The sequence below is a fragment of the Pseudomonas sp. Z1-29 genome, from assembly GCF_051131995.1.
Taxonomy (GTDB): domain Bacteria; phylum Pseudomonadota; class Gammaproteobacteria; order Pseudomonadales; family Pseudomonadaceae; genus Aquipseudomonas.
Map to the genome: position 1 here is coordinate 339,301 of NZ_CP071645.1, position 109,335 is coordinate 448,635.

General features: G+C 62.7%; 109 protein-coding genes (2 of these 109 cut by a window edge). 49 read left to right on the forward strand and 60 right to left on the reverse strand.

Annotated features, from left to right (window positions below; all coding sequences use genetic code 11):
• Positions 1-3 carry the 3' end of a TOBE domain-containing protein gene (locus tag J3P84_RS01635; RefSeq protein WP_003177394.1) on the forward strand. It extends 213 nt beyond the left edge of the window, so only the last 3 of its 216 coding nucleotides appear in the window; the start codon falls outside the window, past its left edge; its stop codon occupies positions 1-3.
• A gap of 77 nt (positions 4-80) precedes the next feature.
• Here J3P84_RS01635 and J3P84_RS01640 read toward each other — a convergent pair whose 3' ends face one another.
• Together J3P84_RS01640 and J3P84_RS01645 are read right to left on the reverse strand one after the other, a co-directional pair.
• The gene (locus J3P84_RS01640) at positions 81-713 is read right to left on the reverse strand and encodes a TetR/AcrR family transcriptional regulator (protein WP_434571059.1); all 633 of its coding nucleotides are present in this window, start codon (positions 711-713) and stop codon (positions 81-83) included.
• A 227-nt stretch (positions 714-940) separates the two neighbouring features.
• On the reverse strand, positions 941-2,317 hold the full coding sequence (locus J3P84_RS01645; protein WP_305498052.1) for a glutamine synthetase family protein: 1,377 nt from the start codon (positions 2,315-2,317) through the stop codon (positions 941-943).
• A gap of 278 nt (positions 2,318-2,595) precedes the next feature.
• On the opposite strand from J3P84_RS01645, the gene J3P84_RS01650 reads away from it, so the two are divergent.
• The 8 genes from J3P84_RS01650 to J3P84_RS01685 all read left to right on the forward strand — a co-directional run bounded on the left by J3P84_RS01650 (position 2,596) and on the right by J3P84_RS01685 (position 11,786).
• On the forward strand, positions 2,596-3,372 hold the full coding sequence (locus J3P84_RS01650; RefSeq protein ID WP_434627247.1) for a gamma-glutamyl-gamma-aminobutyrate hydrolase family protein: 777 nt from the start codon (positions 2,596-2,598) through the stop codon (positions 3,370-3,372).
• A gap of 40 nt (positions 3,373-3,412) precedes the next feature.
• Positions 3,413-4,771, forward strand: coding sequence for a glutamine synthetase family protein (locus J3P84_RS01655; RefSeq protein ID WP_434602179.1), 1,359 nt, complete (start codon positions 3,413-3,415; stop codon positions 4,769-4,771).
• 57 nt (positions 4,772-4,828) lie between these two features.
• Positions 4,829-6,193 (forward strand): aspartate aminotransferase family protein, encoded by a 1,365-nt coding sequence (locus J3P84_RS01660; RefSeq protein WP_434627249.1) that lies wholly within the window; start codon positions 4,829-4,831, stop codon positions 6,191-6,193.
• A gap of 198 nt (positions 6,194-6,391) precedes the next feature.
• The gene (locus tag J3P84_RS01665) at positions 6,392-7,489 is read left to right on the forward strand and encodes a polyamine ABC transporter substrate-binding protein (RefSeq protein WP_434631128.1); all 1,098 of its coding nucleotides are present in this window, start codon (positions 6,392-6,394) and stop codon (positions 7,487-7,489) included.
• Positions 7,490-7,673: 184 nt separating this feature from the next.
• Complete coding sequence (locus J3P84_RS01670) at positions 7,674-8,771, forward strand: polyamine ABC transporter substrate-binding protein (protein ID WP_434627251.1); 1,098 nt, start codon at positions 7,674-7,676, stop codon at positions 8,769-8,771.
• A gap of 71 nt (positions 8,772-8,842) precedes the next feature.
• Complete coding sequence (locus tag J3P84_RS01675; protein WP_014340741.1) at positions 8,843-9,985, forward strand: ABC transporter ATP-binding protein; 1,143 nt, start codon at positions 8,843-8,845, stop codon at positions 9,983-9,985.
• Positions 9,982-10,902, forward strand: a complete 921-nt coding sequence (locus J3P84_RS01680) for an ABC transporter permease subunit (RefSeq protein ID WP_434571068.1) — start codon at positions 9,982-9,984, stop codon at positions 10,900-10,902. Before J3P84_RS01675 ends, J3P84_RS01680 begins: the two co-directional genes overlap by 4 nt.
• Entirely contained in the window at positions 10,899-11,786 is an 888-nt protein-coding gene (locus J3P84_RS01685) for an ABC transporter permease subunit (protein ID WP_305498066.1), read from the forward strand. The genes J3P84_RS01680 and J3P84_RS01685 overlap by 4 nt, the downstream gene beginning before the upstream one ends.
• A 191-nt stretch (positions 11,787-11,977) precedes the next feature.
• Here the strand turns inward: J3P84_RS01685 and J3P84_RS01690 are convergent, their stop codons facing one another.
• Positions 11,978-12,616, reverse strand: a complete 639-nt coding sequence (locus tag J3P84_RS01690; RefSeq protein ID WP_434627254.1) for an HD domain-containing protein — start codon at positions 12,614-12,616, stop codon at positions 11,978-11,980.
• Between the two features lie 186 nt (positions 12,617-12,802).
• Between J3P84_RS01690 and J3P84_RS01695 the strand changes: the two genes are divergently transcribed.
• Positions 12,803-13,768 (forward strand): GlxA family transcriptional regulator, encoded by a 966-nt coding sequence (locus tag J3P84_RS01695; protein ID WP_434627256.1) that lies wholly within the window; start codon positions 12,803-12,805, stop codon positions 13,766-13,768.
• Positions 13,769-13,770: 2 nt separating this feature from the next.
• On the opposite strand, the gene J3P84_RS01700 is transcribed toward J3P84_RS01695, so the two are convergent.
• The 4 genes from J3P84_RS01700 to J3P84_RS01715 form a co-directional block, all read right to left on the reverse strand.
• A complete protein-coding gene (locus tag J3P84_RS01700; protein ID WP_014340738.1) occupies positions 13,771-14,112 on the reverse strand; it encodes a carboxymuconolactone decarboxylase family protein in 342 nt (113 codons plus the stop codon).
• A gap of 89 nt (positions 14,113-14,201) precedes the next feature.
• Positions 14,202-16,610 (reverse strand): penicillin acylase family protein, encoded by a 2,409-nt coding sequence (locus tag J3P84_RS01705; RefSeq protein WP_434627258.1) that lies wholly within the window; start codon positions 16,608-16,610, stop codon positions 14,202-14,204.
• Positions 16,611-16,955: 345 nt separating this feature from the next.
• Positions 16,956-19,079, reverse strand: coding sequence for a type III effector (locus J3P84_RS01710; RefSeq protein ID WP_434627260.1), 2,124 nt, complete (start codon positions 19,077-19,079; stop codon positions 16,956-16,958).
• A gap of 15 nt (positions 19,080-19,094) precedes the next feature.
• Entirely contained in the window at positions 19,095-19,583 is a 489-nt protein-coding gene (locus J3P84_RS01715) for a CesT family type III secretion system chaperone (protein WP_434627262.1), read from the reverse strand.
• 149 nt (positions 19,584-19,732) lie between these two features.
• Between J3P84_RS01715 and J3P84_RS01720 the strand changes: the two genes are divergently transcribed.
• The gene (locus J3P84_RS01720; protein ID WP_434627264.1) at positions 19,733-20,851 is read left to right on the forward strand and encodes a transglycosylase SLT domain-containing protein; all 1,119 of its coding nucleotides are present in this window, start codon (positions 19,733-19,735) and stop codon (positions 20,849-20,851) included.
• Positions 20,852-21,064: 213 nt separating this feature from the next.
• Here the strand turns inward: J3P84_RS01720 and J3P84_RS01725 are convergent, their stop codons facing one another.
• Positions 21,065-22,222, reverse strand: a complete 1,158-nt coding sequence (locus J3P84_RS01725; RefSeq protein ID WP_434627266.1) for a serine hydrolase domain-containing protein — start codon at positions 22,220-22,222, stop codon at positions 21,065-21,067.
• 166 nt (positions 22,223-22,388) lie between these two features.
• Between J3P84_RS01725 and J3P84_RS01730 the strand changes: the two genes are divergently transcribed.
• Entirely contained in the window at positions 22,389-23,603 is a 1,215-nt protein-coding gene (locus J3P84_RS01730; RefSeq protein WP_434627268.1) for a cytochrome P450 family protein, read from the forward strand.
• Between the two features lie 111 nt (positions 23,604-23,714).
• Here J3P84_RS01730 and J3P84_RS01735 read toward each other — a convergent pair whose 3' ends face one another.
• Positions 23,715-24,311 carry a GNAT family N-acetyltransferase gene (locus J3P84_RS01735; protein WP_434627270.1) on the reverse strand — a complete coding sequence of 199 codons (597 nt, stop codon included), beginning with the start codon at positions 24,309-24,311 and terminating at the stop codon, positions 23,715-23,717.
• Positions 24,308-24,859 (reverse strand): RNA polymerase sigma factor, encoded by a 552-nt coding sequence (locus tag J3P84_RS01740; RefSeq protein ID WP_305498082.1) that lies wholly within the window; start codon positions 24,857-24,859, stop codon positions 24,308-24,310. The genes J3P84_RS01735 and J3P84_RS01740 overlap by 4 nt, the downstream gene beginning before the upstream one ends.
• A gap of 318 nt (positions 24,860-25,177) precedes the next feature.
• Here J3P84_RS01740 and J3P84_RS01745 point away from each other — a divergent pair, with 318 nt between their 5' ends.
• From J3P84_RS01745 to J3P84_RS01800, 12 genes are all read left to right on the forward strand, one after another.
• Complete coding sequence (locus J3P84_RS01745) at positions 25,178-26,305, forward strand: TyeA family type III secretion system gatekeeper subunit (RefSeq protein ID WP_434627273.1); 1,128 nt, start codon at positions 25,178-25,180, stop codon at positions 26,303-26,305.
• Positions 26,302-28,389, forward strand: a complete 2,088-nt coding sequence (gene sctV / locus J3P84_RS01750) for a type III secretion system export apparatus subunit SctV (protein ID WP_434627275.1) — start codon at positions 26,302-26,304, stop codon at positions 28,387-28,389. Before J3P84_RS01745 ends, sctV begins: the two co-directional genes overlap by 4 nt.
• A 159-nt stretch (positions 28,390-28,548) precedes the next feature.
• Complete coding sequence (locus tag J3P84_RS01755) at positions 28,549-29,442, forward strand: FHA domain-containing protein (protein WP_434627277.1); 894 nt, start codon at positions 28,549-28,551, stop codon at positions 29,440-29,442.
• Positions 29,442-30,800 (forward strand): FliI/YscN family ATPase, encoded by a 1,359-nt coding sequence (locus tag J3P84_RS01760; protein WP_434627279.1) that lies wholly within the window; start codon positions 29,442-29,444, stop codon positions 30,798-30,800. The genes J3P84_RS01755 and J3P84_RS01760 overlap by 1 nt, the downstream gene beginning before the upstream one ends.
• Entirely contained in the window at positions 30,787-31,206 is a 420-nt protein-coding gene (locus J3P84_RS01765) for a hypothetical protein (RefSeq protein ID WP_434602163.1), read from the forward strand. The genes J3P84_RS01760 and J3P84_RS01765 overlap by 14 nt, the downstream gene beginning before the upstream one ends.
• A complete protein-coding gene (locus J3P84_RS01770) occupies positions 31,196-31,750 on the forward strand; it encodes a type III secretion protein (RefSeq protein ID WP_434627281.1) in 555 nt (184 codons plus the stop codon). The genes J3P84_RS01765 and J3P84_RS01770 overlap by 11 nt, the downstream gene beginning before the upstream one ends.
• A complete protein-coding gene (sctQ, locus tag J3P84_RS01775) occupies positions 31,747-32,847 on the forward strand; it encodes a type III secretion system cytoplasmic ring protein SctQ (RefSeq protein WP_434627283.1) in 1,101 nt (366 codons plus the stop codon). Before J3P84_RS01770 ends, sctQ begins: the two co-directional genes overlap by 4 nt.
• Positions 32,844-33,497 carry a type III secretion system export apparatus subunit SctR gene (gene sctR, locus J3P84_RS01780; protein ID WP_305498095.1) on the forward strand — a complete coding sequence of 218 codons (654 nt, stop codon included), beginning with the start codon at positions 32,844-32,846 and terminating at the stop codon, positions 33,495-33,497. Before sctQ ends, sctR begins: the two co-directional genes overlap by 4 nt.
• A gap of 9 nt (positions 33,498-33,506) precedes the next feature.
• Positions 33,507-33,761, forward strand: a complete 255-nt coding sequence (gene sctS / locus J3P84_RS01785; RefSeq protein ID WP_305498097.1) for a type III secretion system export apparatus subunit SctS — start codon at positions 33,507-33,509, stop codon at positions 33,759-33,761.
• Complete coding sequence (sctT, locus tag J3P84_RS01790; protein ID WP_434627286.1) at positions 33,761-34,558, forward strand: type III secretion system export apparatus subunit SctT; 798 nt, start codon at positions 33,761-33,763, stop codon at positions 34,556-34,558. Before sctS ends, sctT begins: the two co-directional genes overlap by 1 nt.
• A 15-nt stretch (positions 34,559-34,573) precedes the next feature.
• Positions 34,574-35,674 (forward strand): type III secretion system export apparatus subunit SctU, encoded by a 1,101-nt coding sequence (sctU, locus tag J3P84_RS01795; protein ID WP_434627288.1) that lies wholly within the window; start codon positions 34,574-34,576, stop codon positions 35,672-35,674.
• A gap of 117 nt (positions 35,675-35,791) precedes the next feature.
• Positions 35,792-36,310 carry a type III effector gene (locus tag J3P84_RS01800; RefSeq protein WP_434627290.1) on the forward strand — a complete coding sequence of 173 codons (519 nt, stop codon included), beginning with the start codon at positions 35,792-35,794 and terminating at the stop codon, positions 36,308-36,310.
• Between the two features lie 173 nt (positions 36,311-36,483).
• On the opposite strand, the gene J3P84_RS01805 is transcribed toward J3P84_RS01800, so the two are convergent.
• The 14 genes from J3P84_RS01805 to J3P84_RS01870 form a co-directional block, all read right to left on the reverse strand.
• Positions 36,484-36,933 (reverse strand): type III secretion system chaperone, encoded by a 450-nt coding sequence (locus J3P84_RS01805; protein WP_434627292.1) that lies wholly within the window; start codon positions 36,931-36,933, stop codon positions 36,484-36,486.
• 26 nt (positions 36,934-36,959) lie between these two features.
• Complete coding sequence (locus J3P84_RS01810) at positions 36,960-37,337, reverse strand: type III secretion protein HrpV (protein WP_434571107.1); 378 nt, start codon at positions 37,335-37,337, stop codon at positions 36,960-36,962.
• Between the two features lie 6 nt (positions 37,338-37,343).
• Positions 37,344-37,553 (reverse strand): HrpT family type III secretion system protein, encoded by a 210-nt coding sequence (hrpT, locus tag J3P84_RS01815; protein ID WP_305498107.1) that lies wholly within the window; start codon positions 37,551-37,553, stop codon positions 37,344-37,346.
• Entirely contained in the window at positions 37,550-39,700 is a 2,151-nt protein-coding gene (gene sctC, locus J3P84_RS01820; RefSeq protein ID WP_434627295.1) for a type III secretion system outer membrane ring subunit SctC, read from the reverse strand. The genes hrpT and sctC overlap by 4 nt, the downstream gene beginning before the upstream one ends.
• The gene (locus J3P84_RS01825; RefSeq protein ID WP_434627297.1) at positions 39,693-40,118 is read right to left on the reverse strand and encodes a type III secretion system chaperone; all 426 of its coding nucleotides are present in this window, start codon (positions 40,116-40,118) and stop codon (positions 39,693-39,695) included. Before J3P84_RS01825 ends, sctC begins: the two co-directional genes overlap by 8 nt.
• Positions 40,105-40,329 (reverse strand): serine kinase, encoded by a 225-nt coding sequence (locus J3P84_RS01830; protein ID WP_434602154.1) that lies wholly within the window; start codon positions 40,327-40,329, stop codon positions 40,105-40,107. The genes J3P84_RS01825 and J3P84_RS01830 overlap by 14 nt, the downstream gene beginning before the upstream one ends.
• Positions 40,330-40,592: 263 nt before the next feature.
• Complete coding sequence (sctL, locus tag J3P84_RS01835; protein WP_434627299.1) at positions 40,593-41,174, reverse strand: type III secretion system stator protein SctL; 582 nt, start codon at positions 41,172-41,174, stop codon at positions 40,593-40,595.
• Positions 41,152-41,739: a hypothetical protein gene (locus J3P84_RS01840; RefSeq protein ID WP_434627301.1), complete on the reverse strand. Its 588-nt coding sequence runs from the start codon at positions 41,737-41,739 to the stop codon at positions 41,152-41,154. Before J3P84_RS01840 ends, sctL begins: the two co-directional genes overlap by 23 nt.
• Entirely contained in the window at positions 41,736-42,611 is an 876-nt protein-coding gene (sctJ, locus tag J3P84_RS01845; protein WP_434627303.1) for a type III secretion system inner membrane ring lipoprotein SctJ, read from the reverse strand. The genes J3P84_RS01840 and sctJ overlap by 4 nt, the downstream gene beginning before the upstream one ends.
• A gap of 13 nt (positions 42,612-42,624) precedes the next feature.
• Positions 42,625-42,999, reverse strand: coding sequence for a type III secretion system inner rod subunit SctI (sctI, locus tag J3P84_RS01850; protein WP_434627305.1), 375 nt, complete (start codon positions 42,997-42,999; stop codon positions 42,625-42,627).
• A gap of 28 nt (positions 43,000-43,027) precedes the next feature.
• Positions 43,028-43,957 carry a type III secretion protein gene (locus tag J3P84_RS01855; protein WP_434627307.1) on the reverse strand — a complete coding sequence of 310 codons (930 nt, stop codon included), beginning with the start codon at positions 43,955-43,957 and terminating at the stop codon, positions 43,028-43,030.
• 59 nt (positions 43,958-44,016) lie between these two features.
• Positions 44,017-44,226 carry a hypothetical protein gene (locus J3P84_RS01860; protein ID WP_003206573.1) on the reverse strand — a complete coding sequence of 70 codons (210 nt, stop codon included), beginning with the start codon at positions 44,224-44,226 and terminating at the stop codon, positions 44,017-44,019.
• 92 nt (positions 44,227-44,318) lie between these two features.
• Positions 44,319-45,242, reverse strand: coding sequence for a sigma 54-interacting transcriptional regulator (locus tag J3P84_RS01865; RefSeq protein WP_434602147.1), 924 nt, complete (start codon positions 45,240-45,242; stop codon positions 44,319-44,321).
• 406 nt (positions 45,243-45,648) lie between these two features.
• Entirely contained in the window at positions 45,649-46,224 is a 576-nt protein-coding gene (locus J3P84_RS01870) for a DUF6436 domain-containing protein (RefSeq protein ID WP_434627309.1), read from the reverse strand.
• Between the two features lie 108 nt (positions 46,225-46,332).
• Here J3P84_RS01870 and J3P84_RS01875 point away from each other — a divergent pair, with 108 nt between their 5' ends.
• Positions 46,333-47,280 carry an alpha/beta hydrolase gene (locus tag J3P84_RS01875; RefSeq protein WP_434627311.1) on the forward strand — a complete coding sequence of 316 codons (948 nt, stop codon included), beginning with the start codon at positions 46,333-46,335 and terminating at the stop codon, positions 47,278-47,280.
• 110 nt (positions 47,281-47,390) lie between these two features.
• On the opposite strand, the gene J3P84_RS01880 is transcribed toward J3P84_RS01875, so the two are convergent.
• Positions 47,391-48,134: a DUF2059 domain-containing protein gene (locus J3P84_RS01880; RefSeq protein ID WP_434627313.1), complete on the reverse strand. Its 744-nt coding sequence runs from the start codon at positions 48,132-48,134 to the stop codon at positions 47,391-47,393.
• 140 nt (positions 48,135-48,274) lie between these two features.
• Here J3P84_RS01880 and J3P84_RS01885 point away from each other — a divergent pair, with 140 nt between their 5' ends.
• Both J3P84_RS01885 and J3P84_RS01890 read left to right on the forward strand, forming a co-directional pair.
• Positions 48,275-48,907, forward strand: a complete 633-nt coding sequence (locus tag J3P84_RS01885) for a 2OG-Fe(II) oxygenase (protein ID WP_434627315.1) — start codon at positions 48,275-48,277, stop codon at positions 48,905-48,907.
• 2 nt (positions 48,908-48,909) lie between these two features.
• Positions 48,910-49,401, forward strand: coding sequence for a DUF523 domain-containing protein (locus J3P84_RS01890; protein ID WP_434627317.1), 492 nt, complete (start codon positions 48,910-48,912; stop codon positions 49,399-49,401).
• A 160-nt stretch (positions 49,402-49,561) separates the two neighbouring features.
• Here the strand turns inward: J3P84_RS01890 and J3P84_RS01895 are convergent, their stop codons facing one another.
• Together J3P84_RS01895 and J3P84_RS01900 are read right to left on the reverse strand one after the other, a co-directional pair.
• Positions 49,562-50,935, reverse strand: coding sequence for a GTPase/DUF3482 domain-containing protein (locus tag J3P84_RS01895; protein WP_434627319.1), 1,374 nt, complete (start codon positions 50,933-50,935; stop codon positions 49,562-49,564).
• A complete protein-coding gene (locus J3P84_RS01900) occupies positions 50,928-52,295 on the reverse strand; it encodes a DUF2868 domain-containing protein (protein ID WP_434627321.1) in 1,368 nt (455 codons plus the stop codon). The genes J3P84_RS01895 and J3P84_RS01900 overlap by 8 nt, the downstream gene beginning before the upstream one ends.
• 77 nt (positions 52,296-52,372) lie before the next feature.
• Here J3P84_RS01900 and J3P84_RS01905 point away from each other — a divergent pair, with 77 nt between their 5' ends.
• On the forward strand, positions 52,373-52,885 hold the full coding sequence (locus tag J3P84_RS01905) for a dihydrofolate reductase (RefSeq protein WP_434627323.1): 513 nt from the start codon (positions 52,373-52,375) through the stop codon (positions 52,883-52,885).
• A gap of 113 nt (positions 52,886-52,998) precedes the next feature.
• Here J3P84_RS01905 and J3P84_RS01910 read toward each other — a convergent pair whose 3' ends face one another.
• The gene (locus J3P84_RS01910; RefSeq protein WP_434627325.1) at positions 52,999-54,390 is read right to left on the reverse strand and encodes an L-cystine transporter; all 1,392 of its coding nucleotides are present in this window, start codon (positions 54,388-54,390) and stop codon (positions 52,999-53,001) included.
• A 240-nt stretch (positions 54,391-54,630) separates the two neighbouring features.
• On the opposite strand from J3P84_RS01910, the gene J3P84_RS01915 reads away from it, so the two are divergent.
• Positions 54,631-55,686, forward strand: a complete 1,056-nt coding sequence (locus J3P84_RS01915) for a haloacid dehalogenase-like hydrolase (protein WP_434627327.1) — start codon at positions 54,631-54,633, stop codon at positions 55,684-55,686.
• Between the two features lie 94 nt (positions 55,687-55,780).
• Here the strand turns inward: J3P84_RS01915 and ilvD are convergent, their stop codons facing one another.
• The 4 genes from ilvD to J3P84_RS01935 all read right to left on the reverse strand — a co-directional run bounded on the left by ilvD (position 55,781) and on the right by J3P84_RS01935 (position 61,169).
• Positions 55,781-57,622: a dihydroxy-acid dehydratase gene (gene ilvD, locus J3P84_RS01920; protein WP_434627329.1), complete on the reverse strand. Its 1,842-nt coding sequence runs from the start codon at positions 57,620-57,622 to the stop codon at positions 55,781-55,783.
• A gap of 267 nt (positions 57,623-57,889) precedes the next feature.
• Positions 57,890-59,095, reverse strand: coding sequence for an MFS transporter (locus J3P84_RS01925; protein ID WP_434627331.1), 1,206 nt, complete (start codon positions 59,093-59,095; stop codon positions 57,890-57,892).
• A gap of 228 nt (positions 59,096-59,323) precedes the next feature.
• On the reverse strand, positions 59,324-60,520 hold the full coding sequence (locus J3P84_RS01930; protein WP_434627333.1) for a class I SAM-dependent rRNA methyltransferase: 1,197 nt from the start codon (positions 60,518-60,520) through the stop codon (positions 59,324-59,326).
• A gap of 109 nt (positions 60,521-60,629) precedes the next feature.
• Complete coding sequence (locus J3P84_RS01935) at positions 60,630-61,169, reverse strand: type 1 glutamine amidotransferase domain-containing protein (RefSeq protein WP_434627335.1); 540 nt, start codon at positions 61,167-61,169, stop codon at positions 60,630-60,632.
• A 231-nt stretch (positions 61,170-61,400) separates the two neighbouring features.
• Between J3P84_RS01935 and J3P84_RS01940 the strand changes: the two genes are divergently transcribed.
• From J3P84_RS01940 to J3P84_RS01950, 3 genes are read left to right on the forward strand one after another with little or no spacing between them, the layout of a single operon-like run.
• Positions 61,401-62,216 carry an HDOD domain-containing protein gene (locus J3P84_RS01940; protein ID WP_434631131.1) on the forward strand — a complete coding sequence of 272 codons (816 nt, stop codon included), beginning with the start codon at positions 61,401-61,403 and terminating at the stop codon, positions 62,214-62,216.
• Positions 62,217-62,246: 30 nt separating this feature from the next.
• Positions 62,247-63,059: a bifunctional DNA-formamidopyrimidine glycosylase/DNA-(apurinic or apyrimidinic site) lyase gene (gene mutM, locus J3P84_RS01945; RefSeq protein ID WP_434627337.1), complete on the forward strand. Its 813-nt coding sequence runs from the start codon at positions 62,247-62,249 to the stop codon at positions 63,057-63,059.
• Between the two features lie 55 nt (positions 63,060-63,114).
• Positions 63,115-63,435: a multidrug transporter gene (locus J3P84_RS01950; RefSeq protein WP_305498139.1), complete on the forward strand. Its 321-nt coding sequence runs from the start codon at positions 63,115-63,117 to the stop codon at positions 63,433-63,435.
• 163 nt (positions 63,436-63,598) lie between these two features.
• Here J3P84_RS01950 and J3P84_RS01955 read toward each other — a convergent pair whose 3' ends face one another.
• The 5 genes from J3P84_RS01955 to J3P84_RS01975 form a co-directional block, all read right to left on the reverse strand.
• Positions 63,599-63,850, reverse strand: a complete 252-nt coding sequence (locus J3P84_RS01955) for a YfhL family 4Fe-4S dicluster ferredoxin (RefSeq protein ID WP_434571149.1) — start codon at positions 63,848-63,850, stop codon at positions 63,599-63,601.
• Between the two features lie 133 nt (positions 63,851-63,983).
• Positions 63,984-64,463 (reverse strand): pantetheine-phosphate adenylyltransferase, encoded by a 480-nt coding sequence (gene coaD, locus J3P84_RS01960; RefSeq protein ID WP_007897855.1) that lies wholly within the window; start codon positions 64,461-64,463, stop codon positions 63,984-63,986.
• 115 nt (positions 64,464-64,578) lie between these two features.
• Entirely contained in the window at positions 64,579-66,174 is a 1,596-nt protein-coding gene (locus tag J3P84_RS01965) for a GMC family oxidoreductase N-terminal domain-containing protein (RefSeq protein ID WP_434627340.1), read from the reverse strand.
• A 146-nt stretch (positions 66,175-66,320) separates the two neighbouring features.
• Positions 66,321-66,866, reverse strand: coding sequence for a twin-arginine translocation pathway signal protein (locus J3P84_RS01970; protein ID WP_434627342.1), 546 nt, complete (start codon positions 66,864-66,866; stop codon positions 66,321-66,323).
• 26 nt (positions 66,867-66,892) lie between these two features.
• Positions 66,893-68,323 carry a coniferyl aldehyde dehydrogenase gene (locus tag J3P84_RS01975; RefSeq protein ID WP_434627344.1) on the reverse strand — a complete coding sequence of 477 codons (1,431 nt, stop codon included), beginning with the start codon at positions 68,321-68,323 and terminating at the stop codon, positions 66,893-66,895.
• A gap of 149 nt (positions 68,324-68,472) precedes the next feature.
• Between J3P84_RS01975 and J3P84_RS01980 the strand changes: the two genes are divergently transcribed.
• Positions 68,473-69,144 (forward strand): TetR/AcrR family transcriptional regulator, encoded by a 672-nt coding sequence (locus J3P84_RS01980; protein ID WP_305498144.1) that lies wholly within the window; start codon positions 68,473-68,475, stop codon positions 69,142-69,144.
• Positions 69,145-69,178: 34 nt separating this feature from the next.
• Entirely contained in the window at positions 69,179-70,033 is an 855-nt protein-coding gene (locus J3P84_RS01985; RefSeq protein WP_434627346.1) for a sulfurtransferase, read from the forward strand.
• A 62-nt stretch (positions 70,034-70,095) separates the two neighbouring features.
• Here J3P84_RS01985 and J3P84_RS01990 read toward each other — a convergent pair whose 3' ends face one another.
• From J3P84_RS01990 to J3P84_RS02005, 4 genes are read right to left on the reverse strand one after another with little or no spacing between them, the layout of a single operon-like run.
• On the reverse strand, positions 70,096-71,136 hold the full coding sequence (locus tag J3P84_RS01990; protein ID WP_434627348.1) for a hydrolase: 1,041 nt from the start codon (positions 71,134-71,136) through the stop codon (positions 70,096-70,098).
• 21 nt (positions 71,137-71,157) lie between these two features.
• A complete protein-coding gene (gene rsmD, locus J3P84_RS01995) occupies positions 71,158-71,769 on the reverse strand; it encodes a 16S rRNA (guanine(966)-N(2))-methyltransferase RsmD (RefSeq protein WP_305498147.1) in 612 nt (203 codons plus the stop codon).
• Positions 71,769-73,259, reverse strand: coding sequence for a M16 family metallopeptidase (locus J3P84_RS02000; protein WP_434627350.1), 1,491 nt, complete (start codon positions 73,257-73,259; stop codon positions 71,769-71,771). The genes rsmD and J3P84_RS02000 overlap by 1 nt, the downstream gene beginning before the upstream one ends.
• Positions 73,252-74,607 (reverse strand): M16 family metallopeptidase, encoded by a 1,356-nt coding sequence (locus J3P84_RS02005; RefSeq protein WP_434627352.1) that lies wholly within the window; start codon positions 74,605-74,607, stop codon positions 73,252-73,254. Before J3P84_RS02005 ends, J3P84_RS02000 begins: the two co-directional genes overlap by 8 nt.
• A gap of 343 nt (positions 74,608-74,950) precedes the next feature.
• On the opposite strand from J3P84_RS02005, the gene ftsY reads away from it, so the two are divergent.
• From ftsY to rpoH, 4 genes are all read left to right on the forward strand, one after another.
• Entirely contained in the window at positions 74,951-76,384 is a 1,434-nt protein-coding gene (gene ftsY, locus J3P84_RS02010; protein ID WP_434627354.1) for a signal recognition particle-docking protein FtsY, read from the forward strand.
• A complete protein-coding gene (ftsE, locus tag J3P84_RS02015) occupies positions 76,381-77,052 on the forward strand; it encodes a cell division ATP-binding protein FtsE (RefSeq protein ID WP_024778908.1) in 672 nt (223 codons plus the stop codon). Before ftsY ends, ftsE begins: the two co-directional genes overlap by 4 nt.
• Positions 77,049-78,071, forward strand: coding sequence for a permease-like cell division protein FtsX (ftsX, locus tag J3P84_RS02020; protein WP_305498152.1), 1,023 nt, complete (start codon positions 77,049-77,051; stop codon positions 78,069-78,071). The genes ftsE and ftsX overlap by 4 nt, the downstream gene beginning before the upstream one ends.
• Before the next feature lie 112 nt (positions 78,072-78,183).
• Positions 78,184-79,038, forward strand: coding sequence for an RNA polymerase sigma factor RpoH (gene rpoH / locus J3P84_RS02025; protein WP_305498153.1), 855 nt, complete (start codon positions 78,184-78,186; stop codon positions 79,036-79,038).
• A 194-nt stretch (positions 79,039-79,232) separates the two neighbouring features.
• Here rpoH and mtgA read toward each other — a convergent pair whose 3' ends face one another.
• Positions 79,233-79,955 carry a monofunctional biosynthetic peptidoglycan transglycosylase gene (gene mtgA, locus J3P84_RS02030; RefSeq protein WP_434627357.1) on the reverse strand — a complete coding sequence of 241 codons (723 nt, stop codon included), beginning with the start codon at positions 79,953-79,955 and terminating at the stop codon, positions 79,233-79,235.
• A 73-nt stretch (positions 79,956-80,028) separates the two neighbouring features.
• Here mtgA and J3P84_RS02035 point away from each other — a divergent pair, with 73 nt between their 5' ends.
• Positions 80,029-80,400: a DUF423 domain-containing protein gene (locus J3P84_RS02035; protein ID WP_434627359.1), complete on the forward strand. Its 372-nt coding sequence runs from the start codon at positions 80,029-80,031 to the stop codon at positions 80,398-80,400.
• A 3-nt stretch (positions 80,401-80,403) separates the two neighbouring features.
• Here the strand turns inward: J3P84_RS02035 and J3P84_RS02040 are convergent, their stop codons facing one another.
• On the reverse strand, positions 80,404-82,371 hold the full coding sequence (locus J3P84_RS02040; RefSeq protein ID WP_434627361.1) for an acyltransferase family protein: 1,968 nt from the start codon (positions 82,369-82,371) through the stop codon (positions 80,404-80,406).
• A gap of 260 nt (positions 82,372-82,631) precedes the next feature.
• Between J3P84_RS02040 and thiS the strand changes: the two genes are divergently transcribed.
• From thiS to trmB, 3 genes are read left to right on the forward strand one after another with little or no spacing between them, the layout of a single operon-like run.
• Positions 82,632-82,832 (forward strand): sulfur carrier protein ThiS, encoded by a 201-nt coding sequence (gene thiS / locus J3P84_RS02045; protein ID WP_434571171.1) that lies wholly within the window; start codon positions 82,632-82,634, stop codon positions 82,830-82,832.
• Positions 82,833-82,885: 53 nt separating this feature from the next.
• Positions 82,886-83,680, forward strand: coding sequence for a thiazole synthase (locus J3P84_RS02050; RefSeq protein WP_305498159.1), 795 nt, complete (start codon positions 82,886-82,888; stop codon positions 83,678-83,680).
• A gap of 9 nt (positions 83,681-83,689) precedes the next feature.
• Entirely contained in the window at positions 83,690-84,415 is a 726-nt protein-coding gene (gene trmB, locus J3P84_RS02055) for a tRNA (guanosine(46)-N7)-methyltransferase TrmB (RefSeq protein ID WP_434627364.1), read from the forward strand.
• 147 nt (positions 84,416-84,562) lie between these two features.
• Here the strand turns inward: trmB and J3P84_RS02060 are convergent, their stop codons facing one another.
• The 9 genes from J3P84_RS02060 to J3P84_RS02100 all read right to left on the reverse strand — a co-directional run bounded on the left by J3P84_RS02060 (position 84,563) and on the right by J3P84_RS02100 (position 91,302).
• A complete protein-coding gene (locus J3P84_RS02060; RefSeq protein WP_014340681.1) occupies positions 84,563-84,886 on the reverse strand; it encodes a DUF3392 domain-containing protein in 324 nt (107 codons plus the stop codon).
• 18 nt (positions 84,887-84,904) lie between these two features.
• Entirely contained in the window at positions 84,905-86,104 is a 1,200-nt protein-coding gene (hemW, locus tag J3P84_RS02065) for a radical SAM family heme chaperone HemW (protein ID WP_434627366.1), read from the reverse strand.
• The gene (rdgB, locus tag J3P84_RS02070) at positions 86,101-86,697 is read right to left on the reverse strand and encodes an RdgB/HAM1 family non-canonical purine NTP pyrophosphatase (RefSeq protein WP_434627368.1); all 597 of its coding nucleotides are present in this window, start codon (positions 86,695-86,697) and stop codon (positions 86,101-86,103) included. The genes hemW and rdgB overlap by 4 nt, the downstream gene beginning before the upstream one ends.
• The gene (locus J3P84_RS02075; protein WP_434627370.1) at positions 86,694-87,128 is read right to left on the reverse strand and encodes a DUF4426 domain-containing protein; all 435 of its coding nucleotides are present in this window, start codon (positions 87,126-87,128) and stop codon (positions 86,694-86,696) included. The genes rdgB and J3P84_RS02075 overlap by 4 nt, the downstream gene beginning before the upstream one ends.
• 26 nt (positions 87,129-87,154) lie before the next feature.
• Positions 87,155-87,775 carry a methionine biosynthesis protein MetW gene (metW, locus tag J3P84_RS02080; RefSeq protein ID WP_305498166.1) on the reverse strand — a complete coding sequence of 207 codons (621 nt, stop codon included), beginning with the start codon at positions 87,773-87,775 and terminating at the stop codon, positions 87,155-87,157.
• Positions 87,776-87,782: 7 nt separating this feature from the next.
• Positions 87,783-88,922: a homoserine O-succinyltransferase MetX gene (gene metX / locus J3P84_RS02085; protein ID WP_434627373.1), complete on the reverse strand. Its 1,140-nt coding sequence runs from the start codon at positions 88,920-88,922 to the stop codon at positions 87,783-87,785.
• Positions 88,923-89,161: 239 nt separating this feature from the next.
• Positions 89,162-89,752, reverse strand: coding sequence for a YggT family protein (locus tag J3P84_RS02090; protein WP_434571181.1), 591 nt, complete (start codon positions 89,750-89,752; stop codon positions 89,162-89,164).
• Positions 89,753-89,762: 10 nt separating this feature from the next.
• A complete protein-coding gene (gene proC, locus J3P84_RS02095) occupies positions 89,763-90,581 on the reverse strand; it encodes a pyrroline-5-carboxylate reductase (protein ID WP_434571183.1) in 819 nt (272 codons plus the stop codon).
• A gap of 28 nt (positions 90,582-90,609) precedes the next feature.
• Positions 90,610-91,302: a YggS family pyridoxal phosphate-dependent enzyme gene (locus J3P84_RS02100; RefSeq protein ID WP_434627376.1), complete on the reverse strand. Its 693-nt coding sequence runs from the start codon at positions 91,300-91,302 to the stop codon at positions 90,610-90,612.
• Positions 91,303-91,357: 55 nt separating this feature from the next.
• On the opposite strand from J3P84_RS02100, the gene J3P84_RS02105 reads away from it, so the two are divergent.
• The gene (locus tag J3P84_RS02105) at positions 91,358-92,392 is read left to right on the forward strand and encodes a type IV pilus twitching motility protein PilT (protein WP_434571187.1); all 1,035 of its coding nucleotides are present in this window, start codon (positions 91,358-91,360) and stop codon (positions 92,390-92,392) included.
• Between the two features lie 152 nt (positions 92,393-92,544).
• On the opposite strand, the gene J3P84_RS02110 is transcribed toward J3P84_RS02105, so the two are convergent.
• Positions 92,545-93,156, reverse strand: coding sequence for a C40 family peptidase (locus J3P84_RS02110; RefSeq protein ID WP_305498175.1), 612 nt, complete (start codon positions 93,154-93,156; stop codon positions 92,545-92,547).
• A 249-nt stretch (positions 93,157-93,405) separates the two neighbouring features.
• Here J3P84_RS02110 and J3P84_RS02115 point away from each other — a divergent pair, with 249 nt between their 5' ends.
• Entirely contained in the window at positions 93,406-93,834 is a 429-nt protein-coding gene (locus J3P84_RS02115) for an NINE protein (RefSeq protein ID WP_434571190.1), read from the forward strand.
• 132 nt (positions 93,835-93,966) lie between these two features.
• Here the strand turns inward: J3P84_RS02115 and J3P84_RS02120 are convergent, their stop codons facing one another.
• The 7 genes from J3P84_RS02120 to gshB all read right to left on the reverse strand — a co-directional run bounded on the left by J3P84_RS02120 (position 93,967) and on the right by gshB (position 99,975).
• Positions 93,967-95,238: a dihydroorotase gene (locus J3P84_RS02120; RefSeq protein ID WP_434627379.1), complete on the reverse strand. Its 1,272-nt coding sequence runs from the start codon at positions 95,236-95,238 to the stop codon at positions 93,967-93,969.
• Positions 95,235-96,239 (reverse strand): aspartate carbamoyltransferase catalytic subunit, encoded by a 1,005-nt coding sequence (locus tag J3P84_RS02125; RefSeq protein WP_003177495.1) that lies wholly within the window; start codon positions 96,237-96,239, stop codon positions 95,235-95,237. The genes J3P84_RS02120 and J3P84_RS02125 overlap by 4 nt, the downstream gene beginning before the upstream one ends.
• A gap of 24 nt (positions 96,240-96,263) precedes the next feature.
• On the reverse strand, positions 96,264-96,770 hold the full coding sequence (gene pyrR / locus J3P84_RS02130) for a bifunctional pyr operon transcriptional regulator/uracil phosphoribosyltransferase PyrR (protein ID WP_434627381.1): 507 nt from the start codon (positions 96,768-96,770) through the stop codon (positions 96,264-96,266).
• A gap of 82 nt (positions 96,771-96,852) precedes the next feature.
• Entirely contained in the window at positions 96,853-97,290 is a 438-nt protein-coding gene (gene ruvX / locus J3P84_RS02135; protein WP_305498182.1) for a Holliday junction resolvase RuvX, read from the reverse strand.
• Complete coding sequence (locus J3P84_RS02140) at positions 97,290-97,859, reverse strand: YqgE/AlgH family protein (protein ID WP_305498183.1); 570 nt, start codon at positions 97,857-97,859, stop codon at positions 97,290-97,292. The genes ruvX and J3P84_RS02140 overlap by 1 nt, the downstream gene beginning before the upstream one ends.
• A 189-nt stretch (positions 97,860-98,048) precedes the next feature.
• On the reverse strand, positions 98,049-98,945 hold the full coding sequence (locus J3P84_RS02145; RefSeq protein WP_434627383.1) for a TonB family protein: 897 nt from the start codon (positions 98,943-98,945) through the stop codon (positions 98,049-98,051).
• A gap of 76 nt (positions 98,946-99,021) precedes the next feature.
• Positions 99,022-99,975: a glutathione synthase gene (gene gshB, locus J3P84_RS02150; protein WP_434627385.1), complete on the reverse strand. Its 954-nt coding sequence runs from the start codon at positions 99,973-99,975 to the stop codon at positions 99,022-99,024.
• 224 nt (positions 99,976-100,199) lie between these two features.
• On the opposite strand from gshB, the gene J3P84_RS02155 reads away from it, so the two are divergent.
• From J3P84_RS02155 to J3P84_RS02175, 5 genes are all read left to right on the forward strand, one after another.
• Positions 100,200-100,628 carry a response regulator gene (locus J3P84_RS02155; protein ID WP_434571200.1) on the forward strand — a complete coding sequence of 143 codons (429 nt, stop codon included), beginning with the start codon at positions 100,200-100,202 and terminating at the stop codon, positions 100,626-100,628.
• A 48-nt stretch (positions 100,629-100,676) separates the two neighbouring features.
• Complete coding sequence (gene pilH / locus J3P84_RS02160) at positions 100,677-101,042, forward strand: twitching motility response regulator PilH (RefSeq protein ID WP_186612056.1); 366 nt, start codon at positions 100,677-100,679, stop codon at positions 101,040-101,042.
• A 10-nt stretch (positions 101,043-101,052) separates the two neighbouring features.
• Positions 101,053-101,592: a chemotaxis protein CheW gene (locus J3P84_RS02165; RefSeq protein ID WP_434571202.1), complete on the forward strand. Its 540-nt coding sequence runs from the start codon at positions 101,053-101,055 to the stop codon at positions 101,590-101,592.
• A gap of 156 nt (positions 101,593-101,748) precedes the next feature.
• Positions 101,749-103,809 (forward strand): methyl-accepting chemotaxis protein, encoded by a 2,061-nt coding sequence (locus J3P84_RS02170; RefSeq protein WP_305498193.1) that lies wholly within the window; start codon positions 101,749-101,751, stop codon positions 103,807-103,809.
• Between the two features lie 207 nt (positions 103,810-104,016).
• A protein-coding gene (locus tag J3P84_RS02175; RefSeq protein ID WP_434627388.1) for an Hpt domain-containing protein crosses the window boundary here: on the forward strand, positions 104,017-109,335 show its 5' portion. It continues 603 nt past the right edge of the window; 5,319 of the gene's 5,922 nt are visible here — the first part of the coding sequence; its start codon is at positions 104,017-104,019; its stop codon lies off the right edge, out of view.

Here is a 109,335-nt window from a genome sequence, read left to right on the forward strand (position 1 = left end):
TGAACGATGCTTGACCTGCAGCCCCGGATGGCTTGAGCCCTTCGGGGCTTTTTCGTTCCCACGCTCTGCGTGGGAACGACTCAATCAGAGCGCTTGGGCAGAAACGGAGGGAGATAGAGCCCCAGGTACGCATCGAACACACGCATGCCTTCCTCGGCCATGCGCGGGGTTATCTGGCCGTGCTGGTGTACCGAGCGGGCGTAGACGCGGTCGCCCAGTTCCATGGCCAAGGCGAACACGTCGACATCGGCAGGCAAGGGCGGCAGTTGGAAATGGCGGGCGAAGACGGTGTGCATCAGCTCGCTCAGTTCCAGGTCATGCTGGCGGTCGGCCTGGGTGACTTCAGTCAGGCCATGCTGGGCCAGGATCAGTTGGCGAGCGGCGGCGTCCTCGCTGTAGATCACCAGCATCCGTTGCTCCACCAGCCGCGACAGATCGTGCCAATGGTTCAGCGCTGCATGATCGATCGGTGTTTGAAGGCAGGCACGAAAGGCTGCATGGACGTCGGCGGTCAGGGCTTCGAGCAGGGCCGGGACGCTGGCGAAGAAGTGATAGACGGAGGAGGGCGGGATCCCGGCGCGCTCGGCGACGCTGTAGATCGACAGGCTGGCCACGCCTTCGGCGGCGAGCAGCGTGCGGGCGGCATCGAGGATCGAGTCGATCCGGGCCTGGCTGCGGGCGCGGGGTTTGCGAGGGGTGGCGGTGCGTGTCATGAAGCTCTCCTGCGGGGCTGCCGGGCATTGTACGAGTCGAGATTTGTGTTGTCTGCCAGAACGCCTTCGCGAGCAGACTCGCTCCCACAGAAATTTTGCGCCAATCAACTCATCCATGTGTTGCACTGTTCATTGTGGGAGCGAGCCTGCTCGCGATCCGCCGAAGGCGGCCATAAAAAAACGCCGCAGCCCTGAAGGCCTGCGGCGTTCCTTTCTACTGCAACCGCTTAAACGGTATGCAGGTACCAGTTGTACTCAAGGTCGGAGATGGAGTGTTCAAACTCTTCCAGCTCGCTTTCCTTGCAGGCCACGAAGATATCGATGTACTTGGGATCGATGTACTTGGCCATGACTTCGCTGTCGTCCAGTTCGCGCAGGGCATCGCGCAAGTTGTTCGGCAGGCTTTGCTCGTTCTGCTCGTAGCTGTTGCCTTCGACCGGCGCGCCCGGCTCGATCTTGTTGGTCAGGCCATGGTGCACGCCCGCCAGGACCGCCGCCATCAACAGGTACGGGTTGGCATCGGCGCCGGCGACACGGTGTTCCAGGCGTACGGCATCGGCGGAGCCGGTCGGCACGCGCAAGGCCACGGTGCGGTTGTCCAGGCCCCAGGTCGGCGAGTTCGGCACGTAGAACTGTGCGCCGAAACGACGGTAGGAGTTGACGTTCGGGCAGAGGAACGCCATCTGCGCGGGCAGGGTCTCGAGCACACCGCCGATCGCGTGACGCAGCGCGGCGTTCTGCTCGGGATCCTCGCTGGCAAAGATATTCTTGCCTTCTTTGTCCAGGATCGAGATATGGACGTGCAGGCCGTTGCCCGCCTGGCCTGGATACGGCTTGGCCATGAAGGTGGTGTCCATTTCATGGTCGTAGGCGATGTTCTTGATCAGCCGCTTGAGCAGTACCGCGTAGTCACAAGCCTTGATCGGGTCGGCCACGTGGTGCAGGTTCACTTCGAACTGCGCCGGGGCACTTTCCTTGACGATGGCGTCGGCGGGAATGCCTTGCTCCTTGGCCCCTTCCAGGATGTCCTGGAGGCAGTCGACGTATTCGTCGAGGTCATCGATCAGGTAGACCTGTGTCGAGTGCGGGCGTTTGCCGGAGATTGGCGAGCGGGGCGGTTGTGGACGGCCGTTCACGTTCTCCTGGTCGATCAGGTAGAACTCCAGCTCGAATGCCGCGCAGATGGTCAGGCCCAGTTCATCGAACTTGGTCACGACCTGGCGCAGGACTTCGCGAGGGTCGGCGAAGAACGGATCACCTTCAAGCTCGTGCATGGTCATCAGCAGTTGCGCGGTGGGGCGCTTCTGCCAGGGTTCGTTGCTCAGAGTGCCGGGGATTGGATAGCAGATGCGGTCGGCATCGCCGATGTCCAGGCCCAGCCCGGTGCTTTCCACCGTCGAGCCATTGATATCCAGGGCAAATAGAGAGGCCGGCAGGTTGATGCCTTTCTCGTAAACCTTGTGGAGGCTGGTGCGTTCGATGCGCTTGCCGCGCACCACACCATTCATATCCGCAATCAGAAGGTCAACGTACAGAACCTCAGGATGTTCCTTAAGGAACGCGTTCGCTTCGTTAAGCTGAACGGCACGCGGGGGTACCGACATGATGCAACACCTTTGTTGTTAAAAATATCAATCATTGATCTCTTCGAAAGCCAGTCAACCCGAACGGCATGCCGAAGTCAAGCAGGGCCTTTTTTGCCCTAAAAAAGCACCTGCGGGGCTTTTTTGAGGCAATTTGGGGCGTTTTTTTCCCTTTGAAGGGCTTGTCCCCCGCAGGCTTGAGCGGGCCGTGTTGTATTTTTTACGGGGGTGTTGTGTAAAAAAATGAACAAGGCTAAGCTCGATTCAAACCCATAACAGCAATAATACCGGGGTGCTTCATGTCTCGCCTGCCGTTAATCGGCATCACCACCTGCTCCAGGCAGATCGGTCTGCATGCGTATCACACCACTGGCGACAAATATGCGCGGGCTGTCGCAACGGCCGCCAAGGGCTTGCCGGTGCTGATCCCGTCCCTGGCGGATCTGTTCCCCCCGTCCGATATTCTGGACGCCCTGGACGGTATTCTTTTTACCGGCTCCCCTTCCAATGTAGAACCTTTTCACTACCAGGGCCCGGCCAGCGCGCCAGGCACCGCTCATGATCCTGCACGGGACGCCATTACCCTGCCGCTGATCCGCGCAGCGGTCGACGCGGGCGTTCCGGTGCTGGGCATCTGTCGCGGTTTCCAGGAAATGAACGTTGCCTTTGGCGGTAGCCTGCATCAGAAAGTTCATGAAGTCGGAACCTTCATCGATCATCGTGAAGACGACACCCAGCCGGTAGAGGTCCAATATGGTCCTGCCCATGCCGTGCATGTCCAGCCTGGCGGTATGCTCGCGTCTTTGGGGCTGCCGCCGCAGGTCGAGGTCAACTCGATCCACAGCCAGGGCATCGAGCGCCTGGCCTCGGGGCTGCGGGCCGAAGCGCTGGCGCCGGATGGCTTGATCGAAGCCGTCTCGGTGGTACAAGGCAAGGCTTTTGCTTTAGGAGTGCAATGGCACCCTGAATGGGCGGTAGGCTCCAACCCGCACTACCTTGCGATTTTCCAGGCATTTGGCGATGCCTGCCGAGCAAGGGCAACACAACGCGACGCCGATGCGTCAAACAACGCCTGACGACTAATAGCAGTCAGGAAACTCACGCCTAGAGGCATTTATGAGTAACAACCTCGACCAGCTCACCGATTGGTTGAAAGACCACAAGATCACAGAAGTCGAATGCATGATTGGCGACCTGACCGGCATTACCCGGGGCAAGATCTCGCCGACCAACAAGTTCATCGCCGAAAAAGGCATGCGCCTGCCCGAGAGCGTTCTGCTCCAGACCGTAACGGGCGACTATGTCGAAGACGACATCTATTACGAACTGCTCGACCCCGCCGACATCGACATGATCTGCCGCCCGGACGAAAACGCAGTCTTCCTGGTGCCCTGGGCCATCGAGCCCACCGCCCAGGTGATCCACGATTCCTACGACAAGCAAGGCAACCCCATCGAGCTGTCACCGCGCAACGTACTGAAGAAGGTGCTCAAGCTCTACGCCGACAAGGGCTGGCAGCCGATTGTCGCGCCGGAGATGGAGTTCTACCTGACCAAGCGCAGCGACGACCCGGACTTTCCACTGCAACCGCCTATCGGCCGTTCCGGTCGCCCGGAAACCGGTCGCCAGTCTTTCTCGATCGAAGCGGCGAACGAATTCGACCCGTTGTTCGAGGACGTCTATGACTGGTGCGAATTGCAGGAACTGGACCTCGATACCCTGATTCACGAAGACGGCACCGCGCAGATGGAAATCAACTTCCGTCATGGCGATGCACTGTCGCTGGCCGACCAGATCCTGGTGTTCAAGCGCACCATGCGCGAGGCGGCGCTCAAGCACGATGTGGCCGCCACCTTCATGGCCAAACCGATGACCGGTGAGCCGGGCAGTGCGATGCACTTGCACCAGAGCATCATCGACAAGGAAACCGGCAAGAACGTCTTCTCCAACGAAGACGGGACCATGAGCGAGCTGTTCCTGCACCACATCGGTGGCCTGCAGAGATTCATCCCCGAGCTGCTGCCGCTGTTCGCCCCCAACGTCAATTCGTTCCGCCGCTTCCTGCCCGACACCTCGGCGCCGGTGAACGTCGAATGGGGCGAAGAAAACCGCACCGTGGGCTTGCGGGTTCCGGACGCGGGGCCGCAGAACCGTCGTGTGGAAAATCGCTTGCCGGGCGCCGACGCCAACCCGTACCTGGCGATTGCCGCCAGCCTGCTGTGCGGCTACATCGGCATGGTCGAGGGCATCGATCCGAGCGCGCCGGTAGTCGGTCGTGGTTATGAGCGCCGGAACCTGCGTTTGCCGCTGACCATCGAAGATGCCCTGGAGCGCATGGAAAACAGCTCCACCATCGAGAAGTACCTGGGCAAGAAATTCATCACGGGCTACGTCGCGGTCAAGCGGGCCGAGCATGAAAACTTCAAGCGCGTCATCAGTTCGTGGGAGCGGGAATTCCTGCTCTTTGCCGTCTGATGCGCCGGGCGGGGCCGCCGAAAGCCCCGCCCCCAATGGAATAAAAGGAGAATCCGCATGACCCGCAACAACCCGCAAACCCGTGAATGGCAGGCCCTGAGCAGCGATCACCATCTGGCACCGTTCAGCGACTTCAAACAGCTCAAAGAGAAAGGCCCGCGCATCATCACCCACGCCAAGGGCGTGTACCTCTGGGACAGTGAAGGCAACAAGATCCTCGACGGCATGGCCGGCCTCTGGTGCGTGGCGGTCGGCTACGGCCGCGATGAGCTGGCGGACGCCGCCAGCCAACAGATGCGCGAGCTGCCGTACTACAACCTGTTCTTCCAAACCGCCCACCCGCCGGTGCTGGAACTGTCAAAGGCCATCGCCGACATCGCCCCGGAAGGCATGAACCACGTGTTCTTCACCGGCTCCGGCTCCGAAGGCAACGACACCATGCTGCGTATGGTCCGCCACTACTGGGCGATCAAAGGGCAGCCGAACAAGAAAGTCATCATCAGTCGCAAGAACGGTTATCACGGTTCGACCGTGGCTGGCGCGAGCCTGGGTGGCATGACCTACATGCATGAGCAGGGCGACCTGCCGATCCCGGGTATTGTCCACATCGCCCAACCCTACTGGTTTGGCGAAGGCGGCGACATGAGCCCCGAAGAGTTCGGCATCTGGGCCGCCAATCAGCTGGAAGAAAAGATCCTCGAGATCGGCGTCGACAACGTCGGTGCGTTCATTGCCGAGCCGATCCAGGGCGCCGGCGGCGTGATCGTGCCGCCGGACAGCTACTGGCCGCGCATGAAGGAAATCCTCGCCAAATACGACATCCTGTTCGTGGCCGACGAGGTCATCTGCGGTTTTGGCCGCACGGGTGAGTGGTTCGGTACCGATCATTACGGGTTGAAACCGCACATGATGACTATCGCCAAGGGCCTTACCTCGGGTTACATCCCCATGGGCGGCCTGATCGTGCGCGACGATGTGGTCGCGGTGCTCAACGAAGGCGGTGACTTCAACCACGGCTTCACCTACTCCGGACACCCGGTGGCCGCTGCGGTGGCCCTGGAAAATATCCGTATCCTGCGCGAAGAAAAGATCATCGAACGCGTCCACAGCGAAACGGCACCGTATTTGCAGCAGCGCCTGCGGGAACTGAACGACCATCCGCTGGTGGGTGAAGTGCGCGGCGTCGGTTTGCTGGGGGCGATCGAACTGGTCCAGGACAAGGCCACGCGCAAACGCTACGAAGGCAAGGGCGTGGGCATGATCTGCCGGCAGTTCTGCTTCGATAACGGGCTGATCATGCGCGCAGTGGGCGACACCATGATCATTGCGCCGCCGCTGGTGATCAGCAAGGCCGAGATCGACGAATTGGTGGCCAAGGCGCGGCAATGCCTGGACCTGACGCTCGGTGCGCTGCAAGGCTGAGTGCTAGGCTCTGTGCGAGGTGCCGACATGGGCCTCGCCCGGTGTGAATAAAGGCTGGGCTTGTGTTGAAAGCCTGCCCTGTAACTTGCCAGACTACCCCTGCTGTTCAAGTTGCCAGAGAGCCGGCTACTGAACCGTGGCCAAGAAGAATAACTGGAGCAATTTTTCATGAAGGCAATAGGCATGAAGACATTAGGTATGAAGATAGCTGGCAAGACCCTCCTCGCCATGTCCCTGGCGGGCGTGATGGCGGGCGCCGCCCAGGCGGACGACAAAGTGCTGCACGTCTACAACTGGTCGGACTACATTGCGCCGGACACGGTCGCCAAGTTCGAGAAGGAGACAGGGATCAAGGTCGTCTACGACGTCTTCGACAGCAACGAGACCCTGGAGGCCAAGCTGCTGGCGGGCAAATCCGGCTATGACGTCGTCGTGCCGTCGAACAACTTCCTCGCCAAGCAGATCAAGGCCGGTGTCTATCAGGAGCTGGACAAGTCCAAGCTGCCGAACTGGAAAAACCTCGACACCGACCTGCTCAAAGCCGTCGGCGATGCCAGCGACCAGGGCAACAAACACGCCTTCCCGTACATGTGGGGCACCATCGGCATCGGTTACAACCCGGAGAAGGTCAAGGCCGCATTGGGCGTCGACAAGATCGATTCCTGGGATACCCTGCTCAAGCCCGAGAACATCGCCAAGCTCAAGAGCTGCGGCGTGAGCTTCCTCGATTCGCCAACCGAAATGATCCCGGTGGCCCTGCATTACCTCGGCTACCCGACCGACAGCCAGGACAAGAAGCAACTGGCCGAGGCCGAAGCGTTGTTCCTCAAGCTGCGTCCATCGATCGGCTACTTCCACTCCTCCAAGTACATCTCGGACCTGGCCAACGGCAACATCTGCGTGGCCGTGGGTTACTCGGGTGATATCGAGCAATCCAAGAGCCGTGCTGCCGAGGCTGGCGGCAAGGTGAAAGTGGCCTACACCATTCCGAAGGAAGGTGCCGGTTCGTTCTACGACATGGTCGCCATTCCCAAGGATGCCAAAAACGTCGAAGGCGCCTACAAGTGGATGAACTTCATCATGCAGCCGGAAATCATGGCGGAGATCACCGACAACGTGCGCTTCCCTAACGGCAACAAGGCCGCCACCCCACTGGTGGACAAGGAAATTTCCGGTGACCCGAGCATTTATCCATCGGACGAAGTTAAGGCCAAGCTCTACGCGATTGCCGACCAGCCGGCCGCGACCCAGCGGATCCTGACCCGCAGCTGGACCAAGATCAAATCCGGTAAATAAGCCGGCTTGAAGCAATCTCCTGTTGTCGGCGTCGTCACGGCGGCGGCAACAGGCGCAATTAAATAACTAAAAGTTTTGCTGGATCGGTTTATCGAGGGTAAGTTGCGCGCCGGTTTTGTTGCAGGGCATTTCGTTGCCCGGTAACGGGGGCAACTTGGGCCCAACTATTTAAGAGGACCTCCACGTGCCTGTCTTTTCTTTGTTACGCAACGCTTTGCTGGTCGGTGCCGGCCTGACGCTCGCCGTCGGTGTCCAGGCCGCCTCCACCGTGCATATTTATAACTGGTCGGACTACATCGGCGAGACCACCCTGGCGGACTTCGAGAAAGCCACCGGGATCAAGCCGGTCTACGACGTGTTCGATTCCAACGAAACCCTGGAAGGCAAGTTGCTGGCCGGTCGTACCGGTTACGACGTGGTTGTGCCGTCCAACCACTTCCTGGGCAAGCAGATCAAGGCTGGTGCGTTCCAGAAACTCGACAAGGCGCAATTGCCCAACTACGCCAACCTCGACCCCGTGCTGCTCAAGCGCCTGGAGAAAAACGACCCGGGCAACCAATATGCCGTGCCTTACCTGTGGGGCACCAACGGCATCGGCTACAACGTCGAGAAGGTCAAGGCGGTATTGGGCGTCGAGAAAATCGACTCGTGGGCCATGCTGTTCGAACCGGAAAATATCAAGAAGCTCTCCAGCTGCGGCGTTTCGTTCCTCGACTCGGGCGACGAAATGATTCCTGCCATGCTCAACTACCTGGGCCTGGACCCCAACAGCCAGAACCCCGAAGACTACAAGAAGGCCGAGGCCCAGCTCCTCAAGATCCGGCCTTACGTCACCTACTTCAATTCCTCCAAGTACATCTCCGATCTGGCCAACGGCGAGATCTGCGTGGCCGCCGGTTTCTCCGGGGACATTTTCCAGGCCCGCGAACGTGCCAGCGAGGCCGGCAAGGGCGTCGATATCGCCTACGTGATTCCCAAGGAAGGCGGCAACCTCTGGTTCGACATGCTGGCGATCCCGCGCGACGCCAGCAACGCCAAGGAGGCCCATGCGTTCATCAACTACCTGCTCAAGCCTGAGGTCATCGCCCAGGTGAGCGACGTCGTCGGTTACGCCAACCCGAACCCGAAGGCTGGCGAACTGATGAGCCAGGACGTACGCACCGACGAAGCGGTCTACCCACCGCAAGCGGTCGTCGACAAGCTCTACGTCAATTCCGAGTTGCCGCCCAAGATCCAACGACTCATGACCCGCAGCTGGACCAAGGTCAAGTCGGGTAAATAGCGTCAAGCGCTCTAACTTTTCCAAGGTTCGCCCACCTGGGGCGAGCTGCAAATTTTGTGGGAGTTTCGTAAATGGCAGTTGCCTCCGGCGCCTATAAGAAAGCCCTCGAGGGCGACCAGACACCCAAGCAGGTGCTGGTCAAGATCGACCGGGTCACGAAGAAGTTCGACGAGACGATTGCCGTGGACGATGTGTCCCTGGAAATCAAGAAAGGCGAGATATTCGCCTTACTCGGCGGTTCGGGATCAGGCAAATCCACCTTGCTGCGCATGCTGGCAGGTTTCGAGCGGCCCACGGAGGGGCGGATCTTCCTCGATGGCGTGGATATCACCGACATGCCGCCCTACGAGCGGCCGATCAACATGATGTTCCAGTCCTACGCCTTGTTCCCCCACATGACGGTGGCGCAGAACATCGCCTTCGGCCTGCAACAGGACAAGATCCCGAAAGCCGAGGTCGATGCCCGCGTGGCCGAGATGCTCAAGCTCGTGCAGATGAGCCAGTACGCCAAGCGCAAGCCGCACCAGCTCTCCGGCGGCCAGCGCCAGCGCGTCGCCCTGGCCCGTTCCCTGGCCAAGCGTCCGAAGCTGCTGCTGCTCGACGAGCCGATGGGCGCCCTGGACAAGAAGCTGCGCTCGCAGATGCAGCTTGAGCTGGTGGAGATCATCGAACGGGTCGGCGTGACCTGTGTAATGGTGACCCATGACCAGGAAGAGGCCATGACCATGGCCGAGCGCATCGCGATCATGCACCTGGGCTGGATTGCCCAGATCGGCAGCCCGATCGACATCTACGAAACCCCGACCAGCCGCCTGGTCTGCGAATTCATCGGCAACGTCAACATCTTCGAGACCGAAGTGGTGGACGACGCCGAGGGCCACGCGGTGCTGACCTGCAAGGACCTTGATCGCAATATCTACGTCGGCCACGGCATCAGCACCTCGGTGCAGGACAAGTCCGTGACCTACGCCATTCGCCCGGAGAAGTTGCTGGTCACCTCCGAGCAGCCAACCTGCGAGCACAACTGGTCCAGCGGCAAGGTCCATGACATTGCCTACCTGGGCGGCCACTCGGTGTTCTACGTCGAATTGCCAAGCGGCAAGCTGGTGCAGTCATTCGTCGCCAACGCCGAGCGCCGCGGCCAGCGCCCGACCTGGGGCGACCAGGTGTTCGTCTGGTGGGAAGACGACAGCGGCGTGGTGCTTCGCTCATGAACATGCGCAAGCTCAAACGCCGACTCGCTCGAATAACGCCCGGTGGCCGTCAGCTGGTCATCGGGGTGCCCTTCATCTGGCTGTTCCTGTTCTTCATGCTGCCGTTCTTCATCGTCCTGAAGATCAGCTTCGCCGAAGCCGACGTGGCCATTCCGCCGTACACCGAGATCTACAGCTACGTTGACCAGAAGCTGCAAGTGCTGCTCAACCTCGCCAACTACGCGATGCTCAGCGAGGACGAACTGTACATCGCCGCCTATCTCGGCTCGCTGAAGATGGCCTTGATCAGCACCGTGCTGTGCCTGCTGATCGGCTACCCGATGGCCTACGGCATCGCCAACGCCCGCAAAGAGATGCAGACGGTGCTGGTATTGCTGATCATGATGCCGACCTGGACCGCGATCCTGATCCGCGTCTACGCGTGGATGGGCATCCTCAGCAACAACGGCCTGCTCAATGGCTTCCTGATGAGCATGGGCTGGATCAGCGAGCCCTTGCAGATCCTCAACACCAACCTGGCGGTCTATATCGGCGTGGTTTATTCCTACCTGCCGTTCATGATCCTGCCGCTGTACGCCAACCTGGTCAAACACGACCCGAGCCTGTTGGAAGCCGCGTCCGACCTGGGTTCGAGCACGTTCAACAGCTTCTGGAAAATCACCGTGCCGCTGTCCAAGAACGGCATCGTCGCAGGCTGCATGCTGGTGTTCATCCCGGTAGTGGGTGAGTTCGTGATCCCGGAACTGCTGGGCGGTCCGGAAACGCTGATGATCGGCAAGGTGCTGTGGCAGGAATTCTTCAATAACCGTGACTGGCCGGTGGCATCCGCCCTGGCGGTAGTGATGCTGGCGATCCTGATCGTGCCCATCATCCTGTTCAACCGCAGTCAGGCCAAGGAAATGGAGGGCAAGGAATGAAGCGCTTCAGTTTTTCAAGCCTGATGCTGGTGCTGGGTCTGTTGTTCATCTATGCGCCGATGCTGATCCTGGTGATCTTTTCGTTCAACGCCTCGAAACTGGTAACGGTGTGGGGCGGTTGGTCGGTCAAGTGGTACGTCGGTCTGCTGGACAACTCCCAACTGATGGGCTCGGTGGTGCGTTCGCTGGAGATCGCCTGCTACACCGCGATCGCCGCGGTGGCGCTGGGTACGCTGGCGGCCTTCGTGTTGACCCGCATCACCCACTTCAAGGGCCGCACGTTGTTCGGCGGCCTGGTCACCGCGCCGTTGGTGATGCCGGAAGTGATCACCGGCCTGTCGCTGTTGCTGCTGTTCGTGGCGATGGCGCAGATGATCGGCTGGCCACAGGAGCGTGGCATCGTCACGATCTGGATCGCCCATACGACGTTCTGCGCGGCCTATGTGGCGGTGGTGGTCTCGGCGCGCTTGCGTGAGCTGGATCTGTCCATCGAAGAGGCAGCCATGGACCTCGGTGCGCGGCCGTGGAAGGTGTTCTTTTTGATCACCATCCCGATGATCGCGCCATCGCTCGCGGCGGGCGCGATGATGTCGTTCGCTTTGTCCCTCGACGACCTGGTGCTGGCAAGCTTCGTCTCCGGTCCTGGCTCGACGACGTTGCCAATGGAAGTCTTCTCGGCGGTACGCCTGGGGGTCAAGCCGGAAATCAACGCGGTGGCGAGCCTGATCCTGCTGGCGGTGTCGCTGGTGACCTTCCTGGTCTGGTACTTCAGCCGCCGCGCCGAAGAAAACCGCAAGCGAGCGATCCAGCAAGCCATCGAGGAAAGCGCCGCCGATTCCTGGAAACAACCGCAGGTGCGCCGGCCCGAGACCACTTCGGCCTGATTGAGGAGCGGAACCATGTGGGAGCGAGCTTGCTCGCGATAGCGATATTACAGTCAGTGAAGAGGTTGACTGTCAGTCCGTCATCGCGAGCAAGCTCGCTCCCACAGGTTTTATGTTGTTCCTAACTTTGCGACCTGGCTCAGATCCCCTGTGGGAGCGAGCCTGCTCGCGAAGGCGATAGCACCTGCCGGCTACGAAACCCAGGGCGACGTGCGAATCACCTCGATGAAGTTCATCGGCTTGAACCCCGGTTCCTGATCCACCAGCACATCGGTCTTCACGTTGCCAAAAGTGGTCTGCGGACGATGCCGCAAGCCGTCGGCGAAGGCGCAGATGATGCACTCCTTGAAACCTTCTCCACGCGGGTGCGCATGCACCACGGCGTCGCGCTGTGCGGCGGGGAACGCGGCGTAGTCCATGCCGAGCACGTCCATTTCCACCCCGGCGGTCACCAGGGCGACGGTCGGGCGCAGGTGTTTCGGCACGCCTGGGGTGGTGTGCAGGGCAATCGACAGCCACACCTGTTCGATGTCGTCATCGCTCAGCCCGTAGGGTTTGAGAAATGCTGCGGCAGCGTTTGCCCCGTCCACCTCGAAACGCTCGTCATCACTGCGATAGCCTTCCACCAGGCCGAGGTCGTGGAACATCGCGCCGACGTACAGCAGCTGCGGATCGTAGGCCAATTGGCGGCGCTCGCCACTCAAGGCGCCGAACAGGAACACCCGGCGGGAATGGTGATAAAGCAGGTCTGATTCGATGTCGCGGATATATTCGGTGGTGGCCCGGGCGAGGGCGCTGTCGGGAATCCGGATGCCGGCGATGCTGTTCATGCTGCTCTCCTCTTTGACGATGCGCCGTGGCGGCGCTGAGAATTTCAGTCTGTTCGCCGGGGTACGACGCGGCAATCGCGCCATGGCTGCGATTACGGCCAATGAACTCGGGTTTCATGCCATCTGGCTTCTGCACGCCGGATTGGCTAGGGTTCGCTGGACAACCCGGACAGGTAAGCGCAGACCATGGAAAAAACCGTCGCCATCGTGGTATTCACAGGCGCCCAGTCTCTGGACATCAGCGGCCCCATGGATGTGTTCTGCGAAGCCAATCGCTTTCTCGCCCCGCATGATCACTATCGCTTGGAAGTGATCGGTATCGAGCCCGGCGCAATGTCCTGCTCCAACGGAATGTCCCTCAACCCGCACCGACATTTCAGCGAAGCGTCAGGTGCGTATGACCTGTTGCTGGTCGCGGGTGGTCCGCAGTTGCCATTCATGGAATTTGGCCCGGCGTTCAATGCCTGGTTGCGCGACGCCTGTGCCCGTGCGCGACGCTTCGGTTCGATTTGCAACGGCGCGTTCATGCTGGCTCGGGCCGGCTTGCTCGAAGGGCGGACTGTCACGACCCATTGGGGCGATGCATCGGCATTGACGCGGATGTGTCCCTCGACCCGGGTCGAAGCCGATCGGCTGTACGTGCAGGACGGCGCGCTCTACACCTCGGCGGGTGTCACGGCGGGGATTGATCTGTCGCTGTTCCTGCTGGCGCAGGACCATGGGCCGGACGTGGCGCTGAATGTCGCCAAGCGGCTGGTGGTGTTCACCCAGCGCTCGGGCGGGCAGTCGCAGTTCAGTCCGTTCCTCGTACCGCACGCCGAGCCTGCCTCCGCGGTGGCTCAGGTTCAGTCATACGTGATGGCCAACCTCAACGGTGACCTGGGCATTGCCGACCTCGCCAACGCCGCGAACATGAGCCAACGCAACTTCTCCAGGGTGTTCACCCGGGAAGCGAAGGTCACGCCGGCGGAGTTCGTCGAGCAGGCCCGGGTAGACGCGGCGCGGGTAATGCTGGAAAGCACCCGGGCGCCGCTCAAGACCGTGGCGTACCAATGCGGCTTTCGCGACGCCCAGCACATGCGCAGCGTGTTCAATCGCAGGCTGGGCGTGACACCGCAGCAGTTCAGGCTGAATTTTGCCGCGATGGTTTGAGTTCACTTCTTCAGCGCGTCATGGGCCTCCAGCGCCCGCAGCGAGTAAATGTAAGCCGCGCCGGCGTTCAGCGAGACCGCCGTCGCCAGGGTCGCGGCGATTTCCTCGCGAGTGGCGCCGGCCTTGATCGCGGCATCGGTGTGCACGCCGATGCAACCGTCACAGCGAGTGGTGATCGCCACGGCGATGGAAATCAGTTCGCGGGTCTTGGCATCGAGCACGTTGTTCTCGGCCGCCGCTTCATCCAAGGCCATGTAGGCCTTGACCATTTTCGGATTGCTTTTTCCCAGGGCGCCAAAGGCGCTCTTGATGGTGGGCAGCAGCTCGGACCAGTTATTGAACATTGCATGACTCCATTGAGGTAAACGGGGTTTGGGCCCCTGTAGTCTTGACCATCAATGGCGATCGAGCCTGCCGACGGTCGAGAAAGGATTCAGGGCTGCGCCCTGGCGGGCAACAGTTTCAAGGTGCCGCGGGTGTTGGCCGTGACTTCCTCCTCCGCCAGGTGCGCCTGGTGATACAGCCCTTCGATGTAGGCTTCGGCCTGGTCTTCATAATGCTTGTCGAACGGCACGCCGCTCTGGCCGACCGGATTGATGGTGACGCTGTGGGTCGGGTCGGCGAAGTCGATGATGCGTCGAGTGGAGGGGCCGTAGGTCACCGGCCAGGGCGCCGGGCCGATCCTGGCCGAGAGGTTGTTGGGTACTTCATGGGTACCGGGGGCGGCGAACGGGCCGACATTGAAGACCCGGTCCAGCGGTTTCTGTTGGCCCAACGGATGCCCGTGGGTCAGGGTGTGGGCCTTGCCCCATTGCCATTGGCTGGCGTCCTCGCCCAAGGTGGCTTTCAGGTGCACCAGGCTTTTGTTCCAGGTCTTGATCACCGTATCGGTACGGGTTTCGGTGCCTAATGTCGAGCGGTCGTCCCACCACGGCGAGTCTTTTGCGGCGGCCAGGCGTGGCAGCGCGGCGTCGATCACCCGGGTCGACAATGCCGTTTCGAAAAAGCCGTCGCCCAGTTCATCGCCCAGGGCGGCGTCGGCCAGCTCGAACAGGAACTGGTTGAACAGCGTGGCGTTGACGGAATCCAGCGGGTAGTCGCCCTTCCATCCAGCCAGTTGTTCAAGCCACTTGCGCTCCTGCGGGTCGCTGACCGCTTCGCGCAGTATCGGCAACAGCGGCGCAAGCAGGCGCGGGCCATAGGCGGTGGTCGTGCCCAGTTGCAGCTTCTGGGTGGTCTGGATATCCCATTTGGCCTGTTTCTCGCTCAACTGCCGATCCAGCTCCTGGCCCCGGTCGGCAAGGTTGTAGTAACCGGGAATCTCGATTCCGCTGGCCGGCACCGGCTGGAAATTTGCCGAGAGAACGTAACCCCTGGCCGGGTTCTCTTCCTGGGGATTGCTGGTGAAAGGCAGGAAGCCCGGTTTTTCCGCTTCAGCGCTACCGCCATTGAGAATGAAACCGGGCTTCACACCCTCCGGGCGCTTGGGCAACTGCGCCGCGGCCCACCAGCCGATATCACCCTTGGCGTTGGCCCAGACCACATTCAGGCCCGGCGCGTGGATCCTGGCCGACGCGCTGCGAGCCTTGGCGAGGGTGTCGGCGCGGTTGAGCTGGTAGAAGGCTTCGAGGATCGGGTTGCGGGTTTCCAGGAACCCCCACCACATGGCGATCGGCGTCTTGCCGGCATTGGCGCCGAGGGCATCGTTGACGATCGGGCCATGGGGCGACTGGCGCAGCACCAGGGTCACGGGTGCCTGGCCTTTGACGGCGATCTGCTGTTCGCTGCGGGTCATGTCCACCCATTGGTCGCGGTACCAGACCTGTTCGGGGTTGTCCGGGTTGGTCTTCTCGGCGATCAGGTCCAGGTCGTCGTTCTGGAACATGGTGATGCTCCAGCCGAAATCCTTGTTCATGCCCAGCGTCGCAAAGGGCACCAGCGCCTGGTATTGGCCGTAGAGCTCGAAATCCGGCGCCGACAAATGCGCCTCGTACCACACCGACGGCGCGGAAAAACGGATGTGCGGGTCACCCGCCAGCAAGGGCTTGCCGCTGTGCGTGCGGCTGCCGGAAACCGCCCAGGCGTTGCTGCCTTCGAACTGCGGCAGGCCATTTTCGGCCAGGGCCTGTTCGCTCAGGCGCGCCAGGGCGTTGAGGTCTTTCCAGTCATTGTTGGTCAAGGACGGACCGCTTGCGGGATCTTTTTGAAGGACGCCCTGAGGCTGCCAATCGAGGTCGAAGATATTCAGGTACTCGGCACCGAGTTTGTCACGCACGTAAGTCAACAGCGGTTCGGTGCGAAAGGCGGCGGCGAAGCTGTACGCCATGTAGCCGATGATGCTGGCGGTGTCTTCCGCGGTGAAGGGCCGCTTGGGAATGCCCAGCACATCGAACTCCAGCGGCCGCGTATGGGTTTGCTGGTAGGTATTGATACCGTCCAGGTAAGCCTGCGTCGCGATCCACGCCGGCGACTGGCGATCCTGCTCGGCGACATAACTGGCGGCGCGCTCGCGAATGCGCAGGCTGCGCATCAGCTTGTCAGTGTCGAGCAGCTTCGGCCCGAGGATCTCGGCCAGCTCGCCACGGGCGAGACGGCGCATCAATTCCATCTGGAACAGTCGGTCCTGGGCGTGGACATAACCGAGGGCGCGGTACAGGTCGGTTTCGTTCTCGGCGCGGATATGCGGCACCCCACGTTCGTCGTAGCGCACCGTCACCGAGCCTTGCAGGCCCTGCAACTGCACGGTGCCCTGGCGCGTGGGCTGCTTGCTGTAGAGGTAGCCGCCCGCGACGATGATGGCGGTGACAACCAGTGACAGGAAAGCGACGAGCAGGCGTTTCATGGTCAGTCCTTATGCGAGTGGCAGCGGTCCCGTTGGTCCCCTGTTTAACACGCGAGCGCTTCCCGACGCATCGTTCCTCGGAAGGATTTTTCCCAACCCGGGCGAATCCCCGTGGCGAGGGAGCTTGCTCCCGCTGGGCTGCGCAGCAGCCCCAGAAGCCAGGCACCATGGTAATTCAGTCATACCGCATTGGCCGGTTTACGACTGCTGCGCAGCCGAGCGGGAGCAAGCTCCCTCGCCACGGGGGGGCGGTCGGAGTGTGTCGCGAGGGCTGGCGCAGGAATTTCCTGCGGCCAGCGTGGAAGGAGGGATGCCGGGCCACCGAGCGATGGTCCGGCGGCTTTCTCAGCTAGGTCGAGGGGTGGGTGTTGGTTCGTTGGACGGTCCGCTCTGTGGCGGGGCTTCGCCGCGTTCTGCCAGCTCCATGTTGTCGCCAGCGGGCGCTTTTTTCCGATTCGTTACCAACCCCTTGGCAAAGTCGGAGGTGATGTTGAGCGCGGAGAGGCTGCCCTGCGGAACAATCTGGGTCAGCCCGCGGGTGACGTGATAGACGTTCTCCAGGTTGCGGGTCAAGCCTTCGGTCTGGGTGTGTGGCAGGGTATCCCGGTTAGGGTTGGTTACGTTCTGCCACGGTACCTGCGCCCGCTTGGCAAGGTCGTCAGTGCCGTCGCTCAGTGCCTTGTTCTCGAGCGGTGCCGCCACGCTGTTGGCAAAGAATGGGAGCAGCGTCAGGCCGGACGAGAAGAAGGTAGTGACGATCTGCTCCATTTTTTCTTTGACTTCAGGGTCTTCACCCACCGCGGCGGCATCCCCAACGCCGGTGCGCATGGCGATCCCTGGGCCCACCCCCACGATCCGGTTGGCCAAGTCACTGACATTGGCCATGCTGATCGGGTTGAGCTTGCCAGTCGCCTCGGCAAACGCCTTGGGCAGGAGTTCTTTCCACTCACGGTTTTCCTTCGTGACGCGGTAGGTGGGGATTTGCTCATCGCCATGGGTCTGGGCATATTTGGCAACCGCCTGCCCGCCCGCCATGAAGGTGCCGCCTACCGCAGAGGCGACACTGCGAGCTGCGATACCGGAGGCGTTGACGGACGTGAACTGATCTATCGTGTCCCTCACCGCATGAGCCGCGCCGAAGGCGAGGTAACCGGTGAAGTCGCCGCTCATGGTGCCAAAATTATTGGCGTTCTGTTTGAGTTTGAAATCGGCGCGCTTTTCGCTCTGTGTCGCGTCGATGGTCTCACGTTGGGCGTTGGCAACCCGGCGTCCGTTCACGGTGATGTCTTGCAGGGCCTTGGGGTATACCGCCAGCGGGTCGACCTTTTCCAGCCCCCGGCCGATCGTCTTGTCGACGACGACCTGGACAAACGGGCGCAGGCCATCGCTGATTACCTTGTGGGCGGTACCCAGGACGGTTGACGTCGCCGCCACATGTTTGCCGAAGGACTGGTCCGCCATCGCCTCGTCGATCGCCGCGGTGGCAGCGCCGAAGTGTCCGGCAGACGCGAGGCCTTGGGGGATTCCTGCGTCGGCAAATACAGCCAGGCCTGTCACGAAGCCGCTATGGGTCTTGAGTTCGGCCACGTAGTCCTGGCGTGCGACGTTCTTCAGTGCGGTGTCCAGCACCTCGTTTTTTTTCGTCGCCGCTGCCAGCTTGCTAGGTTTGTCGTCCTCCTTCTTCAGCAACCCGCCAAGCTCTTTGTTGACCTCACGCAACTGGCCTAACTCATCCCTCGCCTTGTCTCGGTCGGCCTGGGGAAGGCTCTCGTTGTTCGCCGCTAGTTGCGCGTGCTCGATCCGGCTTTCCATGAACGTGTTCAGCCACTGGGGCATGTCCTGCGTCATGGCTTGCGTGACGCCTTTGGCATAACCGCGAAAGGCTTCATGACTGCTGCGCAGCAGCTTGAGATCGCCTTCTCCCGGGGTTTGATCGATCACTTCCTGACACAGCGAATGATAGGCGCCGAGGGTATTACCAACGCGCTCGCAGTGCTTGTCCCAGACCGCTTTGAAACCTCCGCTCTCTTCCCTGTCGCCCTCGTTCTTGGCCAGGTACTCGTTGAAATCCTTGGCGAATGCTTCGGTTTCTTCCTGGCCTGACAGCATCGGGTGGGGCGTGCCGCCGAGTTCGGCGAGGTGCTTTTGCACGTCTTGATAGCTTGTCCCTGGCGCATAGCTCAATACCTTTGCTTCCAGTTTCATATGCTCACGGGCAAAGCCGATGGGGTCCCCCTCAGGATCTTTTTTACCGAGCCTGCCGATCATTCCTTGCAAGCGCTCCTGTTTGACCCTGAGCGTTTCCTGAGTCTTGTCGGACGCCTTTCCTTCGAAGTGATACGGCACAAGGGGGGTCGTGGACGGGCGAACCTGCTCGGAAAGGCTGGTTCTCACCGGCAGGATCCGATCGTCCTGCTGCGGGTGCAATGGCGCCGAACTTGAGGTTCCGCCTACTGATACTGCTGGCATGTCGTGTTCTCCTTCCTAGATCGACAGGGCGTTGTTGAGCCCTGCGCTACGCGGGGTGGGTTTGGGCTGGGCGGTCTTGGCGGCGTCGTCTGGGCTGGCACCGTCGAAGAAATAGCCATCGCGCCAGATCAGCGCCATGTCGGCGGCACCCCCCATCAGCCCGAGCAGGCGCTCGGCTGTAAGGCCCTCCAGCGGGACGTGGCCGATCAGGACCACCTGTTTGCTGTCGCGGTTGTACGACAGCGATGGGCAGAACGCGCCGCTGAGCAGATACAGGTTGGTTTCCAGCAGCCGTTGCAGGACCGCTTCACGATTCGCCACGGGCAGGGGGCCGAAGCCGCAGTAGATAAAAACGTCTCCCTCGCCCACGCCAGGCGTGTGCTTCAAGGAAAAGTCCACATCCTTGACCGACAGGTTCGCCTCTTCGTAGAACGCTGACGGGCTGGGAATCATCGTGAGTTCGCAGAGCTGATCGATCAGCTTGCAATAGGTGGGTGACGCCATGATGGACCTCGCATTGTCATTCAGGCACCGACGAGCGCCTGCTGCCCCTGATGAGTGACAGCCGGGGCATTTCGGTTCCACTGACCGGTGGAACCGCTGGCCGGTGATCTGCCACCCAATGGCGCCACCTCATTCAAGGTTGACCGCCCATGTCCCGATCACTTGCATCTTCGCCAGCTCTGCGATCCATCCCCAAAGGCTTGTCCATGCTGGCCATGGGGACCTTGCTGTACGGATGCCAGCATCTCGAACCGCAGTTGACCATTGGCGACCGTTTCGCCAACGAGCCTTACCGCGCGCAGCTACGCTGGCTTGAACCGGCGCCCACGGACACGATCATCGAGATTGGCGAGTCATCCCCGCAAAGCGGCGGCAGCCTGTGGGCGCGCATGCGCCAGGGATTTTCCTTGCAGACCCGGACCCAGGGCGTGGCCCGCATCGACGAGCAGCGTCGCTGGTTGATGGAACGCCCGGCTTTTCTTACCCAGACCGGCCGTGCCGGTAGCCGTTACCTGCACTTCATCGTGGGCGAGCTGAACAAGCGCAACATGCCCCTGGAACTGGCTTTGCTGCCGGCCATCGAAAGCGGGTTCAATCCCAATGCACGTTCGCCTGCGCAGGCGTTGGGGCTCTGGCAGTTCATTCCAGCCACCGGACGCCGTTACCAATTGCAGCAGCACGGTGACTACGATGAGCGCCGGGATATTCCATCCTCCACCCGGGCTGCCCTGGATTACTTGTCTTACTTGCACGATTACTTCGACGGCGACTGGCTGCTGGCGCTGGCTGCCTACAACGCCGGGGAAGGACGGGTACGCGACGCCATCACGCGTAACCGCGCCCGTGGCCTGGCGACCAGTTACTGGAACCTGTCGCTGCCCGGCGAGACCCAGAATTACGTGCCGCGGCTGCTGGCTTTGTCGCAACTGATCAACACTCCCGCGGACTACGGCGTGAGCCTGGCCCCCATTGCCGACCAGCCGTACTTCCAGATGGTCGCCTTGGCGCAGCCGGTGGACCTGGCGCAGCTGGCGCAGTTATCGGGGGTGCATGAGCGGGAGTTGCGCATGCTCAACCCGGCCGGCCGTGGCCGCGTAAGGGGGCGTTTGCTGATGCCGGTGGAAGCATCGCGCAAGTTGCTGGCGCAACCGGACATGATCGCCAAGGCCGCGTTGCCCCGGGTCGGCGATGGCGAAGAGCAAGTGGTCGCTTCGCCAGATACGGTCGAGCCGCAGGTGGCCGAGGCGGCAGTGCCACCCGGGGTGTGAGCGCACTGGCCGAGACGCGGTCTACCTCAAAAAGTAAATGCATCTGTGGCGAGGGGATTTATCCCCGCTGGGTTGCGCAGCAACCCCAAAAAGGTTGAATGCGATCGACCAGGCGTACCGCGGTGGCAGGCTTCGGGGGTCGCTTCGCAACCCAGCGGGGATAAATCCCCTCGCCACATACATCCTTAGGCTTGAGCCGAACATCATCCGGTCCTACAAACAATCCATCACGACATTCGCCAGGCCGCGTGCGCGAGGGTCCATCAGGACGTAGGAGCCGATGGTGTTGCAGGCGAAGCCGAAGGCCACGCCGCGCTCCGGGTCGGCAAAGCCGATGGTGCCACCGGCGCCCATGTGGCCGAACGCGCTCGTTCCCATGCCGTAGCTGCCGTTCGCCACGTCCGGCTGGTCGAGCATGATGCCCAGGCCGAAACGGGTGGCTGTCTGGATCGTCGGGTCGTATTCGGCGCTGTGCTCGCACAGCATTTCGTTGAGCAGCGGTGATTCCAGCAGGCGTCCGTCCAGTAGGCCGGCGTAGAACGCCGCCAGGCTGCGGGCGTTGCCGTGGCCGTTGGCCGCCGGCTGGGTCATGCGCTTCCAGCCGATTTCGTTACTACGCCCCAGCACCATCGGCGGATTGGCGAAGGCCAATGAACTCATGGCCATCGGCTCGTTGAGCACGAACTGCAGCACTCGACCAAAGGCCTCGTCATCGACGTCGTCCTTGGTGCGCGCCATGTAGGCGCATCGAGCGATGTCCGCGTCGTCCAGGCCCATATGGAAATCCAGCCCGAGTGGCAGCGCCACCCGCTGGTGGATGCTTTGCGCCGGGGCCATGCCATCCACCCGGCGCAGCAATTCACCGAGAATCCAGCCGAACAGCAGCGGCGAATAGGTCTGCTGTTTGCCGGCGTCGGCCCAGGGCCGTTCCTCGGCGATCAGGTCGATCATGGTGTCCCAGTCGTAAAGCGTTTCGGGCGCCAGGGGAGTGCGCAACGCCGGTAGCCCGGCGCGATGGCACAGTACCTGGCGCACGGTGATGGACGCTTTGCCGGCGTTGGCGAATTCGGGCCAGTAGCGGCAGACCGGCGTGTCGAGGTCCAGGCGTCCTTCGCCCACCAGTTGCATTATCGCCACTGCGGTGAACGGCTTGGTGCAAGAGAACAGGTTGAGTAGGGTGTCGCGCTGCCATTGGACGTCCGGTTCCGGCCCGGCAATTCCGGCCCACAGATCGATCACCGTTTCGCCGTCGATCTGGATGGACAGGGCGGCGCCGCGTTCGAAAGGGCTTTTCATCAGTTGGATAAAAGCCTCTCTGACCGGCTCGAAGCGAGGGTCACAGTGGCCATGGATGGCAAGTTCATGCGTCATGTCAGCTCCACGCGGGGTTGGGTTTCCCTTGAGTGACGCTGGCCGGGCAAACGGTTCATCCGGTGACAGGCGATAGGGGGCTGGTGGGCGAGCTTGCGCTGGCAGGGATCTTTTTACGCCAGTCCAGCCACTCATGGGCAACGATTCCTTCCTCTGGAGAGTGTTCATGGCGTACGAGCGGACCCTTGATTTGAATAGCGACGCGTTTCGCGGCGAGGCTTATCGGCACTATGCGGCGCTGCGCCAGTCGTCTCCGGTGTTCCTCAGCCAGCCCGACGGGCAGTTGCCGATGTGGTACGTCACCGGTGCCCGGGAAGTCGAAGAGGTCCTGCTGGACAATGATCGCTTCGCCCGTGATCCGTCGCGCATCGATCCGCGGTTCGCGGCGATGCTCGGCGGCGAGCAGTCCATCGCATTTCTCAATGAGCACATGCTCAACCGCGACGGGGAGAGCCATCGCCGCCTGCGTCGCCTGGTCAACAAGGCCTTCACCTTGAAGGCAGTGAACGCCATGCGACCGCGCATCGAACAAATCGCCGAGACGTTGCTGGACGCAGTGCAGTCGAGCGGACAGATGGACGTCGTGAGCCAATATGCCTTTCCTCTGTCGATTACCGTCATCGCCGAACTGCTGGGTGTCCCTGCTCAGGATCGCGACGATTTCCGGCGCTGGTCCCACATGATTGTCCGGCAGGTGGGCCATGACCTGAGCGAACTGCAGCGCTGCTACGAAGAATTTGCCCGCTACATGCTCGCCTTGATCGAGCAGCGCCGGGCCCAACCGGCCGACGATCTGGTGTCGGCCCTGGCCCAGGTGGAGGAAGAGGGCAGTATGCTCAGCCGAAGTGAGCTGTGCAGCATGATTGCGCTGCTGATCATCGCCGGGCACGAAACTTCGGCATCGATGATTGGCAATGCCGTGCACACGCTCATGCAGCATCCCGAGGCATTGATCCAATTGCGGGATGAGCCGACATTGATGCCCGACGCGGTGGAAGAGTTCTTGCGTTATGACTCGGCGGTGGAACGGGCCATGGTTCGTTTCGTCACCCAGGACACGGAACTGGCCGGACAGCGTTTGCAGCGGGGGCAACTGCTGGTGGCGGTGGTGGGGGCGGCCAATCGTGACGAGGCGATGTGCGCCGATCCGGACACACTGGATATCACTCGCCCGGCCTGCCCGCACATGTCTTTTGGCAAAGGTACTCATTACTGCCTGGGGGCTTCGCTGGCGAGGCAGGAACTGGAGATAGCCTTGGCGACCTTGCTGCGGCGTTGTCCCGGGCTGCAACTGGCGGTGGAGCCCAGCGCCGTACGCTGGCGCTATGTACCCAATTTCAGGGGGCCGGATGCGTTGCCGGTGCGTTGGTCGGTGGATTGATCCGGGTGGCCAGGCGTCGGGCCCGCGGGGAATTCTCGCCACGAGATCAACGGTTGCCAGTGCAAAAAATGGCAACGGCTCGCCCGGCCTCTTGCCGGACGAGCCGTTGATTCAAGCCAGGCTGGCCTCCCTTGTCTGCGCAGGCACTGAAGAGCTGACGGGTGTGGTGTCGATAGGTATCAGGTCCAATCCATAGAGCACCACATCCGCACGTTTGTCAGCGAATCGGGCGATACCCGGGAAACGTCCCCATAGCGTTGCTCCCAATCCTTGCACGCCCCGCTTGCTCGCCTCGTTGTGCTCGATGATCCAGGCCACCAGCGTCTCGAAACCATAACGTCTGGCCAACACCACGGCGGCCTGGCCGAGGCGAATGCCGACGCCGCTGCCAATGTGGTCGTTGCGCACATAGATCGATACTTCGCCGGTCAACCGGCAGGCCTGGGCACCCCAACAGAAGCGGTTGACGATCAACCAGGCGACTACCTCGCCGCCGCGCTCGAGCACGTAGATCGGGTCACCTTCCTTGACGAAACAATCGACGAAGAACGTCATTTCCTTCAGGGAAAACGCTCTGAGTACCGGGGAACTGGTTCCCCCCAGAGCGCTTTCGTTGAAGATATCCGTCATCACTGGCAGGTCATCGGGCGTATAGCGACGTACGCCACGTGGCAGGTCGGCTCGGCTGTTCAAACGATTACTGGTCATGGCCGGGTTTCTCCATAGACGCTTTTCTTGAGTTGTTCACGGGCCCGAAACAATCGTGAGCGCACGGTGCCGATGGGCACGCCCAGCCGTTCGGCGGCATCGCGGTAGCTGCTCTCGGTGTCCACGGCAGTCCACAAGGTGTCGCGCATGTCCTTGGGCAGGGCGTCCATCGCCAGCAGCGTGCGGTCCAGCAGCCGCCGGTTGTCGCACAATTCACTCAGGTCGATGTCGTCGCTGGATTCGTGAAAATCGCTTTCGTCGAACGTGCTCAGTGGCGGTTGCGCATAGAAACGGCGGAAATGATTGCGTATCAGGTTCAAGGCGATGCCGCATAGCCAGGTGTCCGGCTTGGCCAGCCCCTTGAATTTTTCCTGGTTGCGCCAGGCTTCCAGATACGTGAGTTGGATGATGTCGTCGGCGTCGTCTTGATTGAGTACACGCTTTTGCACAAACAGACGCAGCTTACGCTCCTCGCCGAAGCTGACACCGGGCGCACTCGGACGTGTCGGTGAGGTTTGCGGGGGAAGCATGAGGTTCAGGCTGTTCATCAATAAATCCCTCTGAATGGGTTCCCTGGTGTCGACGGGTGTGTCGACTTTTCCCCTTCAGCAGGACCTGTGCCAAGCCAGATTTAACTCTTATCTATTTGAAATTTAAGGTATTTTTATTGGTGCAAATGCTCTATTTGTGCAAGGCCGTGCACGGCTTTCCAGACGTCCACTGCATGAAATTGCACCGACCGGCTCTTCGGGAAACGGCCCGCGGACGACTCGGTCGTTCGCTTTAGAAAAGCCCGTGATGGCGATGGAACCGAATGGTGGATCACCGCCACCCACTGAGCGTCCGAAACCACGCTGCCGGTCATCATGAAAGTAGAAGCCCCGACAAATGCGCACATTGCCGCCAATCTCGCCCAGGCCGTTTCGGCTGTCGCGGGCGTTGGCAGGCCTGTCGAGTCGTCGCAGGCCACGCAGTCCAGTTCGATGGAGGAGGTCGGCATGACCTTCAGCCATCATGTGGAACGCAATACCAAGGCGCTGAACCAGCGCCGCATCCGTAATGCCCGCAGCGAGGTGGGCCAGGTGCGGGTCGAGACCCGTGAACAACTGGAAGAGTGGTACGACCAACTCGGCCACCCCGGCAAGCAGAGCCTGGGGGCCATGGCTGCCCAGGCCGGCGTCCTGCTCGGTGGCCAGCCGGTACTTGAAGAACTGGTGCAATCGACTGGCGGAGATCCGGCCCGCACCGACCTGATCCTGAAGCAGGCACTGCTGGACGCCGAGACGCAGGGTCGTCTCGTCGAAGCCAAGCGTGCCCGCGACTATCTGCAACTGTTGCGCGAGCGTTATGGCGCGCAGATCCAGGCCGGCATGAACATCGCCGAGGCCCTGCGGGCCTCCGGTGGCGATCCGGAACTGCGCCAGGCGGTACGGCGCCTCTATTACGACACCGTGGTGCTCAAGCAATCCTTGCCGACCATGATGCAGGCGTTGCTTGGTCTGTTCGGCGAAGCGGCATTCGTCTCGGGGCTCGACATGATGCGCCGCGCGCTGGCTGACGACATCGCCGCCCATGCCCCTTCGCGCCCTACCGCTCTGCTGCGCACATTGCTGATCGGCCTCGCTGCCTCGACGCAACTGAGCAGCGTGCTGCAAAGCTGTCGCCGTTTGCTGGAGCAACTGGCCTACAGTTGCCCGGCCAGCCAGCTTACGGCTGTGCTGTTGCTCCAGCGCATGCTGGGGTTTGTCAGCAGCGGCCTGTCTTCGGCGGAGGTGCGTCGCATCGGCCGTGAATTGGGCGGCGATCAGGAGCGCGACCAACTGGTCTCCTTGAACGGCTTGTACCCCTTGCTCAAGCGTTTGCCGCTGGCGCTCTGGCGCGATGCGAAAAGCCGCCAGAGCGCGCTGAAAAATCTGCTCGTGCTGCTCGATGAGCGTTCCCGTGGCGAGACCCGTGGACAGACCGCCGAACCGGTTATTGGAGCGCGTCCATGATCGCCATGCTGAACAAAGTCGCCCAGGCGGCGGTGCAACGTATCGAGGTGGCCGGCGCGTTCGTGGTGCTCGGCATCGTGTTCATGCTGATCCTGCCGTTGCCGACGGCGGTGGTCGATGCGCTGATCGCCATCAACATCTGCATCTCTTGCCTGCTGATCGTGCTCTCGCTGTACCTGCCGCGTCCGTTGGCGTTTTCCTCGTTCCCGGCGGTGCTGTTGCTGACCACTTTGTTCCGGCTGGCGCTGTCGGTGGCGACCACGCGCTTGATTCTCCTCCAGGGCGACGCGGGTCATATCGTCCAGGCGTTCGGTAATTTCGTGGTGGGGGGCAACCTTGCGGTCGGGCTGGTCATCTTTCTCATCCTGACGGTGGTCAACTTCCTGGTGATCACCAAGGGCTCCGAGCGGGTCGCCGAAGTCGCGGCGCGGTTCACGCTGGACGCGCTGCCTGGCAAACAGATGTCCATCGACAGCGACTTGCGGGCGAACCTCATCGATGTCAGCGAGGCCCGTCGCCGCCGCGAGGAACTGAACAAGGAAAGCCAACTGTTCGGGGCGATGGACGGGGCGATGAAGTTCGTCAAGGGCGACGCCATCGCAGGCCTGGTGATCGTGGTGATCAATCTCATCGGCGGCTTCTCGGTCGGCATGGTCCAGCATGACATGAGCGCGTCCGACTCGATGCACTTGTATGCCGTGTTGACCATTGGCGACGGTCTGATCGCGCAAATCCCGGCCCTGCTGATTTCCCTGACCGCCGGCATGATCATTACCCGCGTCTCGCCGGAAGGACAGCCAGCCGGCAGCAGCGTAGGCAAGGAAATCGCCAAGCAGTTGACCGCCGAGCCCAAGGCCTGGGTCATCGCTTCGGTGGGAATGCTCGGCTTCGCCGCGTTGCCCGGCATGCCGACGCTGGTGTTCATCGTGATTGCCTTGATCACCGGCACGGCGGGCATCATCCAGTTGCATGGCCGGGCAAAACAGGCCCGCCAGGCGGAGCAGTCTGAAACGGTCGTCACGCCGGAACACAATGGCGCCGAGGACCTGCGCAGCTTCGACCCGACCCGGGCCTATCTCTTGCAATTTTCCAAGGCGATGGAAGGCAACCCGGCCGCCGAGGACGTTATCCAGTCGATCCGCAAAAAGCGCAACGCGCTCGTTGCAGGTTTTGGCCTGACCTTGCCGCCCTTCGAGATCGAATACAGCACGCAGCTGGAAGACGACGAGTTCCGGTTCTGCGTGCACGAAGTGCCGATGTTGCGGGCGACCTTCGGTGACCGCGTGGCGGTGGCGCGCGGGCCGCTGCCATTCGAGCCGCAGGATGCCCGGGTCGGCAGCGAGGTGCGTGACGAGCATCAATGGCTTTGGCTGGCCCCCGACGACCCGCTGCTGGCGGACGAGCGCGTGGAAGCGGTGCCGGCGGGGGAGCTGCTGGTGGAACGCATGAGCCGGGCCATGTTTGCCACCGGCCCGCAGTTCCTCGGCCTGCAGGAAAGCAAGTCGATCCTCAGCTGGCTCGAAGCCGGACAGCCAGAGCTGGTGCAGGAGCTGCAGCGGACCATGCCCTTGGCCCGTTTCGCCGCCGTGCTGCAACGCTTGGCAGGCGAAGGCGTGCCGCTGCGAGCGGTGCGATTGATCGCCGAGTCGTTGATCGAGCATGGGCAGCACGAGCGCGATGTCGGTGCGCTCACCGACTACGCCCGCATCGCCCTGAAGTCGCAGATCTATCACCAGTACCGCGATGAAGACGGCTTGCACGTCTGGCTACTCACGCCGGAAACCGAAGGGCTGCTGCGCGACGCGTTGCGCCAGACCCAGACGGAAACCTTTTTTGCCTTGGAAAGCGTACATACCCGCGCCTTGGTCTTGCAGCTGCGCGAAGGCTTCCCGTTGCGGGCCAAACGCGTGGCGGTGCTGTTGGTCGCCCAGGACCTGCGCGCGCCGCTGCGTGACTTGCTGCGTGACGAGTTCAATCACGTGCCCGTGCTTGCCTTCAGCGAGTTGCACAGCAATGCCCAGGTCACCGTGCTGGGGCGCTTCGATCTCGAGCAGGAACAACTGCGGATCGAGGACGCCGCATGAGGGTTTTTTTCCCTCGGCGCGCGGGCAGCGCTGCCACGCGTAACGATGTAAATCCAGGCGCGTTCGATGGCCTGGCTGTGACAGTGGACGAGGGCTACCCGTGCCCCGTCGTTCAACCGGATTGTGGGCGCACCCCCGTCGCGCCTTGAGGAGTTGGCCATGTTCGAGCTGCGTGTATTGAGTGGTCTGCACCGAGGTGCGGCATTGCCGCTGGTAGGCGAGCAATGGGTAGTGGGAGCGGCGGAAGACGCCGACCTGGCGTTATACGATCCAGGTATCTGCGCACATCACGTGGCCCTCAGGCAGGTTCAGGGCCAATGGTTGCTGGACTCACTGGAGGGGAAGGTCTGTGATGCACAAGGCCAGCCCTGGATTCCCGCCGGGGCGTTGCAAAGCAATGCGCCGTTCTCTATCGCTGGCGTCTGGTTGTGCCTGGCCCCGGCGGATCAGCCCTGGCCTGAAGGAGCAGCCCTGGATGACGCCGCGCACCTGGCGGCAGAGCGCGAACCGCAAAGGGCTGCGGCGCGGCCTTCCTGGCCCAAGCGCCTGGGCATCGCTGCCGCGGTGATCACCGTTGCCTCCAGCGCCTTGGCCTTCACCAGCCAGCCGGCACCGACCGTGGCGCCCGGCGCGGTGCAACAGCCCAAGCTGGCCAAGGTGGCCCTGGACACCGTCGAGGCGGTCCGCCTGGAGCTCGATCGCATGCTTCAGGAGCGTGACCTGGATGCCCATGTGCAGACCGAGGTCCAGGACGGCCGACTGGCCCTGGTGGGTGAGTTGCCGCGTCAACGCCTGGCGATGGTCGAACGGCTGATGGAGCGTTTCCATGCCCGCTACGATACGTCGGTCGCGATCACGACCAACGTCAGGGAGCGGCTGAGTCAACTGCCGTTTCAGATTGCCCAGATCGTCGGCGGCAAACATGGCCACGTCGTCACGTCCGACGGCCGCCGGCTGTTTCTGGGCGACCAGATCGATGGGCTGCGCCTGACCGCGATCGATGCCGGCAAGGTCACCTTCGAAGGTGAGCAACGCTACGAGGTCACCTGGTGATGACGCAGGCGGCCATTGCACGGCTGGAGAGCTGGGAGGCCGGACAACGGGCGCATCTTCGCCGGTTCTCGCCGGTCATGGTGCGCGGACAGGTACAGCGGGTCAGCGGCATCTTGTTGCAATGCCGGCTGCCGGGAGCGCAGATCGGAGACCTCTGCCAGGTCGAACGTGACGCGCGCGAGCCGTTGCTCGCCGAAATCGTCGGCTTCGACCGCCACGATGCCTTGCTCAGCGCCTTGGGTGGCCTTGAGGGCGTGCGGGTCGGCGCCGTCGTGGAACCACTGGGCATGCCCCACCGGGTGACTGTCGGCCCGCAATTGCTTGGGCAAGTGTTGGACGGCTTCGGTCGGCCCCTGCTGGACGGTGGCGTGGGCGCATTCGCCGGGGCACAGGTGCTGCAGGCCTCGCAAGTGATTGGCGAAGCGCCTGCGCCGACCGCGCGACCGCGCATTCAACAGCCCTTGATGACCGGTGTACGCGCCATCGATGGCCCGCTGACACTTGGCGAGGGCCAGCGTGTCGGGTTGTTCGCCGGCGCCGGCTGCGGCAAGACCACATTGTTGGCGGAGATGGCCCGCAACGTTGACTGCGATGTCATTGTCTTCGGCTTGATCGGTGAGCGCGGGCGCGAGTTGCGCGAATTTCTCGACCACGAACTGGACGATGAATTGCGCGCTCGTGCAGTCCTGGTGTGTGCCACCTCCGACCGGTCCAGCATGGAACGGGCCCGCGCGGCATTCACCGCCACGGCCTTGGCCGAGGGCTTTCGCGCCCGCGGCCAGCGCGTCCTGCTGCTCATCGACTCGCTGACCCGGTTCGCCCGAGCCCAACGGGAAATCGGCCTCGCCGCTGGCGAACCGCTGGGGCGCGGCGGCTTGCCTCCTTCGGTCTACAGCCTGCTGCCGCGTCTGGTCGAGCGGGCCGGGTTGAGCAATGAGGGGGCGATCACCGCGCTTTATACGGTGCTCATCGAACAGGATTCGATGAACGATCCGGTAGCGGATGAAGTGCGTTCGCTGCTTGATGGTCACATCGTGCTGTCGCGCAAACTCGCCGAGCGCGGTCATTACCCGGCGATCGACGTGTTGGCCAGCCTGTCGCGAACCCTGGCCAATGTCGCCGAGGCCGAGCACCTTCGAGCGGGTATCAATCTGCGGCGGTTGCTGTCGGCCTACGAGCAGATCGAACTGATGCTGCGCCTGGGGGAATATCAGGCCGGCGCCGACCCCTTGACCGACCTGGCGGTGGAATCCCGCAGCGCCCTGGACGCATTCCTGCGCCAGGACTTGCGTGAGCCGGAGACGTTCACGTCGACATTGGCCCACCTCCAGCAATTGACCGCCTATGTCCCGGGCTGATCTGGACGCCCTGGCGCCGGTGCGCCGGCATCGCGAGGCGCAAGCCGAACGGGCCTGGCGCCAGCAGCGCGAGCTTTTGCGCGAGCGCCAGGCCGCGTTCGCCGCCGCGCGGGCGCGCTGGCAGGCAGCCTGTGAGCAGCAGGCGGCTCAGCGCGAGGCCCTCTACGGCGAGCACCGTGGCCGTGCGCTGAGCATTTGCGAACTCAATGCCTGGAGCACCGAGGAGCGGCGCTTGATCGGCGAGCTGGCGGAGCAAGCGCGGGCCTTGCAGGCGCTGGACGAGGAACAGGCGCAGCAGGCACGCCATACCGAAGCCGCGCAGCAGCGATTGCAAGGGCGCAGGCGTGACCTGGAAAAGCTCGGCGCCATGATGGAGTACCTGGTGGAGGTCCCCGATGATGAATGAACGCACGGTACGCGGTGGACCGCCGGCTGCATCCGCCCGCCACGCGCCGCGTGCGCATGAGCACGCGCCTGTCCAGGTGAGTCGGGCCACCCGTCCGGCGGCCCGCGAGCCTGCGCCCGCTTCCGAACGCGACCCCGAAATGATCGCCGGGCGCAGTGACGGCTACTGGTTTCGCCAGTGGGTCGACGCACCTCGGGGCAATGGCGAGGATGACACCGCCAGCGCCGGCTCCCTGTCAGGGTGGGTGGGCCTGGAGAGCGGCGAAGTGGACGCCTTTGTCGATCAGCTTTCGCCACGTCTGCGGGCCACGCTCGACCAGCAATTGGACCTGCTGCTGCACCTTCCCCACCTGGGACGGATTAGGGTCTCTGCGCAGCGTCTGGCCGGGACCTCTGGCTGGGACATTGGCCTGAGTGGAGAAACCGAAGAAGTACGTTCGCGGTTATCGAGTCGGTCCGGGCGCCTGGAAGAGGCGTTGGGTCAGAGCCTGGGCCAGCCGGTGACGGTGCGCGTGGCATCCGCAGAGGAGGCGAGTGCGACATGAGCGTACGTGCATTGGCGCTGCGATCGATGTGCAGCGATGACGCCGCCGCCCGGCAGCGCTTGGGGGCTGGCGTCAGTCTGCCGTTCGAGGTGGCGGGCGAAGCGGGCGTGGTGGAACTGACCCCGGCCAGCGGCGCGGCGAGAGCGACGCCGTTTGTGCTGGAGTGTGCGCAAGGTGCCTTGGCCCTCGACGAGCCCGGCCCGGTACTCAGCCTGTTCGGCGAGTGCCCAGTGGTCCTGCCCGCCGAGCCTTGCGCGGATGACGCCTGGTTCTGGGCGCTGTTCCAGCAAACCCTGAGCGAGTCCTTGCGGCAGGCATTCGGTTTTCTGAGACCGCTGGCCGGTCACGTCGTCGAGGGCATCGCCTGCCGGATCGAGGTGAAAACAGGCGCGGCCCGTGCCACGAGCCATCTGCAAATCGCCGGGACGACGCTGCTGGGGGTGCTTGGCGCAGCGCCCTGGCAGCGTCGGGGTGTGCCCTGGGGCGACGACCTTGCGCTGGATGTTCCGCTGCCATTGGGGCACCTGACGTTGGCCGCCAGGCACGTGGCCGCGCTGCGCCCCGGTGACGTGCTGGTTCCGGAGTCCGCCCTGTTCGATCCATCCGGCCAGGGAATCATTCGCCTGGGCCGGCAATGTGCGCGGGTCCGGGTATACGACCGTGCCGCGCCGTTGCGCCTGACCTTGCTCGCTCTGGAGGAAACCGCTATGAACACCACCGCCGACACCGACATCCTGACGCCCGACTGGGACGACACCACTCGCTACGAACCCGACGTCCAGGCACCTGAAGTCGACGAGCAACCAGCGCCTTACCCCGTCGACTCCGATGCAACGCAGGCGCCGGTTGCAGATCCTGCCGCCACCCGCGAGCGTTTCGACGACCTGCCATTGGCGCTGACGATACGTTGCGGCCACTTGAGCCTGACCCTCGGCGAGTTGCGCGACCTTGCACCCGGCTCGGTGCTCCAGGTCCAGGGCGTGGCGCCGGGCGCGGCGGCGTTGTTCCATGGCGAGCGGGCCTTGGCCCACGGCGAACTGGTAGAAGTGGATGGCCGGCTCGGTCTGCAGATCACTCGCGTGGATGTGGCTGGATGAGCTTCCAGGGGGTCGACCCCTTTCTGCTGGCGCTGTTCATCGGCGGGATCTCATTGGTTCCCTTGTTGCTGATCATTTGCAGCGCCTTCCTGAAAATCGCCATCGTATTGACGATTACCCGCAACGCCATCGGCGTGCAGCAGGTGCCGCCGAACATGGCGCTGTATGCCATTGCGCTGGCAGCGACGTTGTTCATCATGGCGCCGGTCGGCCACGACATCGCCGAGGAGCTGAAGGAGCGGCCACTGGATTTCAGCAATACCGAGGCGTTGCAGGGTTCTGCCTTGAATGCGGTAAAACCACTGCAAGCCTTCATGTCGCGCAATACCAACCCGGACATCCTCACCCACCTGCTGGAAAACACCCAGCGCATGTGGCCCAAGGAGCGCGCCGAGCAAGCCAGTCGCGACGACCTGATGCTGCTGATCCCGGCCTTCATGTTGTCGGAGCTCGAGGCGGGCTTCCAGATGGGCTTCCTGATTTACATCCCGTTCATTGTCATCGACCTGATCGTGTCCAACCTGCTGCTGGCGCTCGGTATGCAGATGGTCGCGCCGATGACCATTTCGTTGCCGCTCAAGCTGCTGGTGTTCGTCCTCGTGCAAGGCTGGACGCAATTGCTCGACAGCCTGTTCTATTCCTATCTCTGAGGGCATGCAATGGACGCGATGACGTTGTTCAAGGAAGGCATGTTGCTGGTGGTCCTGCTGTCCGCACCGCCCCTGATCGTCGCGGTGATCGTCGGCGTGCTGACTTCCCTGGTGCAGGCCTTGATGCAGATTCAGGACCAGACCTTGCCCTTCGGCATCAAGCTGGTGGCCGTGGGGCTGACCTTGCTGGTCACCGGTCGCTGGATTGGCGCCGAGCTGCTGGGCCTGTTGCGTCGGGCTTTTGAACTGATGGCCAGCACCTGATGACGACCCAGGCCTTCCTTCCCTATCTCGACTTGCTGCTGTCGATCGCCCTTGGCATGGCGCGTATCTATCCGGTGGCTTACCTGGTCCCGGTGTTCTGCTTCCAGCATTTGCGAGGCCTGCCGCGCCATGCCGTGGTGTTCGCCCTGGGCATGTTGCCGGCGCCGGGCATCCGCCAGGCGCTGATTGATGCCCAGGTCAGTTGGCTGACCCTGGCTGGGTTGATGTTCAAGGAGGTGGTGCTGGGCCTGCTGCTCGGGGTGCTGCTGGCCATGCCGTTCTGGCTGTACGAGTCGGTGGGGGCCTTGCTCGATAACCAGCGCGGTGCGCTCATCGGCGGCCAGTTGAACCCGGCACTCGGCACGGATACGACGCCGTTGGGCCACCTGTTCAAGGAGATGACGATCCTGTTGCTGGTCGCCGCCCTGGGCATCGGCACGCTGACCCAGGTGATCTGGGACAGTTACCTGGTCTGGTCGCCCACGGTCTGGTTTCCGTTACCTGGCGCGGATGGTTTCGGGGTGTTCCTCGGGCTGCTTGCCGAAATGTTCATGCACATGATGCTTTATGCGGCGCCCTTCATCGGCTTGCTGTTGCTGGTGGAGTTCGCCTTGGCCTTGCTCAGCCTGTATAGCCCGCAATTGCAGGTCTTTGTCCTCGCCATGCCGGCGAAAAGCCTGGTCGGGCTGGGCTTCCTGCTGTTCTATTTGCCCACGTTATGGGACGCGATGACCGGCCGTCTCGGCCGTTACGGGGAAATCCGCAACCTGCTCCACCTGCTGTTGCAGGGGCCTTGAAGGAAGGGCTCGTTCATGAGTGAAGACAGCGGGGAAAAGACCAAACGCGCGACACCGAAGAAAATCCGTGACGCCCGCAAAAAAGGCCAGGTCGGCCAGAGCCAGGACCTGAGCAGCCTGTTGGTACTCACGGCAGTCACCGAAGTGGCATTGACCCAGGCTGACAACAGCATGCAGGCGCTGGGTGAAATGGTTTTGTTCCCGTTGCACCGGCTGGACGGCGACTTCGTGCGCGCCTTCGAGGAAACCCTGGCCCATGCCGGTGGCGTGTTGCTCGGTTTCACCTTGATGACCGTCGGGTTGGCAATCGCCACGCGCCTGATCGCCGGTTGGGTACAGTTCGGCTTCCTGTTCGCGCCCGAAGCCCTTCACCCCGATCCGAACCGCTTGAACCCGTTGAACCAGGCCCAGCAGATGTTTTCCGCCCAGGCGCTGATCCAGCTGTTCATGGGGCTGGTCAAGGCAGTGTTCATCGCCAGCGTGCTTTACCTGGTGACTATGCCTGCCCTCGGGTCGTTGATCAGCCTGGTCAACGGTGATCTGCATGGCTATTGGCGCGGGCTCGCCAGCCTGTTCCGGCACATCATGCACATCTGTCTGGACGTGTTGCTGGTGCTGGCGATTCTCGATTTTGGCTTGCAGAAATATTTTTTCGCCAAGCGCCTGCGTATGAGCGAAGAAGAGGTGCGCAAGGAATTCAAGGAAATGGAGGGCGATCCCCACGTCAAGATGCATCGACGCAGCCTGGCCCGGCAGTTGGTCGACCAACCCGCCAGCAAGGAAACCAAGCCGGTGGAAGAGGCCGATGTGTTGGTGGTCAACCCGACGCACTTCGCCGTCGCGCTGCTCTATCGACCGGAGGAGACGCCGTTGCCGCAGCTCATCACCAAGGGCGTCGATGCGGATGCGCGTGCCCTGATCGAGCGAGCCAAGGCGGCGCGTATCCCGGTCATTCAATGCATCTGGTTGGCGCGAACGATCTACAAGGAAGACGTAGGCGGATATATCCCGCGGGAAACGCTCCAGGCCGTTGCGCATATTTATCGGGTCTTGCGCGAGCTGGATGACGAGGCCAAGGGCGAGGTGATCGAGATCCCGGAGCTGAACCTGCGCTGAGGCCGATGGAACCGGTGCGCACCGGGGTGCCACTCAGGTAGTGAGCCCGGGATCGCCCGGGCGATGCCGGTTTGCCGGCAGTCCCACCGCACACACCGACTCGTGGAGATTCCCCCTATGCCTGAACCCAATTCACTGGCCAATTCCATAAGGGGCACTGGTGCCCTGCATGGCGTCGACGGCTTGCACTCGTCGCGCTCGCCCTCGTTAAGCCAGCAGCCTCGCGACGCCCAGCAGCGTACCGGCACTCAAAGCCTGCATGGGCGGGGGCGCTCGTCTTCGTCGCCCCCTGCGGTTCACCAGCGCGGCCGGACCCGGACACGGGGTGCAGAGCGCACGGCTACGCCGTCTGACGATCGACCGCTGGATGACACGCAAAGCCCCGGTTCCACCGCGCCGCCTCGCACGCCCGACTCGTTCATGAGCGAGATGGAAACCCGTCAACAGCAGTTGATGGCGAGGCAGTTCGATATGCAGATGCGAATGGAGGAGCGTCAGAGCGAAATGATGATCGTCAAGAGCTCGGCCGACATGGCCAAGTTGATGAGCGACACGGTGACGGAAGTCACCAAGGGCTTCATGGACACTGCGAGGAGAGTCATGCAGGAGGGAGGTGAGGCGATGAAGCTTCGGTAAGGCTCGCAATGATTCAGGAGAAACGACCCGTGGCGAGGGGATTTATCCCCGCTGGGCTGCGAAGCGGCCCCCAACCAGACAACTCGGTGTGCCAATAAAAATGAGTTCGTTTGCTTTTGGGGCTGCTGCGCAGCCCAGCGGGGATAAATCCCCTCGCCACGGTTCTTTGCTGTCTAGACCAGTCGGGTGCGGCTCGCATTGAGCGAGGTTGGACGTGAGGCCGCTGACGTAGCGGACGGCATCAAGCGTGCGCGCACTTCGCCGACCTGGCCGATGAAACCTACGATCCAATGGCAGAACCGCGCCTCGTCGAGCATCGACAACGGGCAATGGGCACACAAGCGAACGCTGCTCTTTTCGTCCAGGGCCAGCCAACTGCCGCCGAGCAGATCCAGTCGAAAGTTGAGCTCCAACAGGCGCTTGTGCAGGCCAGGTGCATGGGCTGGCACATCGATCGCGCAATGGAGGATGGCCACATCGCCGTGATCGGGCAGCTCGATGATCACGGCTTCCCGGTTGCTTGCGTCATACAGCGCGCAGACGCCGCCCTCCAGTTGCAGCTGCGCATGCAGGTGTTCCGCGAGGGCCGAGATCAAGCGCTGGGCGAGCGGTGTGGTGGTCATGCAAAGCCTCCCTCGGCCACGGGCCTTCAGTAAGTAACCGAATAATCGTCAAGGTCTTCCAGGCCCAGCAACGACAATTGCCGGGACTGGATCTCGTCGAGCATCTGCGACGAGATCGGTGATTCGGGCAGCGCCTGCCAGACCACCAGCGCGCGCTGCGGATCGAGAAACAGGAACAGTTGCGCGTAGTCACTCGGGTGGGCAAAGCGTCGTTCGAGCGCCCGCCGGACCTGACTCACGCCTAGCGCCTGGCTTTGTATCTGTAACGCAAGCCCCAAGCTGTGGGGCTCGCGTCGCAGGCAGAACTCGATGCCCGGGGCTATTTCCCAATACGTCGCGATGCCGGCGATGATGTTTTTCTGAAAGGCCTGGCGGGTGCTTACGCTGTGTACCGAAAAAGACATACCGTTTCAGTTCTCCAGTGGAACGACCGAGTGGTCGAGCGGATGTTCGGGGGAGCCCAGGCCGCCGCGCATACCCGGCGACCACCAGATCACCAGACGGCCGTTGTCGGGTTCGGCGCGGCTACAGGCATCGCCCTGGCAGCCCCAACGGTTTGCGCAGCCGGCGAAAACCGGCAGGCACAGCAACAAGACGAGCAGCTTCGGGGTGCGACTCATGGCGTGATCCTCGCACTGGTTTGCAAGAGGGAAGAGCGCCCGCCACCTGGTGTGCGCTTGGGTTGTCTCATGACGACGAACACTTCGGTTTCCTCACCGGGCTCGAGCCACACCTTCGGCCAGGCGGAGGTGGCCATGGTCCAGCGGGTGCTGCAACTGGCCTCGTCGAAGCGCAACCGTCGGTCGCCATCGTTGCGCACCACGCCCACGGCGATGCCGTAGTCCGGCCCGGCAAACCACTGGGCGCGCCCGGCGTCCAGCGATAGCCCCGGTTGCAACGCGCACAGCGTGTCGGCCGAATAAGGAATCGAGGCGGCTTGCTTGAACGTCGGCGGAATGTTGCCATCGGCCAATTGGGCGAGCACGTCGCTGATCTCGATGCGACCGATGGGGCGAGTGCCGTTGCGCCGCTCTTCCAGGCGTGCCATTGCGCTGTCCACCTGTTCACGATCGAGCTCGGAGATGTAGCGGGCCGGGTCGACCTGGTCGCCAATCAGACGGGGCGTCAGGATGAATACGCGTTCACGGCGGCTGGTCTCGCGGGTGGTCGAGGAAAACAGCAGCGGTCCGATCAGCGGGATGCGTCCGAGCCATGGCACCCGTTCGAGGTTGTCGTCGGTTTCCTCGGTATGAAAACCACCCACCACCAGTGATCGGCTTTCCCCCATCACCGCCTGCGTACTGACCACTCCTCGCCGAACGCTGGGCGTCTGCTGGCCGACCTCCGAGGGCTCGATCTTGCCGTCTTCGATGTCCAGGAACATCTGGATCTGGTTGCGGCCGCCGGTCTCGATGGTGTGGGGCACGACCTGCAGGCTGGTGCCGGCCGTGATGGGCTCGACGGTGGCCACCCGTTCGCCAATGGCGGAGATGTACTCGGTCCGGCTGAAGTCGATGACCGCCGGCTGGTTTTCCAGGGTCAGTACGGATGGATTCGCCACGACCGAGGCCAGGCCGCGACCTTCCAGTGCTCGCAGTTGCGCGGAAAAGTCGCCGTAGTCCTGGATGAATACCGTCGAGCTGGCGCCTGGGCGAATCATCGAGGCGCCGCCGATCAGATCGCCGCTCTCGACGTTCCAGTTCGACGCCAGCTCGGCCAGTTGGGTGCGGTCGATGTCGAGAATGATCGCATCGATTTCTACCAGTTTGCGTGGCACGTCCACGTCACGGATCAGCGGCGTGTAGATCTCCCGACGCTTGGGCGAGTCGTAGATGAGCACTGCGTTGTTGCGCACGTCGGCTTCGACGCGGATCCGACCGCGGCCGCCCTTGCCTGCGCTTTCCGGGCCTTGCACGCGGTTGGTGTTCGGGCGGCCCATGCCGCTCAATGCCAGCTGCTCGATATTGCCCATCGTCATGGACTGCTGGGCCTGCATGTTCTGGAACGAGGCCTGGGGCGAGGTCGCCTGCATTCCGCCGGACACCGCACTGCGGCTTTCCAGCAGCCCTTTGAGGATGCTGGCAACCCCGGGAATCACCAGCGTATCGCCGCGGTACTTGATGCTCCGGTCGGCGGCGGTGGCATAGCGCAGCGGGAAGCTGATCACCTCCTGCTTCTCTTCGGGTGTCTTGCGCGCCTCGGCAAACTGCGCAACCAGGCGCACGTAGCGTTCCGGGCCGGAGACCAGCACCACGCCTTCGTCGGGTAACTCACCCCAACCGAAACGCGGGTCCAGCAGGCCGATGTCGGTCAGGGCTTGCTTGATGTCCGGCGCGGCATCGGCGGACACTTCCAGGCGCGTGGAATCCTGGTTTTGCAAAGGGCTGACGTACAGGGTGTTGCCGTACATGAACCACTGGAAACGATTTTCCAGACCGAGCCGGTCGAGGAATGCCTGGGGGCTTTCGGCGCGCATCCGGCCATCGACGCTGCCTTTCACGGTGCCATCAAGCACCAGTTGCACCCCGAAAGTATTGGCAAAGTCGCCAAGTACCTTGGGCAGGGGCGTGTTCTGGGCATCGTAGGCGTAGGGCGTGTTTTTCCAGTCGGTCGGTACCGCCGCTTCGACCGGCATGCCCGCGCCCAGCGCGCCGGCCAATGCCAGTGCAAGCAGCGATGCCTTGGTCCAGCGACGGACGATGGACCGGCGAAAGTGTACCTGGCCGGCGGCCATCGAGCGGTACGGTGCAAGCCACCTGTTAGGCATGGCGGATTCCTGTTCCGAGCGAGTGAAAGTGCGAGGGGCGTCGCGCCACGGCACGTTGTTCTTTATGGAGAATCGATTGCCAGGTGTCCCGCTGGTTGAGCAGCGCTTCGAGCACTTCGACCAGGTCGTCGATGTGCGCGTCTGTCGCCAGTTGCGCCAGTAGCCATAAACGCTCGTCCTGGGGCGAAAGGGCCAACGCACCGGGGAATCGCGAGAGGCTTGGCTGCGCCAGCCGCAGAAGGTCTTCCAGGGACCCTTCGTTGCCCGGCGGGAAATTCAACTCGACCGATACCAGCAGGCCGTCATCCAGCTTCTTGAAGATCGCTTCGCCATCATCGATGACGATGGCGAAATGTTCCGCGCCGTCGACGTCGGCGTTCCAGCGGGCGAGCTGTGTGCGCAGCTCATGGCATTGCATCGATGATCGCCTTGGCGAGGTTGTGGTGGGCGGTGGTCTGTTGAGTGGCCGCGTTCACCGCGACTGACATGCCGTTCATGCTGGTCACGAACGAGTGCATATCGTCGAGTGACTGACTCTCGGCGGCGTTCATTGCAGCGTTGTTGACGTTGTCGCTGGCGCGTTGGAAATAAGTATCGAGACGGCGCTGGATGGCATCGGTAGAAGACATGGCGGTTGCTCCGAGGTAAGCGTATTCACCGGATGAGTGGCGATTACGCCGCTGACGGTTCCGCGAAAAGTGAGCAAAAGATCAGTTGGGGGGCGAGGATGGACCTGTCAAACATCCGAATCCCCGTGGCGAGGGAGCTTGCTCCCGCTCGGCTGCGCAGCAGTCGCAAAACCGGCTGATGCGGTCTGCCTGAATAAAGTTGAGCCCTGCTGCGCAGGCCAGCGGGAGCAAGCTCCCTCGCCACGGGTTTCGGGTCGTTTGGGCTACCGCTGCGGCTCGGGCAGGCGCAACGCTTCAACAGCCGTGACCCAATCGAGCAGGAACGTGCCGCCTGGTGTTTCCAGCTTCAGCTGATGCGCCTCCATGCTGGGATCCGCCACCGGCGTCCAGGGACGTTCGCCAGATGAGCCCAGACTTTGGCTCAGCTTCGCCAAGTCGTCGGGATGACAGCGAAGAGTCGCACTGACCGAACCATCCTGGCGCGAGGCAAGCTGACGAACGAGTGCATCGATGCGGGCCTGATCCGGGACTTCGCTCAACAGCGTTCCCAAGGCCTCGTTGACCAACTGCGCGGCGCTGGTCTCGATCCGTTCCCACATGGCCTGGCGCTCGGCTTCCCAGGTGGCGAGCACGGTTTCGGCTGTTTCCCAGAACTGCGCCTGTGCCTGGAGCACTACGGCGCCCGCCTCTTCGGCGGCACCCTGGATCAGCTGCGTGGCGTGGGCCTGGGCCTGTTCGAGAACGGCCTGTGCTCGGCCACAATCCACGAGGGTTTCGCGAGGGATACAGGGCTGCAACAGGCCCTGGCCACCGGGACGTAGGTCAAGCGAGCGCCGAGCGAGCATCGTGCATCTCCGTTTGGGGGGGCGCTGGCGCCAGGCTTTGCTCGGCTTTCCAGCACGCGGACTGCCAGAGCGTGTTGAGCTTGGCGGCAGGCGGCCGTGGGGTGGGCTGCGTTTCGAGGGCAATGATCCTGCTGCGCGGGAAGGCCAGGCGCGTACGCTCCCAGGTCCGCTCCCCCAGCCAGGCGCGCAGCAGTACAAGCGGGTCGTGGCCTGGTTCGAGCCAGTGTCCGGGGCGCAACGCCTTGGCGGTGCGCTCGCACCACGCCCGGTCCTGCGGCGAAAGCATGTCCATCGTTGTCAACGGCGAGCATGTGTTCGCCACTAATTGGCAGGCCAGGACCAAGGTTCGGGGCGTGCCGCAACAGAGTGACAACACCGCCGGGTCGGGCTGTGGCGGTGTGCACGGCGTCATGCCGAAACCGCGGGCCAATGCGGCGTGATGCCCGCGGCTCAAGGCGTCGATTTGTGGCCCGGTCAGCAGGCCGAGCGCCGCTGGGTACCAATCACGTTCTGCTTCGCGCCACGCCAGGCACCACCAGCGAGCCCATTCAAGCGCTGCGTTCATGCAGCAGTCCCCTTGCTGTCAGGCTTGGCGCCCGGGTTCTTCACCGCGAACAGTGGTGGCGCCGTGCCGTTTTGCGCGCCCGCCGGCGTTGCGCTCTTGCGCTCGAAAAATCGCGGCAGCACCAGTACGCCGTTGCGCCACAACCGGTAGAGGCCGTACGAGGCGCCCAGCAGGAGGGCGAGCAAGGTGAGGCCGGCCGCCAGGGTTACTCCCCGCCAATAGCCGATGTCGTCGGCCTGCATGAGGAACGGCCCGAAATACGCCATCTTGCGCCGTTCCTGATAAGCCGCCGCAGGAACGAAGACCACTGACAGCTTGGCCGGGTTCTGGGCCGCGTCAGCCATGCCGGGAATCCCGCTGGCGACCAGGTTGCGCACTCTCGGCGTGATGCTGTCAGGATCCAGCGCGCTGGTGTGCTTGATAAACACCGAGGCCGACGCGGGCTGGACCGGCTCGCCGGGAGCGACCCGTTCCGGCAGCACCACATGGACCCGGGCGAGCACCACGCCATCGATTTGCGACAGTGTCGATTCGAGCTCCTGGGACAGCGCGTAGAGGTAGCGGGCACGCTCTTCCATCGGTGTGGAAATCACGCCTTCCTTGCGGAAGATTTCCCCCAGGCTGGAGCGCGATCGACGCGGCAGCCCAGCGGCTTCGAGAACCTGTACGGCACTGTTCATGTCCGCTGGCTCGACCAGCACGGTCAGCCCGTCCTTATCGACCTGCTTGCTGGCCTCGACGTTCTTGTCCGCCAGTTCCGCGATCACTTCATTGGCATCCTGCTCGGAAAGATGGCTGTGCAGCGCCGTCCTCTCGTCGCATCCGGCGAGCAGCAGGCACAGCACTAGGGGTGAGAATGCGCGCATGAACATGACCGGCTTTCCCTTACTGGAGATTGGTGAGCTTCTCTATCGCCTGGGAGCCCTTGCTGACGATCTTTGCGGTCATCAGGCTTTCCAGGTGAAAGGAAGACAGCGACCGGTTGGACTGCAACATGTCCTGGGGATCGGCGGTGCGGATGGCCTTGAGCATGTCCCGGTTGGCGCGATCGTCCAGCCGTTGCAATTCGCCGGAGCGGCTGGACAACGAATCGATGATCCTCGCCGCGACGTTGTTTTCACTGTCGGGGGCGGGGGCTTTTTCGCGCATTTGCGCGTTGAACCAGCTGACATCGCTGGTCTCGGCGCCTGCCCGCGCACTGGCGCCAGGTTTGGTTGCGGTGGAAACCACGCTGCTGGTGTCGATGGCTTGTACGGTCATGGCATATCTCCGATTACAAGGTGGGCCTTCAGGCGTACATCAGCCTCAAGACGTTGCGAGCGCTACCCGTCACGCTCAGATGAAACTCGATTTCTTCCCGGCTGCGTCGACCGCGCCGTTGCATGGACGGCTGCTGGCCGGCCAGGCGGGCGAGAGCGAGGTCCAGTTCTTCCAGGGCGAGCTGGAACAGCCGTGTCTCTTGAGCCTCCAGCCATGCGCCACAGGCAATCCGTTCGGTCCATGTCCAGTTTTGCCCGTCGAAGCTCGCCGGTGGCGGGTATCGCGACGGGTGCTGGTCCATGAATGCCGCGACCTCGAACAGCAGGTCCAGGTCGTCCTGTTCATAACGCGCCTGGCCTTGTTCTTCGTCGATGTCCAGCAGGGTCAGCAGTTTCCTTCGGCCCAGCACCGCGATGATCTTGAGCAACAACGACAGGCTGGTGTCGTAGCGGTCGCGCCGCGTGGCGCGGTCGCCTTCCAGCTCCCAGGCGCCGAACAGCGCACCGCAGAACGGGTTGTTGGCATTGCCGAAATCGCTCTGGCTGTCGACGTCGTTATCGCCGATGGGCTGCCGGCGGTGGGCGAGCATCTGCGCCAGGTCGTTGAACAGATCTTCGTTGGAATAGGCATCGTCGCTGTCGACATCGAGGGTGGACCCGGTACCTCCGTTGATCTCCTCAAGAATATCTTCGAGCACCAGATGCAGAGGCGCCTGGGTCTCGGCGGCCAGTCTGTCCTGCGGGGTGGATAAACCTGACCGGGGCTGCCCGCCAGTCGAACCGTGTTCGCTGCTCCATTGGACGAGCGACTCGCGCAGCCGATCGCTCGCACCGTGCAGCGCCAGGTGCTCGACGACCCGATCCGCCAGGCCGTTCGCAGGCGAGGCCTGGCGCAGTGTCGGGTCGTCACCGAGCAAATCTCTGGTGCTACGAAGGTTGTCTGGCGAATGGATCTGCATCGGGTTTCTCCCTCGACGCGCATGGGATTCCCCGCCGGAGCGGGGCTGGAGCGAGAGGGTCAGAAGCGTATGTTCTTGGATGCCTCCCCCATGGCGGTGATGGCCTTGGTCGCGGTGTCCATCGACCCTGCCGCGATTGCGTTCATGGTGTCGGCAACCAGTTTTTTCTGGTCGAATTGGGATTTCATGGTCGTCATCGCCGCCGACGTGGCGTCCATCTGTTGCATGGCTGCCGTGGAGGCGGCGAGAGAAGCTCCACCAAAACTCATAGTCGTATCTCCGGATTGTGGAATGGCGAGACGATCGTGAACGTCTCGACGAATAAGTGGCGACCGCTGCGAAAACGGTTCCACCAATCCACTCAGCTCGTCGATATTTGCAGGCATTTCATCCGGTAATAGAGCGTGCGGCGGGCGATGCCCAACTCGGCGATGACTTTATCGATGCAGTGATGGTGGCGACGCATGCAGTCCTCGATGAGGATCTTTTCGAACTGCTGCAGGTGCTCTTTGAGCTTGAGGGTCGAGCTGTTGTGCTCCAGTTGCTCGGCGCGGGGCAGTGCCGGCAAGCCGAGCACGTAGCGCTTGGCGGCCGATTGCAACTCGCGGATGTTCCCTGGCCAGGCGTAGCCGAGCAACTGGCGCAACAGCGCTGGCGAAGGCGCGACGTAGGGCTGGTCGAGTGCCTGGGCTTCCCGGCGTACCAGGGACTGGAACAGCGGCACGATGCGTTCCTTGCGGCTGCGCAACGGTGGCAGCTTGAGGCTGATGATGTTCAAGCGGAAATAGAGGTCCCGACGAAACTCGCCACGTTCGACCATTTCCGCCAACGGGCTTTGGGCCGAGGCAATCACCCGCATGTCCACCTGGATGTTCTGGGTCGAGCCCAGCCGCTGTACAGTCCTGGACTCCAGGACACGCAGCAGCTTGGCTTGCAGCCCTAACGGCATGCTGTCGATCTCATCCAGATACAGCGTGCCGTTGTGCGCGGCTTCGACGAAGCCCGCGCGATTCTGGCTGGCACCGGTAAACGCGCCGGTATTGGCTCCGAAGAGTTGGCTCTCCGCAAGGGACTCGGGAATGGCGGCGCAATTGATGGCGACGAACTTGCCGGAGCGGCCGGACATGCGGTGGATTTTTTCCGCCAGCGTGTCCTTGCCAGTGCCGGTCTCGCCGCGCAACAGCACATCGACCCCTAGCGGGGCGACGCACTGGGCAAACGCCTCAAGATTGAGAGCATCCTCTTTCGTGGGAGTGGAAAGTGCAGCGCATAACAACTTTTGCATCACTGACGATTCCATTTTTTGTTTGGTTTAGGAGGGTCGACAAGTAAAACGATGAAAAGGCGTATCCAACTTCCTCGATATATAGCGCCGCCGCGCAATCGCAGGGAAAATCAACATCTTCTGTACGAGGGTTAGAGAAGCGATTAAAGAAAAGTTCACGTAGCGCCGCCGGTTGTTAAACGATTCAGCTCGGCAGCCAGAACGCCCCGAAAACCCCTGCGCGACCGGCCTGGTTGGCGTCTGGAGCGAAAATCGGGGGATCTCGGAGGCTTTTCGAAAAATTGGATCCGACAAACGGTTCAGCGCCAGCTCGCTGTTTGAGCAAGTACTCTAGAAAAGAGCAATAGCTCTGATTTTGTAAGGCGCCTACAGACGTTTAAACAATACGTATCGTAGTTGGGTTGGATTAGTTTGAGTTCGACCATGGACAATAACAGCCGACCGCCAACGTGTGAGTCGCATTAACTTCCCGGTCAATATTGAGTGCTTCAAGTATTGGCTCGATAAAGCTGTTGCTCGAGTTGCAAGTCAAGCCTTCGCTGTAAGGCCCGAAGTACGCCAGCTTGCCGCTGCGGTCCCAGATCGCCACGGCGGGGCTGGCGGGAATCTGTGCCGAGCCTGGTAACGTCGTCAGGGGTTTGAGATGGCTCAAAGTGCTGGGCAAGTGGCCTTGGCTGCCGGTCTTTTGGACGGCGTAGAACTCGACGCTTTGCGGCGCATATTTGTCGATCAGCTCGGAGAGGTGCTGCTGATTGCCGACGTTGCATGGGCAGGCCGGATCCCAGAAGTGCACCAGGCGGATTGCGCCCGGACCGGCGAGGTCGGCGGGCAGGCGCAGCGGGTCGCCGGAAAACACCGCCGTGTGTTGACTGAACGCCCGGAGGAAACGCCCCTGGAACCAGTCGTAGGCGAACCACAGGATGACGGCGCACGTCAGGGCGAGGAGGCTGGCAAGCAAGGTCGTGCGGTGGGACGGGCGCATGGAGTCGATCCTCTGAAGCCGCGTAGCTTGCCATGGCTGGCGCGACAGATGAATATCGCAGGCGTATAACGCCTGTTTTCGCGCGATGCGCATTTGCCTGGAATATTGATGCCCGCCTCCTTCGACCCCGATCACCTGCGCGCCAGCCTGCAACCCCTGGCGCAGTGGCAACCGCTGTCTGCGCAAGCGCAGGCCTACCAGCAATTCTATGGGCTGGACTTTCCGGCGCGCACCTTGCGCAGGGGCCTGGGACGTTTCGACATTGCCGGGTATGAACTGGTCGGCCAGGTCTGGTGGCCGGAAAAAGCCGTGGGGACGCTGTTCCTCTTTCACGGCTATTACGACCATATGGGGCTGTACCGGCATTTGGTCGAGTGGGCGCTGGATCAGCAATGGGCGGTGATCAGCTGCGACTTGCCGGGCCACGGCCTGTCCAGCGGCGAACGCGCCAGCATCGGCGATTTCGCCGAATACCAGGCGGCCTTGCGCGGCTTGCTGGCCGAAGCCGAGACGCTGGATCTGCCGCAACCCTGGCACCTGTGCGGCCAGAGTACCGGCGGCGCGATCGTGGTGGACCATGTGCTGCACCACGGCGCGGACAGCCCGGCCCAGGGCCAGGTCATCCTGTTGTCGCCCTTGGTTCGGCCACGGGCCTGGGGCTGGTCGCGCCTCAGTTATTACTTGCTCAAACCTTTTGTGAGCGGCATCGCCCGGCGCTTCAGCGAGAACTCCAGCGACCCGGGTTTCCTGCCGTTCCTGCAGGCCGATCCGCTGCAACCGCTGCGCCTGCCCACTGCGTGGGTCGGGGCGCTGGCGCAGTGGATCCGGCGTATCGAGGCGGCGCCGAGCAGCCCGCGCCAACCTCTGATCGTGCAGGGGCAGGCGGACATGACCGTGGACTGGCGGCATAACCTGCAAGTGCTGCGCGGCAAGTTCGATCGGCCGCAGGTCTTGATGTTGCCCGAGGGGCGGCATCACCTGGCGAACGAGACCTTGGCGATACGGCAGGAGATGTTTGAGTTTTTGAGCAAGCGGATGGGCCGGATCCGGCGGTAATCGGGCTATGGCCTTCGCGAGCAGGCTCGCTCCCACAGGGTATTGGGTGTGCTGGGAGACCAGTGTGGGAGCGAGCCTGCTCGCGAAGACGATGCAACAGGCGCTGAAGATTACTGCCCCAGATTCTGCCCCACCGCCAACCCCGCCCGGATCGCCGCCAATGCCGCCTGATAATAAGCCTGGCCCTCGGCCGACTCGGCAAACGTGGCGAATTCTTCCAGTTCGGTATCCGTCAGGTCGCGGTAGACGTACAGCAACGTGTTGTTCAGGTCCGCGCCGATCTGATCCATCAGGCGCTGGCGCTGACCGTTCAGCATGCCCTGGGCCTGGCCGCCGCCGAGCAGGCCGGGAATCATCGAGCTCAAGCTGTCGGCTGCCACGCCGGCAATCGCCAGGCTGACTTCGGCGCCGGCTTCGCGGGCAGGCAGGGCCTGGGCCAGGTGGCCGATGATCAGCAGGCGATTGTCGCTGGCTTGCATTTTCGGCAGGCCCTTGGCGTTCTTCGCCAGTTGGTCGCGGCGGGTGGCGAGCAGTTCGGCGGCGACGACCTTACGGCCCAGTGGCGACTGGAAAAAAGCCAGGGCCGGGTTCGGGTCGGCAAGATTGCTGCGCAGTTGCGCCTCGGCCCGCTGGTCCATGGCCTGGGGCGCGAAACGCTGGTTGCTGTTGTTCACCAACGCCTGGAAGACCGCCGGCGGCAAGCTGTTCTGGTAGCGCTGCTGCGCGGCGCTCAAGGCATCATTGAAATGCGCCCGCTGTTCCGGCCAGCCGGCGACCTTGTACAACTGGTCATAGCTGTCTGCCCAGGCGGGCAATACGCAGAACATCAACAATGAGAAAAGCAAACGGCGCATAGGGACTCCTGTCAGCAGCCGACTATTCTCCGTGGGGGGCGGGGTCTTGTCGAGAATTCGTATCAAGTTCGTACGACGGTGCTGACAGGCGCAGCCAACCCGCTGCGCGGCGCTGTCGGTTTTGCAGGCACAGGAATACTATGCGCGCCATGCGAATACCTTCTGATCATCCGTTGCTGTTACGTATCGTCGACGACCTGGCCGAGCGCGGGTGGTCGCAGCAGAACATCTTCTTGCCGGATGCGCTCACCCGCGCGCTGGCGGCCGAATGTCGCCAGCGCGCCGCCGAAGGCGAACTGGCTCCAGCCGCGGTGGGGCGTGGGCCGTTTTCGGAAATTCGCGAAGGGGTTCGTGGCGATCGCATCCAGTGGATCGAGCCCGGCCAGGTCGAGGCCTGTGATCGTTACCTGGGGCTGATGGACAGCCTGCGCGAGGCCTTGAACCGGGGGTTGTTCCTGGGCCTGGAGGATTTTGAAAGTCATTTCGCCTTGTACCCGCCGGGTGCGTTCTACCTCAAGCACGTCGACCGTTTCCGCGATGATGACCGGCGCATGGTCTCGGCGGTGCTCTACCTCAATGACGCCTGGCTGCCGGAGCACGGCGGCCAGTTGCGCATGTACCTGGATGAAGGCGTGAAGCATGACGTGGTGCCCACGGGCGGCTGCCTGGTGGTGTTCCTGTCGGGGGATATACCCCATGAAGTCCTGCCGGCCACGCGTGATCGGCTGTCCTTGACCGGTTGGTTCCGGCGCCGTGGCAACGAGTTGTTCTGAACATGCCAAAGATCCTTGTCAGCCGCTGCCTGCTCGGCCATCGCGTGCGCTACGACGGTGGCGCCAGCGGGCCGTTCGACTTGCTCCAGCATTGGCTCGACGAAGGCCGCGTCGTGCCACTGTGCCCGGAAGTCGCCGGCGGCCTGCCCACGCCTCGGCCGGCGGCGGAGATTCCAGGCGGCCAGGGCGCGCGAGTGCTCGATGGCAACGCGGCGGTGATCACCACCGAGGGCGAGGATGTGAGCGCGCAGTTTCTGTCCGGTGCGTATCAAGCGCTGGCGTTGGTGCGCGAGCACGGCATCCGCATCGCCGTGCTCAAGGCCAACAGCCCCTCGTGTGGCAACCTGCTGACGTATGACGGGACGTTCAGCGGGGTGAAGGTTCGAGGTGAAGGGGTGACGGCGGCATTGCTCAAGCGCAATGGGGTTCGGGTGTTCAGCGAGCTGGAACTGGCTGAAGCGGCGTTGACGCTCAAGGCATTGACCGCCGAATAGCGGCCGGCGATTAGCGTTTTTGTGGCGAGGGGATTTATCCCCGCTGGGTCGCGAAGCGGCCCCGGCTTTTCTATCTGGTAAACGGCGGCGCTCGATATTTTTTTGGGGGCGCTTCGCACCCCAGCGGGGATAAATCCCCTCGCCACAAGAGTTGTGGTGTCTAGAGCTGTTCAGCCAACAGCTCGATCTGTTCCTGTCGTTCGGCCTGGCTCAGTCGTGGCTGGGGATTCAACGACGACCACTGCGGATACGCCCTGGCCTTGCCCAGCGCCTCGGGTAATTTGCCTTCGCGCCAGGTCTTGTCCTGGGGCGTGGCGATATGGATGCTCTCCATCGCCGCATGGCCACGCTGGTCGATGGCTTGCAGCAGTTGCCGTTGGCGCAGGGCCAACAGGCGCAGCACGTTGTCATCGACGCTCAGTTCACGTTGGCCCTTGAGCTTGCCGATCAACCGGTCGCCATAGTTGCGGGCCGTTTGCAGCGCGCCGCCGGCAATCGCCCCGGCGAGGGCGGCGGCGCCCAGGGTCAGGCCACCCACCAGCAGGTCGACACCGGCTCCGGCCGCTGCCCCGGCCGCAATGCCGCCACCGACCCGCACGCCCAATTGCTTGAGTGTGTCGGGGTTGAACAGGTCATCACCCCAGCGACCATCCAGCAAGGGAAGATCGCTGGCCGCCGCATCTTGAGGGCGGAAAGCGTAGAGCTTGAGCAGGGCCTCGACACAACGCTGTTCGCGCTGGCGCACCGCGTTGCGCAGTTCGCTGATGGCCTGGCGTTCCAGTTCGGCATCGCTGGCGACGCTGCGCCGGCAAGCGGCGCAATCGATCAGCAATTCGGCAATCAGCCGTCTGGCGCTCTGCTGGCGTGCCAGACGCTGGGCCTGTTGATCGGCGATCAGCCGCTCCAATTGCCCGCGAGCGCTTTCCAGCAGCAACGCCAGGCTTTCATACAGACGTCGCTCGCCGTCCTCGGGCGGGGCGACGCTGTCGAAACGGACCAGCGCATGCAGGCCCAGCCGCGCCAGGGCTTCGCGCCAGTCGGCTTCACGGTGCTGGGCGCTGCTGACGAAATTGAGCACCGGCAGCAGCGGTTTGCCGCAACTGGCGAGGACTTCCAGTTCATCGCGGTACTTGGCCAACACCGGTTCGCGGGCATCGATCACATAAAGCCCGGCGTCGCTGGCGAGCAACTGCCGCAGCACCTTGGCTTCTTGCTCGAAGCGTTGTCGCGCCTCGCTGCCTTCGAGGAAGCGGGCCAGGCGTGCCGGGCCATCCAGGCGTTCACCGGGACGCTCGAGGCGTTCGAGATAATCGAGCAGGGCGATGGCGTCTTCCAGCCCAGGCGTGTCGTACAACTCCAGCAGCGCCTCGCCGTCCACCGACAGGCGCGCGCCTTCGACGTGACGGGTGGTGCTCGGGCGGTGGGAGACTTCGCCGAAGCCGACATCCCGGGTCAGGGTACGCAGCAGGGAGGTCTTGCCGACATTGGTGTGCCCGACCACGGCGAGCTTCAATGGCTTGATGGATTCAGTCATGGCCCGTCTCCAGCCAGTTCAACGGCGCGCAGTCGGCGAACGGCAACTGCAGCTGCTGCAACGCGCTGTGCCAGTCACCCAGGCGCTCGGCATCCAGTGCTTCGCCGGGCGGTGCCTGCAACAGCCAGACGCGGGTGGCGCTGGCGCTGCGAGCGAGTTCGGCGATCAATGCCAGGCTGCCACGGTCTGGCGAGCGCCGGGGATCGCAGGCAATCGCCAGTCGCGCGGGCGGGAAGCGCGAAAGTTGTTCAAGCAATTTGTGGCGCGATTCGCGGCTGTCGAGGATGCCCGCGCTTTTCACGGTGCCCGGCAGCTTCGGCGGCCAGGGACGTTCATCCAGCTCGATCGCCACCAGCAGCGCGCCGTCGCTTTTCATGGCGCCCACGGCGCTTTCGACGTGATGCAATTGTGCGGGCGCGGCGTCATTGACGCCCAGGCGTTCGCTGCTTGGCATCAATCGCTCACGCAGCTGAGCGTAGCCGGGCAGGTTCAAGTCCAGGCGCAGGCTGGCGCGGCCACGGCGCCAACGCCACAGGCACAACAGCGCAAGACTCAGGCGCGGCAGCACGCCGTAGACCAGCAGCACGCCCACCAACCAGGCGGCCCAGGCCTGGCGGGCGCTTTCGATGTCCAGCGCGGCGTCGCCGCTGGCGCGGATCATCTCGACGCTCGGCACGCTGAAGCCCAGCAGGGCGGGCAACGCACCGAGGGCCTGAGTCATGGCGACGAAGGTCTCGCCACCGAGAATGGTGGTTTCCCATACGAAGCCATAGCGCCGGGTCGCCATCAGCAACAAAACGATGACCAGCGCGCTGAGCATCGCCAGCAACCACAAGCCATTGACCAGCACACCGAGGGCCCAGCGGTTGAGCTTGTGCCGTTGCAGCAACAGCAGCAGGGCCGGCGCGAGTTGCGCGGCCTTGGCGTCGCGGGCGAGTTTTTCGCTGAGCCACAGCCACAGGCGGCCGAGCGTGGCGCCTTGCTCACCGGCCAACAGCAGGCCCAGAGCCCAGCCGACCAGCAGGATCAGGTTCAGCCCCAACAGACTGCCGAGGGCCCAGAATACGTTGACCGGCGCGCGTCCATCGCCGAGGGCGGCAAAGCCCAGGCCGGCGCCGCTGGCCACGGCGAGCACGGCCAATGCGACCAGTGCCAGCCGTGCGCCTTGCAGCCAGTGGCGCAGGGCCTGGACGAGGCCATCGCGCTCGGCCAGCCAGTGGGCGCGATGACGGATGCGCGTGGACAGATCGCCGCCGGCCGCGCGGGCCAGGCGATTGGCTTCCTGGTCTTCGAGCGGGCCGGCATGTTCTTCGCGCAGGCGTATCGTCTCGGTCAACCAGAGGTTTTGCAGTTCAGTCACGAGGGCTTCCGTTGCTCGAATGAGCAATCAGCATAACCGCTGTGGCACCGGTCCGGGCCTCTGGTATCCTCGCCGTCATGAAAAAAACTCTTCCCTTAAGCCTGATCGCAGCCCTCGGTGAAAACCGTGTGATCGGCATCGACAACAGCATGCCCTGGCACTTGCCGGGGGACTTCAAATACTTCAAGGCCACCACCCTGGGCAAGCCGATCATCATGGGGCGCAAGACCTGGGACTCCCTCGGTCGGCCGCTGCCGGGACGCTTGAACATTGTCGTCAGCCGCCAGCCGGGCCTGGTGCTGGAAGGCGCGGAAGTCTTTTCTTCGCTGGAGGCCGCAGTGGAACGGGCCGAAGCCTGGGCGTTGGAACAGGGCGTTGACGAGCTGATGCTGATCGGTGGCGCCCAGCTCTACGCGCAGGCACTGGAGCAGGCGGATCGGTTGTACCTGACCCGCGTGGCGCTGAGCCCGGAAGGGGATGCGTGGTTTCCGGAGTTTGCTTCGAGCCAGTGGAAACTGGTGTCGAACCAGCTGAACCCGGCTGAAGGGGACAAGCCGGCGTACAGTTTTGAGGTGTGGGAGAAGCTTTAGAAGCCAAAGCTTCGCGAGCAGGCTCGCTCCCACAGGTAACCGAGTTGGGTCAGGAAATCGGTCAACTGTGGGAGCGAGCCTGCTCGCGAAGGCGATCTACTTGGCGCCATCAATCAAGCGTGCACCAACTCCCCATGCTCCTCGGCATCGAGCAAGGCCTTGTCCGTCTGCTGCATCACCTGGCTGGTAATCGCCCCGGCGGTGATCGAGCCACTGACGTTCAACGCGGTACGGCCCATGTCGATCAACGGCTCGACCGAAATCAGCAGCGCCACCAGCGAGACCGGCAGGCCCATGGCCGGCAGCACGATCAACGCGGCGAACGTTGCGCCACCGCCGACACCGGCCACGCCCGCTGAACTCAAGGTCACGATGGCCACCAGTGTCGCGATCCACACCGGGTCCAGCGGATTGATCCCCACCGTAGGCGCGACCATGACCGCCAGCATCGCCGGATAGAGCCCGGCGCAACCGTTCTGGCCGATGGTGGCGCCAAACGATGCGCTGAAGCTGGCAATCGCCCGGGGAATGCCGAGGCGGCTGGTCTGGGCTTCGATACTCAGGGGGATGGTCGCCGCGCTGGAGCGGCTGGTGAAAGCGAAGGTCAGCACCGGCCAGATCTTGCGGAAGAAGCGCAACGGATTGATCCCGGCAGCGGACACCAGCAGGCCGTGGACCACGAACATCAGCCCCAGCCCCAGGTACGACACCACCACGAAGCTGCCGAGCTTGATGATGTCCTGCAGGTTGGAGCCAGCCACCACTTTTGTCATCAGCGCCAGTACGCCATACGGGGTCAGCTTCATCACCAGGCGCACCAGGCGCGTCACCCAGCTTTGCAGGGTGTCGATGGCGTTGATCACTTTCTGGCCTTTCTCTGCGTCATCCTTGAGCAATTGCAACGCCGCGACACCGAGGAACGCCGCGAAGATCACCACGCTGATGATCGACGTCGGCTTGGCCCTGGCCAGGTCGGCGAAGGGGTTCTGCGGAATGAACGAGAGCAGCAGTTGCGGGATATTCAAATTGGCGACCTTGCCGGCGTAATCGCTCTGGATCACTTGCAGCCGTGCCTGCTCCTGGGTTCCGGCCACCAGGCCTTCGGCAGTGAGGCCGAACAGGTTGGTCAGGCCGATACCGATCAGGGCGGCGATGGCGGTAGTGAACAGCAGCGTGCCGATGGTCAGGAAGCTGATCTTGCCCAAGGACGAGGCGTTGTGCAGGCGGGCCACGGCGCTGAGGATCGAAGCAAAGACCAGCGGGATCACGATCATCTGCAGCAACTGCACGTAGCCGTTGCCCACCAGGTCGAACCAGCCGATCGAGGTTTTGAGCACCGGGTCGCCTGCGCCGTAGATCGTGTGCAGCGCGATACCGAACACCACGCCCAGGACCAGCGCCAGCAGCACTTTTTTGGCCAGGCTCCAAGTGCTGTGACGGGTTTGCGCCAAGCCGTACAGCAAGGCGACGAACACCAACAGATTGAGGATCAGAGGAAGATTCATGAAAAACTCCGGAAAGACTTTGCCAGCCGCCAAGCGACGCGACTGTGAGCCGGAAAGCCTAACAGCCTGATATCTAAAGAATTAATACTTAAAAAGAATGTTTACTGTCGCTTTTGGAATAAGCGTTGACGCCCAGGGGTATGCCGCTGGCGTTATCGAGACGCAAGCGGTCGCGCACAGGCGAGATCTGTCACAGGCATTTGTTAGCGTCGAGCTCCTACAACCTGGGAGTAAATGTCGATGAAGCTCATACCTCGCTTGCTCGCTGTCGCTATAGGCCTGGGCCTCGCCGGCCAGGCGCTCGCCACTGACCTCAAGCATTGGCCCGCGGAACAGGCCAAGGCGCTGGAAGCGATGATCGCGGCCAACGCCAACAAAGGTAACTACGCGGTGTTCGACATGGACAACACCAGCTACCGCTACGATCTCGAAGAATCGTTGCTGCCATTCATGGAGAACAAGGGGCTCATCACCCGGGAAAGCCTGGACCCGTCCTTGAAGCTGATGCCATTCAAGGACACCGCCGACCACAAGGAAAGCCTGTTCAGTTATTACTATCGACTCTGCGAAGTGGATGACATGGTCTGCTACCCGTGGGTGGCCCAGGTGTTTTCCGGCTTCACTCTCAAGGAGCTGAAGGGCTACGTCGATGAGCTGATGGCTTCCGGCAAACCGGTACCGACCACGTATTACGATGGCGACAAAGTGGTCCAGTACAACGTCAACCCACCGAAGATATTCACCGGGCAGGCCGAGCTGTACAACAAGCTGATGGAGAACGGCATCGAGGTCTATGTCATGACCGCCGCTTCCGAAGAGCTGGTGCGCATGGTTGCCTCGGACCCGAAGTATGGCTACAACCTCAAGCCGCAGAACGTCATTGGCGTAACCACGCTGCTCAAGGACCGCAAGACCGGCGAACTGACCACCGCCCGCAAGCAAATCACCAACGGTAAATATGACGAAAAGGCCAATCTTGGCCTGGAGTACACACCGTACCTGTGGACGCCGGCGACCTGGATGGCCGGCAAGCACGCGGCGATCCTGACCTACATCGACGAATGGAAAAAACCGGTGCTGGTGGCTGGTGACACGCCGAGCAGCGACGGCTACATGCTGTTCCATGACGTAGACGTGGCCAAGGGCGGCATCCACTTGTGGGTCAATCGCAAGGATAAATACATGACCCAGATAAACGGCATGATGGCCAAGCACGCAGCCGCCCAGGCCAAGGAAGGACTGCCCGTGACAGCGGACAAGAACTGGGTGATCGTCAAGCCGGAAGATATCCAGTAAACCGGATCAGTTACGGCTCCCTCGCCACAGGGGATATCTCTGGTCCAATAAAAATGCCCCGCACTTGGCGGGGCATTTTATGTGGCTCGGGCGCTTACAACCCGTCAAGCATCGCCTTGTCGCGCACCGCGCCCTTGTCGGCACTGGTGGCGAGCAGGGCGTAGGCCTTGAGGGCGGTGGTGACTTTGCGCGGACGCACTTCCACCGGCTTCCAGCCTTTGCTGTCCTGTTCGACGCGGCGTGCAGCCAGTTCCTCATCGCTGATCAACAGATTGATCGAACGGTTCGGAATGTCGATCAGCACCTTGTCGCCATCGCGCACCAGGCCGATGGCACCGCCAGCCGCTGCTTCCGGCGAAGCGTGGCCGATGGACAGGCCCGACGTGCCGCCGGAGAAACGGCCGTCGGTCAGCAGCGCACAGGCTTTGCCCAGCCCCTTGGATTTCAGGTAGGAAGTCGGGTAGAGCATTTCCTGCATACCCGGGCCGCCCTTCGGACCTTCGTAACGAATGATCACGATGTCGCCGGCTTTCACCTCGTCGGCGAGAATCCCACGCACGGCGCTGTCCTGGCTTTCGAAAATCTTCGCGTTGCCTTCGAACACATGGATCGACTCGTCGACGCCGGCGGTCTTCACCACGCAGCCGTCCAGGGCAATGTTGCCGTACAGCACGGCCAGGCCGCCTTCCTTGGAGTAGGCGTGCTCGACGCTGCGGATGCAGCCGTTCTCACGGTCGTCGTCCAGGGTTTCCCAACGGGTCGACTGGCTGAACGCGGTTTGTGTCGGGATGCCCGCCGGGCCGGCCTTGAAGAAGTGATGCACGGCTTCGTCGCTGGTCTGGGTGATGTCCCACTTGGCGATGGCCTCGGCCATGGTCTTGCTGTGTACGGTTGGCAGGTCGGTGTGCAGCAGGCCGCCGCGGGCCAGCGAACCGAGGATGCTGAAGATCCCCCCGGCGCGGTGCACGTCTTCCATGTGGTACTTCTGGATGTTCGGCGCGACCTTGCACAGTTGCGGCACGTGGCGGGAGAGGCGGTCGATGTCGCGCAGGTCGAAATCGATCTCGGCTTCCTGGGCCGCGGCCAGCAGGTGCAGGATGGTGTTGGTCGAGCCGCCCATGGCGATGTCGAGGGTCATGGCGTTCTCGAACGCCTTGAAGTTGGCGACGTTGCGCGGCAACACCGACTCGTCGTTTTCGCCGTAGTAGCGCTTGCACAGCTCGACGATGGTCCGGCCGGCCTGCAGGAACAGCTGTTCGCGGTCGCTGTGGGTGGCCAGGGTCGAACCGTTGCCAGGCAACGCCAGGCCCAGGGCCTCGGTCAGGCAGTTCATCGAGTTGGCGGTGAACATGCCGGAGCAAGAACCGCAGGTCGGGCAGGCGCTGCGCTCGTACTCGGCGACTTTCTCGTCGGATGCGCTGGAGTCGGCGGCGATCACCATGGCGTCCACCAGGTCCAGGCCATGGCTGGCGAGCTTGGTCTTGCCGGCTTCCATCGGGCCACCCGATACGAAGATCACCGGGATGTTCAGGCGCAGGGCGGCCATGAGCATGCCGGGGGTGATCTTGTCGCAGTTGGAAATGCACACGATGGCGTCGGCGCAGTGGGCATTGACCATGTATTCGACCGAGTCGGCGATGATCTCGCGGCTGGGCAGCGAATACAGCATGCCGTCGTGACCCATGGCGATGCCGTCGTCCACGGCGATGGTGTTGAATTCCTTGGCAACCCCGCCGGCGCGTTCGATTTCCCGTGCAACCAGTTGGCCCAGGTCCTTGAGGTGAACATGGCCTGGAACGAATTGCGTGAAGGAGTTGGCAATGGCGATGATCGGCTTCTTGAAGTCGTCATCCTTCATCCCCGTGGCGCGCCACAGGGCACGGGCGCCGGCCATGTTGCGGCCATGGGTGGATGTTTTCGAACGGTAATCAGGCATGGAGCACTCCGGGCGGCTAATCAGGTACTTATCAGGTATCAATGGGGAAGTGAGCTTCTGTCGACGTCTGGAACACTCGGGGTTGGCCGTGAGTCCGGACGTGGCTGATGACTTTGCAGGATCGCTGCGCGCCTCAGCATGAGCTCATAAACCCGCCGGGGATGAATGGCGATGAATGTCGCGATTCTACACCGCTGGCGTCAGGATGAAATGACGCAAAGCGCCGATCGAGACCAATCTCGCGCCTGGAATGACGACTGGCAGCGTTCAGCCGGGCAACAGCCCCCCGTCACGTTGCCGGACCAAGGCATTGAGCGTCAGCCCGAGCAGGCTGAGCAACACCAGACACAGGGCCAGGGCGACTTGCAAGTCCAGCGGGGTGAGGCTGATCACGGCACTGGTCAGCCCGCCGACGATGAACACCAGTACGCTACCGGCCGAGGCGGACGTGCCGGCCTGTCCCGGAAACAGCGTCATGGCTTGGTTGTTGGCTGCCGCCCGGGCGATGGTCGTTCCGGCGGTGCATACGATCATGGGTAGCAACAGAGTGGTCACCGACAAGCCCAGCTGGTTGGCGAGCCCCAGCATCAGAAGGCCAGCGGCGAGGATCAGGCCCAGCCCCGTCATGATTTGCGTCTGCGGGTCGATCCGGTTACTCAGCATGGTCGCGATGAGGCCGCCGCCAATGTAGGCCAGCCCATAGCCCAGCAGTACGAGCGAAAAAGCCTCGGGTGATAAGTGCAACTGGTCTATCAGGATCAGCGGTGAAATGACGATGAATGAAAAATGGCAGGAAAAAGCCAGCGCCGAAATCAACCAATAGGCCAGGAAGCTGAAGTCACCGAAGACCTTTCGATAGGATGCGACGAAGTTGAAACGCCTGGGATGACCGTCGACCCGAGAGTGCTCAAGTAAACGACAGACGCTTGCGAACACCCCAATCGACAGTGCAGTGAACACCAGGAAACTGCCTCGCCAACCCATCCAGCTTTGCAGCCCAGTGCCCGCCAGGGGCGAAAAGGAAATGAAAATACCGCCGCAGGTGACCAGCAAAATTCGCAGCCGCTGCTGTTCCTGGCCGGTGAACAGGTCCTGGATCAGCGCTTGGGACAGGACGAAACAACCGCATCCCAAGGCCTGGATGACACGGAAGAACAGAAAGGACCAGTAGCTGTCGACGAGCACGCAACCCGTTGCTCCCACCGCTGAAATGGCGATCCCGATCAGCAGCAGGTTTTTCCGCCCCATGACATCGGAAAGCGGGCCGATCAGCAGTTGCGAAAGAGCGATGCCCACCGCGAACAGGCTAACGGACAGGGCAATATCGGATGAGGGACTTTGAAAATGCTCGGACAGTGCAGGGAATGAGGGCAACACCACATCAATCGGGAAAACACCGAGTAATGTCAGCGTCAGCAGTAAGCCGACGGTGGCATGTTTTCGAGTAGCCAGGCGGGTTTGCGGATCAGTCATGACGAGTTCCAAGGCGCACCTGAGGAGTAGCTTTCAATCCTAATGCTTAACGCCCGCCAGGCACGGAGAGATCGTGTAGGAAGGCTCTGGTAATTGCGTGGGGGACCTCCTACAGGTTCTTGCTTGAGCTGAAGTCATGATCAGGCGCAAAAAAAATCGCAGCCAAGGCTGCGATCAGATTGTTAATGGATGAGGGCCACAGCGCTACGGCTGTGGCCCCGTCCGGCCTCAGCTATTAGGCAGCAACCGGCAGGTGATGCTCTTGATGTAGCGCGTCTCGGCGATCGCCGGGTGTACCGGGTGATCGGGGCCCTGGCCGCCGCGTTCGAGCAGTTGGATGTTGCGGTCCAGGTGACGGGCGCTGGTCAGCAGGATGTTCTGCAGATCGTCTTCGGGCAGGTGCATCGAGCATGACGCACTGACCAGGATGCCGTCCTTGCTGAGCAGGCGCATGGCCTGTTCGTTGAGGCGGCGGTAGGCGCCTTCGCCGTTCTTCAGGTCTTTCTTGCGCTTGATGAAGGCCGGCGGGTCGGCAACGATCACGTCGAAACGCTCTTCGCTGGCCTTGAGTTCCTTCAAGGCTTCGAATACGTCACCTTCAATGCAGGTCAGCTTCTCGGCGACGTCGTTCAGCGCGGCGTTGCGCTCGACGCCGTCAAGGGCGAAGGCCGAGGCGTCGACGCAGAATACTTCACTGGCACCGAACGCCGCGGCTTGCACGCCCCAGCCGCCGATGTAGCTGAACAGGTCTAGAACGCGCTTGCCCTTGGCGTAGGGTGCCAGGCGCGCACGGTTCATGCGGTGGTCGTAGAACCAGCCGGTTTTCTGGCCCTGCATGACCGGCGCTTCGAATTTCACGCCGTTCTCTTCCAGGGCGACCCACTCCGGGACGAGACCGAAGACGGTCTCGACGTAGCGCTCCAGGCCTTCGGCGTCGCGGGCCGCGGAATCATTCTTGAACAGGATGCCGCTAGGCTTGAGCACTTGGGTGAGGGCGGCGATCACGTCGTCCTTGTGGGCTTCCATGGTGGCGGAGGCGATCTGCACCACCAGGATGTCGCCGAAACGGTCGACCACCAGGCCCGGCAGCAGGTCGGAATCACCGTAGACCAGGCGATAGAACGGCTTGTCGAACAGCCGCTCGCGCAGGGACAACGCCACGTTGAGGCGATGCACCAGCAGGGATTTGTCCAGCGCCAGCTTCGCGTCGCGAGACAGCAGGCGTGCGCAGATCAGGTTGTTCGGGCTCATCGCAACGATGCCCAGCGGCTTGCCGCCGGCGGCTTCGAGGACCGCCTGGTCGCCGGCCTTGAAGCCGTGCAGCGGGGTGGCGGCCACATCGATTTCGTTACTGTAGACCCACAGGTGGCCGGCGCGCAGGCGACGGTCGGCGTTGGCTTTGAGGCGCAGGCTGGGCAGGGACATGACGTCGCTCCGGAAAAAAGAGCGGGAGTATACCGTGTTGCAACCCTTGCGGGGCCGGCGGTGGACATGCGGCGAGGGAGCCTGCGCTGCTCGCCTCGCCACAAGGGCTTCAGGCCGACAGCGAGTTGATCAGTTCACGGTTGAACGCGGGAATATCATCCGGCTGGCGGCTGCTGATCCAGGTGCCGTCCCGGACGACTTCCTGGTCGACCCAGTTCGCGCCGGCATTGACCAGGTCATCCTTGAGTGTCTTGTAGCTGGTCATGGTCTTGCCTTTGACCAGGCCGCTGGACACCAGCAACCAGCCGCCATGGCAAATCACCGCGATAGGTTTGCCAGCCGCTTCGAAGCCCTTGACCAGGTTCTGCGCGTCGGGGTCGATGCGAATGGTGTCGGAACTCTGCACGCCGCCGGGCAGCACCACCGCTTCGTACTGATCGACATTCGCCGCCTTGAAAGTCAGGTCCACCTTGAAGTCGTCGGCCGGCTTGTCATGGTTCCAGCCTTTGACCTGGCCGTCGCTGGCGGAAATGATGTCGACCTTGGCCCCGGCCTGTTCCAGCGCCTCTTTGGGACCGGTCAGTTCGGCCTGTTCAAAACCGTCGGTGACCAGAATGGCGACGCGCTTGTTGTTCAGATTAGCGGGCATGAAAATCTCCTAAAGCTGAATGGGTTGGCTGCCGACCTAAGCCTTATTACAAGACTTGGGCATTGGTCCTACAGATTCCGAAGCTCAGGCTTGTACGAAAGTTCCGCCAATTTACCGGTGGTGTGTCGGATCCAGATTTAGGGGTTAGACTCCCGGCCTTACCCAGAGTGTGTACCCATGTCCAAAGAACTTTCCGCCGAACAGATCCAACAGTCCCTGCAGGGCATCAGTGTGCCGCCCCAGCCGCAAATCATGGTGGATTTGCAGATGGAGCAGTACATGCCCGACCCGGACCTGGAAACCATTGCCAAGCTGATTTCCCAGGATCCGGGCCTTTCGGGTGCCTTGCTCAAGATCGTCAATTCGCCGTACTACGGCTTGAGCAACAAGATCACTTCGATCCAGCGCGCAGTGAACCTGCTTGGCAGCCGGTCGATCATCAACCTGATCAACGCGCAGTCGATCAAGAGCGAATTGCACGACGATGCCATCGTCACCTTGAACCGCTTCTGGGACACCGCCCAGGACGTGGCCATGACCTGCCTGACCCTGGCCAAGCGCGTCGGCCTGCAGAACGGCGACGAAGCCTATGCCCTGGGTTTGTTCCATGACTGCGGCGTGCCGCTGATGCTCAAGCAGTTCCCCACCTATATGGGCGTGCTGGAGGAGGCCTATGCCAATGCCAGCGCCGAGATCCGGGTGGTGGACACCGAAAACCGCGTGTTCAACACCAACCATGCGGTGGTCGGTTACTACACCTCCAAGTCCTGGCGCCTGCCGGACCACGTCAGCCAGGCCATCGCCAATCACCACAACGCCCTGGCGATTTTCAGCGACGAATCTTCGCGTAATAACAGTCAGTTGAAAAACCTGTTGGCGATCCTGAAGATGTCCGAGAACATCTGTGCTTCCCATCGCGTGCTGGGCAACCAGGCTGAGGACCACGAGTGGAATTGCGTCGGGCCACTGGTGCTCGATTACATCGGTCTGCCGGAGTACGACTTCGAGACCCAGAAACAGGAAATCCGCGACCTGGCCTCTCGTTGAGTGCCAGCTTTCGCTTGATTCGAGAGCCCTATGCCAGAACTGCCGGAAGTCGAAACCACCCGCCGCGGGATCGCGCCACACCTCGAAGGGCAACGGGTCAGCCGCGTCGTCGTGCGTGACCGCCGCTTGCGCTGGCCGATTCCCGAAGACCTCGATGTGCGTCTTTCGGGGCAACGCATCGTGCAGGTGGAACGTCGGGCCAAATATTTGTTGATCAATGCCGAGGTTGGCACGCTGATCAGCCACCTGGGCATGTCCGGCAACCTGCGGCTGGTCGAGATCGGCATGCCCGCCCTCAAGCATGAACATGTCGACATCGAACTGGAGTCCGGGCTGGCCTTGCGCTACACCGATCCGCGTCGCTTCGGGGCGATGCTCTGGAGCCTTGACCCGCTCAATCATGAGTTGCTGATTCGCCTCGGGCCGGAACCGCTGACTGACCTGTTCGACGGCGAACGGCTGTTCCAGCTTTCCCGTGGGCGGTCGATGGCGGTCAAGCCGTTCATCATGGACAACGCGGTCGTGGTGGGCGTTGGCAATATCTATGCGACCGAAGCGCTGTTCGCCGCCGGAATCGACCCACGGCGCGCCGCCGGAAGCATTGCTCGGGCGCGTTATCTGAAACTGGCGATCGAGATCAAGCGCATCCTTGCCCATGCCATCGAACGCGGTGGAACCACGCTGCGGGATTTCATCGGTGGAGACGGCCAGCCCGGTTATTTCCAGCAGGAGCTGTTCGTGTACGGTCGGGGTGGGGAGTTGTGCAAGATCTGTGGCACGGGGCTGCGGGAAATCCGCCTGGGCCAGCGCGCCAGCGTCTGGTGTCCGCGCTGCCAGAGGTGATTCGTCTTACGGTCTATAGTCAGTAGTCATACTGTTTCAGCCGAAGGATCGCCCCATGACTCTGCTTCGAACTTTCCTCCTGGCACTCTCGCTGAGTGTCGGCTTGCCTGCCTTGGCGAACACCGAAAGCGGTGACCCGCGCTACACCATCCAGAATCCACCCGCGTACGCCATGCTCGGCGACTTGCTGATTGCTCGTCCGTTGCTGCTCGCTGCCACCGTGATCGGTGCCGGGGCGTTTGTCGTGTCGTTGCCCTTTACGGCGCTGGGTGGCGGGGTTGGCGATGCGGGGAAGGCGTTGGTGGTCGACCCGGCGAAAGCGACGTTTGTGCGGTGCCTGGGGTGTGTTGGGGAGGGGTTTGAGCGGCAGGAGTGACTGTACTGTCGGATTTGTGATGTGGCTGATGGCCTCTTCGCGAGCAGGCTCGCTCCCACATGGGATTCGATTGGTCCCTGAAATTACCTGAACACAACGATCTACTGTGGGAGCGAGCCTGCTCGCGAAGAGGCCGGCAAGGACCCTGCAAAAATTGTCGGGCTCACTCCTTGCCAGTGATTTTGCGATATTTCGCCATCAACTGTTCCTCAGTTTCCGGATGAGCCTCGTCCAGCGGGATGCAATCCACCGGGCAGACCTGCTGGCATTGAGGCTCGTCATAGTGCCCGACGCACTGGGTGCACAGGTTCGGGTCAATGACATAGATCTCTTCGCCCTGGGAAATGGCGGCGTTCGGGCACTCGGGTTCGCAGACGTCGCAATTGATGCAGTCGTCGGTGATGATCAGGGACATGCAAGCTCCGGCCGGGGCGTTGAGCCCGGGCATCTGAAAAACGTATGGGCGCAATTGTGCCGCATTGGCGAGCGCAGTGCACGCGGGGGCGATGGACTGCGCTGTGCTGCGAGCGAGTCGCAGCGTCGGCGGGTTACTTCTTGAAGCGCAGGGTCAGCGCGTCGGCCACGGCCGGGTGGACGAACTTGGTGATATCGCCGCCCAAGGCCGCAATTTCCCGCACCAGGGTCGACGAGATGAAGGAGTAACGCTCCGATGGCGTCAGGAAGAGACTCTCGACGTCCGGGGCCAACTGGCGGTTCATGTTGGCCAGCTGGAACTCGTACTCGAAATCCGAGACCGCACGCAGGCCGCGCAGGAACACGTTGGCGTTCTTTTCCTTGGCGAAATGCGCCAGCAGCGTCGAGAAGCCGACCACTTCCACGTTCGGCAGGTGCTTGGTGACCTCACGGGCCAGCTCCACACGTTGCTCCAGCGGGAACAACGGGTTTTTCTTCGGGCTGGCGGCGACGGCAATGATCACATGGTCGAACAGGCGCGAGGCGCGTTCGACCAGATCGCCATGGCCCTTGGTAATGGGGTCGAAGGTACCTGGGTACAACACTCGGTTCATCGCGTCGTCCTGGCGGGAGTCCGTTGGGGAGTCGGATGGTATCGCAGCCGACTCGGTCGGCCAAGTCGGCGATGGGATAAGAACGCACTATAGGCGCTGCGAATAGTCGGTTTTTTCATGTGTTTTGCAGACGTTCGGCCAGCAAGGTCGCCAGTTTGGCGGTCAGGCCGTACACCGACAACTGCGGGTTGGCGCCGATGCTGGTGGGGAACAGCGAGCCGTCGTGGATGGAAAGATTACGCAGTTGGTGGTGGCGGCCGAGGCTGTCGGCCACCGCCTGTTTCGGCTCTTCGCCCATGGCGCAACCCCCCATGACATGAGCGCTGCCCAGGCGGGTGCGGAAAAGGGCCAGGTCCAGCCCGTCGATCAGCGCCCGGGCCTCGGCCAGGGTTTTCACGTGCCGGGCATCGCTGTGCATCGGCATGACCGACCTGGCCCCTGCGGCGAACTGGATCTCGGCCATGCTGTGAAATGCCCGGCGCAAACCGTCCCAAGTGTAGGGGGAGACCTGATAGTCGAGCACAGGCGTGCCGTCGCTGCGCAATTCCACGGTACCGCCGGGGCTGTCCGGGTGAAAGCCGTCGCGCAGTAACGCCAGCATGGCGTGGGTGTGGGGCAACTTTGCCATGTGCGCTGCGTTCTGCGCACCAAAGCCGCCCAACAGCGTGGCGGCGAGGGCCGGGTGCAAAGGCGGGACTTCCAGCTTGTAGGACATTTTGCCGGTGACGCCATCCTGCCATTGGAAATGATCTGAATAAATCGACTGTGGAGCCCCATAAAAAGGGTTGATGACTTCATCGAACAGTCCGGCTGACATGTTCACCAAGTGCAGGAAGGTGCGCTTGCCCAGGCATCGATGCGGATCCGGCGCGTCGGAGCGCAGCAGCAGGGCGGGGCTGTTGATGCCGCCACCGGCCAGCACGTAATGCCGCGCCTTGACCCTGATGCGCCGTCCGGTCGGCGCCACGCAGCGTTCGTCCATGGCCTGGCATTGCAATTCCACTACCGCATCGTTGCTGATGATCAGGCGTTCGGCCCGCGCCAGATAGAGCAGGGCGCCGCCCTGGTCCAGCGTGGCGGGTATGGTGGTGACCAGCATCGATTGCTTGGCATTGGTCGGGCAGCCCATTCCGCAATAGCCCAGGTTCCAGCAGCCACGCACGTTGCGCGGGATCACATGCCAGCTGTAGCCCAATCGCTCGCAGCCCTTGCGAATGACGTCGTTGTTGGCATTGGGCGGAATCAGCCATGGCGCCACCCCCAGGCGCTGCTCCATGCGTTCGAACCAGGGCGCCATCTCGGCGGGGCCGTGGCCCCGGACGGCATGCTCGGTCGCCCAGTGTCCGAGAGTCTGGTCAGGCGTACGAAAGCTCGAGGTCCAGTTGATCAACGTGGTGCCCCCCACGGCCCGGCCCTGGAGAATGGTGATGGCGCCGTCCTTGCTCATTCGCCCGAGACCTTCCTGATACAGGCTGGTGTAAGCCTGATCCTCAAGCAGCTTGAAGTCCTGGCTGGTCTTGAGCGGGCCTTCTTCGATGAGCAATACCTTGTAGCCGGCGGCACTGAGAATTTCCGCCGTGGTACCACCGCCGGCGCCACTGCCGATGATCGCCACGTCGGCTTCCAGCGTGAGGTCCTGGGTCAGTTGCGCGCCGTTGTAGGTGGTCCAGCCACGGGCCAGGCCTTCGCGGAACGGATCGGGTACGGGCATGTTCGGGGTTCTCTTGTTGTTATGAGAAGACGACAAAGCCCCTGTGGGAGCGAGCCTGCTCGCGATGGCGTCAGCAGCACACTTGATGACCGAACTACCGCCTTCGCGAGCAGGCTCGCTCCCACAAGGGGGGCTGGCTCTGGCTTTCAGACGGTTGGCGGGCCCGGATACCCGCAGTGAGCCCAGGCCTCGGGCCGGCTGTACCAGGCCATCATCACCATTTGCAGCAAAGAGCTGTGGCCTTGGCGCAACAAGCTCAGCGAGCTGTTTTCCCAGCGTGTCAGGAATTGTTGGATGTCATCGGCGCTGGCGTTTTCCCACCCGCCCCAGATTCCGGTCAGCGGCCCGCGGGTCACACCCAACGTGAGCACGTCGAACAGTTGATGCGTGAGCTTGAGCATCGCCGCAGACAAGTGCGCCAGGCCGCGATCCAGGCTTTGCAGCGTGGCATCGGTGGCGGCCTGGATCGTTCCTGCCGTCACTGCGCCGTCGAGCATCACCGGAATGACGGCGCGTAGAAATGCCAGGTCGCTGTCGCGCAGGGCCTTCAGGCCGTCCGCCGGTTGGCTGGACGAACAGCCGCTGAGGCTGGCGCCCAGGCCGACGGTGGCGAGGAAAACACTGGCGCCAAGGCTCAGTTGCAGCAAACCACGCCGTGTCAGGGCGGGCGTATCGGTCAGGGTTGGGCTCATTATTGTTATTACCCGGGAGACGCTTGTTAGCGGATGAACAGCTTCTGGATCAGCTTCTGCAAAGGCTTGCCATAGGGCGGGTAAATCAGTCTGGCGGCGTTGAAGCGCTGCTTGATCAGGACGCCCTTGGCCTTGCTGAAGGTCAGGAATCCCTCGTGACCGTGATAGTGGCCCATCCCCGAGGCGCCAATGCCGCCGAACGGCATGTCGTCCTGGGCCACATGCAGCAGCGTGTCGTTCAGGCAGACGCCGCCGGAATGGGTTTCATTGAGTACTCGCTGCTGTTCGGCCTTGTTGTAGCCGAAGTAGTAGAGCGCCAGCGGACGAGGCCGCCGATTGATGTAGGCAAAAGCCTGGTCCAGGCCTTCATACGGCACGATGGGCAGCAGTGGGCCGAAGATCTCATCCTGCATCACCGTCATGTCATCCGTGACATTGAGCAACAGGCTGTGGGCCATGCGGCGTCCCTGGCCCTGGTCGAACAGCTCGATCAGCAGCGCGCCTTTGCTGGTGGCGTCGCCGATGTAGCCGTTGAGCCGCGCCAGTTGGCGATCGTTGATGATGGCGGTGTAGTCCGGGTTGTCCGCCAGCGTCGGATAAAACCTGCGGACCGCTTCGCGATACGCCTCGACGAACGCTCCGACGCGGCTCTGCGGTACCAGCACGTAATCCGGCGCGACGCAGGTCTGCCCGGCATTCAGGGTCTTGCCGAAGGCTATGCGTTCGGCGGCGTCCTTGAGCGGTACGTCGTCGGACACGATGGCGGGTGATTTGCCACCCAGCTCAAGGGTGACGGGGGTGAGGTTTTCCGCGGCGGCACGCATCACATGTTTGCCGATGCTGGTGGCGCCGGTGAACAACAGGTGATCGAACGGCAACCTGGAGAATGCAATGCCAACGTCAGCCTCGCCCAGCACCACCGACACCAGGTCCTGGGGAAAGATACGGGCGAACAGTCGCTTGAGCAGCAACCCGGTGGCCGGGGTCGCCTCGCTGAGCTTGAGCATGACCCGGTTGCCCGCTGACAAGGCGCCGACCAATGGGCCCACGGCCAGGAAGAGGGGGTAATTCCACGGCACGATGACCCCGACCACGCCCAATGGCTGGTAGACCACCTTGGCCGATGCCGGTTGGAAGGCCATGCCGACCTTGCGCCGGGAAGGTTTCATCCAGCCCTTGAGGTTGCGGCTGGCGTAATGGATGCCGTGCAGGCTCGGCATCAGCTCGGCCAGCAGGGTTTCGTCGGCGCTGCGGTGACTGAAGTCCTGGCTGATCGCGTCGACCAGGGTTTGCCGTTCGTTGCTCAACAGTTCGCGCAATGCCTTGAGCCACTGCCGGCGCTGCTCGGCCGTTGGCATGGGATGAGCGGCGAAAGCACGGCGCTGGGCCTCGAAGATCGTCCGAATTTCATCCAGCTGCTGTTGAGACTGGTGCAGGTAAGCAACGTCGGCTGGCATGTCGGCACCGGATTATTGTTGGAATGGTGGATTTCTAGAGCTTGTGCTCTAAAAAGTCAAATGCCGTCTCCGCGATGGCGTGGGTTTTCTCCCGTGACCGATAGGTCGTAAGATGCCCATCACATGATTTTTCGAATTAAGCCCAAGCCATGGCCCCACGAATAAAAACCAGCGAGCGCATCGTGCAGAACAGCCTGGAGTTGTTCAACCGGCAGGGTGAGCGCAGTGTCAGCACCAATCACATTGCCGCCCACATGGACATGTCCCCGGGCAATCTCTATTACCACTTCCCCAACAAGCAGGCGATCATCGCCGTGCTGTTCAGCGAATACGAAAACCTGGTGGACAGCTTCCTGCGGCCACCCCAGGGGCGGGCGGCCACGGTGGACGACAAGCGTTTCTACCTGCAGGAACTGCTCTCGGCGATGTGGCGCTACCGGTTCCTGCACCGGGACCTGGAGCACCTGCTCGACAGCGACCCGGAACTGGCGGCTCGCTACCGACGCTTTTCCCAACGCTGCCTGATCCATGGCACGGCTATCTACGAAGGCTTCGTCGACGCCGGCATCCTGGCAATGGACCGCGTCCAGATCGAGTCCCTGACCCTCAATGCCTGGATTGTCCTCACGTCCTGGGTCCGGTTCCTCTGCACCACGCGCGAAAACTCCAACCACCTGAGCGAACAGGCGATCAAGCGCGGCGTGTATCAGGTGCTGGTGCTCGAGGCGGGGTTTGTGACCGAGCAGGCCCGCGAAGCGGTAGATGCCCTGTTCAAAGAATTTTATGTCCCGCTGGCCCAGACCCTGGAGGAAGGGCAGTAGATCGGACCCCTCGATTCAGCCACAGGAGCTCACCATGCCCATCGCGCAACTCATCAGCCCTCAGGCCCTGGAACAGCGGAGATCACAGCCCGGGCTGGTGATCCTCGATTGTCGTTTTGCCCTGGAGGACCCGGACTATGGCCAGCGCAGTTACGCCGAGGGCCATATCGCCGGTGCGTCGTTCGCCGACCTTGAACGGGATCTGAGCGGACCGGTCATCAAGGGCGTCACCGGACGTCATCCGCTGCCGGAGCCCGAGGCGCTGGTTGAGCGTCTCCGGGCCTGGGGGGTCAACAATGACAGCGAGGTCGTGCTGTATGACGACGGCCCCGGCGCCTATGCCGCCCGGGCCTGGTGGCTGCTGGCCTGGTTGGGCAAACGCGATGGCGTGCATATTCTCGACGGCGGGCTCAAGGCCTGGCATGCGGCCGGCCTGCCCCTGAGCCTGGATCCGCCGCAGACTGCTCGCGGGACTTTCAGCGGCGCGCCGGACGCGAGCTTGCTGCTCAGTGCGCAGGCGTTGCAGCAACGCCTCGGTGATGCGGACATGACTCTGTTGGATGCCAGGGCGCTGCCGCGTTTCAAGGGCGAAGTCGAGCCGATCGACCCGGTGGCGGGGCATATCCCGGGCGCGTCATGCGCAGCATTCACCGACAACCTGGGGACCGATGGACGCTTCTTGCCGGCCGATCAACTCAAGCTGCGTTTCGCTGAAAAACTGGGCGAGCGTCCGCCCACCGAGCTGGTGGCCTACTGTGGCTCCGGCGTCACGGCGTGCCATAACCTGTTTGCCTTGTGCCTGGCGGGCTATCCGCTGGGACGGTTGTATGCCGGCTCGTGGAGCGAGTGGATCAACGATCCCCAGCGGGGCGTGGCGAAGGGCGAATAACACTACACCTCAAATCAATGTGGGAGCGAGCCTGCTCGCGATGACGGTGGGTCAGTCAAACCTTATGTTGCTGATCCAGCGCTATCGCGAGCAGGCTCGCTCCCACAGCCCAGGCTGGCCAGCCAGCAGGGAATCCGGCGTTCCAGGTAATAGCCCGGGCGGCGCAGGGTTCCGTCGACAAATCCCACATGCCCGCCCCGCAGGTGCAGTTCCAGGTGGGTCGAGGCCGATAACTCGCCAGGTTCGGGCAGGCTGTGGGGGAATACAAATGGGTCGTCGGCGGCCTGGATGACCAGCGTCGGTGTACTGATTCCCGCCATGAAATAGCGGCTGGACGCGCGCCGGTAGTAATCCGCTGCGTCGGAAAAGCCGTGCAGCGGCGCTGTCACCCGGCCGTCGAAATCCCAGAAGGTGCGCATGTTGTCCAGCGAGCCCAGGGCTGCCAGGGCCGCGAGCCCTTCGTCGCGTCCGTCATGCTGGAACTGGCGTTGCTTGTTGCGCACGTAGGCGACCATTTCCCGCATGAAGTGCGCCTGATAGAACCTGGAAAAGCCCTGTCCGATGCGGTCGGCGCACTGGTCCAGGCGAAACGGTACCGAGACCGCAACTGCGCCCTGCAACTGGCTGTGGTTGCCGGCTTCCCCCAAATGCTTGAGCAGCACATTTCCGCCCAGCGAATAGCCCACCGCAAACAGCGGCGCCAAGGGGCGTCGGGCCCGCAGATGGGCGATAGCCGCGGCGAGATCTTCGCTGGCGCCGGAATGATAACTGCGAGCCAGCAGGTTCGGCTCGCCCGAGCAACCACGCCAGTTCAGGGCGACGCTGGCCCAGCCTTGAGCATTGAGCGCGCGTTGCAGGCCGGCAACGTAGGGTGAGTTGGAGGAACCGGTCAGCCCATGAAGCACCAGCACCAGCGGTGCTTCGGCGCTATGCGGGCCATGCCAGTCAAGGTCGAGGAAATCACCATCGTCCAGCCAGAGGCGCTCACGTTCGCGATCGATGTGAACGGTTTTACGCCACAATGGGCCCCACAAGGTCTGCAGGTGCGGATTGCCAAGGCCCGGGGCGGGTATGAAGCGTTCAGGTGCGCAGGACACGATCATTCTCGGTGCACGGTCAGCGGTTCAGCCAACGGCCTCTGCCGTACGTTGCCACAATGCGTAATACACCCGCCCGGATTTCTGCTCGCGATGCAGGCGCCAATTGGCCGGCAAGCCCAGGGTCGAAGGGGCGGTCTCGCTTTCAGTGTAGACCCAGGCATCGTCGGCCAGCCATTGCCGTTCCTCAAGCAACGCGCAGACGGCCGGCAACAGGTTCTGGTTGAACGGCGGGTCGAGGAACACCAGGTCGAAAGGTGTCGCGGGCTGGCTGTCGAGATAGCGCAGCGCATCCGCCGTCTGCACCTGGCCGACGGTGCAACGCAGCGTGCCCAGGTGTTCTTTCAGGCTCGAGACCGCCAGGCTGCTGGCGTCCAGCGCCTGGCCCATGGCGGCGCCACGGGACAAGGCCTCGAGAAACAGCGCGCCACTGCCGGCGAACGGGTCGAGCACCCGGGCACCCGCCACATACGGCGCGAGCCAGTTGAACAGGGTTTCGCGCACCCGGTCCGGCGTCGGCCGCAGGCCCGGGGCATCGGGGAAGCTCAAGCGCCGGCTGCGCCACTCACCGCCGATGATGCGCAACTGGTTAACCCCGTTGTGCGCGGGTTTCTTGCTGGAATTGGATGGACGGGCCATTAATGCTCCGGAACCCCGAGCGGCTGCTCGGCAGGTTTGTCAGTGGGGGCCGGCAACGGCTTTTGCGGCACGGTCGGGCCAGCGGTGACGATGACCATCTTGTCCGTGCTCAGGTGTTTGTTCAGCGCGGTCCTGACTTGCTCGACCGTCAGCGCCTGGGACTGGCGCATGAAGTCCTCCAGGTAGCTCAGCGGCAAGTCATAAAAGCCCATGGCGCCGAGCTGACCGACGATGTCGGCGTTGCTCGCGGTCGACAGCGGGAAGCTGCCGGCCAGCTCGCGCTTGGCGTCGTCGAGCTCCTTCTGGGTCGGGCCGTTCTTGAGATAATCGGCGAACACATCCTGTACCAGCTTCAACGTGCCTTCGCTCATCTCGGCACGGGTCTGCAGACTGATCATGAACGGGCCGCGAGCCTGCATCGCCGTGAAGCCGGAATAGACGCCATAGGTCAGGCCGCGTTTTTCTCGGACCTCGGTCATCAGCCGCGTGCCGAAGCCACCGCCGCCGAGGATCTGGTTGCCCATGGACACGGCGGCATAGTCCGGATCGTCGCGGTCGACGCCCAGTTGCGCGAGCATCAGGTTGGTCTGCTTGGACGGGAACTCGATATGGTGGACGCTCGCTTTCGGCTCCACCGGTGGCGGCGTTTTCGCCAGGGCCTGGCCCTTGGGCAGTGCGGCGGATATCTGGTTGGCAATGGCTTCGGCCTCGGCACGGGACAGGTCCCCCACCAGGGCGATCACCGCGTTGCCGGCGGCATAGGCCTTGGCATGAAAGGCCCGGGCCTGGGCCAGGGTAATCGGCGGGATGCTCTGTGCCGTGCCGTCGCTGGAGTGCGCATACGGATGGTCGCCGTACAGGCGCTTCATCAGTTCCAGGCCCGCCAGTTTGCCGGGGTTCTGCTTCTGGTACTCGAAACCGGCGAGCATCTGGTTCTTGATGCGCGCGAAGGAGTCGGCGGGGAAGGTCGGCTGGCCGACAACTTCGGCAAACAGCTTCAGCGCCGGCTCGCGCTTGTCGGCAGCGCTGAGACTGCGCAGCGAAGCCACGGCCATGTCCCGGAAGGCGCCGTTGCCAAAATCGGCGCCGAGGCTTTCAAAGCCTTCGGCAATGGCACTGACGTCCTTGCCCGCCACGCCTTCGTTGAGCATGGCGTTGGTCAACTGCGCCAGGCCCGGTGCGTCGCCGTCCTGGCTGCTGCCGGCGGCGAAGGTCAGGCGCAGGTCGAACATCGGTAATTCGCGAGCTTCGACGAACAGCACCTTGGCGCCGTCGGCGGTTTTCCAGGTCTGCACGTCGAGCTGGCGATGGCTGGGCGCCTTGCCGTCCAGTTCAGCCAGCGATTGCAGCTTGTTGCCGGACTTGGCCTTGTCCAGCGCCTGGCTGGCGTTGGAGCTGGTCGATGGCGACAGGTAAAAGGCCAGCGCGCCGACCACGGCGATCAATACCAGGCCGATCAGCACCAGGCGCGGTGATTTGCGCTCACTCATGAGCTTTCTCCTCGGGCAGGATGTGCGCGACGCTCAGGCGCGAGCGGGTGAAATACAACTGGGCTGCCTTCTGGATATCCTGCGGGGTCACGCTTTGCAGTTCGGCCAGCTCGGTGTCCATCAGCTTCCAGGACAGGCCGACCGTTTCCAGCTGGCCGATGGCGGTGGCCTGGCTGGTGAAGGAGTCGCGCTCATACACCAGGCCGGCGATCACCTGGGCGCGGACGCGCTCCAGTTCCTCGGCGGTGGGGGCGGTGGTCTTCAGTTGTTCGAGCAAGCGCCACAGCCCGGCTTCGGCCTCGGCGAGGGTCTTGTTTTTCTGCGTGTTGGGTGTCGCCGACAGGGTGAACAGGGTATCGCCACGGGTGTAGGCGTCGTAGTTCGACGAGCCGCCGGACACCAATTCTTCGCCGCGCTCCAGCTGGGCCGGGATCCGGCCGCTGTAACCGCCGTCCAGCAGCGCGGAAATCAGCCGCAAGGCGTTGACCGGGACTTTGTCGGTGGCCGTGGCGATGCTCGGCACGTTGAACGCCAGCATGACGCTCGGCAGTTGGGTCTGTACATGCAGGGTGATCTTGCGCTCACCGGGTTCGGCCAGCTCCAGCGGGATTTTCGCCGCCGGCACGGCGCGCCGGGCAATCGGGCCGAAATAGCGCTGGGCCAGGGTCTTGACCTCGTCTGGTGTCACGTCGCCAACCACTACCAGGGTCGCATTGTTCGGTGCATACCAGGATTCGTACCAGTGGCGCAGCTCCTCGACCTTCATCCGGTCCAGGTCGGCCATCCAGCCGATGGTCGGCGTGTGGTAGCCGCTGGCCGGGTACGCCATGGCCTTGAATCGCTCGTAGGCCTTGGACATGGGCTTGTCATCGGTGCGCATGCGGCGCTCTTCCTTGATGACCTCGATCTCGCGGCTGAACTCCTCCGGCGGCAAGCGCAGGCTGGCCATGCGATCGGCTTCAAGCTCGAAGGCCACGCCCAGGCGATCCCGGGCCAGTACCTGGTAATAGGCGGTGAAGTCATCGCTGGTGAACGCGTTCTCCTCGGCGCCAAGGTCGCGCAGGATCAACGACGCTTCGCCGGGACCGACTTTTTCGCTGCCCTTGAACATCATGTGTTCCAGGGCGTGGGACAGGCCGGTCTGGCCCGGCGTTTCATAGCTGGAGCCCACCTTGTACCAGACCTGGGAGACGACCACCGGAGCCCGGTGATCCTCGCGCACGACGACCTTCAAACCGTTGTCGAGGGTAAATTCATGGGTAGGTTGCGGGTCGGCAGCAAGGGCGGAAAAGGGCAGACAAACTGTGCTGAGCAGCAGGCCAGCGGCGCGGCGGGCAAGAGCATTCATTCGTGTTTAAACCTGTTGGACTGCCCGCTTGGCCTTAGCCTCGGCGGGCGAGGAGGTGCTAGGATACTGATCCGTTTTACTGGCGGCCACGCCTATCGGGCCTTTTATCGGCTCGTGGCTGTTTGGATTTGCGGAAGAAGACTCGGGTTTATCTGCTGTTCCCGATGTTTTCGCCGAAAATGTCCCACCAGTCCTTCGAAAAAAGCGACTTGAGTTGCCCGCGAGACAACTCTACAAAATGTTGCGCGTGAACAAGCTGGATGAAACGCAGTCTGTTCAGCATCGAATATTTATCACCGAGGCGCCTGCCTGGCGCGTCGCTACCGTGAGATAGCCGTCCTCCATGTTTGGTTCCAACGACGACAAGAAGACCCCAGCTGCGGCTGGCGAGAAAAAAGGCCTGTTCGGATGGCTGCGCAAGAAGCCGCAGGAAACCGTCGTCGAGCAGCCGCAACTGCCGCCAGAGCCGGCCGCCGAGACTGTGGCCGAGACCGCGGTAGAAGAGACTGCGCCGATCGTCCTGCCGATTGCCGAACCGGTGCTGCAGCCGGTCGAGCCTGAGGTTACCGCCGAGCCGGTTGCCGAGCAGCCACTGACCCCGCCCGCCGGGCAAACTCCCTGGCTGACCTTGCCTGTGGCCGAAGAACCGGTCGGGCTGGTCGACGATGAGCAGGCTGCGCATGTCACCCCACCGATTCCGGCATCGACGCAACCGGTCGAGGCGCCCATTGCCGAGACACCGGTTGTCGCTGCGCCTGCCACCCCCGAGCCCGCCCCTGAGCCCGAGGCTGTAACAGCTGAGGTTCCGGCTCTGGTCGAGCCGCCGCGCAGCGCCGAAGAAAACAAAGTCGGCTTCTTCGCCCGCCTCAAGCAGGGCCTGTCCAAGACCAGCGCCAGCATTGGCGAAGGCATGGCCAGCCTGTTCCTCGGCAAGAAGGTCATCGATGACGAATTGCTCGAAGACATCGAGACCCGCCTGCTGACCGCAGATGTCGGCGTCGAGGCCACTTCCGTCATCATCCAGAGCCTGACCCAGAAGGTCGCCCGCAAGCAGCTCACCGATGCCGACGCGTTGTACAAATCCCTGCAAGGCGAACTGACCAGCCTGCTCAAACCGGTGGAAAAGCCGCTGGTGATTGCTTCGCAGAACAAGCCGTTCGTGATCCTGGTCGTCGGCGTCAACGGCGCCGGCAAGACCACCACCATCGGCAAACTGGCGAAGAAGCTTCAGCTCGAAGGCAAAAAAGTCATGCTCGCCGCTGGCGACACCTTCCGCGCCGCCGCGGTAGAACAGTTGCAGGTGTGGGGTGAGCGCAACAAGATCCCGGTCATTGCCCAGCACACGGGTGCGGACTCCGCCTCGGTGATTTTCGACGCCGTGCAGGCCGCCAAGGCCCGTGGCATCGACGTGTTGATCGCCGACACGGCCGGTCGCCTGCACACCAAAGACAACCTGATGGAAGAATTGAAGAAGGTCCGCCGGGTCATCGGCAAGCTCGACGCCGAGGCGCCTCACGAGGTGCTGCTGGTGCTGGATGCTGGCACCGGCCAGAACGCCATCAACCAGGCCAAACAGTTCAACCAGACCGTCGAACTGACCGGGCTGGCCCTGACCAAGCTGGACGGCACCGCCAAGGGCGGGGTGATCTTCGCCCTGGCCAAGCAATTCGGCTTGCCGATTCGTTACATCGGCGTGGGCGAAGGCATCGACGACTTGCGCACCTTTGAAGCCGAGCCTTTTGTCCAGGCACTGTTTGCCGAGCGGGAGCATTCATGATTCGTTTCGAACAGGTCGGTAAACGCTATCCGAACGGTCACGTCGGCCTGCATGAGCTGAGCTTTCGGGTCCGTCGGGGCGAGTTTCTGTTTGTCACCGGCCATTCCGGCGCCGGTAAAAGTACCTTGCTGCGCCTGCTGCTGGCGATGGAACGGCCCACCACCGGCAAGCTGCTGCTGGCCGGCCAGGACCTGAGCACCATCAGCAATGCCCAGATTCCCTACCTGCGACGGCAGATCGGTGTGGTGTTCCAGAACCACCAATTGCTGTTCGATCGCACAGTGTTCAACAACGTGGCGCTGCCGTTGCAGATCCTCGGGCTGTCCAAGGCCGAGATCAACAAGCGCGTGGACTCGGCACTGGAGCGTGTAGCGCTGTCGGACAAGACCGACCTGTATCCGGGCGACCTGTCCACCGGCCAGCAACAGCGTGTCGGTATCGCCCGCGCGATCGTCCACCGCCCGGCCTTGCTGCTGGCGGATGAACCCACCGGTAACCTCGACCCGCGACTGGCGGCGGAAATCATGGGCGTATTCGAAGATATCAACCGTTTGGGCACCAGCGTGCTGATCGCCAGTCACGACCTGGCGCTGATCGCACGTATGCGTCATCGCATGCTCACCTTGCAGCGCGGTCGACTGATCGGCGACGGGGAGGCGGGTGTATGAGCGCAACCCGTAGTCCGAAAGTGGCCGAGCGCGTGGCTCCCAAGGCCTCCGACCCGCAGCCGCAGAAAAAGAAACGCGACGATGACGACGGCCCGGATTTCGCCACGCTGCTGCACGCCTGGATCGAAAGCCATCGCGCCAGCCTGGTCGACAGCCTGCGGCGCCTGGGCAAGCAGCCCATCGGCAGCTTCTTTACCTGCATGGTGATGGCCGTGGCCCTGAGCCTGCCCATGGGCCTGTCATTACTGCTTAATAATGTCGAGCGCCTGGGCGGCTCCTGGCAGCGCGCGGCGCAGATTTCTCTTTATCTGCAACTGGACGCGACACCAGGCGAAGGCCAGGCGTTGCGTGAGCAGATCAAGGCCATGCCGGGCGTAGCCGACGCCGAATACGTCGGGCGCGAGCAGGCGCTCGAAGAGTTCCAGCAGCAGTCCGGCCTGGGCGAGGCCCTCAAGGAACTCCCGGAAAACCCGCTGCCGGGCGTGGTGCTGGTGACTCCGAACGAGGTCGACAAGCCCACCCTTGAAGCATTAAGACAAAGACTTTCGGAACTGCCCAAGGTACAACAGGCCCAACTTGATCTAGTCTGGGTCGAGCGTCTTGCGGCGATACTCAAGCTCGGCGACCGGTTTGTCTTTGGTCTGACGGTGCTTCTGGTTTCTGCATTACTTTTGGTGATAGGCAATACCATTCGTCTTCATATTGAAAACCGCCGCACAGAGATAGAAGTGATTAAACTCGTCGGCGGTACGGACAGTTATGTTCGCAGGCCCTTCCTCTACATGGGGGCGCTGTATGGCTTCGGTGCCGGGATCCTGTCCTGGGGGGTATTGGCGTTCGGCCTGGATTGGCTGAACGATGCGGTAGTGGGATTGGCCGGTTTGTACGGCAGTGATTTTTCACTGGCCGGTGTGCCAGTCGCCGACGGCGTGTCGCTCTTGCTTGGCGCGGTGCTGTTGGGTTATATCGGTGCATGGATTGCGGTAGCACGCCACCTGCGTGAGCTTGCTCCAAAATAGTATTTTTTGCGCGTATTGACCTTTCATTTTTTGTGGGAACTTGTCCTACGGTTCCCGGTCAATTTTCGCAGTGCTGAACTGCACGAGTTATGTGAGTCGGAGGTTTTTTCGTATGACCACTTCTTTGCAACCTGCTTATGCTCTAGTCCCGGGTGCGAACCTTGAGGCCTATGTGCACACGGTGAACAGCATTCCATTGCTGACGCCCGAGCAGGAGCGTGAACTGGCCGAGAGTCTCTATTATGAGCAGGATCTTGAGGCGGCTCGGCAGATGGTGCTCGCCCACCTGCGTTTTGTCGTACATATCGCCCGCAGCTATTCCGGCTACGGGCTGGCCCAGGCCGACCTGATCCAGGAAGGCAACGTCGGCCTGATGAAGGCGGTCAAGCGGTTCAACCCTGAAATGGGCGTGCGGCTGGTATCGTTCGCCGTGCACTGGATCAAGGCGGAAATCCACGAGTTCATCCTGCGCAACTGGCGCATTGTGAAAGTCGCGACCACCAAGGCCCAGCGCAAGCTGTTCTTCAACCTGCGCAGCCAGAAGAAACGTCTGGCCTGGCTGAACAACGAAGAAGTCAATCGCGTGGCTGAAAGCCTGGGCGTAGAGCCTCGGGAAGTGCGCGAGATGGAAAGCCGCCTGACCGGCCATGACATGGCCTTCGACCCGGCCGCCGAGGCCGACGACGACAGCGCTTTCCAATCGCCGGCCAACTACCTGGAAGACCACCGGTACGACCCGGCGCGTCAACTGGAAGACGCTGATTGGAGCGACAACTCCAACACCAACCTGCACGAAGCGCTGGAAGTGCTGGACGCGCGCAGCCGTGACATTCTTTATCAGCGCTGGCTGGCTGAAGAGAAGGCCACGCTGCACGACCTGGCGCAGAAGTACAACGTGTCGGCCGAGCGAATTCGCCAGCTTGAGAAAAGTGCGATGAACAAGCTCAAGGTGTCGATCGCGGCTTGACCCGCGTTACCGGCATGAAAAACGCCCCGATCAGTGATGATCGGGGCGTTTTTGTTTGTGTGATGCTGGACTCGATGCGCCCTATTGTAGGAGCGAGCCTGCTCGCGAATGCGGTGTGTCAGCCCACATTTATGTTCTGATACCCAGCATTCGCGAGCAGGCTCGCTCCCACAGTGGCTCTTCAGCGTTCTTGACTACCGAGCCCACGGCGCGCGGCGCGCGCGGTCAAGCTCCAGCAGATAACCATCACCGCCCAACTGGCTCATCTGCTGCCGGATCCAGCTGGCGCGTCGCAATATGTAGGGGCTCGGCCGGCTAGCACTCCAGACCCGCGGGTTGGGCAGTACCGCCGCCAGCAGGCTGGCCTGTTGCCGGGACAAGGCCCCGGCGCCTACACGAAAATGATGCCGCGCGGCCGCTTCAGCCCCGAACACGCCGTCGTCCCACTCGACACTGTTGAGGTACACCTCAAGAATCCGTTGCTTGGGCCAGAACACTTCGATCAGCGCGGTGAACCACGCCTCCAGCCCTTTGCGCAGCCAGCTGCGGCCCGACCACAGGAACAGGTTCTTGGAGACTTGCTGGCTGAGGGTACTGGCGCCTCGAATCGAGCCGCCGCGCCCATTATGGGCAAACGCCGCCTGGATCGCGCCGATGTCAAAGCCCCAGTGCTCGGGAAACTTCTGATCCTCGCCGGCAATCACCGCGATCTTGAGGTTATTGGAGATCTGGTCCCAGGGCTGCCAGTCGCGCTGCAGGTCGATCGGCTCGCCGCCGAACCAGGATTCGACCTTGCGCTCGATCATCAGCGCGGTGAACGGTGGCGGTACCACGCGAAACAGCAGCACCAGCGCAACGCTGCCGACGGCGAACCAGAGCAGGGCTTTAACGAATCGTCGAAACAATGTACGCAGCATAGAGATGGCTTGGCCGAACCCGTCGAGCGGGCCATTATACAGACCCTGTCCCCCGAGTCTGACTGGAGTTCCCATGTTGCGTAGCTTTCTGATGCTGGCGGCTTTTTTCGGTTTCACCGGCGTAGCGCTGGGAGCATTCGCCGCCCATGGTCTGAAAAGCCGTCTGAGCGCCGATTACCTGGCGATTTTCCACACTGGCGTCACCTACCAACTGGTGCACACCCTGGCGCTGTTCGGCGTCGCGTTGCTGGCCACGCACATTCCCGGGCGTATCGTCACCTGGGCCGGTATTTCCTTTGTCATCGGTATCCTGTTGTTCTCTGGCAGCCTGTATCTGTTGACGCTTACGGGCATCAGCAAGCTGGGCATCATCACGCCGTTCGGTGGTGCGGCGTTTCTGCTGGGTTGGCTTTTCCTCGGTCTTGCCGCCTGGCGTCTGGCCTGACGGTCACGTCGCGCGCCTCCAGCCATTGAGCAGGACCTGGATGAACGATGGCGCGAGGAGGCGGTTACCGTATCCGCTAAGGTGATCGCCGTCGCGGAAAAGTGGTTGACCGTCGTCGTAAGCCGAGCAAGTGGAGCCTGGGCACAGCAGCGGCAGCGGATCCCAGACGCGAAGCAGCGGATACTCAAGGGTTAAATGCTTCAGCAAAGCCATTTGTGGCGCTCGCAGCTGCTCGATCTGATCCCGCTCGACGGTGAAACCAGGCGCGCAGATCGGATTCATCCGGTTGAACCAGTCCGAGCAGCGGTAGGCTGGCGACTTGAACAGCGGCATGGGGGCATCGATCAGTACCCGCACCTCGGCATTCATCAGCCGCTTCAGCGTTGCTTCTGCGCTGCGGCGGGCTCCGTCGACCTGCTCTGGGGACAGTTCGGCGAGGGCCTCGCTTAGCACGCTTTCGTCGCCACGTACCCAGTCGCGCCCTGCGAGTTCCGGCATCCGCAGGGAGGCGAGGAAGACGATATCTCCGGGTTTTGCCCGCGCTTCGATGTCACGCAGGGCTTCATTCCTGGCTCGGGTGCAGGCGCCTTGTGGGTCGGGTGCCATGAGGCTGACCACCGCGCAGCCGCCGCGCTCGTATTCCACAACGCTGATACCCAGCTGTCGCGAGACGAGGCTCAGCAGGGTGCGGTATGCCGCCGCGTGCGAATCGCCGAACACGAACAGTTGGCGGCCTTGCAGCGATGGGTCGCTGATCGGCTCGCTGGCCGGTCCTTGCGGTAATTTCCTGGAAAACCAGGTATAGGTGTCGCTGGTCTGGCTCAGCGACAATACCTCAGGATTTTCACTCATCCAGCGAGCACCTGACCAGGACAGGCCGAGCGCCGCCAGGCATGAGGCAATGGTGATCCAGGCGCGGCGTTGAAAAAGCGACCGGCCGGTGCGCAGCGGTGTCTCGACCCAGTGATAGGAGGCGGCAGCGAGTGCCGCGACGATCACTGGATAGGCCAGCTGTATGGCGAGTTGCTCGAGGCCAATGGTCCAGCGCAGGAACACCAGCACCGGCCAATGCCAAAGGTAAAGCGAGTAGGACAACCGACCGACATAGGTCGCGGGTTTCGATTGCAAAAGACGCAGCAGCAGCGAGGGGGTATTGGTTTTCTGTACTACGGCCGCCAGGGTCAGCAGGGTGCCAGCGACGGTCAGGACGGCCCAGGGAAACGGAAAGTGTTTCGCGTCGGCGAAAATCAACCCGCCTGACACCAGGGCGAGCCCAGCGAACAGCACGGCAGGCGTCGCCGCAGAGGTCAGTTGCAAGCGTCCTGTGACCACAAGTTGAAAGAGGACCGCCCCGGATGCCAGCTCCCAGAATCGGCTGGGTAACAGGTAAAACGCTTCGAGAGGGCTTTGCTCTGTCTGCACCACGCTGAATGCCAGCGACGCCAGCGCGAGCAAGGGCAGCAAGGCCCAGGCGAGACTGTGCCGTTGGCGAAAACGCAGCCAGACGAAGTAGACCAGGGGAAAAACCAGGTAGAACTGCTCTTCGACGGCCAGCGTCCAGGTGTGGGTATAGGGATTGAGCTGGGTGGACGGCGAGAAGTAGGTGTCGGTGTTCCACGCCAGCGTGAAGTTGCTCAGGCCGAAGTAGGCCGCCAGTCCGGTTTGATCATTCTGCGCACTGAGCCAGGCCTGGGGTACGAACATCGCCGAGACCAGGGCGCACGCCACCAGAACCACCAGCAGGGCCGGGACGATGCGCAGGAAGCGTCGCCGGTAGAAGTCCGCCAGGTAAGCCGAAAAGCTCATGTCGGAGCGGGTGTATAACGATTGGCTGATGACGTAGCCCGAGATGACGAAGAACATGTCGACCCCGGTGAAACCTCCGGGCAGTTTCAGGAAATCGGCATGGAAAATGATCACGCTCAGGACAGCGACGGCGCGCAGGCCATCGATAGCGGGGATGTTTGGCATTGTATGGACGCTGGGCACAGGTCCTCCTTGTGCTTGATAGATGCGTCCATGCGGGACCGGAAATATAGACCGGACCAGCGCTGCCTGGGCGGCGCATTTGTTGCGGAATCAGTCCGAGGCTTCAAACGCCCACGGCTCTTCGCACGGACGCCGCCTGGAGGCCGGGCTGACCGGCTGGTCCATTTCATGACGAATGGCTTGGGTCGTCCAGACTGATCGGGCTAGAATGCCAGCCCCTAAAAATGATGGCGGCATCCGGCATGCGCATTCAGTTGAACGGCGAACCCCTTGAACTGCCCGACGGCGAAACCGTCGCGGCCCTGCTGACCCGTCTGGAACTCACCGGACGCCGCGTCGCGGTGGAGCTCAACCTGGATATCGTCCCGCGCAGCCAGCACGCCGACACCACGTTGAATGATGGCGACAATGTCGAAGTGGTCCACGCCATCGGCGGCGGCTAGTCGCCGCGATTTCGCAGCATTAGCAAGAACCTCACCCCAACAGAGGATTTCCCATGAGCATCGTTCGTAGCGACAAGCCCTTCGTCCTGGCCGGTCGTACTTACCAGTCGCGTCTGCTGGTAGGCACCGGCAAGTACCGCGACATGGAAGAGACCCGCCAGGCCATTGAAGCTTCGGGTGCCGAAATTGTGACCGTCGCCGTGCGTCGGACCAACATTGGCCAGAATCCGGGCGAACCGAACCTGCTGGATATCCTGCCGCCGGATCGCTACACCATCCTGCCGAACACCGCCGGTTGCTTCGACGCCATCGAGGCTGTGCGCACCTGCCGCCTGGCCCGTGAGCTGCTCGATGGTCACAATCTGGTGAAGCTGGAAGTGCTGGCGGACCAGAAAACCCTGTTCCCCAACGTGATCGAAACCCTCAAGGCCGCAGAAACCCTGGTTAAGGAAGGTTTCGACGTGATGGTCTACACCAGCGATGACCCGATCATCGCTCGTCAGCTGGCGGAAATCGGCTGCATCGCGGTCATGCCGCTGGCCGGGCTGATCGGCACGGGCCTGGGGATCTGCAACCCGTACAACCTGCAGATCATCCTTGAAGAAGCGAAGATCCCGGTGCTGGTGGATGCCGGTGTCGGCACCGCCTCCGATGCCACCATCGCCATGGAACTGGGTTGTGAAGCGGTGCTGATGAACTCCGCCATCGCCCACGCCCAGCAGCCGGTGCTGATGGCCGAAGCCATGAAACACGCCATCGTTGCCGGCCGCCTGGCCTACCTGGCCGGGCGCATGCCGAAAAAACTCTATGCCAGCGCATCCTCGCCGCTGGATGGTCTGATCAAGTAAGAGCCATTGATGACTGAATCGAACGACACGCCGGTCCTCCCGGAAGAAGGCGAAGAGCGCCAGCACCGCCGCATCAAGAGTTTCGTGATGCGCGCCGGGCGCATGACTGAAGGCCAGCAACGCGGCCTGGAGCAGGGTGCGCCGTTGTATGTCCTGCCGCTGGCCGACGCGCCGGTGGACTTCGACCAGGTGTTCGGCCGCTCGGCGCCACGCTCGCTGGAAATCGGCTTCGGCATGGGCCATTCGCTGCTGGAAATGGCCGCGGCCGCGCCGGACCAGGATTTCATCGGCGTGGAAGTGCACCGTCCGGGTGTCGGTGCGTTGCTCAACGGCGTACTGACTCAAGGTCTGACCAACCTGCGGGTCTACGATTGCGACGCCATCGAAGTGCTCAACCGCTGCGTGGCCGACAACAGTCTCGACCGGCTGATGCTGTTTTTCCCGGACCCGTGGCACAAGAGTCGCCACCACAAGCGCCGGATCGTCCAGGCATCGTTCGCTGAACTGGTGCGCAGCAAGTTGAAGGTCGGCGGTGTGCTGCACATGGCCACCGACTGGGAGCCGTACGCCGAATACATGCTGGAAGTGATGAACGTCGCGCCGGGCTACCGCAACCTGGCCGAAGATGGCCGCTACGTCCCGCGTCCGGCGGAACGGCCGATTACCAAGTTCGAACGCCGTGGCGAACGGCTCGGGCATGGGGTCTGGGATTTGAAGTTCGAGAAGTTGGCGTAAACACTAGAAGACCCATGGTGAAATGGGACCCCTTGTGGGAGCGAGCTTGCTCGCGATGGCGGCCTGGCAGTCAACCATAATGTTGAATGTTATGGCCTCATCGCGAGCAAGCTCGCTCCCAAATTTATTTTGCAGTGTTGGCGGGGCTCAGCGCCGGTCCGCCACGACGCCGATCAGCACCAGCACCACCAGCAACACCGGCGCGAGGCTGTAGTTGTTGAACTGGCTCAAGCCCCGGACGATCCACGGCGTGGCGTAGATCAGCGCGGCGCCGCTGCCGATCATGCACAGCAGGGCGATCAGCGGGACGCGCAAGGCGCCGGCGATGCTGCCCAGGCGTTGTTCGACCCAGCCCTTGATGTCAGCGCCAAACAACACCAGCAGGCAGCCTACCAGTGCCAGGGAGATTTCCGACAGGTTGCTGCGGCTCCAGCGGGACACGGTGGCGAGCAGGTCGAGTACCAGATCCATTCGATTTCCTTGTTTTGATCAGCTCAGAAATTTTTGCAGCAGGTCGTTGAGAAACAGCTGTCCGCGCTCGGTCGCCGCCAGACGTGACGGTTCGACCTGCAACAACCCGCTTTGTTCGGCTTCGCGCCGGCCTTCGGCCAGGCTTTCCAGGGTCAGCCCGGTGCGCTGCGGATACAGCCGCGACGGTACGCCTTCGGTGAGGCGCAGCGCGTTCATCAGGAACTCGAAAGGCAGCTCTTCGTTGGCGAGGCTCTTTTCCCCGGCCAGGAAGCGCTTGGCCGGGTTGAGGTAATCCTTCGGCAAGCGGGTCTTCCAGGTGCGTACTATGCGTCCGTCCGGATGGCTGAGCTTGCCGTGGGCACCGGCACCGATACCGATGAAGTCGCCGAAGCTCCAATAGTTGAGATTGTGTCGCGCCGCCCGTCCGGGCAGGGCATAGGCCGAGACTTCGTACTGGGCGTAGCCATGCTCGGCGAGCAGCGCTTGCCCGGCTTCCTGTATGTCCCACAGCGTATCGTCTTCCGGCAAGGTCGGCGGCTGGTTCCAGAACACCGTGTTCGGCTCCAGCGTCAGTTGGTACCAGGACAGGTGGGTTGGCTTCAAGGCGATGGCCTGGCGCAGGTCGCTCAAAGCGTCGTCGAGAGACTGGTCGGGCAGCCCATGCATCAGGTCCAGGTTGAAGTTGTCGAAGCCGGCCTGGCGAGCCATACCGGCGGCGCGCACCGCCTCGTCACCGTTATGGATCCGCCCCAGGGCCTCAAGCTTGGCCTGTTGGAAGCTCTGGATACCGATGGACAGGCGATTGATGCCCAACGCTCGGTAGGCGATGAATTTTTCCTGCTCGAACGTGCCGGGGTTGGCTTCCAGGGTGATTTCAATGTCGTGGGCGAACGCTATCCGCGCCTCGACACCCTTGAGCAATCGGCCCAGGGCCCGGGCGCTGAACAAGCTCGGGGTACCGCCACCAAAAAAGATCGAGCTCAACGGCCGACCATGAACCGCGTGCAGATCCTGGTCGAGGTCGGCCAGCAGAGCGTCGACATACTCCTCTTCCGGCAACTGCGGGCTGGCGGTGTGGGAGTTGAAATCGCAATACGGGCATTTGCGCACGCACCACGGGATGTGGATATACAGCGCCAGGGGCGGCAGCTCCGGTAGCGGCGCCCGGGGTGTTTGTACACCGCCATGAATCAGCGGTGCGGGAGCGTCGTCGATCATTGCAGGCCCAGGCGTTGACGCAGCAGGGCCATGGCGCGGGCGCGGTGGCTCAGTTGATTTTTCTCCACCGGCCCCAGCTCGGCGCTGGAACAGTTGCGCTCGGGTACCCAGAACAATGGGTCATAGCCAAAGCCGTGCTCGCCGCTGGCCTCGGTAAGGATGCGCCCGTGCCACAAGCCTTCGCAGAGGATCGGCAACGGGTCGTCGGCGTGGCGCACCAGGGCCAGCACACAAACGAACTGTGCGCCGCGTTCGGCCTCGGGCACATCCTTGAGGGCTTCAAGCAGCTTGGCGTTGTTTGCCGCATCACCTTTGCCATCGGCGTAACGGGCCGAGTAGATGCCCGGCGCGCCGCCGAGGAAATCAACCGCCAGACCGGAGTCATCGGCCAGCGCCGGCAGCCCGGAAATGCGCGAGGCATTGCGGGCCTTGAGGATGGCATTCTCGACGAACGACAGGCCGGTTTCTTCCGGCTCGACCTGGCTGAATTCCCCGATCGAGCGCAGTTGCACCGATCCGCCGAGCATGGCCTGGAGTTCCTTGAGTTTGCCGGCGTTGTGGCTGGCCAGCACGAGTTGGGTGAGGTTCATCATTGGCCCGGGAACAGTTCCTGGTTGAAGTTGATGGTGTTGATCTTGTCGCCGGTCTGAACCTTGATCTCGAAAGTCCGGGTTTCCTGCTGGTCCACCGGATACTGGGCGATGTAATAGATCGCGCCTGGTTCGGTAACCTGGCGGAAGGTGAGGGTGACTGTCTTGCTGGTCAGGTCCTTCACCGTGCCGCTGACCTGGGCGATCAGTGGCTTGCCACCCTTGAGCACCGAGACATTGATCACGCCCTGGTTCTTGCTGCGTATCAGCTCGGCGGCCTTGGCGATGTCGGGGGTCAGGAAGGTGGAATTGAACGTGTTGTAGTGCACGGTCACGTCACCGAACACTTCCTTGCGCTCGGCCTTGATGGCGTCGGCAGCCATGGCGCCCACGCTCAGGCAGGTGGTGATTAAGAACAACGCTAGACGCTTCATGTCGTGCTCCTGAAAAAGGCCGGTGCTTATACCGCGACCTTGTGGTCGGCGAGGCCCGGGCTGCTGACCCGATAGATGCCTATTTCACCTAACAGATTAGGCCATAGCTTGCTGGCCCACCCGTGGCGGTGCTGCTGGTCCACCGCCAGGCGATCGATGACCTTGGCCTTGCGTTCGCGGCACAGTTCTTCGAAATCCTCGAAGGTGCAGAAATGGATGTTCGGCGTGTTGTACCAGGTGTACGGCAGGAATTCGGAGACCGGCATCCGCCCCTTGCTCGCCAGGTACCAGCGGCAGCGCCAATGGCCGAAATTGGGGAAGGTGATGATGCACTGGCGGCCGACACGGAGCATTTCGTCGAGAATCTTGTCCGGGTAATGCACGGCTTGCAGGGCCTGGGTCATGACCACGATGTCGAAGCTGTTGCTGGCGAAGTTGCCCAGGCCCTTGTCCAGGTCCTGCTCGATGACATTGATGCCCTTGGCCACGCACTCGGCGATGTTGTCCGGGTCGTTTTCCAGGCCGTAGCCGGTGACTTGCTTGTTGTCGCGCAGCCAGGTCAGCAGTTCGCCGTTGCCGCAGCCCAGGTCGAGCACGCGGCTGCCGGCGGGGATCCATTCCTGGATGATGTCCAGATCGGCTCTCATGGCGTCCTCACAGCGTAATACGGTTCATGTAGTTGCCGAACGCCTGCAGGTAGCGCGGGATCGGAATCAGAAAGGCGTCGTGGCCCTGGGGCGCGTCGATTTCCAGGTAGCAGACGTCCTTGCGCGCGGCCATCAGCGCGTCAACCAGTTCCCGGGAGCGGGCCGGGGAGAAACGCCAGTCGGTGGTGAACGACATCACGCAGAACCTGGCGGTGGCGTTGGCGAAGGTTTTCGCCAGGTTATCGTCGAAGTTCGCCGCCGGATCGAAGTAGTCTAAAGCCTTGGTCATCAGCAGGTAGGTGTTGGCGTCGAAGCGCCCGGAAAACTCCTCGCCCTGGTAGCGCAGGTAGCTTTCCACCTGGAACTCGACGCTGTGGAAATCGTAGTTGAGCTTCTCGCTCTTGAGCCCACGGCCGAATTTTTCGCCCATGGAATCGTCGGACAGGTAGGTGATGTGACCGACCATCCGCGCCAGCATCAGCCCGCGCTTGGGAATCACGCCGTGCTCCTGGAACGAACCGCCGTGGAATTCGGGGTCGGTGAGGATCGCCTGGCGCGCCACTTCGTTGAACGCGATGTTCTGGGCCGACAGCTTGGGCGCCGAGGCGATCGCCAGGCAGTGGCGCACGCGGTCCGGGTAGGTGATGGTCCATTGCAGCGCCTGCATGCCGCCGAGGCTGCCGCCGATCACCGCCGCCCATTGTGCGATACCGAGGCGGTCGGCCAGGCGTGCCTGGCTGTGGACCCAGTCTTCCACGGTCAGCACCGGGAAATCGGCGCCGAACGGCTTACCGGTGTCCGGGTTGATGCTGCTGGGACCGGTGGAGCCGTTGCAACCACCGAGGTTGTTCAGGCTGACCACGAAGAACTTGTTCGTGTCGATGGGCTTGCCGGGGCCGATGCAACTGTCCCACCAGCCAGGCTTGCGATCGTCGACGCTGTGGTAGCCGGCGGCGTGGTGATGCCCCGACAGGGCGTGGCAGATCAGCACGGCATTGCTCGCCGTGGCATTGAGGGTGCCATAGGTTTCGTAGATCAGGTCATAGGCTGGCAACGAACGACCGCAGGCCAGGGCCAGGGGCTCGCTGAAATGCGCCATTTGCGGCGTCACCAGACCAACGGAATCGGGGGGAAAGGCAGCTGGCATCGACCCTGCTCTCGTTGAAATGAGGCGTAAGTCTAAAGACCGCTGGGGTTAGCGGCAAGCAAAGGGCGGGGTTGATTACCGCCGATTAATCCCGTGGCGAGGGAGCTTGCTCCCGCTGGGGCGCGAAGCGGCCCTGAAACCTGCTGCCCGGGACTGTCTGGCAGACGGTGGCGCCTGGTTTGGGGCTGCTTCACGCAGCCCAGCGGGAGCAAGCTCCCTCGCCACGGTTGCGGTGCAAGTCAGATCAACACCCGCAAGATCTCCGGCATCATGGTCATCGCCGCCAGGTTGTTGATCACCAGCATGTCGATCAGCTTGATCACCATGAACGCCAGGATCGGCGAGATATCCAGGCCGCCGAGGTTCGGCACGATGCGGCGGAACGGCGCCAGGGCCGGCTCGCAGATCTGGTTCACCAGCTCGGCGCCCGGGTTGTGGCTGCCCGGCGCGACCCAGGACAGGATCACACTGATGATCATGGCAAAGAAGAAGATGTTCAAAAACAGCGCGGCGACGCCAATGAGCGACCAGATCAGCAATTGCAGCGGGTTGCCGGTGGTGCCGTAGGTCAGCAGCAGAGTCAGGGCCATCAGCGCCAGTTGCACGAGGATCGCCAGCACCAGCGACGACATGTCCAGGCCGAACAGGCTCGGGATGATCCGGCGCAGGGGCTTGAGCAGCGGTTGGGTCGCCTTGACGACGAACTGGCACAGCGGGTTGTAGAAGTTGGCGCGCACCAGTTGCAGCACGAAGCGCATCAGCACGATCAGCAGGTACAGGCTGCCGAGGGTTTGCAGGACGTAGACCGCTGCAGTGTTCAATCCAATCATGAATGGCTCCTTATTGGCCCAGTTGTTCGGCCATCTCGGCCGAGCGGTGCGCGGCGGCGCCGAGTGCTTTTTCCACCAGGGCTTCGAAGCCCCCGGCCTGGAATGATTTGATGGCCGCTTCGGTGGTGCCGGCCGGCGAGGTCACGCGGCGGCGCAATTCCGCTGCATCGACATCGCTGGACACCGCCATGTGAGCGGCGCCGAGAGCAGTCTGCAAGGTCAGTTGGGCAGCGATCTCGCGGCTCAGACCGAGTTTTTCTCCGGCGGCGGTCATGGCTTCGATCAGCAGGAAAAAATACGCCGGGCCCGAGCCGGAGACAGCGGTGACCGCGTCCAGTTGCTGCTCGGTGTCCAGCCACAGCGCCAGGCCCACGGCTGACAGCAACTGTTCAGCCTGCTGGCGTTGTTCGGCGCTCACCTGTGCGGTGGCGAACAGGCCGCTGACGCCCTGGCGCAGCAGTGCCGGGGTGTTGGGCATGCAGCGCACGATCGGCTGGGCGCCGAGCCAGTTATTCATGCTGGCGCAGGTAATGCCGGCGGCGATCGACACCACCAATTGATGAGGCTTGAGGTGCGGCCGAAGTGCCTCGCACACGGACTTCATTGCTTGCGGCTTGACGGCCAGCACGATGACGTCCACACCCTCGATGGCCTGGGCGTTGTCGGCGAAGGTTTCGACGCCGTGCTCGGCGCTCACCCGCTTGCGGGTCTCTTCACCCGGATCGCTGGCGCGGATCATGGATGCGTCCAGGCCCTTGGCCCGCAGGCCGCCGATCAGGCTGGCGGCCATGTTGCCGGCGCCGATGAAGGCAATACGCGTGTTACTCATGACAGGTCCTTATAAAGAGATAAGTGAGTCAGATGGGCGCTTGGCCGTAGTCACGCGCCCCAAACAGCGCTGTGCCGATGCGCACCCAGGTGGCGCCTTGGGCAATGGCGGATTCAAGGTCATGGCTCATGCCCATGGACAACGTGTCCAGCGGCAGGTCCAGGCTGGCTTGCAGCTGTTGAACCTTGGCGAAAGCTGCATCCTGTTCGGCGCGATCGTCGGTTGGTTCGGGAATCGCCATCAACCCACGCAACTTGAGATGAGGCAGCGTGCTGATGGCATTGGCGAGGGCGGGCAGGTCCGCTGGCGTGCAGCCGGACTTGCTGGCTTCACCGCTGACGTTGACCTGGATGCAGATGTTCAGCGGCGGCAGGTCGGCCGGGCGCTGCTCGGACAGGCGTTGGGCAATTTTCAGGCGATCCACGGAGTGCACCCAGTCGAAATGTTCGGCGATAGCACGCGTCTTGTTCGATTGAATGGGGCCGATGAAGTGCCAGATCAAGGGCAGGTCTGTCAGTTCGGCCTGCTTGCCCAGCGCTTCCTGCAGGTAGTTCTCGCCGAAATCCCGCAGGCCTGCGGCATGGGCTTCGCGCAGGGCCTGGGCCGGCTTGGTCTTGCTCACCGCCAGCAGCTGGACGCTGTGTCCTGGGCGCTGGGCGGCCTGCTCCGCGGCATGGATGCGCGATCTAACCTGAGCAATGTTGTCTGCTATGGTGGTCATAAAGAGAGGCCAGCGGTCTGAGGTTCGCGGCATTCTACTGGAATTGAGGAGCGCTATGGATATCACTGAATTGCTGGCGTTCAGCGCCAAACAGGGGGCGTCGGACCTGCACCTGTCCGCCGGGCTGCCGCCGATGATCCGCGTGGACGGCGATGTACGGCGGATCAACCTGCCGGCGCTGGACCACAAGCAGGTTCATGAACTGATCTACGACATCATGAACGACCGCCAACGAGTGGATTACGAGAAGTTTCTGGAAACCGATTTTTCCTTCGATGTACCCGGCGTGGCGCGATTTCGGGTCAATGCCTTCAACCAGAATCGGGGCGCGGGAGCAGTGTTCCGGACTATTCCCTCAAAAGTCCTGACCATGGAAGACCTGGGGATGGGCGAGGTGTTTCGCAAGATCACCGAGGTTCCTCGCGGGCTGGTGTTGGTAACCGGGCCGACCGGCTCGGGCAAGTCGACCACCCTGGCGGCCATGATCGACTATCTGAACAGCCACAAGCACCATCACATCCTCACCATCGAAGACCCCATCGAATTCGTGCATGAACCGCGCAAGTGTCTGATCAACCAGCGTGAGGTTCATCGCGATACCCAGGGTTTCTCCACGGCGCTGCGTTCGGCCCTGCGGGAGGACCCGGACGTGATCCTGGTGGGGGAGATGCGCGACCTGGAGACCATCCGGCTGGCGCTGACCGCCGCCGAAACCGGGCACTTGGTGTTTGGCACCCTGCACACCACGTCGGCGGCCAAGACCATTGACCGGGTAGTGGACGTGTTTCCTGGCGACGAGAAGTCGATGGTCCGCTCGATGCTGTCGGAGTCGCTTCAGGCGGTGATTTCCCAGACGCTGGTCAAGAAGATTGGCGGCGGCCGCATCGCGGCGCACGAAATCATGCTGGGCACTTCGGCGATCCGCAACCTGATCCGCGAAGACAAGATCGCGCAGATGTATTCATCGATCCAGACCGGCGGCTCGCTGGGGATGCAGACGCTGGATATGTGCCTGAAGGATCTGGTGAGCAAGGGCCTGATCAGCCGCGAGCACGCGCGAGAGCGGGCGCGTACGCCGGATAATTTCTAAACAGGGATGTGCCGCTTCTGTGGCGAGGGAGCTTGCTCCCGCTGGGCCGCGAAGCGGACCCAAAATGATTGGACCCCACACAAATCATCGGTCTGTTTGGGGCGGCTGCGCCACCCAGCGGGAGCAAGCTCCCTCGCCACAAAGGTCGGTGATCAACGTTGAACGACCCGCATCGCCCCCGGCTCTTTCGGCAGCACGCGCTTGGCAACCACGTAATGGGTGTTCCAGTACGGCTTGTTCAGGGTGTCGATGGTCACCGACTTGCCTCGGCGCGGGGCGTGGATGAAGCGGTCGTTGCCCAGGTAGATGGCTACGTGGTTGACCCGACGGCTCTTGAGCTTGAAGAAAATCAGGTCGCCGGGCTTGAGGTCCTTGCGCTCGACTTTCTCGCCATGGCCGGCAGCCATCGCATTGGAGGTACGCGGCAGGTCGAACGTGGCGTCATTGAACGCGTATTTCACCAGACCACTGCAATCGAAACCTTTACTTGGGCTGCTGCCGCCCCAACGGTAAGGTGTGCCCAGTACATTCACGGCGCGGCTCAGCACATTGCTGGTGGTCTTGGTCGCCATGGGTGGCACCAGCCGACTGTGAGCGTTACTCACACGCTGGACGCTTTGCCTGTTTTTGCTCGATGGAGCAGAAACGTGGGATTTGGGCGTATAGCCGTTGATGTTCGGAAGACGTTGCTCACGATTGGTGGCGTGGGCGGCCAGTGGCAATAATAGGCAAATGGTCAGCCATGTCTTGAAAAATGGACGCATTAGGCAGGGCTCATAAAGGTTAGCGCGCAACTTTATAACAGCTTTTTTCGCCTTTCCGAGGCCGTTTGTCGATCCGGAACCCAGCGTGAACGCCACATAATTGCGACAATTTGACCCGATTGTCCGACAGGGTCCCCGTAATCCGGGCGTTTCCCCGACGCGAGTCGCTCATGACCGCTTGTCGGCGAGACATGTAAAAGTCACAAAAGATCCGAACAAATTTTTCTATCGAGGCAAAAGAGGCCATTCATGAACAGCTATCAACAGGGCGCAATTCGCGATACCCACAGCAAAGTCATCGGGTATCTGTTGTGGATCCTCGGTTTTACCGGCGCTCACCGTTTCTATTACGGCAAGCCGGTCACCGGCACGATCTGGTTCTTCACCTTCGGGCTGCTGGGTATCGGTTGGTTGATCGACCTGTTCCTGATTCCGGCCATGGACCGCGAAGCCGACCTGCGCTTCACCCCGGGGCCGATCGAGTACAGCGTCGCGTGGATTCTGCTGACGTTTCTCGGCGTGTTGGGCGTGCACCGCATGTACCAAGGGAAGTGGCTCAGCGGGATCATCTACCTGCTGACTGGCGGGGTGTTTTTTCTGGGGGTGCTGTATGACTTCTGGACGCTGAACGATCAGGTGTCGATTCGTAATGCGCAGAAGCGTGGGGCTTTCCAGTAAGACAGTCAGATCGAGGTGCCTGCATTCGCGAGCAGGCTCGCTCCCACATTGGATCGAGGTGTTCACAGGTCATGTGTTCACTGAAGATCCCTGTGGGAGCGAGCCTGGTCGCGAAAAGGGCGACGCGGTTTGTCAGGCCTGGTGGGTAATCCGCCCATCCATCAAGGTGTAGCGCACCACGCCCGGCAAGCTGTGGCCGAGGAATGGGCAGTTGTCACCCTTGGAACGCCAGGCTTCGCCGGCCACGGTGGAGGCGGCCGGGTCGAACAGCACCAGGTCCGCCGGCGCGCCCACCGCCAGTTTCCCGGCTGGCAGCTGCAGCGCCTGGGCCGGGCCAGCGCTCAGGCGTGCGAGCAGAGTCGGCAGTTCCAGCAAACCGTCTTCCACCAGCGTCAAGGCCAGCGGCAGCAGCAGTTCAACGCTACTGATGCCCGGCTCGGTGGCGCCGAACGGTGCCAGCTTGGCATCGCGCTCGTGGGGTTGGTGATGGCTGGAAATGGCCGAGATCACCCCGGACTGCACGGCCTCGCGCAAGCCGTCGCGGTCGGCGCGGGTGCGCAGCGGCGGCTGGACGTGATAGACGCTGTTGAAATCGATCAGCGCTTCGTCGGTCAGGATCAGCTGATACAGCGCCACATCGGCGGTCACCGGCAAGCCTCGGGCCTGGGCCTGGGCGATCAGCGCGGCGCCACGGGCACTGGTCAGCTGGCTGAAGTGCGCGCGGACGCCGCTCTGCTCAACCAACAGCAGGTCCCGGGCCAGGGCCACGGTCTCCGCGGTCTCCGGGATGCCCGGCAAGCCGAGGAAACTGGCGGTCGGGCCTTCATGGGCCAGGCCACCTTCAGCCAGGTCGTGGTCCTGGGAGTTGAAGATCACCGTCAGGCCGAAAGTCGCCGCGTATTCGAGGGCGCGGCACAGGGTCCGGGTATTGCGGAAACTGTTGAGGCCGTTGCCGAACGCCACGCAACCGGCGTCACGCAAGGCGATGAGTTCGGCCAGTTGTTCGCCTTCCAGGCCTTTGCTCAGTGCGCCAATCGGGAAGACCTTGGTATTGCCGGCCTCGCGGGCGCGGTCGAGGATCAGTTCGGCCACGGCCGAGGTGTCCAGCACCGGCTTGGTCTGCGGCGGGCAGCACAGGCTGGTCACGCCACCGGCGGCGGCGGCGCGGGTTTCGCTGACGATGCTGCCTTTGCGGCTGTAGCCCGGCTCGCGCAGGGCGACGTTCAGGTCCACCAGGCCGGGCGCGGCCACCAGGCCTTGGGCGTCGAGGACCTCGGCCGCCACGAAGCCTGTCGGCGCGGCGCCGAGGGCGACGATCTTGCAGGCATCGATATGAATGTCAGTCACTTGATCCAGGCCGCTGGCCGGATCGATCACGCGTGCGCCGAGAATGCTGAGCTTCACTGGGCGTTCTCCTGGTCGAATTGGCGCTGGGCCGTTTGCCCGCTCATGGCCATGGACAGCACGGCCATGCGGATGGCGATGCCGTAGGTCACCTGGTTGAGGATCACCGAGTGCGGCCCGTCGGCCACCGCCGACTCGATCTCCACGCCGCGATTGATCGGCCCCGGGTGCATGACGATGGCGTCCGGCTTGGCGCCGGCCAGGCGCGCGGTGGTCAGGCCGAACAGGCGGTAGAACTCGCCCTCGCTGGGCAACAGGCCGCCAGTCATGCGCTCGCGTTGCAGGCGCAGCATGATCACCACGTCCACATCCTTCAGGCCTTCGGTCATGTCGGTGTAGACCTTCACGCCGTATTGCTCGACGCCGATGGGCAGCAGGGTTTTCGGCGCGATCACGCGGATGTCCGGACAGCCGAGGGTCTTGAGCGCGAGCATGTTCGAGCGGGCCACCCGCGAGTGCAGGATGTCGCCGACGATGGCCACCGACAGGTTCTCGAAGCTGCCCTTGTGCCGACGGATGGTCAGCATGTCCAGCATGCCCTGGGTCGGATGAGCGTGACGGCCGTCGCCACCGTTGATGATCGCCACTTGCGGGCACACGTGCTCGGCAATGAAATGCGCCGCGCCGGAGTCGCCGTGGCGCACGACGAACATGTCGGCGGCCATGGCTTCGAGGTTGCGCAGCGTGTCGAGCAGGGTTTCGCCCTTGCTCGCCGAGGATGTCGACACGTTCAGGGTGATCACGTCCGCCGACAGCCGCTGGGCCGCCAGTTCGAAGGTGGTGCGGGTGCGGGTGGAGTTTTCGAAGAACACGTTGCACACGGTCTTGCCGCGCAGCAACGGGACTTTTTTCACCGCCCGGGCGCCGACTTCGAGGAAAGAGTCGGCGGTGTCGAGGATTTCTGTCAGCAGCTCGCGGCGCAGGCCGTCGAGGGACAGGAAGTGCCGCAGCTGGCCCTGATCGTTGAGCTGCAGCGGGCGCTTGGTTTCGAGAGGCGTCATCGCGATGGACTCTGGCAAGGGCAGTTAAAGGGCGAGGTCTTGCAGTTCGAGTTGCAGCGGCGTCGGGCCGGAAAGCTTGACCCGTTCATGGGCCGCCAGCGCCAGCGTCGCGCCGACCACGTTAGGGCGGATCGGCAGTTCGGCGGCGTCCAGGTCGAGCAGGCAGACCAGCGTAACGCTGGCCGGGCGACCGTAGTCGAACAACTCATTCATGGCGGCGCGGATGGTCCGCCCGCTCATCAGCACGTCGTCGATCAGCACCAGGTGCTGGCCTTCGATCTCGAACGGCAGCGCCGAAGGGCGTACTTGCGGGTGCAGGCCGTTCTGGCTGAAGTCGTCGCGGTAGAAGGACACGTCCAGGGTGCCCAGCGGCGAGTCGCTGCCCAGTTCATCGAGCAAGGCCTGGGCAACCCAGACGCCGCCGGTGCGAATGCCGATGTAGCGCGGTTCGCTGATGCCACGTTGTTCCAGGTGCGCCGTGAGACGGATCGCCATCTGGCTGATCAGTTCGGCAGGATTGGGCAGGCTCATGCTGGCTCCTTCAGGTTTGCGGGTCGGTGCTCATGACTCGGCTTGTCGCTAGAAGAAAGCGCCTTGGCGGCGCTTTCAAAAATCAGGTTTCGAACAGGGCGGCGTTGGCATCAAGCCAACCTTGCAGCAGCAGGGCGGCGGCGATGGCGTCTACCGGATTGTCGCGGTAACTGCCTTTCTGCCCGCCGCGCATCAGCCGCTCGCCCTTGGCCTCGAAGGTGGTCAGGCGCTCGTCATGGGTATAGAAGGGCAGGTTAAAGCGGCCATTGAGCCGGCGAGCGAATTTTTCCGCACGCAGGCACATGTCGCTGGGCGTGCCGTCCATGTTCAATGGCAGGCCGACCACCACGGCGTCGGGTTTCCATTCCTTGATCAGCGCTTCGACCTGGTTCCAGTCCGGAACGCCGTTCTGCGCTTTTAATGTGCACAGCTCGCGGGCCTGGCCGGTAATGACCTGGCCGACCGCGACGCCGATCTGTTTGGTGCCGTAATCAAAGCCCAGCAGCAGGCGCAGGGCCATCAGGCGTGTCCCGCCTGGCTGGTAAGCAGGCCCAGGTTCACGCCCAATCGGCTGGCCGCCGCTTCCAGGCGCAACTCGCTGCTGGTGTTGAACAGGATGTCGGCATCGAACGGGCACGTCAGCCAGGCGTTGTCGGCCAGCTCGGCTTCCAGCTGTCCGGGTTCCCAACCGGCATAGCCCAGGGCGATCAGGCTTTTTTCCGGACCGACGCCGTCGGCGATGGCAAACAGCACGTCCTGGGAAGTGGACAGCGACACGCCGTTCAGATCAACGGTGGCCTGGAATTTGGGACCCGACGGATGGAGTACGAAACCGCGATCGGTCTGCACCGGCCCGCCGATGAAAATCGGCACATGCTGGCACAGGAGTGGCGGCTCGACCTCGGGACGCAGCTGCTCAAGGATATCCGCCAGGTTCAGCTCCTGCGGGCGGTTTACCACCAATCCCATGGCCCCATTGGCCGTGTGCTCGACGATGTAGGTCAAGGTATGGGCAAAGTTCGGATCGGCCATGTGCGGCATGGCAATCAGGAAGTGATGCTTGAGGTAGGTGGGGCTGACGTTTTTCATAGGCGCTAGTGTGGCGGCGCATGGCCGAACTGACAAGCCGGGGATGTGCTGCAAATGGTCCGGCGCACGCAAATTCCCTTGTGGGAGCGAGCCTGCTCGCGATGCGGTGTACCGGTCGCCATCCATGCCGAGTGACCAATGGCTTCGCGAGCAGGCTCGCTCCCACAGGGTATTGTTACTGGCTGAAGATCAGTTACTGGACAGCCGATCACCCCGGGCAAATTTCCAGGTGCGGATGATTTCCAGGCGGTCGATGTCCGACAGGTCCCCGGTGAACGGCGCGAACGGCGCGGCCAGGCGCACGATCCGCTGGGCGGCCTGGTCCAGCAGCGGCTGGCCGGAGGACTCAAGCACCAGCACTTCATACAGCGAGCCGTCACGATTGATCGAAACCATCAGCCGCAAATTGCCGTAGATCTGTTTGCGCCGGGCTTCCTCGGGGTAGTTCAGGTTGCCGATACGCTCGACCTTCTTGCGCCATTCGTCCTTGTACCAGGCGCCCTTGTCGCGCATGGTCGACGCGGCGCTCAGGCGGTGGATGCGCGGGCGCTTGGCGTACAACTGCTGTTCCTGGGCCAGTTCGGCCTCCAGGCTGGCGATGTCGCTGGACAGCTGGGAGCTGTCGAAGGTCGGTTCCGGCGCCTTGGGCTTGGGATCGGGCTTGACCTCTTCCTTGACCGGGGCCTTTTTCGGCTTCGGCGCGGTAGTGGTCACGGCGGCCTTGGGCGCGGCTTCCTGAACTTCCGGCTTGGCGGCCGGCGGTGGGGTGATCTTCTGGACCTTGTTGTCCTGGAACGGCGCGATTTCGGTCGTCTTGGGAATCGCTTTCTTTTCCAGGGTGCCGCTGCCCTGCTGGTTTTCCTGAGCAAGGAAATCGGCCTTCTGAGGCTTGGTTTCGCTCTTGAAGGTCGCCAGGGTGATCTCCAGGGTCTGGCTGATCTGCTTGGGTTCGACCGTGGCAAACCCGACGCCCAGCAGCACCGCCAGGTGGATCAGTGCCGCCAGGAACAGCGTAAAACCGAGGCGATCAGCCGGGCGCACGCCACGATGGGCGAGCTCTTGGGGCAGATCGGACGGGAGTGTCATGACAAGGAAACCAGCATCACGTTTTTTCAGGCCGGGCATGATAACGCAATGTGGGTTTCCTTCATCAGGATCTGGATCAACGCGCCTTGAGCTTCTGATCGATGGCATCCATCAGCATCCCGCCGATGTCGGTGCCAAAGGCATTGTCGATCTCGCGGATGCAGGTCGGGCTGGTGACGTTGATCTCCGTCAGGTGCTCGCCGATCACGTCCAGGCCGACGAACAGCAGGCCTTTCTCGCGTAGCGTCGGGCCGACCTGGGCGGCGATCCAGCGGTCCTTGTCGGTCAGCGGGCGGGCTTCGCCACGGCCGCCAGCCGCCAGGTTGCCACGGGTTTCACCGGCCGCCGGGATGCGCGCCAGGCAATAGTCCACCGGCTCGCCGTCGATCATCAGGATGCGCTTGTCGCCGTCGACGATGGCCGGCAGGTAACCCTGGATCATGATCTGTTGCTTGCCATGCAAGGTCAGGGTTTCGAGGATCACCGACAGGTTCGGATGGCCGGCGGTGTGACGGAAGATCGACGAGCCGCCCATGCCGTCCAGCGGCTTGAGGATCACGTCGCCGTGGTGATCGGCGAATTCGCGCAGCACGTCCGGACGACGGCTGACGATGGTGGGCGGCGTGCACTGCGGGAACAGCGTGGCGAACAGCTTCTCGTTGCAGTCGCGCAGGCTCTGCGGCTTGTTGACCACCAGCACACCGGCGCTTTCGGCCTGCTCCAGCAGGTAGGTGGAGTAAACGAACTCCATGTCGAACGGCGGATCCTTGCGCATCAGGATCACGTCCAGGTCGCTCAGCAGCGCGTCGCTTTCCGCGCCCAGTTCGAACCACTTCTCAGGGTTGGCGAAGACCTTCAGCGGCTTCATTCGCGCGCGCGCCTGGCCCTCGGCCTGGTAAAGGTCGCGCTGTTCCATGTAGAACAGCTCCCAGCCGCGCTTCTGAGCGGCCAGCAGCATGGCCAGCGAGCTATCCTTCTTATAGGAAATGCTGGCGATTGGGTCCATGACAATGCCGACGCGTACGCTCATGGCTTGGTTCCTCGAAAATGGGGTGGGCACGAATGGCTTGAAAAAGTGGCGTCAGAGTGGCGCCCCGAAGTTTGGCGGTCAAGGAAAAACCGCCGTGCCGAGCGGCTGATAGATCGGCGATGGAGACTGTGCTAAAAAGGCTGCCATGTGACGTGCGGGCCTTGAACATCAAGGGTTTGCGCTGTCGATCACACTTACGCGTTAAAAACCGGTTTGCAGTGGCAATGGCAGAGCATCTCACGCAGCAGCAACCCAGCGCCTTGAAGGTCATGGTCATCGACGACTCGAAGACCATCCGCCGCACCGCCGAGACCTTGCTGCGCAACGTTGGCTGCGAGGTCATCACGGCGGTCGATGGTTTCGACGCCATGGCCAAGATCGTCGACCACCATCCGGGCATCATCTTTGTCGACATCATGATGCCGCGCCTGGACGGTTACCAGACCTGTGCCCTGATCAAGAACAACAGCGCCTTCAAGGCGACGCCGGTGATCATGCTGTCGTCCCGCGACGGTCTGTTCGACAAGGCCAAGGGGCGCATCGTCGGCTCCGATCAGTTTCTGACCAAGCCTTTCAGCAAGGAAGAATTGCTGGGCGCGATACAGGCCCATGTCCCGGGTTTTGCCGCTGTCCAGCCGCACCAGGCACATTAATGACGCTCGGCCTTCGGCCTGGGGTCTACAGAAGAAATGGGGAACACCATGGCACGAGTTCTGATCGTCGATGATTCGCCGACTGAAATGTACAAATTGACCGGCATGCTGGAAAAGCACGGCCATCAGGTCTTGAAAGCCGAGAATGGCGCCGACGGCGTGGCCCTGGCCCGCCAGGAAAAGCCCGACGCGGTGCTGATGGACATCGTCATGCCCGGCCTCAATGGGTTCCAGGCCACGCGCCAGCTGACCAAGGACCCGGACACGGGGCATATCCCGGTCATCATCATCACCACCAAGGACCAGGAAACCGACAAGGTCTGGGGGACCCGCCAAGGGGCGAAGGACTACCTGACCAAACCGGTGGACGAAGAAACCCTGATCGCGACCTTGAACAAAGTACTGGCGGGTTGAACGCGCGGCCATGAGCCACTCCCTGACCGCATTCGAACTGTTGCTTCAGATCGATCGGCGCTGTCGGCTGCTGGGCGCGGACCTGCCGTCCCAGCCAACCCATCGCGACAGTTGGAGCGGGATCGGCTTTCGCCTCGGCGAGCATTGGTACGTGGCGCCCATGGGCGAGGTCAGCGAAGTGCTGCACGAGCCGCGCTACACGTCGTTGCCCGGGGTCAAGCCATGGGTTCGCGGAGTGGCTAACCTGCGCGGACGTTTATTGCCGCTGATGGACCTGTGCGGTTTTTTCGGTCATGAGCTGTCCAGTGTGCGCAAGCAGCGGCGGGTGCTGGTGGTCGATAACGAAGAAGTCTTCGCCGGCTTGCTGGTGGACGAAGTCCTCGGGCTGCAGCATTTCGCCCAGGGCAGCCTGGAACCGGTTTTGCCTGGCTACCTCGATGGCCCGGAATCGGCCTTCGTCCAGGGCCGTTTTCCTGGCGATCGGCAGTGGCAGGTGTTCAGCCCTTTTGCCGTGACGCGTTCGCCAGGGTTCATGAATGTGGCGGTTTAACAGGCCGCAGCGCGGCCTCTGTGGGAGCGAGCCTGCTCGCGAAAGCGATGGATCAGCTGCATCGATGCTGGCTGTTCCATCGCTATTCGCGAGCAGGCTCGCTCCCACAGGAGGGCTGTGGTGAGAGGCCGGATTGAGCAGGACAGGCGAGTACCGATGATCAAAGCAAAAACAGGCAAGCCTCTGGAAGCGTCGCGCAGTCGGTCGCAGATCATCGTGCTGTTCGTCGCGCTGATTGTCTTCATCATGCTGTTGTTCGCCAACTTCGCGTACCTCAACACCCAGTCCACCTATGACAAACAGTACATCGGCCACGCCGGTGAGCTGCGGGTGCTGTCCCAGCGCATTGCCAAGAACGCCACCGAAGCCGCGGCCGGCAAGGCCGCCGCGTTCAAGTTGCTGAGTGATGCGCGCAACGATTTCGCCCAGCGCTGGGGATACCTGAAGCAGGGTGACCCGGTGACCGGCCTGCCCCCGGCGCCCGCCACCCTGCGCCCGCAGATGCGCGCGGTACAGCTGGACTGGGAGCGCCTGCTGAAGAACACCGATGCGATTCTTTCCAGCGAGCAGACCGTCCTGTCGCTGCACCAGGTGGCGGCAACCCTCGCCGAAACCGTGCCGCAACTGCAGGTCGAATACGAAAAAGTTGTCGAAATCCTCTTGCAGCGAGGCGCCCCGGCCTCACAGGTGGCCATGGCCCAGCGCCAGTCACTGCTGGCCGAGCGTATTCTCGGCGCGGTGAATACCGTATTGGCCGGCGATGAGAACGCCAGCCAGGCTGCCGACACCTTCGGCCGTGACGCCGCGCGTTTTGGCCAGGTGCTCAATGGCATGCTGCAAGGCGACCCGACCTTGAAGATCCCCCAGGTCCAGGATCGTGACGCCCGGGCGCGCCTGACGGAAATCAGCGAGCTGTTCGAATTTGTCTCGGGCTCGGTGGACGAAATCCTCGAGACCTCACCGGAGCTGTTCAAGGTCCGCGAGTCGGCGGGCAACATCTTCAACCTGTCGCAGACCCTGCTCGACGAAGCCTCTCACCTGGCCACAGCTTTCGAGAACCTGGCCGGCGGCCGTTCCGTCAACAGCATCGGCGGGTATGTGCTGGGCCTGCTGGCACTGATGTCGATCATCCTCATCGGCCTGGTGATGGTGCGTGAAACCAACCGCCAATTGCGCGAAACCGCGGAAAAGAACGAGCGCAACCAGAACGCGATCATGCGCCTGCTGGATGAAATCGAAGACCTGGCCGATGGCGACCTGACCGTTACCGCCTCGGTCACCGAGGACTTCACCGGGACCATCGCCGATTCCATCAACTATTCGGTGGACCAATTGCGCGATCTGGTGGCGACCATCAACCTCACGGCCGGCCAGGTGGCCGCCGCCGTGCAGGAAACCCAGGCCACGGCGATGCACCTGGCCCAGGCGTCGGAACACCAGGCCCAGCAAATTTCCGAAGCTTCGACTTCAATCAATGAAATGGCCCAGTCCATCGACCAGGTATCAGCTAATGCGGCCGAGTCGTCGGCGGTGGCCGAGCGCTCCGTGGAAATCGCCAACAAGGGCAACGAGGTGGTGCACAACACCATTCATGGCATGGACAACATTCGCGAGCAGATCCAGGACACCGCCAAGCGCATCAAGCGCCTCGGTGAGTCGTCACAGGAAATCGGCGACATTGTCAGCCTGATCGATGACATCGCCGACCAGACCAACATCCTGGCGCTCAACGCGGCGATCCAGGCGTCCATGGCGGGCGATGCCGGTCGGGGTTTTGCGGTGGTGGCCGACGAAGTGCAGCGCTTGGCCGAGCGCTCCTCGGCGGCCACCCGGCAGATCGAGACGCTGGTGCGGGCGATCCAGGCCGACACCAACGAAGCGGTGATCTCCATGGAGCAGACCACCACCGAGGTGGTGCGCGGCGCCCGACTGGCCCAGGATGCCGGCGTCGCCCTGGAGGAAATCGAGGGCGTTTCCAAGACCCTGGCGGCGCTGATCCAGAGCATCTCCAACGCGGCGCAGCAACAGACCACCTCGGCGGGACAGATTTCGCTGACCATGAACGTGATCCAGCAGATCACCAGCCAGACCTCGTCCGGCTCAACCGCCACGGCCGAGAGCATCGGCAACCTGGCGAAAATGGCCAGCCAGCTGCGCCGCTCGGTGTCCGGGTTCACCTTGCCCGCGGCACCTGTGGCGGATGAGGATAAGGTGTGACTGGGCTGCACTTTCCTGGCTATGGAGATCGTCTGTGGCGAGGGGATTTATCCCCGCTGGACTGCGAAGCAGTCCCAAAATAGCCAGTCTGGAACATTGATATGGGTTCTGCATTGCTGGGGGCCGCTTCGCAGCCCAGCGGGGATAAATCCCCTCGCCACAAGAGCTGATCCGCTCTGGGGATATGACTGTTGATTTGGAGTCGTTATGGGTGATCGGCACGACTACGTGGCCCTGGAATGGGTCAAGGGCGAGATTGCCGAAACGCTGAAGCAGGCCCACCTGGCCCTCAATCGCCTGGTGGACGACCCCCAGGCGTCGGATGCGCTTGCCCAATGCCTGGCCTGCATTCACCAGGTCCATGGCGGCCTGCAGATGATCGAATTCTACGGCGCGGCGTTGCTGGCCGAGGAAATGGAGCAACTGTGCAGCGCGCTGCAGGACAACCGCATCGCCCACCGCGAGGAGGCGATCAGCCTGTTGCGCCAGGCCCTGGGCCAGTTGCCGGTCTACCTAGAACGGGTGCAGGGTGCTCGTCGCGACCTGCCGCTGGCGGTGCTGCCCTTGCTCAACGATCTGCGCAGTGCGCGGGGCGAGAGCCTGTTGTCGGAGACCAGCCTGTTCAGCCCGGAACTGCCCGATATCGCGCCGCTGGACGAGGACGCCTTGAAGCGGCTCGCGCCGGCGGACCTGCCGAGCACCTTGCGCAAATTGCGCCAGACCCTGCAGGTGGCCCTGGTGGGCCTGTTGCGCGAGCAGGACGACGCGACTCACCTCGGTTACCTGGCCAAAGTCTTTCAGCGCCTTGAAGCGCTTTGCGCCGCAGCGCCGCTCAATGCGTTGTGGCAGGTCGCTTCGGCGTTGGTCGAAGGCATGCGCGAGGGGCGTATCGCCAACAGCCCGGCGCTGCGTAGCCTGTTCAAGGATGCTGACAAGGAACTCAAGCGCTTGCTGGAGCAAGGCATGCCGGGCATCAACCAAGCGGCCCCGCCACACCTGCTCAAGAGTCTGTTGTTCTATATTGCCAAGGCCGAACATCCCAGCGGGCAGATGCAGATCATGAAAGAACGCTACTCACTGGACGACGCGCTGCCCGACAGCGCTATGGTCGATGAAGAACGCGCGCGCCTGGCCGGGCCCGACCGCGATGCCATGCGCTCGGTGCTGGCAGCGCTCTGCGAGGAGCTGGTGCGGGTCAAGGAACGCCTGGACCTGTTCGTGCGCAGCGACCGCCAGCATGCCTCGGAGCTGGACAGCCTGCTGGCGCCCCTGCGGCAGATTGCCGACACCCTGGCGGTGCTGGGTTTCGGCCAGCCGCGCAAGGTCATCATCGATCAACTGGCCGTCGTACTGAGCCTCGCCCAGGGCCAGCGCGAGCCTGATGACGCGACGCTCATGGACGTTGCCGGAGCCTTGCTGTACGTCGAGGCAACCCTGGCCGGAATGGTCGGCACCGTCGAGCCTGAAAGCCGCGAAGACAATCGCCTGCCGACGACCGACCTGACCCAGATCCATCAGATCGTCATCAAGGAAGCCCATACCTGCCTGCAACAGGCCAAGGACATGATCGTCGACTACATCGACGCACACTGGAACAGCGCCCAGCTTGAGCCATTGCCGGCGCTGCTGACCCAGGTCCGCGGGGCGCTGGCGATGATTCCCCTGAGCCGCGCCGCCCGCCTGGTGGAGGCTTGCAACGATTTCATCCGTGAACACCTGCTGCTCGACCCAGCCCAGCCGGGGTGGGAAGCACTCGATCACCTGGCCGATGTGATTACCGGCCTGGAATATTACCTGGAGCGTTTGAGCGAAGACCCGTTGATGCCCGCCGAGAATCTGCTCGACGGCGTCGAGCGGAGCCTGGGCGCCCTCGGCTACTTTCCCGACGAAGCCCGCGTGCCCTTGCTCGATGACCGGCTGAGCCCGAACGAGGCCCAGGTCATGCAGGATTTGCAGGAACTGGACGACCCACAGACCGTGCAATCCCTCGCTGATGTTCTGGCCAGCCCGGTCTCGGCGGTCAACCCGCCGGCCAAAGGCATGCCCGGTAGCCTGCTGCCGCCGCCCGTGGATGAGCATCCGGTGGACGACGAGCTGCGGGAGGTCTTCCTCGAGGAAACCGACGAGGTGCTCGATGTCCTGCGCGAATACCTGCCGCGCTGGGCTGCGCAGCCCGACGACCAAGGCGCGCTCACTGAGCTGCGCCGGGCCTTCCATACCCTCAAGGGCAGCGGCCGGATGGTTCGGGCACTGGTGCTGGGTGAGTTGGCCTGGGCGGTGGAAAACCTGCTCAACCGCGTGCTGGAGCGCAGCGTCGAGCCGGGCGCTTCGGTTCGGCAATTGCTTGAGGACGCGGTGCGATTGCTGCCGGAACTGGTCGCTGAATTCGCTGCCCAGCGCCAATGCCAGCGCGACGACGTCGACCGTCTGGCTGCTCGCGCCCATGCCTTGGCCAAGGGTGGCGATGAGGAAGATGACGACCAGCAGGACGTGGCCGCTCTCGATCCCTTGCTGCTGAAAATCTTCGACAACGAAGCCCAGGGGCATCTGGCCGCGCTTGATCGATTCCTCGACCAGGCCGCCGAACATCTGCCATTGCAGTCCAGCGACGAGCTGCAAAGGGCCTTGCACACGCTCAAGGGCAGTGCATCGATGGCCGGTGTGCTGCCGATCGCCGAACTGGCCGGGGCGATGGACGAGATGGCCCGGGAATACAAGGCGCACCTGATCGCTTTCGACCTGGATGAGATCGAGTTGCTGCTGGAGGCTGAAGGGTTGCTGCGCCGCGGTCTACGCCAGCTGCATAATGAGCCGCTGGCAGCGATTCCCGGCGCCGCGGACCTGATCCAGCGAACCCAGGCACTGTCCGTCGAACGCCTGCAAACGGCTCTCAACACGCCGGACCAGGGCGTGCGAACCAAGCGCGACCCGCAATTGATCAACAATTTTCTCGCCCAGGGCATGGATATCCTGCTGGACGCGGAGAACCTGCTGCGGCGCTGGCAGCAACACTCCGGCGAGGGCCAGGAACTGAGCGCGCTGCTCGATGAGTTGACCACCCTTGGCGAAGGCGCGCATCTGGCCGACCTGCACCCGGTGGACGAGCTCTGCGAAGCCTTGCTGGACCTGTATGGCGCCGTCGAGGAAAGCAGCCTGGCGGTCAGCGACAGGTTTTTCCATGAGGCGCAGCTTGCTCACGAAGCGTTGATCGACATGCTCGACGAATTGGCTGCCGGCCAGCACGTGCGTGCGCAACCTGCCCGGGTGCAGGCCCTGCGCAGCCTGCTCCAGGAAGGCCTAGACCCGACAGCCACGGGACTGATCCGCAGTGACGGCAGCCGCACGTTGAGCATCCGCGAGCTGGGTCATGCGACGGCTGAGATGGAGCGCAGTTCGCCGGCGGCTGTTTCGGTGGACGACGATATCGCCGCGATCTTTCTCGAAGAGGCCCAGGATATTCTCGAAAGCGCCGCACAGGCCTTGCGGCGCTGGCTCGCCGACCCGGAGAACGGCGCGCCGCTGTCCTCGCTGCAGCGTGACTTGCACACCCTCAAGGGCGGCGCACGCATGGCGGATGTGCGGCCGGTGAGCGACCTGGCCGGGGAGCTCGAAACCCTATACGAAGGGCTGGTGGATCGCCGCTACAGTTACAGCGAGGAGCTGGCGCAACTGCTCAACAGCAGTCATGAACGCCTCGATCTGTTGCTCGGGCAACTGCAACAAGGCCAACCGCTGGGCGATCCCGTGGCGTTGATCGACGCCATTCATCGTTTCCGCCAGGACAAGCCGAACGCCATCGAGGTGGCGGGGCATCGGCAAAATGACACGGCGGGCCATGATCCGGAGTTGCTGGAAATCTTTCTAGAGGAAGGTTTCGATATCCTCGACAGTTCCGGGGCGGCGTTGCAACGCTGGCAGGAAGAGCCGTCGAACCGTCAGGCGGTGGAAACCCTGCTGCGCGATCTGCACACCCTCAAGGGTGGCGCGCGGATGGTGGAGATCGGGCCCATCGGCGATCTTGCCCATGAACTGGAGAACCTTTACGAAGGGCTGTCGGCGGGCCTGTTACAACCGAGCCCGGCGCTTTTTGCCTTGCTGCAAGGCAGCCATGACCGGCTGGCCCACATGCTCGATGCCGTCCGTGCCGGGCAGCCGTGCCCGCCGGCCGACCGGCTGATCGCGCAGATCCAGGCGGTCAATCATCCGCAGGACAGCGAGGCGCCCCAGATCGTTACGCCGGTCGAGCCGGCACCGGCCCAGGTCGCGCCGCCGATGCGAGCCGAGCCCGCCGCGCCGGGCGATGGCGCGGACATGGTCAAGGTCTCCGCCGAACTGCTCGACGATCTGGTCAACCTGGCCGGGGAAACTTCGATTTTCCGTGGGCGCATCGAGCAACAGGTCAACGATGCGCGCATCGCCCTGAACGAGATGGAAACGACCATCGAGCGCATGCGCGATCAACTGCGACGCCTGGATACCGAAACCCAGGGGCGGATTCTCAGCCGCCAGCAGGTGGACGCCGAACGACTGGGCTACGAAGAGTTCGACCCACTGGAAATGGACCGCCATTCCCAGTTGCAACAATTATCCCGGGCGTTGTTCGAGTCCGCCTCGGACCTGCTTGACCTCAAGGAAACGCTAGGCCGCAGCAACCACGACGCCGAAAACCTGCTGCAACAGCAGGGGCGCATCAACACCGAGCTCCAGGAAGGCCTGATGCGTACGCGCATGGTGCCGTTCGAGCGCATGCTGCCGCGCCTCAAGCGCATCGTCCGGCAGGTGGCGCAGGAGCTGGGCAAGGACGTCGAGTTCGTGGTCGACAATGCCGAAGGCGAGATGGACCGCAACGTGCTAGAACGCATGGCGGCGCCTCTGGAACATATGTTGCGCAACGCCGTCGATCATGGCCTGGAGCCCGCCGATGTGCGCATCGCAGCCGGCAAACCGGCGCGGGGACGCATCAGCCTGGATCTGTCCCGCGAAGGCGGCGACATCATTTTCGACATCCGTGACGACGGCGCCGGGGTGCCATTGGACGCGGTGCGGCGCAAGGCGATAAAGCGTGGGCTGCTGGCGCCCGACAGCGATATCAGCGACCGCGACGTGCTGCAGTTCATCCTGCAGCCAGGTTTTTCCACGGCGGAAAAAATCACCCAGATCTCCGGGCGCGGCGTCGGCATGGACGTGGTCCACGAAGAAGTGCGACAGCTGGGCGGCAGCATGGTCATCGATTCGACGCCGGGCAAGGGCGTGCATTTTCGTATCCGGCTGCCATTCACCGTGGCGGTCAACCGGGCGCTGATGGTGCAGTGTCACGAAGATCAATACGCCATCCCGCTCAACACCATCGAGAGCATCGTCCGGGTATTGCCCGCCGAACTGGATGGCTATTACCAGCTCGATCCGCCGACCTACACCTACGCCGGGCAACGTTATGAGTTGTGCTACCTGGGCGAGTTGCTGAAAACCGGCGCCCGCCCGAAATTGCTCGGCCAGAGCCAGCCATTACCGGTGCTGCTGGTGCAA

What these genes read in the sequence shown, in the direction of transcription:
- pilH (WP_186612056.1), top strand. Translation starts at nt 100,677, where the DNA reads ATGGCACGAGTTCTGATCGTCGATGATTCGCCGACTGAAATGTACAAA.
- J3P84_RS01935 (WP_434627335.1), bottom strand. Translation starts at nt 61,169, where the DNA reads ATGCCCGCTAATCTGAACAACAAGCGCGTCGCCATTCTGGTCACCGAC.
- J3P84_RS01895 (WP_434627319.1), bottom strand. Translation starts at nt 50,935, where the DNA reads ATGACTGAATCCATCAAGCCATTGAAGCTCGCCGTGGTCGGGCACACC.
- J3P84_RS02140 (WP_305498183.1), bottom strand. Translation starts at nt 97,859, where the DNA reads ATGAAAAACGTCAGCCCCACCTACCTCAAGCATCACTTCCTGATTGCC.
- J3P84_RS01965 (WP_434627340.1), bottom strand. Translation starts at nt 66,174, where the DNA reads ATGCCCGTACCCGATCCGTTCCGCGAAGGCCTGGCCCGTGGCTGGACC.
- J3P84_RS02155 (WP_434571200.1), top strand. Translation starts at nt 100,200, where the DNA reads ATGGCAGAGCATCTCACGCAGCAGCAACCCAGCGCCTTGAAGGTCATG.
- J3P84_RS01930 (WP_434627333.1), bottom strand. Translation starts at nt 60,520, where the DNA reads ATGTCCCTGCCCAGCCTGCGCCTCAAAGCCAACGCCGACCGTCGCCTG.
- J3P84_RS02090 (WP_434571181.1), bottom strand. Translation starts at nt 89,752, where the DNA reads ATGATTGGATTGAACACTGCAGCGGTCTACGTCCTGCAAACCCTCGGC.
- J3P84_RS02060 (WP_014340681.1), bottom strand. Translation starts at nt 84,886, where the DNA reads ATGGATCTGGTACTCGACCTGCTCGCCACCGTGTCCCGCTGGAGCCGC.
- J3P84_RS01970 (WP_434627342.1), bottom strand. Translation starts at nt 66,866, where the DNA reads ATGAGCCCAACCCTGACCGATACGCCCGCCCTGACACGGCGTGGTTTG.
- J3P84_RS02145 (WP_434627383.1), bottom strand. Translation starts at nt 98,945, where the DNA reads ATGACACTCCCGTCCGATCTGCCCCAAGAGCTCGCCCATCGTGGCGTG.
- J3P84_RS01915 (WP_434627327.1), top strand. Translation starts at nt 54,631, where the DNA reads ATGAAGCTCATACCTCGCTTGCTCGCTGTCGCTATAGGCCTGGGCCTC.
- J3P84_RS01640 (WP_434571059.1), bottom strand. Translation starts at nt 713, where the DNA reads ATGACACGCACCGCCACCCCTCGCAAACCCCGCGCCCGCAGCCAGGCC.
- hrpT (WP_305498107.1), bottom strand. Translation starts at nt 37,553, where the DNA reads ATGAGTCGCACCCCGAAGCTGCTCGTCTTGTTGCTGTGCCTGCCGGTT.
- rdgB (WP_434627368.1), bottom strand. Translation starts at nt 86,697, where the DNA reads ATGATGAACCTCACCCAACTCGTGCTGGCCAGCCACAACGCCGGCAAA.
- J3P84_RS02105 (WP_434571187.1), top strand. Translation starts at nt 91,358, where the DNA reads ATGGATATCACTGAATTGCTGGCGTTCAGCGCCAAACAGGGGGCGTCG.
- J3P84_RS01760 (WP_434627279.1), top strand. Translation starts at nt 29,442, where the DNA reads ATGACGCAGGCGGCCATTGCACGGCTGGAGAGCTGGGAGGCCGGACAA.
- sctQ (WP_434627283.1), top strand. Translation starts at nt 31,747, where the DNA reads ATGAGCGTACGTGCATTGGCGCTGCGATCGATGTGCAGCGATGACGCC.
- rpoH (WP_305498153.1), top strand. Translation starts at nt 78,184, where the DNA reads ATGACCACTTCTTTGCAACCTGCTTATGCTCTAGTCCCGGGTGCGAAC.
- mtgA (WP_434627357.1), bottom strand. Translation starts at nt 79,955, where the DNA reads ATGCTGCGTACATTGTTTCGACGATTCGTTAAAGCCCTGCTCTGGTTC.
- J3P84_RS01755 (WP_434627277.1), top strand. Translation starts at nt 28,549, where the DNA reads ATGTTCGAGCTGCGTGTATTGAGTGGTCTGCACCGAGGTGCGGCATTG.
- J3P84_RS02115 (WP_434571190.1), top strand. Translation starts at nt 93,406, where the DNA reads ATGAACAGCTATCAACAGGGCGCAATTCGCGATACCCACAGCAAAGTC.
- J3P84_RS01740 (WP_305498082.1), bottom strand. Translation starts at nt 24,859, where the DNA reads ATGAACAGCCTGAACCTCATGCTTCCCCCGCAAACCTCACCGACACGT.
- J3P84_RS01830 (WP_434602154.1), bottom strand. Translation starts at nt 40,329, where the DNA reads ATGTCTTCTACCGATGCCATCCAGCGCCGTCTCGATACTTATTTCCAA.
- J3P84_RS01665 (WP_434631128.1), top strand. Translation starts at nt 6,392, where the DNA reads ATGAAGATAGCTGGCAAGACCCTCCTCGCCATGTCCCTGGCGGGCGTG.
- J3P84_RS01905 (WP_434627323.1), top strand. Translation starts at nt 52,373, where the DNA reads ATGAAAAAAACTCTTCCCTTAAGCCTGATCGCAGCCCTCGGTGAAAAC.
- J3P84_RS01745 (WP_434627273.1), top strand. Translation starts at nt 25,178, where the DNA reads ATGAAAGTAGAAGCCCCGACAAATGCGCACATTGCCGCCAATCTCGCC.
- J3P84_RS01695 (WP_434627256.1), top strand. Translation starts at nt 12,803, where the DNA reads ATGGAAAAAACCGTCGCCATCGTGGTATTCACAGGCGCCCAGTCTCTG.
- sctT (WP_434627286.1), top strand. Translation starts at nt 33,761, where the DNA reads ATGACGACCCAGGCCTTCCTTCCCTATCTCGACTTGCTGCTGTCGATC.
- J3P84_RS02075 (WP_434627370.1), bottom strand. Translation starts at nt 87,128, where the DNA reads ATGAAGCGTCTAGCGTTGTTCTTAATCACCACCTGCCTGAGCGTGGGC.
- J3P84_RS01825 (WP_434627297.1), bottom strand. Translation starts at nt 40,118, where the DNA reads ATGCAATGCCATGAGCTGCGCACACAGCTCGCCCGCTGGAACGCCGAC.
- sctV (WP_434627275.1), top strand. Translation starts at nt 26,302, where the DNA reads ATGATCGCCATGCTGAACAAAGTCGCCCAGGCGGCGGTGCAACGTATC.
- sctL (WP_434627299.1), bottom strand. Translation starts at nt 41,174, where the DNA reads ATGCTCGCTCGGCGCTCGCTTGACCTACGTCCCGGTGGCCAGGGCCTG.
- sctJ (WP_434627303.1), bottom strand. Translation starts at nt 42,611, where the DNA reads ATGTTCATGCGCGCATTCTCACCCCTAGTGCTGTGCCTGCTGCTCGCC.
- J3P84_RS01705 (WP_434627258.1), bottom strand. Translation starts at nt 16,610, where the DNA reads ATGAAACGCCTGCTCGTCGCTTTCCTGTCACTGGTTGTCACCGCCATC.
- J3P84_RS01860 (WP_003206573.1), bottom strand. Translation starts at nt 44,226, where the DNA reads ATGAGTTTTGGTGGAGCTTCTCTCGCCGCCTCCACGGCAGCCATGCAA.
- thiS (WP_434571171.1), top strand. Translation starts at nt 82,632, where the DNA reads ATGCGCATTCAGTTGAACGGCGAACCCCTTGAACTGCCCGACGGCGAA.
- J3P84_RS01980 (WP_305498144.1), top strand. Translation starts at nt 68,473, where the DNA reads ATGGCCCCACGAATAAAAACCAGCGAGCGCATCGTGCAGAACAGCCTG.
- J3P84_RS01645 (WP_305498052.1), bottom strand. Translation starts at nt 2,317, where the DNA reads ATGTCGGTACCCCCGCGTGCCGTTCAGCTTAACGAAGCGAACGCGTTC.
- J3P84_RS01890 (WP_434627317.1), top strand. Translation starts at nt 48,910, where the DNA reads ATGCCAAAGATCCTTGTCAGCCGCTGCCTGCTCGGCCATCGCGTGCGC.
- ftsX (WP_305498152.1), top strand. Translation starts at nt 77,049, where the DNA reads ATGAGCGCAACCCGTAGTCCGAAAGTGGCCGAGCGCGTGGCTCCCAAG.
- sctR (WP_305498095.1), top strand. Translation starts at nt 32,844, where the DNA reads ATGAGCTTCCAGGGGGTCGACCCCTTTCTGCTGGCGCTGTTCATCGGC.
- J3P84_RS01955 (WP_434571149.1), bottom strand. Translation starts at nt 63,850, where the DNA reads ATGTCCCTGATCATCACCGACGACTGCATCAATTGCGACGTCTGCGAA.
- J3P84_RS01680 (WP_434571068.1), top strand. Translation starts at nt 9,982, where the DNA reads ATGAACATGCGCAAGCTCAAACGCCGACTCGCTCGAATAACGCCCGGT.
- J3P84_RS02050 (WP_305498159.1), top strand. Translation starts at nt 82,886, where the DNA reads ATGAGCATCGTTCGTAGCGACAAGCCCTTCGTCCTGGCCGGTCGTACT.
- J3P84_RS01880 (WP_434627313.1), bottom strand. Translation starts at nt 48,134, where the DNA reads ATGCGCCGTTTGCTTTTCTCATTGTTGATGTTCTGCGTATTGCCCGCC.
- J3P84_RS01730 (WP_434627268.1), top strand. Translation starts at nt 22,389, where the DNA reads ATGGCGTACGAGCGGACCCTTGATTTGAATAGCGACGCGTTTCGCGGC.
- pyrR (WP_434627381.1), bottom strand. Translation starts at nt 96,770, where the DNA reads ATGAGCCTGCCCAATCCTGCCGAACTGATCAGCCAGATGGCGATCCGT.
- J3P84_RS02165 (WP_434571202.1), top strand. Translation starts at nt 101,053, where the DNA reads ATGAGCCACTCCCTGACCGCATTCGAACTGTTGCTTCAGATCGATCGG.
- J3P84_RS01805 (WP_434627292.1), bottom strand. Translation starts at nt 36,933, where the DNA reads ATGACCACCACACCGCTCGCCCAGCGCTTGATCTCGGCCCTCGCGGAA.
- ftsE (WP_024778908.1), top strand. Translation starts at nt 76,381, where the DNA reads ATGATTCGTTTCGAACAGGTCGGTAAACGCTATCCGAACGGTCACGTC.
- J3P84_RS01885 (WP_434627315.1), top strand. Translation starts at nt 48,275, where the DNA reads ATGCGCGCCATGCGAATACCTTCTGATCATCCGTTGCTGTTACGTATC.
- J3P84_RS01975 (WP_434627344.1), bottom strand. Translation starts at nt 68,323, where the DNA reads ATGCCAGCCGACGTTGCTTACCTGCACCAGTCTCAACAGCAGCTGGAT.
- ruvX (WP_305498182.1), bottom strand. Translation starts at nt 97,290, where the DNA reads ATGGCCCTGCGCCTGCTGCTGGGCTTTGATTACGGCACCAAACAGATC.
- mutM (WP_434627337.1), top strand. Translation starts at nt 62,247, where the DNA reads ATGCCAGAACTGCCGGAAGTCGAAACCACCCGCCGCGGGATCGCGCCA.
- ftsY (WP_434627354.1), top strand. Translation starts at nt 74,951, where the DNA reads ATGTTTGGTTCCAACGACGACAAGAAGACCCCAGCTGCGGCTGGCGAG.
- J3P84_RS01925 (WP_434627331.1), bottom strand. Translation starts at nt 59,095, where the DNA reads ATGACTGATCCGCAAACCCGCCTGGCTACTCGAAAACATGCCACCGTC.
- proC (WP_434571183.1), bottom strand. Translation starts at nt 90,581, where the DNA reads ATGAGTAACACGCGTATTGCCTTCATCGGCGCCGGCAACATGGCCGCC.
- J3P84_RS02005 (WP_434627352.1), bottom strand. Translation starts at nt 74,607, where the DNA reads ATGAATGCTCTTGCCCGCCGCGCCGCTGGCCTGCTGCTCAGCACAGTT.
- sctU (WP_434627288.1), top strand. Translation starts at nt 34,574, where the DNA reads ATGAGTGAAGACAGCGGGGAAAAGACCAAACGCGCGACACCGAAGAAA.
- J3P84_RS02125 (WP_003177495.1), bottom strand. Translation starts at nt 96,239, where the DNA reads ATGACGCCTCTCGAAACCAAGCGCCCGCTGCAGCTCAACGATCAGGGC.
- J3P84_RS01840 (WP_434627301.1), bottom strand. Translation starts at nt 41,739, where the DNA reads ATGAACGCAGCGCTTGAATGGGCTCGCTGGTGGTGCCTGGCGTGGCGC.
- J3P84_RS01720 (WP_434627264.1), top strand. Translation starts at nt 19,733, where the DNA reads ATGTCCCGATCACTTGCATCTTCGCCAGCTCTGCGATCCATCCCCAAA.
- J3P84_RS01715 (WP_434627262.1), bottom strand. Translation starts at nt 19,583, where the DNA reads ATGGCGTCACCCACCTATTGCAAGCTGATCGATCAGCTCTGCGAACTC.
- J3P84_RS01990 (WP_434627348.1), bottom strand. Translation starts at nt 71,136, where the DNA reads ATGATCGTGTCCTGCGCACCTGAACGCTTCATACCCGCCCCGGGCCTT.
- J3P84_RS02100 (WP_434627376.1), bottom strand. Translation starts at nt 91,302, where the DNA reads ATGACCACCATAGCAGACAACATTGCTCAGGTTAGATCGCGCATCCAT.
- J3P84_RS01985 (WP_434627346.1), top strand. Translation starts at nt 69,179, where the DNA reads ATGCCCATCGCGCAACTCATCAGCCCTCAGGCCCTGGAACAGCGGAGA.
- J3P84_RS01770 (WP_434627281.1), top strand. Translation starts at nt 31,196, where the DNA reads ATGATGAATGAACGCACGGTACGCGGTGGACCGCCGGCTGCATCCGCC.
- J3P84_RS01810 (WP_434571107.1), bottom strand. Translation starts at nt 37,337, where the DNA reads ATGTCTTTTTCGGTACACAGCGTAAGCACCCGCCAGGCCTTTCAGAAA.
- J3P84_RS02000 (WP_434627350.1), bottom strand. Translation starts at nt 73,259, where the DNA reads ATGAGTGAGCGCAAATCACCGCGCCTGGTGCTGATCGGCCTGGTATTG.
- rsmD (WP_305498147.1), bottom strand. Translation starts at nt 71,769, where the DNA reads ATGGCCCGTCCATCCAATTCCAGCAAGAAACCCGCGCACAACGGGGTT.
- J3P84_RS01910 (WP_434627325.1), bottom strand. Translation starts at nt 54,390, where the DNA reads ATGAATCTTCCTCTGATCCTCAATCTGTTGGTGTTCGTCGCCTTGCTG.
- J3P84_RS01735 (WP_434627270.1), bottom strand. Translation starts at nt 24,311, where the DNA reads ATGACCAGTAATCGTTTGAACAGCCGAGCCGACCTGCCACGTGGCGTA.
- J3P84_RS01685 (WP_305498066.1), top strand. Translation starts at nt 10,899, where the DNA reads ATGAAGCGCTTCAGTTTTTCAAGCCTGATGCTGGTGCTGGGTCTGTTG.
- J3P84_RS02040 (WP_434627361.1), bottom strand. Translation starts at nt 82,371, where the DNA reads ATGCCAAACATCCCCGCTATCGATGGCCTGCGCGCCGTCGCTGTCCTG.
- J3P84_RS02170 (WP_305498193.1), top strand. Translation starts at nt 101,749, where the DNA reads ATGATCAAAGCAAAAACAGGCAAGCCTCTGGAAGCGTCGCGCAGTCGG.
- J3P84_RS01660 (WP_434627249.1), top strand. Translation starts at nt 4,829, where the DNA reads ATGACCCGCAACAACCCGCAAACCCGTGAATGGCAGGCCCTGAGCAGC.
- J3P84_RS01950 (WP_305498139.1), top strand. Translation starts at nt 63,115, where the DNA reads ATGACTCTGCTTCGAACTTTCCTCCTGGCACTCTCGCTGAGTGTCGGC.
- J3P84_RS01700 (WP_014340738.1), bottom strand. Translation starts at nt 14,112, where the DNA reads ATGTTCAATAACTGGTCCGAGCTGCTGCCCACCATCAAGAGCGCCTTT.
- J3P84_RS02035 (WP_434627359.1), top strand. Translation starts at nt 80,029, where the DNA reads ATGTTGCGTAGCTTTCTGATGCTGGCGGCTTTTTTCGGTTTCACCGGC.
- J3P84_RS01675 (WP_014340741.1), top strand. Translation starts at nt 8,843, where the DNA reads ATGGCAGTTGCCTCCGGCGCCTATAAGAAAGCCCTCGAGGGCGACCAG.
- J3P84_RS01870 (WP_434627309.1), bottom strand. Translation starts at nt 46,224, where the DNA reads ATGCGCCCGTCCCACCGCACGACCTTGCTTGCCAGCCTCCTCGCCCTG.
- J3P84_RS01690 (WP_434627254.1), bottom strand. Translation starts at nt 12,616, where the DNA reads ATGAACAGCATCGCCGGCATCCGGATTCCCGACAGCGCCCTCGCCCGG.
- J3P84_RS01875 (WP_434627311.1), top strand. Translation starts at nt 46,333, where the DNA reads ATGCCCGCCTCCTTCGACCCCGATCACCTGCGCGCCAGCCTGCAACCC.
- J3P84_RS01650 (WP_434627247.1), top strand. Translation starts at nt 2,596, where the DNA reads ATGTCTCGCCTGCCGTTAATCGGCATCACCACCTGCTCCAGGCAGATC.
- trmB (WP_434627364.1), top strand. Translation starts at nt 83,690, where the DNA reads ATGACTGAATCGAACGACACGCCGGTCCTCCCGGAAGAAGGCGAAGAG.
- J3P84_RS01855 (WP_434627307.1), bottom strand. Translation starts at nt 43,957, where the DNA reads ATGCAGATCCATTCGCCAGACAACCTTCGTAGCACCAGAGATTTGCTC.
- hemW (WP_434627366.1), bottom strand. Translation starts at nt 86,104, where the DNA reads ATGATCGACGACGCTCCCGCACCGCTGATTCATGGCGGTGTACAAACA.
- sctC (WP_434627295.1), bottom strand. Translation starts at nt 39,700, where the DNA reads ATGCCTAACAGGTGGCTTGCACCGTACCGCTCGATGGCCGCCGGCCAG.
- gshB (WP_434627385.1), bottom strand. Translation starts at nt 99,975, where the DNA reads ATGAGCGTACGCGTCGGCATTGTCATGGACCCAATCGCCAGCATTTCC.
- J3P84_RS01655 (WP_434602179.1), top strand. Translation starts at nt 3,413, where the DNA reads ATGAGTAACAACCTCGACCAGCTCACCGATTGGTTGAAAGACCACAAG.
- ilvD (WP_434627329.1), bottom strand. Translation starts at nt 57,622, where the DNA reads ATGCCTGATTACCGTTCGAAAACATCCACCCATGGCCGCAACATGGCC.
- J3P84_RS01800 (WP_434627290.1), top strand. Translation starts at nt 35,792, where the DNA reads ATGCCTGAACCCAATTCACTGGCCAATTCCATAAGGGGCACTGGTGCC.
- J3P84_RS01725 (WP_434627266.1), bottom strand. Translation starts at nt 22,222, where the DNA reads ATGACGCATGAACTTGCCATCCATGGCCACTGTGACCCTCGCTTCGAG.
- sctS (WP_305498097.1), top strand. Translation starts at nt 33,507, where the DNA reads ATGGACGCGATGACGTTGTTCAAGGAAGGCATGTTGCTGGTGGTCCTG.
- J3P84_RS01710 (WP_434627260.1), bottom strand. Translation starts at nt 19,079, where the DNA reads ATGCCAGCAGTATCAGTAGGCGGAACCTCAAGTTCGGCGCCATTGCAC.
- J3P84_RS01865 (WP_434602147.1), bottom strand. Translation starts at nt 45,242, where the DNA reads ATGCAAAAGTTGTTATGCGCTGCACTTTCCACTCCCACGAAAGAGGAT.
- metX (WP_434627373.1), bottom strand. Translation starts at nt 88,922, where the DNA reads ATGCCAGCTGCCTTTCCCCCCGATTCCGTTGGTCTGGTGACGCCGCAA.
- J3P84_RS01765 (WP_434602163.1), top strand. Translation starts at nt 30,787, where the DNA reads ATGTCCCGGGCTGATCTGGACGCCCTGGCGCCGGTGCGCCGGCATCGC.
- sctI (WP_434627305.1), bottom strand. Translation starts at nt 42,999, where the DNA reads ATGACCGTACAAGCCATCGACACCAGCAGCGTGGTTTCCACCGCAACC.
- J3P84_RS02110 (WP_305498175.1), bottom strand. Translation starts at nt 93,156, where the DNA reads ATGCGTCCATTTTTCAAGACATGGCTGACCATTTGCCTATTATTGCCA.
- metW (WP_305498166.1), bottom strand. Translation starts at nt 87,775, where the DNA reads ATGAGAGCCGATCTGGACATCATCCAGGAATGGATCCCCGCCGGCAGC.
- coaD (WP_007897855.1), bottom strand. Translation starts at nt 64,463, where the DNA reads ATGAACCGAGTGTTGTACCCAGGTACCTTCGACCCCATTACCAAGGGC.